This window comes from Nitrincola lacisaponensis (assembly GCF_000691225.1).
Taxonomy (GTDB): Bacteria; Pseudomonadota; Gammaproteobacteria; order Pseudomonadales; family Balneatricaceae; genus Nitrincola; species Nitrincola lacisaponensis.
On record NZ_JMSZ01000021.1, the window covers coordinates 114,785 to 230,127 of the forward strand.

The following is a 115,343-nucleotide window of genomic DNA, read 5'->3' on the forward strand; positions in this document are numbered from 1 at the left end:
GAAAACTCCGGTCTGGTCTGGGATGTTGGTGATGTGGATTGCCGTGCCTATCCACTGCCGTGCAGTCTGGTCCCCTTGCCCTGGCGTACGATACCGACGGCTGCGCTGCAGGTCAGTATGCATCCACAGAGTGGCTTGCCAGCTGCGGTGGCTGATCCGAGACACTTGCTGATTCAGTGTATCGAACGTCTGAGAGCGCTCGGGTATGATCCTGTCATGGCCTGTGAACTGGAATTCTATTTGCTGGACCCTCAAACCGAAACGGCGGCGGGTCCTCTTCTGGCGGCGGAGCCGGGTGGACGTCGTCCTGAGGATACACAGGTGTATGGTTTGCGCGAGCTGGAACAGTTGGAGCCCTTTCTGGCTGATCTCTATGCGGCCTGCAAACTTCAGGGGATTCCTGCCAGAACCGCCATTTCGGAATATGCGCCGGGGCAGGTTGAAATCACGTTGCAGCATGGTGATGCATTAACGGCCATGGATCAGGCGGTCAGATACAAGCGTCTGGTCAAGGGTGTGGCGCATCGTCACGGCATGCAGGCCTGTTTCATGGCCAAACCCTTCTCACACCTTTCCGGTTCAGGTATGCACATGCATATCAGTCTGAATGACTCCAGGGGCGATAACCTCTATGCCAGTGATGACCCCGCAGGTACGGAGTTGTTGCGTTGGTCTATTGGCGGTCTTCTGGCCTCGCTGACAGACTCCTTGCTGTTTTTCTGTCCCAATGCCAACTCCTACCGGCGCTTTCAGTCGGAAAGCTACGCACCTTTGGCCCCGACCTGGGGGGTTGATAATCGCACGGTCTCCATGCGGATTCCGGGTGGCCCTCCGTCCAGTCGACATATTGAGCATCGTATCTGTGGCGCAGATGCCAATCCTTATCTCGCAGCTGCGGCGATACTGGCAGGTGTTTTGCGAGGTGTGGCCGGACAGATGGATCCGGGTGTTCCGGTAACCGGTAATGGTTATGCCCAGGTGACAGAAACGCTGCCTGGTGACTGGTTGACAACACTGGATGCGGCAGCGCAATCAGATTGGCTGGCTGAACAGATGGGCGAGGCGTTTATGAAGGTATATCTTGCCGTCAAGCGTGCCGAGTATCAGCAGTTTATGTCTCAGGTGAGTGAGCAGGATTGGCGCTGGTATCGTTACACTACCTGATGATGCTCAGATGAACTCATAAGGATTTAACCATGCAAGCAAGTCAATTGGCAGGCCCACCACGTCAGGAACGTCTGCCTTCCTATTATCACAGTAGCCTGAATGACACGACGACTTACCCGAGGCTGGAGGGAGACAGCGAGGCAGACGTCGTCATTATCGGTGCGGGCTTTACCGGAATTGCCTCTGCCGTGGAGTTGTCCGAGCGCGGTTATCGCGTAGCTGTTGTGGAGGCCAACCGGGTAGGTTGGGGGGCATCCGGTCGTAACGGTGGCCAGGTGACTGGCAGCCTGTCCGGTGATACGGCCATGCGCAAACAGATGCGAGCCAGCCTGGGTGATGAGGTGGATGACTTTATCTGGTTTTTACGCTGGCGCGGTCACGATATTATTCGTCAACGCATAGAGAAGTATGGAATTGATTGTGATCTTCGTTTCGGGCACCTGCACACGGCTATGAAGCCTGTCCACTTGCAGGAACTGGAAGAGAGCTATGCCGAAGCGCAGCAGCGGGGAATGGCCGATGAGGTCAGTTTACTGGATGCTCAGGGGGTCCGGGAAATTCTGGCAACAGATCTTTACTGCGGAGCAATTCGGAATAATCGCAACATGCATCTGCATCCTCTGAATCTGTGTATGGGTGAGGCGCGTGCGGCGGCGTCCCTGGGCGCGCAAATTTACGAGCATACCCGGGTTGAGGATATTCTGCCTGGAGATCAGCCGATCGTGGTGACTGATGCCGGGCGTATTCGCGCCAGGCACGTGCTGTTGGCAGGCGATGTGTATCATCGCCTGGCGCGTCGACAGCTGTCCGGGATGATTTTTCCGGCCATGGGCGGGATCGTCACCACTGAACCGCTGGGTGATCTGGCCAGGACGCTTAACCCTGAATGCCTGGCCGTGTATGACTGTCGTTTTGTGCTGGATTATTATCGTATGACAGCAGATGGCCGTCTGTTGTTTGGCGGAGGATGCAATTACTCAGGTCGTGACTCCCGTGATATTGCGGCGGAGCTGAGGCCTGCCATTGAAACAACGTTTCCGCAGCTAAAAGGGGTGGCGATTGAGCATCAGTGGAGTTGTGCCATGGGTATCGTAGTCAACCGTATTCCGCAATTGGGGCAAGTTTCGCCGAATGTCTGGTATTGTCAGGGCTATTCCGGACATGGTGTGGCCAGTAGCCACATTATGGGTGAAATCATGGCAGATGCCATCAGCGGCCAACTGGAAAAATTTGATGTGTTTTCCCGCTGCTCGCATGTACGTGTTCCGATGGGCGATTGGCTGGGTAATCCTATGCTGGCTGCCGGGATGTGGTACTACCGGTTAAAAGAAGCGTTGCGCTGAATTCAACTGAAACAGGGGGCAATAAATGTCAAAAGTGTGTTTGCGTGTTGTTGTTTCTGGTCGGGTTCAGGGAGTATGGTTCCGTCGTTTTACCCAGCAAAAAGCTGAGGCACACGGTGTGCTGGGCTGGGTGCGTAACCTGGCCGATGGGCGTGTTGAAGCACTGCTCTGTGGAGATGAAATCAATGTGCGTCATGTTGAAGCCTGGATGAGCCAGGGACCTGAGTTGGCGAATGTGGCTGAGCTGTTGAGTGAAGAGCAACCCTGGCAGGCAGACTATGCCGATTTTCAGGTGCTGGAGGATGCTGAGGCATAAAGTCTCGGGAACCTCTGGTGTTGGTAAATGACATAACTACTGAATGAGGAGAATTTCACAGGAGGTCGTTAATGTCAGAATCCCTTGAGCAGAGTCATTTCAAGCCACAAAACAGGTCGGACTGGATCGCTTATCGCATGACACGTTTTTTACGTTTTTTTGCCGATAAACTGTTTGCCAATCGTTATGGTCATCGAGCCGTGGTGCTGGAAACTGTGGCAGCCGTACCGGGTATGGTGGGTGGAATGCTGCAGCATTTAAAAGCTCTGCGGCGTATTCGGGATGATGAAGGCTGGATCCGCACCTTGCTGGATGAGGCCGAAAATGAACGCATGCATCTGATGACCTTTGTGCATATAGCTCAGCCCAACCGCTTTGAACGTCTGCTGATACTTTTGGTTCAGGGTATATTCTACAACAGCTTTTTTCTGCTTTATCTGTGTTCACCCCGTACCGCCCATCGTTTTGTCGGTTACCTGGAAGAGGAAGCGGTATACAGCTATACCGAGTACCTTGCCGGGATTGATGAGGGGCTGTATGAAAATGTACCGGCGCCACAGATTGCGATCGACTACTGGCAGTTGCCCGACGATGCACGTTTGCGTGACGTGGTATTGGCGGTGCGTGCCGATGAAGCCGGGCACCGTGATGTGAACCATCAGTTTGCCGATGCGTTGAATGACTGAGCTGGGGCCTCAGAAGAGAGGCACCGGCAGTTGGCAGTGTTCGATGAACGCATCTATCGGCATGGGACGTGCATAGAAATAGCCCTGGAAGCACTGGCAACCCAGCATTCTCAATGACTTGAGCTGTTGTTCATTTTCCACGCCTTCAGCGATAACGTTCAGGCTCAGGCTGCGACCCAGATCGATGATGGTTCTGGCAACGGCCAGATCACGTGGATCACGGTGCATGTCGCGCACGAAGGCCTGATCCACTTTGAGGGTGTCCAGTGGCAGGCTGATAAGCATATTCAAGGAAGAGAAACCGGTACCAAAGTCATCCAGTGAAAAGCGTATGCCATGCTGTTTCAGCTGCAACATCTTATCAATGGTGTGTTCTATATTGTCGATTAACAGACTTTCTGTCAGTTCCAGTTCCAGACGGTGTGCCGGTGCGCCAGTCTCGCTGAGAATACTCAGGACATCATCAACAAACTGATGGTGATGCATCTGTACGGCACTGATGTTAACAGCGAGGGTGAGATGTGCTGTTTCCGGATCATCTGCCCAGCGTACCAGCTGCTTGCAGGCCGTACGCAGTATCCAGTGACCCATGGGTACGATGAGCCCGGTTGTTTCCGCGACCGGGATAAAGTCAGCCGGTGACACCAGCGGTTGGTCGGGTGGTTGCCAGCGAATCAAGACTTCAGCTCCCAGTAGCTGCTGATTGCTATGATATTGTGGCTGATAATAGAGAATAAACTCGTTTTCTTTAAGTGCACGACGTAACCCGAATTCAAGCTCAGCACGGTGCTCTGCCTGCTGCTGCATGCGGGTATCAAAGAAGCGTACCTGATTGCGTCCGACCTTTTTGGCGTCGTAAATGGCCAGCTCGGCCTGTTTGATCAGTTCTTCTGCGCTGTGTTGACTGTCTGAGAAGAGCGCTACACCAAAGCTGGCCGTGGTAACATAGTCCTGGTTTTGCAGGATGAAGGGCTGTTCGAAGGCTGCAATCAATTTGTCGAGCACCTGCTCAACCTGATTGAGTAAAACAGATGTGTCAGCTGACAGATCTTCCAGTAGCAGCATAAACTCGTCACCGCCAAAGCGTGCAAGAGTATCACTGACCCGGATTTGATGGCTCAGACGCCGTGCAATAGCGGTCAGCAGCTGATCGCCGGTTTGATGTCCGAGAGTATCATTCAGCGTACGGAAATTATCCAGATCAATCATGATCACGGCTCCGTTGCCTATTTCCTGATGACGGTTGACCAGGCTGTGTTGCAGTCGATCCAGCAGTAAACGCCGGTTGGGAAGGCCCGTCAGTACATCGTAAAAAATCAGCTGATGCACTTCTTTTTTATGGCGTTGTTGCTCGGTAATATCGGTCGCCAGTCCGCAAAGTGCATAAATTTTGCCCTGATCATCGCGCATCGGCACTTTAACCGATAGGAAGGTTCTGGGCTCCTCTTCACCGGGAAGTTTGTTGACTTCCTCTCTGACCAGAGTTTCACCACTGAGCAGGGTCTGATCATCCAGACGGAAAATCTCAGCGGCCGAATCCGGATCAAAAAAAGCCTCGTCTGTCTGCCCCAGAATGTCAGATTCAGAGCAGTTAAACAGCTCACAAACCTTGGGGCTGGCATAGAGGTAATGGTGTTGCAGATCCTTGATATACACGTAGGCCTGCAGGTTGCTGAGAATCGTGGACAGCTTCTCGTCACTGCGCTTCAGTTCACGTCGGGTAAAGCGTATTTCCCGACGCTGGTATTTCATCAGTATCAGTGCCAGCAGCAATAAAACAATCAGGATACCGGCAAAAATCCACAGGCTTTTGGGCACTGTGTTCAGGGGTTTCTCTGTTTGCCAACCCTGCAGGATACGCTGATAGGGGGAGTCCGGTTGGTCGCTCCAGCGTGTTAGCCAATGATCAATGCGCTGCAGATAATCATGATGACTGTTTAAGGGCGCAGCAAAAAACAGTCGGGCGGGCTGAAACAGGATGGATGTGGACTCCAGTTGATAGCGATCTGCATGGTGGCTGCCAAACAGGTTGTTGGTTGCCAGGCCATCGGCCTGCCCGTCACGCACCTGTTCCAGTGCAGCCTGCAAGCTGCTCACGGGAAGCCACTCAACTTGCAGGGAAAACTCCTGGGCCACTTGTTGCAGATAGGCTTGCTGAACTGAACCGGCGAGCAGCGCAATCCGTTTACCTTCAAGGTCCAGTACAGAATCGATGCTGACATCCTGATGACGGAATACCTGTGACCAGCTGTGGAGTGCCGGGCGTTGATGAAATGTCATCTCACGTTCACGTGCTTCGGTTCGGGCAACGTCGGGCAGCAGATCCAGTTCGCCGGATCTGAGCGCAGACAAGCAGGCATCCCACTGGCAGCTGACAGCCTGGAGTTGCCAGTTTTCACGCAACGCTATTTCCCGGATCAGCTCACCGAAAATCCCGGAAGGCAAGCCATCCGGTCCCATCAGAATTTTGGGTGGATTCTCATAGACACCCACGCGTACGATGGTGTGGTCTGCGAGCGTGATTGAACTGGCCAGTAAACTCAGCAATCCGGCAGCGGCAATCTTCCATTTCATCAAAGCCATCCATTTCATCAAAGCGTTTATTCCTTAAAGGGATCATAGGCCCAGTATAGATCTGAAAAATCAAAACTGCGTAGCCTGGCGCTGCTGTTAACTCCACTAAACTTAGCATAGGATACACGGATGTTTAGACAAGGTTTTTAGAAGGAGCAGCCGCTTGAATGCGACAACGGACTGGCCGACCGGACTCATGGTCATCCAGGGGAACCATCTGGAAGAGTTACGTCATCTGATGGTGCGCTGGACGCAGCGCTATCCACTCAGGCCGCTCGAAAATGAAGTCATGCTGGTGCAGAGTAATGGCATTGCTCAATGGCTCAAACTGGCACTGGCCGCCAAGGCGGGAGATGAGCTGGAATCCGGTTTGGGGATCGCAGCGGGCCTGCAGGTGATGCTACCAGGACGGTTTATCTGGCAGGCCTATCGTGCGGTGTTCCCCAGGTTGCCCAGCGCCTCTCCTTTTGATAAAGGTCCGCTGACCTGGCGCTTGTTGCGCCTGCTCAATGATCTGCCCGCGCTTGCTGCACGGGCCGGGAATGCCCAGGTATTACAGCCACTGGAGTATTTTCTGCAGCAGGATCCCTCGGTGTCCCGAACCTGGCGTCTGGCTTCGCGGCTGGCGGATCTTTACGATCAGTATCAGGTATACCGTGCGGACTGGCTGGATGCCTGGTTGGCTGGCGAGACGGTGATAATCACTGCTCAGGGAGAGCGTCTGCCGCTGAGTGCAGAACAGCTCTGGCAGCCCTTGCTCTGGCAGTGGTTGCATGAAGATATTGCGGCTGAACATGCCGAGATCGATTTTTTGCACTACGCCAGTCGTTCCAGTGTGCACCGACTGTTTTGTCAGCAGCTCAGTCAGGTATCTGCAGGGCAGGGCGCGGCTGGTTTACCCCGTCGAATCATTGTGTTTGGTATTTCTTCGTTACCTCAGCAGACACTGGAAGTGCTCGAAGTGTTGGCACAGTTTTCTCAGGTCATGCTGTTTGTCTGTAATCCCAGTCAGCATTACTGGGGCGACCTGATTGAAGGCCGTGAACTGTTCAAAAAAGCCTATCGTCGCAATTCAGGGCGTCCAGTTCCTGACAGCCTGACTGATGAACAGTTGCATTTGCACGGCCATCCATTGCTTGCCGCCTGGGGGCGTCAGGGGCGGGATTATCTCCGACTGCTGGATGAGCGTGATCAGCCATCAACCTACCAGCAGCACTTTGAGCGTATCGACCTGTTTATTTCACCGGGTGATAAGACGCTGTTACAGCAGCTTCAGGACGATATTCTGGCATTACGCAGCCTGGCAGAACGCCAGGCGATGTATACACAGGTACAGGCGCAGGATCGCAGCCTGTGTTTCATGGTCGCACACAGTCCTCAGCGTGAAGTGGAGATACTACAGGACCAGTTGCTGGCGGAGTTTGAGGCCGCACAGCAGGCCGGTAATCCGCTGAACCCGCGTGATATTCTGGTTATGGTGCCGGATATTCAACAGTATGCCGCACATATCGATGCGGTGTTTGGCAAGCTGGATCGTCATGATCCGCGCTATTTGCCGTTTCACATTGCTGATCAGGGGCAGCGCCATAAAGCGCCCCTGTTGATTGCCCTGGAGAGCCTGCTGCACCTGCCTGAATCACGTTTCAGTGTAACGGAGTTGCTGGATCTGCTGGATGTCCCGGCGCTGCGTGCCCGTTTTGAACTGGATGAAGTAGATCTGATCAGCCTGAAACGCTGGATTCAGGGAGCCAATATCCGTTGGGGACTGGATGCTACGCAGCGTGCGGCGCTGGATCTGCCAGATGGTCTGGAAAGCAATACCTGGCGTTTTGGTCTGAAGCGTATGCTATTGGGGTACGCCAGTGGCGATACGGCCGGATGGCAGGGGACTGTGCCCTATGCGGAAGTGGCAGGACTGGAAGCGGCCAAGCTGGGGCCGCTGGTGTTGTTGCTGGATCAGCTGGAGAGCCTCTGGCATCTGCTGCCCCAACCGGCCAATGCATCTGGCTGGATTGCCCGTTTGCAGCAGCTGTTGCAGGACTTTTTCCTGCCTCAGAACGATCAGGATCAGGCACTGTTACTCAGGTTTGAACAGCAGGCAACGCAGTGGCTCGATGCCATTGCCCTGGGTGATGCCTCTGACTTGCCCTTGACGCTGGATGTGGTGCGTGAGGAACTTCTGTCCGGTCTTGACCAGCCGGGCCTGAGTCAGACCTTCCTTGCCGGTTCAGTGAACTTTGCCACCTTGATGCCGATGCGTGCAATTCCGTTTCGGCAGGTCTGGCTATTGGGGATGAACGATGGTGATTATCCACGCTCGGTCAGTGCAGTCGACTTTGATTTGATGGCACAGGATTATCGTCCCGGCGATCGCTCACGTCGGGAAGATGACCGCTACCTGTTTCTGGAGGCGTTACTGGCGGCTCGCGAGAAGCTGGTGATCAGCTGGGTGGGGCGTAATGTGCGTGACAACTCGGTTCGACCGGCCTCGGTGCTGGTTGGACAGCTGCGCGATCATCTGCAGTCCGGTTGGCAGGGGCAAACACCGGATTTGTTGTCCGAACTGACCACTGAGCATCCGTTGCAACCTTTCAGCCACCAGTATTTTGCCGTTGAGTCTGCCTCGGAATCCGGACGCAGTTACGCAGCTGAATGGCTGGCCGTCCATCAGCCAGAACCAGAGCCGCCAGACATACCCGCACTCGATACCTGGCAGCCCGATAGCCCCTTGTCGTTGACACAGCTGGTGCAGTTGCTGAAACAGCCGGTGGACAGCTTTTACAGCTTGCGCCTGCAAGTACCACGTACCGAGTCGATTCAGGTATTGCGTGATACGGAGAGTTTCGCACTGGACGGTCTGGAAGTCTGGCAATTGCGTGATCGGCTGTTGCACACGGCAGTGATGCCCGCCGTCGATGAGGAGGATTTTCTGCAGCGCAGTGCTGCAGAGGTTCAGCGTATGCAGCAAGAGGGTATTCTGGTTGAGGGTAGCCTGGGGCAACTGCAAGCGCAGACGCTGAAGCAAGGACTGGATGCTCTACAGGAAGTCTGGCAGGTTGAACGCCAGACCTACAGCGAGGCACTGGAAAGTCAGCCAGTGCAGTGTGCGGTACAGACCTCATGGGGTGTTCTGGCGGTTGAAACCCTGCTTGAACCCCTCTATCGAAATCCTGAAAACGGTGATCTGGCACTGCTGTTATTGCAAAGCAGCGGCCTGATCCGCCAGGGGCGCAACCGCAAATGGCATAATCATCTGCGAGGCTGGTTGATGCATCTGTTGGCTCATCAGCAGGGACTCAGACTGACTACCCGGATCCTGACACCGGAAGGGCAGATTGGCTTTGCCCCTCTGGACTCAGCGGCTGAGGCAACCGAATGCCTGGAGCGCCTGTTGCAGGCTGCTCATGAAACACTGCAAGCTCCCACGCTGATCAACCTGGAGACAGGTATTACCTGGCTGGAAAACAGTAGTGATCTGGACCCGTCAGGCACTCCTGAAGGTCGGCTGGTGACAAGGCTGCAGGACGCCTTGGATAATACCTTTCAGCAGAGCCGGTTTTTCCAGCAGCACTGTGCTGACCTGCAACAACTCCTGAGTGATGGAGCCTTTGCCCGTCGAGCCCAGGCACTCTATGGCGACTTTCATCATGCGGTGAAAACCCATAAGGACGGTGCGGCATGACTGATCAGATTAACCGTCTGGACCCGCTGACGTTTCCACTGCAAGGACAGGCACTGATTGAAGCCAGTGCCGGTACAGGCAAGACATTTACCCTGGCTTTGCTGTATTTGCGCCTGGTGATACAACATGGTGGTGAACAGGCTTTCACGCGCCCGTTACTGCCACCGGAAATACTGGTGGTGACCTTCACCAATGCGGCGACAGCTGAACTGCGCGATCGTATCCGTGCCCGCCTGGTGGAGGCGGCTCAGGTGTTTGAGGGAGCTGAGTCAGAGGATGCATTACTGCAGGCATTGAAGCAGCAATTGCCACCCGAGCAGCATCCACGTGCAGCCCGTCAACTCACACTGGCCGCTCAATGGATGGATGAATCTGCGATTTCTACCATTCATGCCTGGTGTTATCGCATGTTACGCGAGCATGCTTTTGATAGTGGCAGTGCGTTTGACCCGCAACTGGAAACACATGAGCAAACCTGGCAGCAGCAGGCCGCGGAAGACTATTGGCGTTCTGAGTACAGCCAGTTGCCACTGGATGAGCTGTCACGGGTTGTCAGTTGCTGGGCCTCACCTGATGCTTTGCTGAAAAAGGTCAAGCCCTGTCTGGACAAGCTTGTATACCTGCCTCAGCCCGGCGGGTCTGCATTGCAGCTGATTCATCAATATCTGCATCAGCGTGCACAGCAATTGGCCGACCTTAAGGCAAGATGGCAGCGGGAAGATTATATCGGGCAGTTACAGCAGCTGTTTGATCAGGCGGCCCGGCAAAAAGCCTTTCAGGCGAAAAAACTGAACAGCAATCATCGAGCGGGTGTGCTGAATAAACTGTCTGACTGGCTGGCGCAGGTATCACAGGAAGATCCGGGTATTTTTTCCGGAAAAAGCTGGCGGGTGATGTCCTCAGAAGGGGTGCAGGAGATTTGGCTGGAGGCGGATCAGGCACCGGTTGATCATCCTGCCTGTCGTGCGCTGGCGCAGCTGCAAGCGGATCTGGCCGCCTTGCCTGATCTTGAGCCTGATCTGCTATGTCATGCGGCACACTGGATTGCTGCCCGGATTGAAAAGGTCAAACTGCAATCCAATAGTCTCAGTCAGAACGACCTGCTGCTGCGGCTGGACCAGGCTCTGGCTTCAGCTCAGGGGGATGCATTGGCGAGGGCGATTCGCAAGCAGTTTCCGGTAGCGCTGGTGGATGAATTTCAGGATACAGACCCGGTGCAGTACCGTATTTTTCGCCGTATTTATCATCAGCAGGGCGATAGTGAAGCCGTTGGCTTTTTTATGATCGGAGATCCGAAACAGGCCATCTACGCCTTTCGGGGAGCAGATATTTACACCTATCTGCAAGCACGTCGGGACAGTGAAGGGCGGCATTATACCCTGGATACCAATTACCGCTCGACAGCGGCGCTGATCACATCGGTGAATGAGGTATTCAGCCTGGCTGAACAGCGTTCCCGGGGCGCATTTCTGTTCAAGTCAGATCAGCAGAACCCGGTGCCGTTTGTACCGGTCAGGGCAGGGCGTGCCGAACTGCCGGGCTTGCTGCTGAATGGACAGGCGGCTCCGGCACTACAAGCCTGGTGGGTTGAACCGGTAGACGGCAAACTGAATAAGGGCGATGCTCGTGCCCGTCTGGCTCAGGCGACGGCAGCCCGTATTACTGAATTACTGACTCAGGGGCAGCAGGGCAAGGCGTTGCTGCCCTTGGGCGACGCGGGCAGTTGGCGTGGCGTCCAGCCTGCGGACTGTGCTGTTTTGGTGAGCAATCTCACTGAGGCCAATTTGATCCGGCAGTCCTTGCAGCAGCTAGGGGTGGCCAGTGTCTATCTGTCGGATCGCTCCAGTGTATTTCAGACCCGTGTAGCCAGCGAGCTGTTACAGCTGCTGAGGGCTGTGGCGTCACCCTTGAATGAAAAACTGATCCGCGCAGCTCTGGCCAGCCCATTGTTACGCCTTGATGTGCGTTTACTGGAGCGCTTGAATCGGGATGAGCTCTACTGGGAAAGCCAGTCTGGACAGTTTGTCACTTACCACCAGCTGTGGCAGCGTCAGGGGATACTGCCGTTAATTTATCGGCTGATACAGGATTTCAAACTGGCTGCAGGTGCCACGCAGCGTGCACAGGGCGAGCGTGAGCTGACCGATCTGCTGCATCTGGGAGAGTTGTTGCATCAGGCCGCCGACATGCTTGATGGTGAACAGGCTCTGATTCGTTTTCTGGAAGAGTCGATACTGGAGCCGGATGAGCAGAGTGAAGCGCAACAACTGCGTCTGGAAACCGATGATCAGCTGGTTCGGGTAGTGACGATTCACAAGTCGAAAGGACTGGAGTATCCATTAGTTTTCCTGCCTTTTATTGGTGATAGCCGTCCGGCTACCGCGCGCGATACGCTGTTGATCACGCATACATCGGACCAGCAGGTGGAAGTGCATCTACGCAGTAATGCGGAGAATCTGGCCCAGGCGGATGACGAGCGTCTGGCAGAAGATCTGCGCAAGCTTTATGTTGGTTTGACCCGTGCCCGCTTTGTTAACTGGATAGGTGTGGCCGAGACAGACGGGTTTGCGTCATCGGCACTGGCTTATGTTTTGAATGCGCCCGCTGAGTGCCCTGTTGAGGCCCTGCAAGCGCTGCAGACACTCAGTCGCCAAGCCTTGCCCGAGCAGTTGCCAGAGCCCTGGCAGCCAGAGCAGACCGCAGTGCAGTTTGCGGTACGCCAGGCGCCCCGCTTGACACATGAACACTGGTGGATCGCCAGCTATTCTGCCCTGAAGCAGGGGCGAACACAGGTCAGTGAAACCGCCTGGCAGGAAACCCTTCTGGACTCTCAGGAGAGCGACGATCTGCAGACGGCCATGCTGCCATCCAGAGATCTGCACGGCCTGCCTAAAGGCAGTCATATCGGTACCTTCCTGCACAGTCTGCTGGAATGGGCGGCTGCATTGAGCTGGGTTGATGATCAGGGCGTTCGCCAACAGGGATTTGCCGGTGTACTGCAACCTGAACTTCAGGACAGCTGTCGCGAGTATCTGTTGCAACGCTGTCAGCAGCATCAACTGGAGGACTGGTTTGAGCCCTTGTTGCACTGGTTGCAGCAGTTTGTGCAGCAGGTCTGGCAGTTCCCGAGGCAATTGAATGATGATGCGGAGCCGGTGAGTCTGGCTGCTCTGTCATCACAGCAGTACAGCGTTGAACTGGAGTTCTGGTTCGCCAGTCATCAACTCGATACCCTGAAACTGGATGCCTGGGTTCAGTCGCGTACACTGGGTGGTCAGGCACGTCCGCCACTGGCAGCCAATCGAGTTAACGGCATGCTGAAAGGGTTTATCGATCTGGTGGTTGAACACCAGGGTAGATATTATGTTTTAGATTGGAAATCCAATTGGTTAGGTGTAAATGATCAAGCCTATTCTGAAGATATAATGCGTCAGACTCTGCTGGATAAACGCTATGATCTGCAATACCTGCTGTATCTGCTGGCGCTGCACCGGCAGTTGAGTGTGCGCTTGCCTGGCTATGATTATGACCAGCATATGGGCGGGGCGGCCTATGTTTTCCTGCGCGGCAGTCAGTCAGAAACCCAGGGGGTGTTTTTTGACAAACCGGCGCGCCAGGTGATTGAGGGACTGGATAAACTGTTTGCTGGAGACGTGATCGAATGAACAGGGAACAGGGTATGGCATTCGACTGGCTGGACCGGCTGTATGAACAGGGAAAACTGCGTGCCCTGGATTTGGCGCTATGCCGTTATATTGCTGACACCGCACCTGAATCTGATCCTTATGTACTTTTGGCGATCGGGCTGACCAGTGAGCGCAATGGTCATGGTGATGTCTGTCTGGATTTGATGGCGGCGCTGGAGTCACTGAAGCTCATTGCGAGTCCTGACGCACTGGGCCTGTCGCAGCTGTTACAGGCAACAACTCAGTTGAGCCCGGCTGAGTGGTGGGCGAAGCTGCGTGGGTCTGTGGCGATTCAGCCTGAAGAGGGACCGGATGCATCTCATTCTGAGCAGGCGAGTACACCACTGGTGTTGGCGGGCACTGCAGAATCGCCACTACTCTATCTGCGCCGTTACTGGAATTATGAGCAGCAGGTGTGTCAGGCACTGCAGCAGCGCATTGAACAGCGGTATGATTTCCCGGATGCGGCCATGGCGCCCTTACTGGACAGACTGTTTCCATCTGTTACGCCGCGCGAGCAACCGGACTGGCAGAAAATTGCCTGTGCACTATCTGCACGCAGTGGCTTTGCGGTGATCACTGGCGGGCCGGGTACAGGTAAAACGACGACTGTGGTGCGTTTGCTGGCGTTGCTGCAAGCCTTGGCCATGCAACAGCAGCAGCCGGCTTTGCGCATTGCTCTGGCAGCTCCCACAGGCAAGGCCGCTGCACGGCTGAATGCCTCTATTGCTGCACAGGTTGCAAGTTTGCCTCTGGCGGATCTCAGTGATCAGCCGGAACACCTGGCTGCGGCCATACCGACAGAGGTCACCACTCTGCATCGGTTATTGGGACCGCAGCCGGACAGTCGTCGTTTTCGACATCACCGGGGACAGCCGTTGCCGGTTGATCTGGTGGTGGTCGATGAAGCATCCATGGTTGATCTGGAAATGCTGGCTGCCCTGGTGGATGCACTCAGACCCCAGGCCCGGCTGATTTTGCTGGGAGACAAGGATCAGTTAGCTTCGGTTGAGGCCGGTGCCGTATTGGGAGATTTGTGCCAGCGGGCGTCACAGGGCTGTTATCAACCGGAAACAGTTGAATGGCTGCAGCGGGTAACCGGCTATGCTTTAGCGGTTGGTTATCAGAGTGAAACCGGACGACCGCTGGATCAGGTGATCACCATGCTGCGTCATAGTCACCGTTTCAGTGATCAGGGGGGGATCGGCGCGTTAGCGCGTCTGGTGAATGAAGGCTGTTTGTATGATCAGCCTGTCCCGGATCGGATGCAGGCTTTGCAGCAGCTGTTTAACGAGCAACAGGGGCCGATTCAGCGTTTGCTTGTCAGTCATGCGGCAGATGCTGCGTTGGCGCAACTGGTGGTGCAGGGATACCGTCACTATCTGGAGCTGATGCAAACCCGACGGCCTGCTGAAACAGCAGACAATGCAGCCTATGATGACTGGGCGGCACAGATATTACAGGCGCATACCGGTTTTCAGTTGCTCTGCGCCGTGCGTGAAGGTCCCTGGGGCGTTGAACAGCTCAATCCCTGGATTGCCCGAGCGCTGACCCGGGCAGGTTGGCTACAGGACAGTGACTCTCTCTGGTATGAGGGGCGGCCGGTATTGATGACCCGGAATGACTACAGTCTCAGGTTGATGAATGGTGATATCGGTATTGCCTTGATGCGGCCAGTGGAGCAGCCAGATGGTTCCAGATGTTTAGCCCTGAGAGTGGTTTTCCCGGGGGCGGATGGCGGCGTGCGCTGGATTATGCCCAGTCGTCTGCAGGCGCTGGAAAGTGTCTTTGCCATGACCGTGCATAAATCTCAGGGCTCAGAGTTCACGCATACAGCACTGGTATTGCCGGATCAGCCCAACCCGGTGTTGACTCAGGAGCTGATATATACCGGCATTACCCGTTCTCGAGAGCGTTTTACCCTGATCTACAGTCGTGAGAGCGCGCTGCGTCACGCGTTGGAAAAACGTGTGACGCGCCGCAGCGGCCTGCACCTTTGAGTGTCAGGCTAGTTTCGCAGGCCGTTCAGTAACGCCTCAACCTGCTGGAAGCGTTCTTCTGCATTGGGCATGGCGCGAGTAAAGCGCAAACCTGTGGGCCCATCCAGCTTGAAGATCTGCGGTTGGCGCTGAATCAACTGGATAAGGCGCATGGGTTCAATCTTGGGTTCACTGTCGAACTCAATCTTGCCGCCTTTGTCGTTGGCATCAAGTTTAAGAATGCCCAGTGTTTCGGCCAGCAGCTTCAGTTCAGTCAGACGCAGCAGATGTTTGGTCTGTTCGGGCAGCAGACCAAAACGATCGATCATTTCGACCTGGATTTCCTGTAGCTGCTCGGCGTCGCGTGCGTTGGCGATACGCTTGTAGAGCATCAGGCGGTTATGCACATCGGGCAGGTAGTCTTCCGGAATCAGTGCTGACAGATGCAGGTTGATTTCGCAGCCATGTTGCAAGGGTTTGTCCAGATCCGGGGTTTTACCTTCACGGATAGCATCCACTGCCTGCTCCAGCATTTCCATATACAGGCCAAAACCGATGGTCTGCATCTGGCCGCTCTGGTCTTCGCCCAGTAATTCGCCTGCACCACGAATCTCCAGGTCATGCGTGGCCAGCGTGAAACCTGCGCCCAGCGTTGAGGCTTCTGAGATGGCTTCCAGGCGTCGTTGGGCGTCTTCGGTCATGTTGCGTGCATCGGGTGTTAACAGATAGGCATAGGCCTGGTGATGAGAACGGCCGACACGCCCGCGTAGCTGGTGTAACTGGGCCAGGCCGAACTTGTCCGCGCGTTCTATGATAATGGTGTTGGCATTGGGGATGTCGATACCGGTTTCGATGATGGTGGTGCACACCAGTACATTGAAGCGCTTGTGATAAAAATCACTCATCACCTGTTCCAGTTCACGCTCCCGCATCTGACCATGGCCAATAGCAACCCTGGCTTCAGGTACCAGCGCATCGACGTCTGCAGCCACTTTATCAATGGTCTTGACCTCGTTGTGCAGGTAGTAGACCTGGCCACCACGCAGCAGCTCACGCAAAATGGCTTCTTTCAGCAGTGCCGGTTCGGATTGGCGCACAAAGGTTTTGACTGACAGACGTCGGGCGGGTGGTGTTGCAATAATCGACAGGTCGCGCATGCCGGACATCGCCATGTTCAAGGTACGCGGGATGGGTGTTGCAGTCATGGTCAGAATGTCGATTTCAGCCCGCAGTGCTTTGATTTTCTCTTTTTGCTGCACCCCAAAGCGATGTTCTTCATCAATAATCAGCAATCCAAGATTCTTAAAGGTCAGACTACCCTGTAACAGCTTGTGGGTGCCGATCAGGATATCGACCTGTCCTTCACTGAGCTGCTGAGCAATAGTCTGTTGTTGCTTGGCGCTGCGAAAACGGGAAATCAGCTCTACATTGACAGGCCAGTCAGCAAAACGATCGCGGAAGTTTTCATAGTGCTGCTGAGCCAGTAGCGTGGTTGGAACCAGTACGGCAACCTGTTTGCCTGCCTGGGCGGCAATGAAGGCCGCGCGCATGGCGACTTCGGTCTTGCCGAAGCCAACATCGCCGCACACCAGCCGGTCCATGGGTTTGGCTGCTCGCATATCACGTATAACGGCATCAATGGCGCTGGCCTGATCCGGGGTTTCTTCAAAAGGAAAGGCCGCAGCAAAGCGGGTGTAGTCATCTTCCGGGAAATCGAAAGAGAAGCCCTGTCGCGCGTTACGCCGGGCATAGATGTCCAGCAGTTCAGCGGCCGTATCACGGACTTTTTCAGCCGCCTTGCGGCGTGCCTTGCTCCATTGTTCCGTACCCAGGCGGTGCAGTGGAGCCAGATCATCCGTAGCACCGGTATAACGGCTGATCAGGTGCAAGGAAGACACCGGCACATACAGCTTGGCGTCGTTGGCGTATTCCAGTGTCAGAAACTCATTGGTCTGTCCATCCACCTGGATGCTTTGCAGTCCACGATAGCGCCCCACACCATGGTCAAGATGTACCACAGGTGCATCCTGAGTGAGTTCGGACAGGTGGCGGATTACCTGATCAGATTGCTCCTTGTCACGCTGACGACGGCGGCGTTGAAAAATCTGGCGACCAAACAGTTGGGTTTCGGTAATCAGATGGAAACGATGCTCGATGGAGATTCCCTGGTCGAGAGGGAAGTCGGTAATCGCCAGAGGCAAGGGATTGCTGTGATAGGCCTGCCAGTTTTCCACCCAGGTTGCTTTCAGTCCGGTTTTCTTCAGCAGTTCCAGCAGCGCCTCGCGACGTCCGGCCGATTCGGCACAGAGCAGCAGGCTGGCATCCGGTTGTGCCTGAATGAGCTGTTTGAGGCGAGCGAGAGGCTGATCACTGCCAGGCTCGGCGGTCAGATCAGGTGGCGGAGTGCAGGGCAGGTTGTCGCGTCCTGGACGCAGTGTTTCGGCATCACTGCTGAGCCGCAGTCTGCCATAGTGTTTCAGCTGACTCAGCAGTGTTTCCGGCGGCAGGTATAGTGCTTCCGGTGACAGCAGTGGTCGCTGGGTATCAAAATTGCGTTCATTGAAGCGATTGCGTACTTCTGTATCAAAATGGCGTGCAGCCAGATCAATGCCGGCTTGTTCAACGATAAGTGTCTGTTTAGGCAGATAGTCGAACAGGGTTGAGAGGGCATCAAAAAACAGTGGCAGATAATACTCAATCCCTGAAGGTACCAGCCCGTCAGAAACATCCCGATACACCGGGCAGCGGTTGAAGTCCACTTCAAAACGTTCACGCCAGTGTTGCTTGAACAGACGGATAGATGGCTCGTTGAACGGAAACTCGCGGGCTGGCAGCAAGCGGATCTGTTTCAGGGTATCAATCGAACGCTGGCTTTCCGGATCGAAGGTGCGCAGGGTTTCAATTTCATCATCAAACAGGTCTATACGGAAAGGCAGAGAACTGCCCATTGGAAAAATATCAATAATGGAACCACGTACAGCAAACTCACCGTGTTCATAAACAGTGTTCACAGCCTGATAACCGGCATGGACCAGTTGCTGGCGTAATTGATCCGGATTAAAGGCCTGGCCCGCATCCAGACTCAGGCTGTGCCCGGTAATAAAGGTTTTGGGTGCGATGCGTTGCATCAGCGTGGAGACAGATACTATCAGTATGCCGCGCTTCATCGACGGTAGTCGATAGAGCGTCTCGATACGTTGCGAGATAATATCCTGGTGCGGGGAGAAGCTGTCATACGGCAGCGTCTCCCAGTCCGGGAACAACAGTATTTCTTCCGGGTCCTGGCAGAAGAAGCGGGTTTCCTCGCGAATACGCAGTGCCGTTTCATTGTCCTTGCAGACCATCAGTACCAGGCCTTGATGCTGCTGCTCCAGCAGCTGTTGCAGTAACAGACCGGTACTGCAGCCAGTCACCTGACCAAGGCGTTTGATATCCCCAGCTGAGTGGGGAAGGGCATAGGAAAAAGCAGTCAGCACGTTTCGCTCCAGGATTGAACACCAGACAAGATAGGGCGTTAGTGTAACCAATGCTGTAAAAAAACACAGTCCTTGTCATGGGCAAGATGAAAAAATGAACCCGAGCTGAATGATCGGACCAAAGTCTAGCGAATGGGGTTTGATCCCTGCTGCCTAAACAGGGATAATGCGCCAACGCAAATGGAGCCTTTATATTTTCGGAGCAAGCTGTGAGCCAAGAACTGATTTTAGCGGACTGGAATGCGCGTGAGTCGATTGCTGAAGCAATGATTCCGTTGATCGGTAGACTTTACCGTGAGCGTAATGTCGAGATCTCTGTGTATGGACGCGTGATCGTCAAGCGATCTGTGATCGATATTATCAAAGCACATCGCTTTGTCAGACAGGTAGAAGATGAAGAGTTGTCTGTCGTTGATACCTTCCCTGTACTGGAAGTTGTAACCGGTCTGGATCTGCATAACGCGCATGTGGATATTGCCAAACTGGCGATTAAATTCCGCACGGCTGCTGAAGGCCGTTCTCTGGAGCAGTTTGTAGCCGATGAGCTGGCAGATGCTATCGGTCCAATTGATGACCGCAAACCGGTAGATGTTGTGCTCTATGGCTTTGGTCGTATCGGTCGTATTCTTGCGCGTCAACTGGTTGATCGTGCCGGTATCGGTCACAGCATGCGTTTGCGTGCTATTGTCGTGCGTAAAGGCAAGGCTGAGAATGATCTGGAAAAGCGCGCCAGCCTGCTGCGCCGCGACTCGGTTCACGGCTCGTTCAAAGGCACCATCCAGGTTGATGAAGAGAATCAGTGCATCGTGGCCAATGGTGTATCGATTCAGGTGATTTTTGCCAATCAGCCTGAAGATGTGGATTACACTCAGTACGGCATTCAGGATGCGCTGGTGATCGATAACACGGGTATGTTCCGTGATGCTGAAGCCATGTCTCGCCATCTTCAGGCCAAGGGTGCTGCCAAGGTACTGCTGACGGCGCCGGGCAAAAACATGAAGAATATCGTGATGGGCGTTAACCATCTGGATATTGCGCCGGAAGATAATATTCTGTCGGCTGCTTCCTGTACTACAAATGCCATTGTGCCAGTACTGAAAGCCCTGCAGGACAAGTACGGTATTGAAAATGGTCATGTCGAAACTGTCCATTCCTACACCAATGACCAGAATCTGATCGATAACTATCACAAGGGTAGTCGTCGTGGCCGTGCGGCTGCACTGAACATGGTTATTACTGAAACCGGTGCGGCCAAAGCGGTATCCAAGGCACTGCCGGAGCTGGAAGGTAAACTGACCGGTAATGCGATTCGTGTTCCGACACCGAACGTGTCTATGGCGATTCTGAACCTGAACCTGAAATCGGCAGCTGAGCGTGAAGAGCTGAACGAATACCTGCGCTACATTGCGCTGCACTCTGATTTGCAGAAGCAGGTAGATTACAGTAATTCACCTGAGGCTGTTTCTTCAGACTTTGTTGGTTCGCGTGCAGCAGGTGTGGTAGATGCGCTGGCCACTATCGCTGACGGTAATCGTTGCGTACTTTATGTATGGTACGATAACGAGTACGGCTATAGCTGTCAGGTGATTCGTATGGCGCAGCATATCTGCAACACAACCCTGAAGCCGTATCCTCTGTCAGGCATCTGATTCAGGCTCTGATTCAGGCAAAGAGTCGCTGTTCAAAAAAGGCGTCGTGGAAACACGGCGCCTTTTTGCGTATATGCAACTTTAGAATTAGCGCTTGCAGACAGTCTCCGGTAGAAAAATTACAAGAATATCAGGTATAATGAGAGAGTTTTTTGGTGGAATTTTGGTTTGTCTGATAACAAAAATCAGTCTCATATCAGTGGTGCTGAATATGGCTGGTTTTATCGGGCATGAAAACAAGATTTCGGAGTTTTTAGTTAGATTGGGTGAGGCGAATGATCAGGATCAAGAAAGGTCTGGATCTACCGATAACGGGCGAACCGGCGCAGATAATAGAAGATGCCGCTAAAGTAAGCTCGGTCGCACTGGTTGGCTATGACTATGTTGGCATGAAGCCAACCATGGCAGTCAAAGAGGGTGACCGGGTGAAGCTCGGGCAGGTGATCTTTACCGATAAAAAAACCGAAGGCGTTCAGTATACAGCTCCTGGTGCAGGTGTGATCAAATCGATCAACCGGGGCGAGCGTCGCGTACTGCAATCCGTCGTCATTGAGCTGGATGCAGAGGAAGAGGCGATTGAATTCAGTCGCTATGAGGCCGGTCAGCTGGCCTCGCTGACACGGGAGCAAGTGCAGGAAAACCTGCTACAGTCCGGTCTCTGGACTGCCTTGCGTACCCGTCCATTCAGTAAAGTACCCGCTGCCGGTACCGTACCTCACTCCATTTTCGTGACTGCCATGGATAGCAATCCGCTGGCTGCTGATCCGCAGGTAATCATTGCTGAACAGGCTGAGGCCTTCCAGCAAGGGCTCTCCTTGTTGACCAAGCTGACCGATGGCAAAGTCTTTCTGTGCAAAGCGCCTGGTGCAAACATTCCAACTGCTGAAGGTGTGACGACTGAAGAGTTTGGTGGTGTGCATCCTGCGGGTAACCCGGGAACACATATTCACTTCCTTGATCCTGTTTCACAGACCAAAACGGTGTGGTACATCGGTTATCAGGATGTCATTGCGTTCGCAAAACTGTTTACGACCGGCCGTTTGCAGCTGGATCGAGTGGTTTCGATTGCGGGCCCTCAGGTCGAAAAGCCTGTGCTGGTACGCACCCGTGTCGGTGCCTGCCTGACTGAGCTGACTGAAGGTCGTTTGCGTACAGGTAAAAACAGAATTATCAGTGGCTCTGTCTGGAATGGTCTGACCGCATCTGGCCCACTGGCGTATCTGACGCGTTACGCGACTCAGGTTTCAGTCCTGCTGGAAGGTGACAAGCGTGAATTTATGGGCTGGGTTGCACCGGGTACAAACAAATATTCCGTATTGAATATGTTTGCTTCCATGTTCTCTCCAGGTAAGCGTTTTGATTTCACCACTACAACCAATGGCTCAGAACGTGCCATGGTTCCGGTTGGTCAGTTCGAAGAACTGATGCCTCTGGATATTCTGCCGACTCAGCTGATGCGCGCACTGGTCACAGGTGACATCGTGCTGGCGATGCAGCTGGGTTGTCTTGAGCTGGATGAAGAGGATGTTGCACTCTGTAGCTTTGCCTGCGTAGGCAAATATGAGTACGGCCCGATTCTCCGAGACAATCTGACGCGCATTGAGAAAGAGGCGTAGGAGACAGGCATGAGTATTAGAGCTGTTTTAGACAAAATGGAGCCGCATTTTCATAAAGGCGGCAAATATGAAAACTGGTATGCACTGTATGAAGCAGTTGATACCATTTTTTACACACCGGGCAAGGTGACTCGTGCCGGTGCGCACGTACGTGATGGTGTAGACCTGAAACGTATGATGATCCTGGTCTGGATGTGTACTTTCCCCGCTGTGTTCTTCGGGTTGTACAGTGTGGGTCTGCAGGCGAATACCGCCATGGCAGATCTGGGTATCACCGAAGCTTCCGGCTGGCGTGGTTCCATCCTGACAGCGTTGACCAGCTATAACGCTAACAGCGTCTGGGATAACATCATTCATGGTGCTGTTTACTGGTTACCGATTTACGCAGTGACCTTTATTGTAGGTGGTTTCTGGGAAGTTCTGTTCGCCATGAAGCGCGGACATGAAGTCAACGAAGGTTTCTTTGTGACTTCTATTCTCTTCTCTCTGATTCTGCCAGCAACTATCCCGCTGTGGCAGGTTGCGCTGGGTATCACCTTTGGTGTGGTGATCGGTAAAGAGGTGTTTGGTGGAACGGGTAAAAACTTCCTTAACCCTGCTTTGACCGGCCGTGCATTCCTGTACTTTGCCTATCCGGCCCAGATTTCGGGTGACTCTATCTGGACGGCTGTGGATGGCTTCTCAGGGGCAACACCGCTGGCTTTGGCTGCTGAAGGTGGCGTAGAAGCCATTCTGGCGGCTGATGTCAGCTGGTTCAGTGCCTTTGTCGGTACTGTTCAGGGATCTGTGGGCGAGGTCTCGACTCTGGCCATTATGATCGGTGGCGCCATTATTATGTTTGCCAAGATCGCGGCCTGGCGAATCGTGGCAGGTGTGGCGCTGGGTGTCATTGGTACTACCTTGCTGTTTAATGTCATCGGTTCAGATACCAACCCGATGTTTGGCGTTCCATTCTGGTGGCACTTTGTCATCGGTGGTCTGGCGTTTGGTATGTTCTTTATGGCAACTGATCCAGTTTCAGCATCCATGACCAATACCGGCAAGTGGATTTTCGGTGCGTTGATTGGTGTGATGACCATTCTGATCCGTGTCGTCAACCCGGCTTTCCCGGAAGGTATCATGCTGGCTATTCTGTTCGCCAACCTGTTTGCACCGTTGATCGACAACTTTGTCGTGCAGGCGAATATCAAACGGAGGATGTTGCGTAATGTCGTCTAACAAAGATTCAATCGGAAGAACGATCATTGTAGCCCTGGTGCTCTGTGTGGTCTGTTCTGTGGTTGTATCGGCTGCGGCTGTCATGCTGAAACCGATGCAGCAATACAATATGGATCAGGACCGTAAGTCCAACATCCTGCGTGCAGCGGGTATTGTCGATCCATCCAAGAGTGTTGATGAGCTGTTTGAACAGATCACCACACGTACTGTTAACCTGCAGGCAGGGCAGTTTACCGAAGAGTTTATGGCAGAGGTTGAAGACTTCCGTCGTGCTGCCGGTGACCCGTCACTGTCCCGTTCGCTGAGTCGTAGTGAAGATGTGGCCTCTATCAAGCGTCAGCCGCTGAAGATGCCTGTCTACATTGTTGAAGCGGAAGATGGCTCGATTGAAAAACTGATCCTGCCGATTCATGGTTATGGCCTGTGGTCAACCATGTATGGTTTTCTGGCACTTGAGGGTGACCTGAATACTGTCGCAGGACTGGGTTTCTATGAGCATGCAGAAACTCCCGGTCTGGGTGGTGAGATCGATAATCCATCCTGGAGAGCTTCCTGGATTGGGAAGCAGATCTACTCAGGTGAATCGACTGATGAGCCAGCGTTACGGGTTATCAAAGGTGCCGTTGATCCATCTCAGTCTGGTTCTGAATACCGTATCGATGGTCTCGCGGGCGCGACGCTGACAGCTAACGGTGTGACGAACATGATCCGTTTCTGGATGGGTGAGTCAGGCTTTGGTCCGTTTATCGCAAATCTGCGTGCAGCCAGCGAGGCTGGTTCTGCTGAACTGGTAGAACCAGAAGCTGATGCAGATGCCGACGTACTTGAAGTGGATGAGGTGTAATTATGTCGAGCACTAAAGAAATCGTCATCACGCCGCTGTTCAAGAACAACCCGATTGCACTGCAAGTACTGGGTGTTTGTTCGGCGCTGGCGGTCACGACAAACATGAACAATGCGGTCGTTATGACCTTGGCGGTAATCGCCGTAGCGTCATTGTCCAACATGTTCATTTCTATCATACGAAATCAGATTCCGAGCAATATTCGTATCATCGTGCAGATGACCATTATTGCCTCTCTGGTTATAGTGGTAGACCAGGTACTGAAAGCAGTTGTGTACGATGTTTCCAAGCAGCTTTCGGTATTCGTTGGGTTGATCATTACCAACTGCATCATTCTGGGTCGTGCAGAAGCCTTTGCGATGAAGAACCCGCCAATCCCCAGCTTTATTGATGGTGTTGGTAACGGTCTTGGCTATGGCGTTGTACTGCTGTTTGTTGCGTTCTTCCGTGAGCTGTTTGGTGCGGGTACGCTGTTTGGCTATGAAATTCTGCCGCTGGTTACCAACGGTGGATGGTACTACAGCAACGGTATGCTGTTGCTGCCGCCAAGTGCGTTCTTCCTGATCGGTATCATGATCTGGTTGATTCGTACCAAGTATCCGGAGCAGGTTGAAAAGCCTGAATTCGTCATCGCCCCGAACACCCGTAAGGAGGCTGTGTAAGTCATGGAACAGTATATCAGTCTTGCTGTCCGTGCCATTTTCGTTGAGAACATGGCGCTGGCATTCTTCCTGGGGATGTGTACATTTTTGGCTATCTCCAAGAAGATTCAGACCTCTTTCGGTCTGGGTGTAGCCGTTGTTGTGGTGTTGTTGATCACTACGCCGGTCAATAACCTGATCTATAACTACCTGCTGCGTGAAGGTGCGCTGAGCTGGGCCGGTTATCCGGATGTGGATCTGAGCTTCCTCGGGTTTATCTCCTATATCGGCATCATCGCAGCGATGGTACAGATCCTGGAAATGTTTCTGGATAAGTACGTACCGGTGCTGTACAACGCGCTGGGGGTGTTCCTGCCGCTGATTACGGTGAACTGCGCCATCCTGGGTGCTGCACTGTTCATGGTAGAGCGTGATTACACCTTCGGAGAGAGTGTCGTCTATGGAGCTGGCGCCGGTATCGGCTGGGCACTGGCGATTACCGCGTTGGCCGGTATCCGTGAAAAGCTGAAGTACAGCGATGTACCGGAAGGACTGCGTGGCCTGGGTATCACCTTCATTATTGTTGGTCTGATGTCCCTTGGCTTTATGTCGTTCTCCGGCGTATCGCTTTAATCCACTGAAATAACTGTATAAGGGTGGAATAAGCTGATGAATGCAGAAATTACTCTGGGCGTGGTGATGTTTACGGCTCTGGTATTGGCAATGGTTGCCATTATCCTGGTCGCACGCTCAAAACTGGTCAGCTCCGGTGATGTCACGATTGAGATCAATGGTGACCCGGAGAAAACAATAACCGTACCGGCCGGTGGCAAGCTGCTGGGTGCTCTGGCAGACAAGGGCGTGTTCCTGGCATCTGCTTGCGGCGGTGGTGGTACCTGTGCACAGTGTAAATGTGAAGTACATGAAGGTGGTGGTTCCATGCTACCAACTGAAGAATCTCACTTTACCCTGCGTGAAGCCAAAGAAGGATGGCGCCTATCTTGTCAGGTACCGGTGAAACAGAACATGAAAATTCAGGTTGAAGACGATGTCTTTGGCGTGAAGAAGTGGACCTGTACCGTGGAGTCCAACCCTAACGTGGCCACTTTCATCAAAGAGCTGACCTTGCGTCTGCCTGAAGGTGAAAATGTGGATTTCCGTGCCGGTGGTTACGTACAGCTGGAGTGCCCGCCACACGTGGTGAATTACAAGGATTTTGATATTCAGGAAGAATACCGCGGTGACTGGGACAAGTTCGATATGTGGCGCTATGTCTCCAAGGTGACTGAGCCGACGATTCGTGCTTACTCTATGGCGAACTACCCGGAAGAGAAGGGTGTGGTGAAGTTCAATATCCGTATCGCTTCTCCGCCTCCTGGCACAGATCTGCCACCGGGTATCATGTCTTCTTATGTGTTTGCACTGAAGCCGGGTGACAAGATCGACGTCTACGGTCCATTTGGTGAGTTCTTTGCCAAAGATACAGACAACGAAATGGTGTTTGTCGGTGGTGGTGCCGGTATGGCGCCGATGCGCTCGCACATCTTTGATCAGTTGCTGCGTCTGAAGAGCAAGCGCAAGATCACCTTCTGGTATGGTGCGCGCTCATTGCGTGAAGCCTTCTATGTCGAAGAGTTTGATAAGCTGGCGGCAGAGAATCCTAACTTTACCTGGCATCTGGCGCTGTCTGATCCGCTTCCGGAAGATAACTGGACCGGGCCGACAGGCTTCATCCACAATGTGTTGTATGAAAACTATCTGAAGGATCACGAAGCCCCTGAAGACTGTGAGTACTACATGTGTGGGCCGCCAATGATGAACTCCGCTGTCATCAAGCTGCTTGAGGATATGGGGGTAGAGCCTGATAACATTCTGCTGGATGATTTCGGCGGCTGATCATAGCCAATAGCCCTGTAAATTCGATAAAATGGCCGGTAACTGAAATACCGGCCATTTTTTTATATATGCAGGATATACGGTATTGACCAAGGTTTTTTGGAGGTTTTATGGAAATATTTGTGATTACTCTGGTGATTCTGCTGTTGCTGACGCTGGGGATGTCCGTGGGTGTGATCATGGGACGCAAGCCGATTGCCGGTTCCTGTGGTGGCATGAGTGCACTGGGTATGGTGAAAGAGTGCGATATCTGCGGCGGCGATAAAGAAATTTGCGAGGATGAAGAAGAAAAACAGCGTATTATCAGTGCGCGCAAGCAAAAAACTGCACTGAATGCCGATCTCGCATACGAGGTTAAATCTAAAGGTTAATTGGCTTTCCACGGCAGGCTGTCTAGGCTAGAGGCTTGATCGTCTGCTGCAGGAATGGCCTGATCGACCGTGTATCAATAATCATAAAGGGGATAGCGAATGGCTGAGTATAACTACGATGTCGTAGTGATAGGGTCTGGACCGGCGGGCGAAGGTGCTGCCATGAACGCGTCAAAAAAAGGGCTGCGTGTGGCGGTGGTGGAAGAGCAGGATACTGTAGGCGGTAACTGTACCCACAAAGGCACCATCCCGTCCAAGGCTCTGCGTCATTCGGTTAAGCAGATTATTGAATTTAATACCAACCCCATGTTCCGCGATATCGGTGAGCCACGCTGGTTCTCTTTTCCTAAAGTATTGCGTCGCGCCGAGAAGGTCATCTCCAATCAGGTAATGCTGCGTACGAACTTCTATGCGCGTAACCGTATTGATGTGTTTTTCGGGTTTGCTTCATTTATTGATAAAGGCAAGCTGAAAGTCAAAAGCCCAGGTCAGGATGAAGAGATTCTGATAGCCAGGAATTTCATTATTGCCACGGGTTCCAGCCCCTGGTGTCCGGCGGATGTTGATTTTGATCATCCGCGTATCTATAACTCTGACTCCATCCTTAAACTGAATCATACGCCGCGTACCATGGTGATCTATGGTGCTGGTGTGATCGGTTGTGAGTATGCTTCCATTTTCAGTGGATTGGGTGTCAAGGTTGACCTGATTGATAACCGTGATCGCCTGTTGTCTTTCCTGGACGCAGAGATTTCTGACTCCTTGAGTTATCACCTGCGCAATAACGCGGTGAAGATTCGTCACAATGAAGAGTACCAGAGCATACAGGGCGATGACCGTGGCGTAACGGTTGAGTTTAAATCTGGCAAGCGTCTGCGTGCTGATGCGTTCCTCTGGTGTGCAGGGCGTTCAGGCAATACAAAGGGTTTGGGGCTGGAAAATATCGGTCTGACGGCTAACAGCCGTGGTCAGATTGAAGTGGATCAGCACTACAAAACTTCCTGTGAAGGTGTCTATGCTGTCGGTGATGTGATTGGTTGGCCAAGTCTTGCCTCTGCGGCTCTGGATCAGGGGCGCTCTGCAGCATCGGATCTGTTGCAGGCGGATGATTTCCGTTACATCAATGATGTACCTACGGGTATCTATACCATTCCTGAAATCAGCTCAGTGGGTAAAACCGAGGAAGAGCTGACGCAGGAGCGTGTACCCTATGAAGTGGGGCAGGCCTTCTTCAAAGACACGGCCCGCGCACAGATCTCCGGTGAGCCGGTTGGCATGTTGAAGATCCTGTTCCATCGTGAGACTTTCCAGATCCTCGGTATTCATTGCTTCGGTGATCAGGCATCCGAGATCATTCACATAGGTCAGGCGATCATGCGTCAGGATGGCGAAGCCAATACCTTGAAATACTTCGTGAATACGACGTTTAACTACCCAACTATGGCGGAAGCCTATCGTGTGGCGGCAATCGCCGGCATCAATCGGGTTGCCAATCTCTGATAGCAATCTGCTTTAGCCCCTCTTTACGTGATGCTGAATCCTGTGAAGAGGGCGTTTAGCAGGCGCATTATTTCTCAGTCCTTTGAGGGTGGCTTTTCGTATACATCATCCTCATAATAACGCCCGGTAATTTTCAGTCGACGCTCCAGTAAACGATTCAGATATTTCCAGATCAGAAAGGCAGGCGTCATCATCACCATAATGGCGACCATCAGCACGGCGCCGGCATGACTCTGGGGAGATTTGGCCACAGCCCAATCCAGAAAGCCGCTTTGACGCCCAAGATAAAACCAGCCGACCAGAAAAAGAAAGCCCGCAGCAATACCCAGGTGATGGAGCAGGCGTTGACGCTGTTCAGTCATCTTGCGGATCATCGTGCTGGGTATGATGCTGATCGAGTTGAGAGCGTAAAATCAGGCGTACCAGTTCAGTCCGGCAGACTTCCGGCATGCGCTGAAATTCCAGGCCTAACTCATAGTGCTCCTGTTTCTGTTCGCAGCGCTTCACTTCAGCCAAGAGGCGGATGCCGGTCTCAGATTCAGGCATAATCAGGCGGACAATCGCCATCCTTCCCAGCTCAATCGAGTCGGGAGTGTTGAAAGACAGTCCGCCTTCACTCAGATTGACACGATCGGTACGGATGTTGAACCCAAGTTCATCTGAAGCCGTCAGTGAGCGGGCGATGATATCCATTTTCTGGTTCATCAGCTGTAGTAATTTGGCTACCGGAACGGCTGTTTCGAGAGGTTGGTCCAGCTGTTGGTTGATAGCCGCGTTTAGCTGCTGCAACTCTGCATGCAACATAAAGTGCGGTGATACCTTAAAGGTTCCCGGCGCAGGGAGCTGGCTTGGATGCATCTCGGGGTCGATCAGATGAAACTCCAGTGCAACCCATTTGTCTATGCGATAGAATTGTCGGCGATCCTGTTCCAAGGCGATTCTCCGTCAGGTCAGTAGCGGTATTGCGCTTGAGTATACCCAATTATCCGATCAATCTGTTATAGGCAGCGTCAGCTGATTACGGGTTTAACTGAATTATGTTCCGACCCTTTTCCTGTTTTGTAGGATTGCGTTACACCGCTGCCAAGCGGGGCAATCATTTTATTTCTTTTATCTCAATGGTCTCCATGCTGGGCCTCACGCTTGGCGTTGCTGCATTGATTGTGGTGCTGTCCGTGATGAATGGCTTTGACCGCGAATTGCGTCAGCGCATTCTCGGCATGGTGCCACATGCAACGCTCAGTGATTATCAGCAGCCGATGAGTGACTGGCAGACTGTGCGTACGCGCCTGTCTGGTAATCCTCAGGTGGTTGCGAGTGCGCCCTTTGTACAGGCGCAGGGCATGTTGACACATGCAGGTCAGGTGCAGGGCGTCTTGGTGAGTGGTATCGATCCCGTGCTCGAACCTTCGGTATCCATTATAGAAGACCACTTTGTATCGGGTTCACTGGATACGCTGGAAAGTGGTGAATACAACATTATTCTCGGTGAGTTATTGGCGCGTCATCTGGGTGCGCGACCGGGTGATCGTGTAACGCTGGTGTTGCCGGAGGCTTCGGTCAGTATTGCCGGGATTGTGCCACAGATGAAGCGCTTTACCGTCACCGGGATCTTCTCTGTGGGGGCAGAACTGGATGCCAATCTGGCCTATATTCACCTGGCAGATGCGGCGCGTATCAAGCGCATGCCGGCAGGCAGTGTGGATGGATTACGCCTCAGCTTTGAAGACCTGTTTCAGGCACCCATGCAGGTACGGCAGCTGGCGACCCAGTTGGCGCGTCCTATGCAAGTGTCTGACTGGACCCGTACCCACGGCAATCTGTTTCAGGCGATTCAGATGGAAAAACGCATGATTGGCTTGCTGTTATTCCTGATTGTTTTTGTGGCGGCGTTCAATATTGTTTCGACACTGGTGATGGTGGTTACCGACAAGCGTGCGGATATTGCCATTTTACGCACCATGGGCGCGACACCGGCAATGATTATGCGGATATTCATGGTTCAGGGTGCGGTGATCGGTATGATTGGTACAACGCTGGGATTGATTTTGGGCGTTATTTTGGCCCTGACCGTTAGCGATCTGGTAGCGGGTTTTGAGCGACTGATGGGTATCGAGTTTTTATCAGCTGATGTGTATTTCATCAATTATTTGCCATCACAGATCGAGGTCAGCGATTTGGTCACTATTGTCACCACAGCCTTGCTGATCAGTTTTTTTGCCACGCTGTACCCGGCCTGGAAAGCATCACGTACACAACCGGCGGAGGCGCTGCGCTATGAGTAACATGGCTGTATTGCAAGCAACAGGCGTCAGTCGTGAATATGTTGAGGCAGGCCAGACGCTGACGATTCTGAAAGCACTGGATTTCTCGGTGTTGCCTGGACAGCGTTTGGCTATAGTCGGCAGCTCCGGTAGTGGTAAGAGTACCTTGCTGAATATTCTGGGAGGGCTGGATCGTCCTGATACCGGTGAGGTGCATCTGCTGGGTGACGCTCTGTACAGTGTATCGGAGTCACGTCGTTGCCGTATTCGTAATGAGAAACTGGGGTTTGTCTATCAATTTCATCATTTGCTGCATGAGTTCAGCGCGCTGGAAAATGTTGCCATGCCGTTGTTGATTCGTGGTACTGCCGTAGCGCAGGCGCGCGAGGCTGCCGCCGAGTTGCTCGAGCAGGTTGGTTTGTCACACCGAACGCGTCACAAGCCAGGGCAGTTGAGCGGAGGTGAACGTCAGCGTGTTGCCATTGCACGGGCACTGGTTACGCGTCCTGCTTGTGTGTTGATGGATGAGCCGACCGGGAATCTGGATCGTCATACAGCTGAAGAGGTGCAAAGCTATCTGAATCACCTGAATCAGACTCTGGGGATCGCTTTTGTGGTGGTGACCCATGACCTGCAACTGGCGTCACGTATGGATCAGGCCTTTCTGCTGGAAGAGGGGCGCCTGGTACCGCGGAGCGTTGTTTAGTCTTTACCGGACTGCTCAGCCTTCGCTTGTTGCCGTTTCAGGCGTTCCCGGCCGCGCATGATCCAGGTGCGGCGGACATGGATTGTCCAGATAATCCGAATCGTGATAAAACCGATCAGGCCAGCTATCAGTCCGCAAATGACTGAGCCAAGGATTAATGGACGCCAGATCTGGCGAAAATTATCGTACAGGGTGTCCAGATGCCATGTCATGGCATCTGCGTCGCTGCCGACGCCGAGAATGAGCTGACCGATACGGTAAGAAAAATAGAGCATCGGTGGCATGGTGATTGGGTTGGAAATCCAGACCAGTGCTACGGAAACCGGCAGATTGGAACCTACCAGCACAGCGAGTACTGCGGCAACTACCATCTGGAAGGGCATGGGTAAAAATGCACAAAAAATACCGACCAGAAACGCCAGTGAAACTGAGCGATGTGACAAGTGCCAGAGACCAGGGTTTCTGAGATGTTCACCAAGCCAGGTTAAGTGGGGGTGATTGCGGACCCAGTGTGGATCTGGCATGTATTTTTTTAGAATTTTACGCGGCATGATCGGCTAATCAGGGAGTGGTTATGCGGTTATTATGCCGGTTTATGCAGTTCAAACCAATAGTGAGGATCAGGGATGATCACCTATATTGCCGGTCTGTTGACGGTCGCATTTTTACCCGGTCTTGGTTATGTACTCGGTGCAGTGTTGTTGCTGCCACTGACATACTATTCCCGGCTACGTTTCTGGACTCTGACCTATCTGCTGGGCGTGCTGGTTGCTGTGGTTTACGGCAGTTGGCAGCTGCAGCACCGTTTACCGCTGTCTCTGGATCGCACGGATGTGGTACTGAGCGGGGTAGTGGTCAGCTTGCCGGAAGTCACTGAGCGACGTACCCGCTTTATTTTGCAAGTCGATACTGTGCAGAGTGACCAGCCGGCGTTGCAGCGCCTGCGTCGAATTCGTGTCAGTGATTACCGTTCATTCACCGGCGTTGCCGCCGCGCCGGTGCATGCTGGCGATTATGTGCAGGTCACCGTGCGATTACGCAGTCCGCATTTTCTTCAAAACCCCTATGCATTCGATCTGGAAAGGCATTTTTTAAGTTCAGGCTGGGATGCGTCGGCGACCCTCAGGGCTGTACATCAGCATACGGAAGGTGTGTGGATATATCGTCTGCGTGATGATCTCAGGTCTCACATACAGGCGCGCTTTCATGAACAACAGGTGGCCAGCTGGTTGCTGCCAGCCGTGACTCTGGGGGACAGGACGTCAATGACGGATGCGCATTGGCGTGTGCTTCAGCGCACCGGAACCGCGCATTTGCTGGTCGTCAGCGGCCTGCATATCGCTGTGATAAGTGGTGCCGGAATCTTGCTGGGACGTTTATTTAATGCAGCTTTGTTGTGTCTGAGAATCGAAACCACCCGTCTAAGATTCTTCCCGCTACTGCTGGCGTTTTTGCTGGCAACAGCGTACGCCTGGCTGGCGGGATTCAATCTTCCGGTGCAACGTGCCTGGATTATGGTCAGTATTTTTTTGCTGGGTGAGTGGCAGCTATTGAGATGGAGTGGCTGGACGCGCTGGCGTTTTGCCTTGTGCCTGGTGGTCACCTTGCAGCCATTGGCTGTTTTACAGCCCGGTGCCTGGATGTCATTTGCTGCTGTTGCGACACTGTTGCTGATGACTGATGTTTATCGTGGAGTCCGTCACACAGCATGGCTCGGGCTGGTGCGCGCACAGTGGATGATCTTTGTCGGTCTGTTGCCAGTCATGGCCTGGGTGTTTCAGCAGCTGAGTCTTTCCGCCCCCTTCATTAATCTGTTGGCCATTCCGGTTTTTTCAGTGTTTGTGATGGCGTTGCCGATCCTGCTACCTTTGGTATTGCTGGATCTGTTCTGGATGACTCAGCTGGTAGAAAAATTCCTTGAATTTTTCTGGCTTGGGCTGGTGTATGGCTCTGAATGGCAGTGGGGGTATCGGCCACTGGCAAAGCCAAATATCTGGATTGTTCTGTTTACACTCCCCCTGGTTCTGACGCTGTTGCTGCCTTTGCCGTTGCGCTGGAAGCTGCTGGGTATTCTCTGTTTTCTGCCATTGCTGTCTCCAAGGCAGCAGACCCTGCCGGAAGGTAACTTTCGTGCTTTGATATTCGATGCCGGGCAGGGGCTGGCTGTTTGGGTGGAAACCCGTGATGTGTCATTGATGTACGATACCGGGCCTGGATACCCCGGCGGGGGCAGTGCCTGGAAATATGCTATGGCACCCTGGTTTACGGCTCAGAATCGGCGGTCATTAACACATCTGGTGGTGAGTCATCGGGATCTGGATCATGCTGGCGGTATGGATGATCTGTTTGATCAGTTACGCGTGAGTCAGCTTTTCTCTGGCAGTGAGGATCTGCAGCAGCAAGGATTTGATAGCTGTCATGAGTCGCAGAGCTGGGTCTATAATCAGGTAAGCTTTCGTTTTTTGACACAGCCGCCAGCGGCAGATGCCAGTGAAAATGAACGTTCCTGTGTTTTGGAGGTACGTGGCAGTCAGTGTTCGCTGTTGTTGCCGGGTGATGCAGGGCATCCGACAGAATATGATCTGGTGCGCAGCGGCAGGTTACAGCCCATAACCTGGTTAGTAGCGGGGCATCATGGCAGTGCCAGCTCTTCCAGTGATGTGTTTGTTGAGCAATTGCAGCCCCAGGCGGTGATCTATACGGCTGGTTTCGGTAATCGTTATGGTCATCCGGCTGATGTAGTGTCAGAACGTTTTCGCCAACGTCAGATAGATGAGTACAATACCGCTACATCAGGTGCGGTGTGGCTGGAATCAACTGGTAAGGGTTGTCATCTGTCAACTCAGCGCCAACGAAAAAGACGTTACTGGACAAGTGGTTGAATTGCAGTTTTATGGTACAGTTAGGCCTGTAATTAGGAGGCTTGCAGCGTGTTTGAACTGATTAAAGCGGGTGGTTGGCTGATGCTGCCCATTATTGCCTGTTCTATCGCCGCGATGGCGATCTGCTTTGAACGGCTATGGTTTTTAAAAACAAACCGGGTGATTCCTGAAGGATTGCTGGCGGAGGTCTGGGAGTTGATTCGCAGTGGCGAAATGACGCCTGAACGACTGCGAGAGATCGCCGAGGGCAGTCCATTAGGTACTGTCATCGTTGCCGGGGTGCGCAATGCCCGATATGGTCGGGATGTCATGAAAGACAGTATTGAGGAAACCGCAAGCCACGTCATTCATGAAATGGAGCGTTATCTGAACTCGCTGGGAACGATTGCGGCCATTACCCCCTTGTTGGGACTGTTGGGCACCGTGATCGGCATGATCAAGGTTTTCACCGAGATCATGATTCAGGGAACCGGTAACGCCAATGTGCTGGCGGGCGGTATCTCCGAGGCGCTGATTACCACTGCAGCGGGTCTGTCGATCGCGATTCCGGCCCTGGTCATGCACCGTTACTTTCAGCGCCGGGTGCACACGCTGGTGTTGACCATGGAGCAAGAGGCGGTCAAATTGGTTGAAGTACTTCACGGTGAGCGTGATGATTCACTCTGAACCCCGAGGTGCATGGTGAAATTTGCGCATCAACAGCAAGAGCCGCTGAGCATTAATCTGACACCACTGATCGATGTGGTGTTCTTGCTCCTGATCTTTTTCATGATTACGACGACCTTTACGCGTGAAACCCAGCTGGAAGTCAGCTTGCCTGAAGCCAGCTCGGCGCAAGCCGCTTCTCAGGAGCAGCAGCGTATTGATATCCTGATCAGTGCCGATGGACTCTATTCAGTGAATGGTCAGGCGCTGGTCAATGCTCAGCCTTTGACCCTGCGTCGTGCCATTATCGAACTGGCCGAAGATGAACGGCAGATGCCCTTTGTTATTACGGCAGATGCCCAGACTCCACATCAGGCAGTGGTGACGGCGATGGATGTTGCCGGGCAGCTCGGGTTTTCTCAATTACGCATTACCACTCAGGATCTGGCTGGTGCGGCTGACGTCGATGATCCGTCCAGTCCATGAGTAGTCGGTTGGAGAGGGCCTGGTATCGCCAGGCACCTTGGCTGAAGCTTTTCCGTCCGGTATCAGTATTGTTTACCTGTCTGGTTAAACGTCGTCGTCAGCGCTGGTTGCAGAGCAAGGCAGTCTGGCACGCTCCGGTACCTGTGATCGTTGTCGGCAATATTAGTGTAGGCGGTACTGGTAAAACACCGGTAGTGCTGGCATTAATTGAGTGGTTAGGTTCTGAAGGTTATCAGCCAGGTGTGGTAAGCCGTGGATACGGTGCCAAACCACCTTCGTATCCCTGGCTGGTAAAGCCTGAACAGGACGCCTCCCTGACCGGTGATGAGCCCCTGTTAATTGCGCAGCGTGCACAGGTGAAGGTGGTGATCGATCCGGATCGTCCAGCAGCCGCTCGGGCGCTACTTGCTGATGGGCAGTGCAATGTGATTATCAGTGATGATGGCTTGCAGCATTACCCCTTAGGTCGTGATATCGAAATTGCCGTGATTGATGGCCAGAGAGGGCTAGGCAATCACCGCTGTTTGCCGGAAGGCCCCTTGCGTGAACCACCGGAGCGTCTGAACAGGGTTGATCTGGTGTTGCAAAATGGTGGTGATATGCTGCATCACCCGGCAGCGAATATTTTTCAGCTGCAGGCAACCCGCATCACCCGGCTGGATGGCAGTGATCCCCAGTCTTTGGCTCAATGGCTGGCCCAACTGAAAACACCGCGTGTGCATGCAGTCTGTGGTATTGGTCATCCTGAGCGTTTTTTCAGCACGCTGGCTGCCGTCGGACTGGATTGCGTACCCCATGCGTTTGCAGATCATCATGCTTTCAGTGAAGCAGAACTCCTGGCGTTAGATGGTTTGCCGCTGGTGATGACCGAGAAAGATGCGGTCAAATGCAAAGATTTTCAATTGCCTGATGGTTGGGTCCTGCAGGTTACCGCCGAGCTGCCTGACAGGTTCAAAGATATTTTATTGCAGCAATTGGCTGCGTGTCAGTTTAAAGAGGGTAAAGGAAATGGATAAGAAACTGTTGGATATACTGGTGTGCCCGGTGTCCAAGGCTCCGCTTGAGTACAATGCAGATGCGAATGAACTGATTTGCCGTGCCAGTGGCCTGGCGTATCCGATTCGTGATGATATTCCGGTATTGCTGGAATCAGAGGCACGTACCTTAACTGCCGACGAACGCCTGAAAGAGAAATAATGCCATGGGTTTTTCAGTGGTAATACCCGCTCGCTTCGCATCCAGTCGCTTTCCCGGAAAACCCCTGGCGGATCTGTGTGGCAAGCCGATGTTACAGCATGTCTATGAGCGTGCATGTGAAAGTGAAGCACTACGCGTGATTGTGGCAACAGATGATGCGCGCATCGCCGAGGTGGCTGAGGGGTTTGGTGCAGAGGTGTGCCTGACGCGTGCGGAACACCCCTCTGGTACGGACCGGTTGCAGGAAGTAGTGCAGCGGCTGGGCTTTTATGCCGATGATATAGTGGTCAATGTTCAGGGTGATGAGCCTTTGATTCCGCCACGTATTATTAACCAGGTTGCGCATAACCTGATGGCCATGCCTGAAGCGGGTATTGCAACTCTGTCTGAACCGATTGAAACCCTTGAGGCGTTGACCAACCCCAATGTGGTCAAGGTTGTCAGTGATCGCATGGGCATGGCGTTATATTTTAGCCGGGCAACCGTGCCCTGGCCTCGTGATGCCTTTCAGCAAACAGTCGACCGATTGCCTGCAGATTTTAGTTGGCAGAGACATATCGGCCTGTATGCTTATCGTGTTCGCATGCTTAATGATTTTGTCACCTGGCCACCCGCAGCGCTGGAGGAAACAGAGTGTCTTGAGCAGCTACGTGCCCTGTGGAACGGGGTGCGTATTCATGTCGCGCTGGCTGATGAGGCACCACCTGCTGGTGTTGATACACCGGAAGATCTGGAGCGGGTACGTGCCTTGCTGGTCGCAGGAACACTGGATTAATGCTGACATTTCAGACTGACTTCTCGCTGCAGCGCTATAACAGCTTTGGTTTTTCAGCTGTTGCTGAGCGTTTTGTTGCGGTTGAGGATATTGCAACGCTGATTCCGCTGGTGAACCACTGTCAGCAGCAACGTTTACCACTGCTGCTGCTGGGTGGTGGCAGTAATCTGGTGTTATCGGATTGGATTCCGGGTGTTGTGGCCCATATGGCGCTCAAGGGTGTCGAGGTTAGGCGTCGGGAGGGTACTCGTGCATGGCTGCGTATTGCGGCTGGAGAGCCCTGGCATGAAACGCTGGAATATTTACTGCAGCAAGGCTTTTATGGGCTGGAAAACCTGGCGCTGATTCCCGGTACAGTCGGCGCAGCGCCGGTACAAAATATTGGCGCATACGGGCTGGAGTTAAAAGACCGGCTGACCGGCGTTGAAGTATACGATACCCAAGAGCAGCGCATGCGGATGCTCAGTCCGGAGTTCTGTCAGTTTGGTTATCGTGAGAGTCTGTTCAAATCTGAGGCACCAGGGCGCTATATCATCACGGCAGTCGAGGTGTGCCTGTCTACCGAACCAGACGTGATGAAGCTTGAGTATCAGGCTCTGCGTGAGACATGTGAAGCACTTGCTCAGGGTGACATTATTACGCCACAACATCTGTTTACGGCTGTGTGCCAGTTGCGCCAGAGTAAACTTCCAGATCCCCGGTTGATCGGGAATGCGGGCAGTTTTTTCAAGAACCCGTATGTGTCTTCAACTGAGTACCAGCATTTAAAGGCGCAATATCCGTCATTGATAGGTTATCCTGAAGGTGATCTGGTTAAGCTGGCTGCTGGCTGGCTGATAGAGGCTTGTGGCTGGAAAGGGAAGTCTGTGCGAAATGTTGGTGTGTACGAGAAGCAGGCGCTGGTGCTGGTAAATCATGGTGGTGGTAATCGCGCACAGATTGAAGAGCTTGCAGCTGCAATAGGTCAAACAGTTGAACAGCGCTTTGGTGTCAAGCTGGAGGCTGAGCCGCGCTTCTATCCTTAAGGATATTCTGGATAAAATAAAAGGGCGGGTATTAACCCGCCCTTTTATGTATCTGAAAGACTCAGTCTGATTAGCTGTTGCTCTCAGTTTTTTCTGCTGATTCAGCCAATGCTTGCTGACGCTTCAGTCGTGGATCATTTGGCGCACGACGACTTCTGCGTTTCGGTTGCTCAGACTGCTCAGCTTGTTGAGGTGCTGGTTCAGTTGATTGGGCAACTGGCTCTGCAGCTGTCGGCTCAGTGACATCCTCTTGCGTCAGTTCGGCCGGCTCAGCTTTCGTCTCCTTTTCAGCGACGGGCGTTTCAACTTCAGGCGTTTCAACGGCTGATGTTTCAACTACAGGTGTTTCCGTGCCTTTGGCGTCATCCGTTGCCACGTCTGCTGTTACGTCAGTGATTGCCGCTACCTCTTCCTGCACAGGCATGGATTCAAAGATATCGGTTTGCTGAGCCTGAGGCTGGGTAGTTTTCGGCTCTGTTTCAGCTTCGACCTGAGTCTCTGAACGGGCCTCAACAGGAGCCTCAGTGGGTGTTTCAGCCTGAGTTTTGATTTCAGTTTCAGCATTCGTCTCAACCGGAGTTTCGAGCTCTGCTTCAACTTTGCTTTCAACGTCTGTTTCGGTCATTGCAGCGGACTCCACATCAGTCTCTGCTTTAACCTCGACGACAGCTTCTGTCGATGTGATTTCGGTGTCTGCTGCAGGTTGAGCCAGCTGGGCAGATGTCTCGGATACTGCAGATTCTGATTCAGCATCGTTCGATGTCTCTGCAGACGTATCATCAACAGTCAGCGTCCGTTTAGCGCTGCGTTCACCGTTGCGACGACGGCGACCGCGCTGACGACTACGTCCACTGTCCTGCTCAGGCGTGGATTCTTCGCCGGCAGTGTTGTTATCTGCGAGCTCCAGATCCTGTTCCACTACAGCTTGTTCAGTGGTGTCTGGCTTGTCCTGGCGACGCTTGTCGTTGTTGCGACGACGACGGCGAGGGCGAGTACTGCCATCTTCCTGAGGTTGCTGCTTGTCACCAATGGGTGGCAGGTTCTGCTCAGGTTCGATAGTGATGATTTCGTCCTGGCGGTCATCACGGCTACGCTCCTTGCCACGACGGTCATTATCGCGTGAACGACGACGGCGCTTGTCACCTGAAGCGGCCTGGCGTTGGCGGCGATTGTCGCCGTCAGCTGTTGCCTTGCTGTCATCCTGGCGTTGCTCGCTGGGTGTAGCGGCCTTCTTGGCAGCAGTAGCCGTGGGCGGTGCTACAAACAGCGTTTTCAGGGTCGAGATAACGCGGCTGGCGAATGAGCTGCCACTGCGCATGGCGGGTTGCGGTGCTGTTTCTGCTTGTACAGGTGCCGCAACAGCGGCTGCCTTGGGTGCTTCAGCCGCAACGGGTGTTTTGCGCTCAGGTGGTGCAATCGTTTTGACTGCCGCCTCTTCGCGCTTGACTGGCTTGCGGTTGCTGTTGTCGCTGGGCGCTGCCTGAGCTTCAGGTTTAATGGTGTAGCTGAGATTGTCCGTGGTGCTGACCGTATGGTCATCACGCAGGCGTACCACTTCGTAATGCGGCGTTTCCATGTTCGGATTAGGAACAATGACTACCTGCACATCGTGGCGCAGCTCAATAGCATGGACTTCGGCACGCTTTTCATTCAGCAGGAAAGTCGCAACACTGACAGGCAGGATCGCACGGATCTGTGCAGTGCGTTCTTTGGCTGATTCTTCCTCGATCAGTCGCATGATCGACAGGGCCAGTGAGCCAGTATCTCGAATCACGCCAGTGCCATTACAGCGAGGACACACGGTACCACGTGTTTCGCTGAGTGAAGGACGCAGACGCTGACGTGACATTTCCAGCAGGCCAAAACGTGAAATACGGCCCATCTGGACACGTGCACGGTCTACTTTCAATGCATCACGCAAGCGGTTTTCTACTTCGCGCTGGTTTTTGATCGGCGTCATGTCGATGAAGTCGATCACGATCAGGCCGCCAATATCGCGCAAGCGCAACTGACGGGCGATTTCATCGGCCGCCTCAAGGTTGGTGTTCAGTGCGGTTTCTTCGATATCACCACCGCGTGTTGCGCGTGCGGAGTTAATATCAATGGAGACCAGTGCTTCGGTTGGATCGATAACGATTGATCCGCCCGAAGGCAGGTGTACTTCGCGCTCAAAGGCCGTTTCAATCTGGCTTTCGATCTGGAAGCGGTTAAACAGCGGTGTCGCTTCTTTATAAAGCTTGACGCGGTTTTCGAAGGTCGGGATTACCTGACGAACAAACTGCAGTGCCTGTTCATACACTTCCGGGCTGTCAATCAGTACTTCACCAATGTCGGCACGCAGGTAGTCTCGAATGGCTCGAATCACGACACCGCTTTCCTGATATACCAGGAAGGGAGCAGGGCGCTTGTTGACTTCCAGAATGGCGTCCCACAGCGTGGTCAGATAGTCCAGGTCCCACTGCAGTTCTTCGCTGCTGCGGCCGATACCGGCGGTGCGGATGATGACGCCCATGTTGTCAGGTACGTTAACGCCGGACAGGGCTTCTTTTAACTGTGCGCGGTCATCGCCTTCGATGCGTCGTGAGATACCGCCTGCACGTGGATTGTTTGGCATCAGAACCAGGTAGCGTCCAGCCAGACTGATAAAGGTTGTCAGTGCGGCACCTTTGTTGCCACGCTCTTCCTTATCAACCTGAACAAAGACTTCGGTGCCTTCTTTGATGACTTCACGGATGCTGGGACGTTGGCCGCGCTCAGGCGACTTGTGAAAGTATTCGCGGGAAATCTCTTTGAGTGGCAGAAAGCCATGTCTTTCTGCGCCGTAATCTACAAATGCGGCTTCAAGACTGGGTTCAACCCGAGTGATGCGGCCTTTATAAATATTGGCTTTTTTCTGTTCCCGGCTGTCGGATTCCATATCCAGGTCATACAGCCGTTGTCCATCGACAAGCGCAACACGCACCTCTTCAGACTGAGTTGCGTTAATCAGCATTCTTTTCATGTTGTTATGCGTTCTCAAAAGCGTAACGCATTGCACCCCGAGCCTAAGCGTATCGGGTGAACCTGAAGTCCAGTCTTTGTGATCGGCTGTCGCTATCGGCGAATTCAGCACAGGGCAGAATATATCTGCCAAACATATCGGCGGTGAAGGAAACGTTAACCAATGTGGTTATTCTGTATGCCTTGTGTCTGCGTATACGCAGTTTCCGGGTTAACGTGCGTCTTCACCTCCAACCGGACCCTCGCTTCTGCAAAGGTGGTGAAAGCGTTACTTAAAATTCGGTTTAAAATTTCAAGTGAAATCTGTTTATGCTGCCGACTTCTGAGGCAAGGGCGGACTGTAAAGTTCAAACGGAAACATCACCGGTTGCCTTGAATCGAAAATAGCTAAAGCCAACGGCTTGCAGCATCGGTAGAATATAACAGTAAAGCTACATAGCATCAATCAATCGGATTCAATCAGGATTATGTCAGAGACACAACAGGACCCAAATAACCGCCCAAGCGTCAGATATGTCGTTGTGACAGCTGATCGAGAAGGTCAGCGTATCGATAATTTTTTGCGCACTGAGCTGAAAGGGGTACCGAAAACCCTGCTGTATCGCATTTTGCGCAAGGGCGAAATTCGGGTAAATCGTAAACGTATCAAGCCGGACTACAAACTGGTTGCAGGGGATGAGGTGCGTATTCCGCCAGTGCGGGTCCCTGAGCAGGATGCCCCGGCGCCCGTCGGCAAAAGCCTTGCCGGGCATCTTGAGAGTGCAGTGCTGTATGAGTCGGATGGGTTGGTGATACTGAATAAGCCATCGGGCTTAGCGGTACATGGCGGTAGTGGCATTCAGAACGGTTTAATCGAAGCTTTGCGCCAGATCCGCCCGGATGCGCGTTTTCTGGAGCTGGTGCATCGCCTGGATCGGGATACCTCAGGCTGTATTATGGTTGCCAAGAAGCGCAGCATGCTGCGCTATCTGCATGAAGCTTTACGGGAAAAGCGTATACGTAAAGTTTATCACGCGCTGGTAGTGGGGCGTTGGCCTAATCGTCGTCAGCGTGTCAATGCACCGTTGCTGCGTGATGAGCTGAGATCAGGCGAACGTATTGTACGTGTACAAGCGGAAGGCAAGGACTCTATTACTGACTTTCAGGTGCTGCGCCGCTTTGGTGATATGGCGACGCTGGTCGAAGCTTGTCCTTTAACCGGCCGTACGCATCAGATTCGTGTGCATGCTCAGTTTACCGGCTATCCTATTGTAGGGGATACGAAGTACGGAACCGATACAGACAATACGCAGATGCGTGAATGGGGTCTGAAGCGGCTGATGCTGCACGCCGCTGAGTTGCAGCTGACCTTGCCGGATGGTCAGCCGTTACAGGTCAGGGCAGAGTATGATGCCGAAATGGCGCGAGGGATTGATCTGTTGCTGGCAAAGCAATCCGCTACTGGCGTCGAGTAGGTTGATCAGGGTCTTGCGGAGGGGCGGGGTGGTGTTGAGCATACGAACCCAGATGCTGGGCCTTGTTGGCGCGCTTTTGGCCCTGATTCTGGGGATGCAGGGTGTGTATCTGAATCTCAGCAAGGCGGATCTGTTGAGTGAGCAGATCGGTATGCGCGCGCTCAATGTAGCCAAAACGGTCGCAGTTATCCCTGAACTGGTGGATGCATTTGATAGCCCGGACCCCGCAGCGATTATCCAGCCGATTGCTGAGCGAATTCGGGCTGAAACCGGAGCTGCCTATGTTGTGGTCGGTAATCGTGACGAAATCCGTTACTCGCATCCGGTTCCGGAGCGTATTGGTGGGCGCATGGTTGGAGACGACAATGCCCCGGCCTTGATCGAAGGACGCTCCTATGTGTCTCTTGCGACAGGGACGCTGGGTGAAGCGATGCGTGGCAAGACCCCGGTGAGACGGGCTTCCGGTGAGATTATCGGAGTGGTCTCGGTCGGTTTTCTGCAGGAGAAAGTCAGTCAGGATGTGGGTCGCTCATTGTATCTGGGCTGGTTGATGATTGCCGCTTCCGTATTGTTGGGGTTGACCGGTGCCTTGTGGATCTCAATGCATTTGAAGCGCTTGATTCTGGGGCTTGAGCCGCATGAAATAGCCAGGTTAGTCAATGAGAAAGAGGCAATTCTTCAATCAATACATGAAGGTGTTGTCGCGGTTAATCGAGAGGGGCGTATTACGCTGTTGAATCAGTCGGCCAAGCGTACGCTGGGTATTCAGGATGGCCGGGATTTTCTCGGTGTACCCGTAGATCAGCTGGTACCGAATTCACGTTTGCAGGAAGTTCTGACCAGTGGTGAGCGTCAGTTTGACCGTGAGCTTTGGGTAGGGGATGTCCCTGTGATCGTGAATCGGGTGCCGATCTTTAATCCTCAGGGGGATGTCGATGGTGCCGTGTCCACATTTCGCAGTCAGCAAGAGATTCGTGAGCTTTATTCGGCATTGAAAAAAGTCAGTGCTGATGCTGATGTGTTGCGCGAGCAGGCACATGAGTTTTCCAATCGCCTTTACACTATTTCAGGTTTGTTGCAGTTGAATCAGATAGATGAGGCTCTGGCGTTAATTCATCAGGAAGGGCGTATAGAGCAGGAAGAGGTGCGCTTTGTTTTGCAACATCTGAAAAATCCGGTTCTGGGGGCGATGCTGCTGGCCAAGATGAACACTGCGCGGCAGAAACACATCCAGTTTGAACTGGACAGCAACAGTTCCCTGGAAGTGATGTTGACCCAGTCAGGGCAGGATGTGTTGCTGAAAATTATCAGCAATCTGATTAATAATGCCTTTGATGCGGTGCGTGAACGCCCCGATGTCGTGCCGCGGGTGCGATTGTTTTTTACTGATCTGGGAGATCAGGTACTGATTGAAGTAGAGGACAGTGGTCCAGGTGTTGATCCGGAAGCTCTGGCGTTGATTACCCAGCAGGGCTACTCCACCAAGCCAGGTGAACATCGTGGCATTGGTCTGGCGCTGGTTCAGCGTATTGCCACGCTGTATGCCGGTGATGTGTATCTGGAAGAGGGTGAGTTGGGCGGTGCGTGCTTCGTGGTAACTCTGGACAAGATGCAAATCAGCCATGCTGATGTAATGGAAGAATAATAATGACGTATCAGGTATTGATTATCGAAGATGATTTCCGTGTTGCGGATATTAATCGGCAATTTATTGAGCAGGCCGAAGGGTTTGCTGTGGCGGCTATCTGTCATACGGCTGCTGATGCCTTGAAGTTTCTTGAACGTCAGTCGCAATTGCCGGATCTGGTGCTCTTGGATGCGTATATACCCGATGTGAACGGGCTTGAGTTGTTGTGGGAGTTAAGACGGCGTTTTCGTGCCATGGATATTGTGATGGTAACTGCAGCCCGTGAAGTTGAAACCATTCAGGAAGCGTTACGTGGGGGTGTGTTTGATTATCTGATCAAGCCTATTGAAAGTGCGCGCATGACACAGATGCTCAGGCGTTTTCGGGAAGAGCGCAGCCTGCTGTCCCAGCATGTTGAGCTGGAGCAGGCCTTGCTAGACAGAACGCTGATACGCGGTGAATCAGCAACAGCGGAAGGTGTGCGCCTGCCAAAAGGGATAGATCCTTTAACGCTGGAACGTATTCGCAAGGGGCTGGAACTGCTGGGGCCGTCACAAACGGCATCTTCCCTGGCACAGCAGACCGGCGTCAGTCGTTCGACTGCACGACGTTATCTGGAGTTTATGGTGGCTCAGGATGCAGTCCTGGCAGAACTGGACTATGGTGATGTAGGGCGTCCTGAGCGTCGGTACAGTCTGGTTGCTGCAGGCTCGTGAACAAAATGAACAAAATGCCATTTATGGTGTTTTTTTCAAAAATGAACAGAAACTTGTCGCTGTGGAGGTGGATGACTAGATTCAACGCTCATCAATAAAATGATAAGAAACAATGGAGCACACTATGAATGTAATGCTGAAAAAACCCCTCAAAACCCTGGCGCTGATGGGCGCAGCATTGACACTGGCCGGTGGCGTCGCGTCGCAGGCTGTCGCCAGTGACTGGACACCTTCCCGTGCAGTTGAGTTTATAGCGCCTGCAAACCCTGGCGGTGGCTGGGATACGCTGGTACGAACCACCTCGAATGTTATTCGAACCGAAAATCTTGCAGATCAGAACTTTGCGGCGATTAACGTACCTGGGGGTGGTGGTGCTGTGGCCTGGGCACAAATTGCCCGTGACAATCGTAATGATCACAAACTCTTTGCCACCAGTCCGCCTATTATTCTGGTTCCTTTGGCAGGCACTTCTCGTTTTAACCATACTCACTTCACGCCTGTGGCGCGTTTGATCACAGATTATTCTATTGTACTGGTACCGCAGAACTCTCCCTATCAGTCGATCAACGACCTGTTTGCGGCTATTGGTGAGAATCCACGCATTAGTGTTGGTGGTGGTTCAGCAGCAGGCTCCATGGATCATATTTCTATTGCGGGCGCAGCGGCTGCAGCTGGTTTGAATGCAGCTTCGGTCAACTATATTGCCTTCTCCGGTGGTGGTGAGGCGATGACCAATCTGCTGGGTGGTCATGTCGATGCTGTTATCACTGGAGCGGGTGAGGCCATGGCTCAGCTGCAGGGTGGTGAGTTGCGTGCATTGGGTGTTTCTGCACCTGAACGCATCCCTGGTCTGGATGTGCCAACCTATAAAGAACAGGGCCTTGATTACACCTTTGATATCTGGCGTGGTGTGATGGCGCCCAAGGATATTTCTGAAGATGCACTGCGCTACTACGAAGATCTGTTTGCTCGGATGATGGAAACAGATGACTGGAAAGCGGCGACAGAGCGTCTGGGCTGGCTGGATGCTTACCAGAACAGCGAAGAGTTCGGTGCTTTCCTTGATCTGCAGCTGGAACAGTTCCGTTCTGTTCTGGGTGAGCTGGGCCTGTTGAGAAACTGATTCCTGGCAGGTGATCCCTGAGCGCTGGCAGTGTAATGCTGTCAGCGTTCTGTCAATTCATGTTCTGGGTGAGCACATGGCACGTTTAAATATTAATCAGCTTCTGGCGCTGATTCTGCTGGCATTTTCCTTGGGTTATTTATGGATGGCCTATCAGATTCCGGTTTTCCCGATTCCTCGTCCGGTCGACTCCGACGCATTTCCTAAACTGTTGGGGTTCAGCTTGTTGCTGTTATCCGTTTTTCTGTTTTTTGAAAAAACGGCTCCGGCGGCGAGTGCAGAAAAGACAGAAGATGAGCTTCAGCCTTCGGGTTGGCATCGTCAGCCCAAAGTGCAGGTGTTCGGTACTGCTGTGGGTGTTTTGGCTTATGCCTTTTTGATTGAGCCCCTGGGTTTCCTGTTGGCATCAATTCTGCTGGGGGTCGGGCTGGCTTACTGGTTTGGCTATCGTCAGCACTGGATCAATCTGGCGACAGTGGGTGGCATCGTGTTGGCATTGTACCTGTTGATGAACAAGGTGATGGGCATCTACTTGCCACAAGGTCTGTTGCCTCTTTAATCCACGATTTACTGCATAATAAGAAGGTCTCCGATGGAATCCTTAAGTAACCTGATCTATGGCTTCAGCATCGCGCTGGATCCGGTCAATTTGATGTATGTCTTCATTGGTGTGTTTGCGGGCACACTGATCGGAATGCTGCCAGGGCTGGGGCCTATCAGCGCCTTGGCGTTGATGATTCCGATCACATTCAATCTGAACCCGGCAACGGGTCTGATACTGATGGCAGGTGTCTACTACGGCGCGATTTTTGGTGGTTCTACCTCTTCTATCCTGCTGAATGCACCCGGGGTGGCGGGGACTGTGGCGACATCTTTTGATGGTTACCCCATGGCGCAAAAGGGTATGGCGGGTAAGGCGCTGGCAATCGCGGCCTATGCCTCGTTTGTGGGTGGAACCGTTTCGATTATCGGTCTGATGCTGATTGCACCGCTGTTATCCAAGGTCGCGGTCAGCTTTGGCCCCGCAGAATATTTTTCCCTGATGGTACTGGGTTTGACAGCGGTTGTGAGCCTGTCAGACAAGTCCCTGACCAAAGGCTTGATTGCTGCGATTGTCGGGATGATGATTTCGATCATCGGGATTGACCTGCAAACAGGTACCGAGCGTTATACCTTTGGCAGTATTGAGCTGATAGAAGGTATCGATTTCCTGGTGGTGGCTTTGGGCGTGTTTGCGCTGGCTGAAGTCTTTTTTATGTTGCTGCGTAACAGCAATAAGCCACAAAAACGCAACGAGATAGGTTCCTTGAAGCTCACCGGAGCTGAAGTTAAAGAGATTGCGGCTCCGATAGGGCGCAGCTCTATCCTGGGCTTTTTTACCGGTGTGTTACCTGGTGCGGGCGCAACCATAGGCTCATTTCTGGGTTACAGTATGGAAAAGCGACTGGCCAAAGATGGAGATACCTTCGGTAAGGGTAATATTAAAGGTGTGGCGGCGCCCGAATCAGCCAATAATGCAGCCTGTGGTGGCTCCTTTGTGCCGCTGTTGACGCTGGGTGTACCGGGTTCAGGTACTACAGCTGTCCTGCTAGGTGCGTTACTGGTCATGGGTGTTACGCCAGGGCCGATGATGCTGGAGCAGCGTCCGGATGTGTTCTGGGGAGTTATTGCCAGTATGTATATCGGTAATATTTTCCTGCTGGTGCTGAACTTGCCATTAATTCCGTACATTGCCCGGATTCTGGATGCGCCGCGTCCTCTGCTGCTGTCACTTATTCTGATCTTCTGTATGGTTGGTGTGTACGGGCTGAGCTTCAGTAGTTTTGACCTGGTACTGCTGTTGGTGTTTGGTCTGATTGGCTTGGTGATGCGACTTTACGGTTTTCCGGCAGCTCCGCTGATTTTGGGCTTGATTCTGGGTGCCTTAATGGAAGAGTCCATGCGTCGAGCATTACAGATTTCAGGTGGCGACTGGAGTACCTTCCTGGATAAACCCATCTCGCTGACACTGCTGGTGATTGCGCTACTGTCCCTGACCTTGCCACTGATCAAAAAAGGCTGGCAGAAAGCACGTCGTTGAGATTGTCTTCAGGCATCAACAGATGCGATGGCATGGACTTTCCCGGAAGGCTATAATACCCGCCTTTCGGGAAAGGCTTTAACAGGATAACCATGACCGCGCTTGATGAAATTCACCAGTTCCTTCCATGTCCCACCCCGGATGCCTGGATTGCCGAGGCAGCCAAGGCTGAAAATCTCAGTTTGCTGTTAACCGATCATGCGCATTGCGAAAAGAAAGCAGCCTCTACGGCGATGACGCTGATGTTTCGTTATGTAGATCGCCCAGACCTGTTAAATAAAATGTCCCGTCTGGCCCGTGAGGAGTTGATCCATTTCGAGCAGGTGCTGGCTATCATGCAGGCGCGTGGTATGACCTATGGTCACATGAGCCCTTCGCGTTATGCTGCCGGGTTGCGTACCCATGTCCGCACTTCTGAACCGGGTCGATTGATTGATGTGTTGATTATCGGTGCATTGATTGAAGCGCGTTCCTGTGAGCGTTTTGCACGCCTGGCGCCTTATCTGGATGATGAATTGGCCAAGTTCTACCGCTCTTTGCTGAAGTCGGAGGCGCGTCACTACCAGGATTATCTGTTCCTGGCGCAGGAGTATGCCGGTGAACCGATTGATGCGCGAGTTGCCTTTTTCTGTGAGGTAGAGCGTGGCTTGATCGAAATGCCGGATACGGAGTTTCGCTTTCATAGCGGTCTGCCGGACTTTTCATAGCCGTCTGATGGACTGAATCCTCAGAGCGGAAAGTTAATCAGGCGTGTGCCCTGGCTGTCGGCAAGGATGTACCAGCCCTGTTGATCCCAGTCGCCCAGTACCAGTCGCTCAGCGGGTTCGCTGCTGAGTGTCAGGCAGTGTTGTGCCGGACGATGGGTGTGTCCGTGAATCAGTCGGCTGACAGCGGCTCTTTCCATGACCTGGTGTAAAGTATCAGTATTTACATCCATGATTTCCTGGCTTTTTTCTGCACCACGCATCTGGCTTTCGGTCCGCAGCTGCTCAGCAATTGCGATACGCTCAGTCACAGGTTTACTTAAAAAAGCCTGTTGCCAGGCAGGATCGCGCACCAACTGACGAAATGACTGGTATTCCAGATCATCCGTGCAGAGCTGATCGCCATGCATGAGCAGGGTGAGTGTGCCATCCGGAAAACGTATCTTGTAGGCTTCCGGCAGGTACTGGGCACCCGCTTTGTCCAGCCAGCTTTTGCCAACCAGAAAGTCCCGGTTGCCCGCCTGAAAGAAAATCTGCATGCCCTGTTGCTGAAGCTGCTTGAGCCGCTCGGCCAGTTGTTCAGAGCCGGGCAGGGGAGCATCATCACCAATCCAGTACTCGAACAGGTCGCCGAGAATGTACAGTTGCTGACAGTCAGCAGGAAGGTTGTTCAGCAGCTTGAACAGCCCTGACAGAATGTCAGGGCGTGTCGGTTGCAGATGCAGATCGGATATCAGAACAAATGACATGTGTTGTCTTATTCAGCTGACTCGACAACTTCGGCAGACTCAATGATTACGTCTTCAACCGGAACATCCTGATGGCCTGCACGGGACGTTGTTTTCACCTGCTTGATCTTGTTGACGACATCCATACCCTCAACCACTTTACCGAATACGGCATAGCCCCAGCCCTGACTGGTTTTGGCAGTGTGGTTGAGGAAGCTGTTATCAGATACATTGATAAAGAACTGTGCAGACGCTGAGTGCGGATCCATGGTACGGGCCATGGCGATTGTGCCTGCATCGTTTTTCAGGCCGTTATCGGCTTCGTTCTCAATGCTCTCGCGGGTATCTTTCTGCAGCATACCTGGCTCAAAACCGCCGCCCTGGATCATGAAGCCGTCAATGACACGGTGAAAAATCACACCGTTGTAAAATCCTTCTTTGACATACGCTTCAAAGTTGGCAGCAGTTTTAGGAGCCTTTTCATGATTCAGTTCGAGGGTAATGTCACCATGGTTAGTGTGCAGAATAATCATTGTTTTGTTCCTGTTGGTCTTGGTAGAGGGGGTATTATACTCAAGTCTTGGCTGGCTGCATCCGTGTTTTTCAGAATCGCCTCAGCGATGTGTACGCCCATGGACAGGCAGGCTGTCAGCAGATAGCCACCGGTTGGCGCATCCCAGTCCAGCATTTCACCAGCACAATAGACACCAGGAAGCCGCTTGAGCATCAACTCTGGTGTCAGCTCATCAAAACATACGCCACCGGCTGTGCTGATAGCCTCATCGATCGGCCGCATGCCGGTCAGTCGCAGGGGGCAGTGTTTCAATGCGTGTGCCAGTTGTGCCATATCTTGAAAAGAGCATTCTGGTTGCAGATCGCGAACTAGGGCTGCTTTGATTGCAGCTACGCCTGCCCGACGTAAATGATTGCTGAGTGAGCGTCGGCCGCGCGGTGCTTCGAGTCTTGCCTGGAGCTGCTCCAGGCTCAGATCAGGATGCAGATCCAGCCATATATCTGCATGGCTGTGTTGCTGCAAGGTTTCGCGTAATGCTGCAGAAAATGCATAGATCAGGCCGCCCTCCAGGCCATAGCGAGTGATTACCAGATCGCCTTTTTGCTGGAGTTCGTTGTTCAGGTGCAGGCGTATGCCTTTCAGTGGTGACCCTGCATGGTGTTGACGCAGATGATCGCTCCATTGACAGACAAATCCGCAGTTCGAAGCCTGTAATGGTACTGTGGTGATTCCCTGTTGAGCCAGCAGAGGCATCCACTGACCATCTGAGCCAAGTTTACGCCAGCTGCCACCACCGGTTGCCAGAATGACTTGGTTAGCGGTCAGTTGCTGAAGGCCTTTGGCGTTCTCAATCAACAGGCACTGGTGTTCGTCCCAACCTCGCCAGCGGTGGCGGGTCAGAAGTTCAACACCTTGGTAGTTGAGTCGCTGTAGCCAGGCACGTAACAGTGGTGCAGCTTTCATGGCTGTTGGAAAGACGCGTCCGGAGCTGCCAATAAAACTGGGCTGGTTCAGCTTGTCCATCCACTCAATCACCTGTTGTGGGCCGAAGCGTTTGAGCAGGGGTTCCAGTTGCTGAGAACGGGCGCCATAGCGCTGAACAAACAGGTCGAAGGCTTCCGAATGGGTAATGTTAAGGCCACCGCGGCCGGCCATTAAAAACTTGCGTCCAGGTGTTGGCATGGCTTCATAGATGCGTACGGGATGACCGGCACGGGATAAAATATCAGCCGCCATAAGTCCGCTGGGACCTGCACCCAGAATGACTGTGCCTGAAAAATGTTGCATAGACATGTGCGCTCAATGCCAGAAAAGTGAAAGCGCCAAAGCATAGCACAGGCGATGCTTTGGCTGAAAACTGCGAAACAGCGTGTGCGGGCCGTGCGTTCAGTGAATGAGTCAGTTTATAATAGCCGGTTATTACACGGGATGGCTTGAAGGCCATCGGTTTATCAGCCAGATTAAGTTGACTCTATGACCAAGCATGACAACGTAAAGCCCAGCAACTTTATTCATCAGATTATCGAGCAGGACCTGGAAAAAGGGGTGAATGGTGGCCAGGTAATCACACGATTTCCACCAGAGCCAAACGGTTATCTGCATATCGGTCACGCCAAATCTATCTGCCTGAACTTTGGTACGGCGTTGAAGTTTGGCGGCGAGTGCAATCTGCGCTTCGATGACACCAATCCTGAAAAAGAGAGCCAGGAATATATCGACTCGATTATTCGTGATGTCAGCTGGTTAGGTTTTCAGTGGGCTGGCGAGGTGCGTTATACCTCTGACTATTTTCAACAGCTGCACGACTGGGCTGTTCACCTGATCAAAGCCGGTAAGGCGTATGTCGATGATCTGAGCCCGGAGCAGATGCGAGAGTACCGCGGTACCCTGACCGAGCCGGGACGCAACAGTCCTTACCGTGAGCGCAGTGTAGACGAAAACCTGGCGCTGTTTGAGCAGATGAAAGATGGCACGCTACCGGAAGGTAGCTGCGTACTGCGTGCCAAAATAGACATGGCCGCCCCCAATATTAATCTGCGTGACCCGGTGATCTACCGTATTCGTCATGCGCATCATCACCAAACCGGTGATCAGTGGAAAATCTATCCATCTTATGATTTCGCGCATGGCCAGTCCGATGCGATAGAGGGTATTAGTCACTCCATCTGTACGCTGGAGTTTGAGGATCACCGTCCACTGTATGACTGGCTGCTTGCCAATCTTCCGGTGCCGGTAGTGCCGCGCCAGTATGAGTTTGCCCGGCTAAACCTGAATTACACCATTACCAGTAAACGCAAACTCAAACAGCTGGTCGATGAACAGCATGTTTCGGGCTGGAATGATCCGCGTATGCCAACCATTTCAGGTTTGCGTCGCCGTGGTTATACCCCTGCAGCGATCCGGAATTTCTGTGACATGATTGGTGTTACACGCTCCAACGGAGTGGTGGATATGGCGATGCTGGAAGCCGCAATTCGTGAAGATCTGGATAGTAATGCACCGCGCGCGATGTGTGTGACACGCCCTCTGAAGGTCACGATTACCAATTTTGCGGAAGGTGAAGAGGAGTGGTTTGAGCTGCCTGCACATCCGAAAGATGATTCTTTGGGTAGTCGTCGTGTCAGCTTTGGTCGCAACCTGTTGATTGAACAGGAAGATTTTGAAGAAATAGCGCCACGTAAATGGAAGCGACTGGCGGCGGGTGAAGCAGTGCGTCTGCGAGGTGCCTATGTGATTCGCTGTGACGAGGTCATCAAGAACGAGGCGGGCGATATTCTGGAGCTCAAGTGCAGCTATGATCCTGCAACCAAAGGCGCCAACCCTGAAGGCTATAAGGCCAATGGTGTGATTCACTGGGTGAATGCGGATCGTTCCGTACCCTGCGAAGTGCGTCTGTATGATCGTCTGTTTACCGAAGCGAACCCTGAAGCCGATAAAGCACGTTCCTTCCTGGATTTTATTAATCCTGAGTCTCTGGTGGTGTTGACCGATTGTCGTGCTGAGCCCGGGCTGGCAAACACCGAACCTGAAACCCACTTCCAGTTTGAGCGCTTAGGCTATTTCACTGTAGATCAGGACTCCAGCGCCGAGCGACTGGTGTTCAACAGAACGGTGACCCTGCGCGATTCCTGGGCCAAAATCCAGCAAAGCTGATTAGCGTAACAGATGCAGTATATCCCACTACTGGCGACCTGTGTGCTACTGATGTCTGGGTGTGCAGAGAGCCCACTGAAGGATGTAGTGGGCCGGGTTGAAGCGGAGCCTTTGCCTCAGGTGTTCTCCGAAGATGCAGAGGATGCGTTTGTCGAGATTGAGAGGCAGCTCTATCCCGAGTTGCCCGATCGTCTGGTTGTTGAGACTTTGGCACAGTTGCCGGATGCGGTGAACGAGACGTCGGGTTTGGCCTATCGCAACGGGCGGCTCTGGACGCACAATGATCGCGGGCATGATGCTTCACTCTTTGAACTGACCGAATCCGGTGACGCTGTTCGTCGCCGGGTGCACCCGCTGGGCTCGGAAAATGAAGATTGGGAAGCGTTGGCGCAGGATGACGACTACCTCTATATCGCTGATTGCGGCAACAATCATGGTGACCGTATCTGGATGCAGATATACAAGGTTGCCTGGGAAGAGCTGGATCAGGTCCGGCATCAGGGTGTAGTGGCTTCAGAGCGTCTTAACATCCGCCTGGCAGATACCCGGCCTCAACGTAACAGTCATGCGCATGACAATGACTGTGAGGCGCTGGCCGTGGTGGATGACCAGTTGTGGCTGTTTACTAAAAATTGGCAGGATCACAATACCCGTTTATACCGCCTGGACAAACAGGCCAGTGTGCAACAGGTTGTCAGTAGTGGAGAGTATCCGGCGCGCGGGTTAATTACCGGTGCGGACTATGATCCGCAGACACAGCGGTTAGCCTTGATTGGCTATCGAATTGGCTTTCTGAATCTGGCGGCATTTATCTGGCTGGTTCCGGTGGTTGACGGCAGTCCGGACTGGGACCAGGCCAGCTATCACCGCTTGAGTCCGCTAGGACAGTGGGAAGCCATCCTCTGGCATGAGGGTGATTTGCTGGTGACACGCGAAAGCAGCGTCCTGGGTCGAGCCCTGCTTGGACGCATTCGTTTACCCTGACCGGTCTAACACCCGTGTTGACTTATCCGCTATAATCGCATGTTTGCCGGTTTACCGGTATGACCTTTTCAGACCGACCAAGAGCCTAACGTATGTTGCAGATTTACAATACCCTGACTCGCTCCAAACAGCCATTCAAGCCCCTGCACGCCGGTAAAATCGGCATGTATGTCTGTGGTGTCACGGTATACGATTACTGTCATATCGGGCATGCACGGGTCATGGTGTCATTTGATGTGATGACCCGTTACCTGCGTTGGCGGGGTTGGGACGTCAACTACGTCCGAAATATCACGGATGTGGATGACAAAATCATCCGTAGGGCAGCTGAAAATGGTGAGTCTGTCGAGCAATTGACCGACCGCATGGTTGCTGCCATGCATGAAGATGAGACGGCATTATTTGTGCTGCGCCCTGACCATGAGCCACGAGTGACCGGGCATATGGACAATATCATCCGTTTTATTACTGATCTGATCGATAAAGAATATGCCTATCTCGCCAGTAATGGTGACATCTATTATCGTGTCGAAAAGTTTTCCGGTTACGGCAAACTCAGTGGTCAGCAGGTTGATGAACTGCGTTCCGGTGCGCGTGTGGAAGTGGACGAGTTGAAAGAGAGTCCGCTGGACTTTGTGCTCTGGAAAGCAGCCAAGCCAGGCGAGGTCAGTTGGCCATCTCCCTGGGGAGCTGGGCGCCCTGGATGGCATATTGAGTGTTCTGCCATGTCTCGCTGCTGCATCGGCAAGACGCTGGATATTCATGGTGGTGGCCCGGATTTGCCGTTTCCGCACCATGAAAACGAAATTGCGCAGTCAGAAGCAGCGAATAGCTGCACCTACGCCAATTACTGGATGCATGCCGGACCTGTGCGGGTTAATCAGGAAAAGATGTCGAAATCCCTGAATAACTTCTTCACCATCCGTGATGTGCTCAAAGTGCATGATCCAGAAGTGGTTCGGTATTTCTTAACCAGCGCCCACTATCGCAGTTATATTGATTATTCTGAATCCAGTTTGACTGAGGCACGTTCAGCTCTGGAGCGTTTCTATCAGGCGCTTCAAGGGGTGACACCTGCGGCGACAGCAGACGGCGTATCTGACAGGTATGAGACACGTTTTTGTGAAGCAATGGATGATGATTTCAATACACCTAAAGCCCTGGCCGTGCTGTTCGAACTGGTCAACGAGTTGAATATCGCCAAACGACAAGCGTCACCTGATTTGCCTGTGCTGGCGGCAGAGTTGAAGCGTCTTGCGGGAGTTATGGGCTTGTTGCAGCAGGACCCGGATCAGTTTCTGAAGGGGCCTGATCGGGAAGGGGAGTTGTCTGGCGAGGCTGTGGATGTCTGGATTGCCAAGCGAGCTCAGGCCAAAGCGGATAAGGATTACGCAGAAGCGGATCGTATACGTCAATGGCTGCTTGATCAGGGAGTTGTCCTGAAAGACAGTCGTGAGGGAACGACCTGGTATCGTCAATAAACTACCGATCCAGGATCTGGCTGCTGCGCTGTCAAAATTAGCGTAACAGCCAGATGATTGAGCCTAGTACTAGCAGCGAAGTGGATATAACTGCCCATACCAAAGTATTGAGGGCTCGCTCTTGTAGCAGATTTTGAAAGCGCCAGGATTTGCCTGGTATCTCATCCGATGCAAACCCATAAGACTGCTTTGACTTATGCATGAGTCTCTCCTCTGATATCTCTGATTGGCAGCTGACTCAGGTCATGACGCACTGATAGTGGCGTACCTCCGCGAACACGTGCCTGGCGTCTGCGGTACTGGCCAAGACGGTTGGCCATTGACAGTAACTGAGCCATCGGATTACCACCTGAGACCTGAACCGGGGAGTTCCATAGATAAAACAGTAAATCCTGAGTGATCTCCTGTGCAAATCCTCTTGAACCAAACAGTCCTGACAGGTAAGCGTTCAGCTCTTCATGGTGCTGTGACAGATAATCTGACAGATCGGTTGCATATTCATCCTGCATCACACTATCCCCTTATAAATCTCTGTGTATTCACTTACCTTAATCCTAATGATAACGATTATCAATCGTCTTGATAGATTTTTTTGAAAAATTAAATGCCATCAACAGGGCAGTGGATGTTTTACTAAAAAAACAGTTGAAATATTCATGATAAGCGTTATCATTTGTATTAGTTAGATCTTGGAGGAGCAGTAATGTACGTCTGTATCTGCAACGGTGTTACCGAACGTGATATTCATCTGGCAATCGATGAGGGTGCCGGAAGTCTGCGCGACCTGAATCGCTCGCTGCAAGTGGGTGGATGTTGCGGTAAATGTGTGGGTGTTGCGCGGGATGTGCTGCGTACCCGGCAGCAGGAGTCGCTACTGAACAGTTGCGTGGATGCCGCTGCCTGAACATAAATACCAAGCTGCTTCATAAAGAAACCCGCATTGTGCGGGTTTTTTTGTTTTTCAGGACAGGGTGGTGTGAATGGAAACAATACTCGGGACAAAAAAAACCGTAACACAGAAGTCTGTGTTACGGCTCAACGTGCTGAGAGCACATGAACTTGAGTGCCCTAGGGCACGAGTTCAACCTGTCAATGAATCTTCATGTTAATGCAAAGCATTATCGTTTGCAAATGGTTCATTGCAAAAAGTTGAACTTTTTTCAAAAAAATTTACATTTGCGACTGAAGGTAGTTCGGCAGACCGATTTTGTCGATCAGTCCGAGTTGCTGCTCCAGCCAGTGCGCATGATCTTCCTCGGTATCCTTGAGCAGAACCTGCAAAATATCACGACTCTGGTAATCCTGGGTGGACTCGCAGAGAGCGATTGCTTTTTTCAGGGCATCCGTCACTTCATACTCCAGATTCAGGTCAAACTGCAGCATTTCAGGGACGGTGGTGCCGATATGCACAGGGCCGCGTGTAGAGAGGTCAGGGGCGCCACCCAGTAGCAGGATGCGGTCAATCAGCAGACTGGCATGACCTTTCTCGTCATCAAACTCATGTGCAATGCGCTCATAGAGTTTGCTGAGGCCCCAGTCTTCATACATTTTTGAATGAACAAAATACTGATCCATGGCCGCCAGTTCGGCGCCGAGCAATTGATTCAGTGTGGCGATAACATCAGGATTGCCTTTCATGTGCGTTCTCCGTTAGGTCATGGATTGCAGATAGTTTTCAGTGCCAATGCTGTCAATCAGCTGTAGCTGGGTTTCCAGCCAGTCGAGATGGTTCTCTTCGTACTCAAGCAGCTCTTCGAGCAGTTCGCGACTGACATAATCCTGAAGGCGCTCACACTCGCTGATGGCCTGTTTCAGAAGTGGCAGCTGGTCCGCAACAAAACCTTTGTCTGCTGTCAGCATCTCAACAGGGGTTTCGCCAATGCGCAGCCGGTCCAGTTGTTGAAGGTTGGGAAGACCTTCCAGAAACAGGATGCGTTCAATCAGCTTATCGGCTTGTTTCATATCCTTGATGGACTTTTTGTAAGCTTTTTCGTTGAGCTCTTCAAAGCCCCAGTTGCCAAACATGCGTGCATGAAGAAAGAACTGATTGATTGATGTCAGTTCGTAGGTCAGAACCTTGTTCAGCTGTTGGATGACCGTTTTATCACCTTTCATCTTAGCACCCAGTAAATTTGATTGAGATTGATTCTGCTTTTTAATATCAATTTATTTATAAAACAATGGGTTATGATATTGGTTATATGATAGCTACAACTTTTGGTTAAGTAAAATCATATCGATACAAATAAAAATGTCTAAACGCTGATTCGCTATTGACAATTAATATAACGCTAACGATAATAGTTCTCGTTAGTGTTAAGGAGCTTGTATGAACAATCAATCATCAGCAAACGGAAATGTTGAACAGCAGCAGACTGCTCCACTCATTGGCAGTCAGGATGGTTCTTCACGAGTCAGCAGTGAGTCATTGCTGGCAGGCAATGGACGCCTGGAGATAGTGCATGAAAATGAAATCTATCGCCTGTCAAGGACGAAGAACGGGAAGTTGATACTGACCAAATAAGTTTCTTGGCACTGACCTTAAACCCAATCAAAATCAAAACGCGTTAAGCCAGCCACCTAATGCCCCCAGGCAGCCAGCTCGCGCGGATGACATCGGCAGATGCTGTCCACGGAGTGATTCATGAACAATTACTGGTTTGAGTTCGTCTGCATTGGCGTTACCGCCTTGTGTGCGTCCATGTTCCTGTTGCCGTCACAGCTTCCTGTCTGATTTCCCATGTATTTTTCTCAGGCGGGCAGTTAGATGAAAAGCAATACCCATTATCCTCGTCGTATTCTGGTTCTGGCTGTTGGTATGGCCGTCTCCGGTGTCGCATGGGCTGATGTGACCGCGCCAGTGTCTTCGCGCACATCACTTAAAGAATTGACAGTGACTGCTTCACATTCAGAGCAGGATGTTTTGAATGTTGCCAATACGGTGTCAGTGATCACTGAAGAGGATATTCAGAAGCAGCAGGCGGCTGATATTCAGGATTTGATGCGCTATGAAACCGGTGTGTCTGTGCGTGCGCAGCCGATGCGTGCGGGAGCTGCTATGGGTACTACCGGGCGTGGAGGTAACGAAGGTATCAATATCCGTGGACTCGAAGGCAATCAGGTTACGCTTCAGACCGATGGTGTGAGGCTTCCTGCGCGCTTTGAGTTCGGTCCGACTGTATCGGGCCGCGGTGATTACCTGGAGCCGGAAGGCTATCGTCGCGTGGAGGTTCTGCGTGGTCCGAGTTCGACGCTCTATGGTAGTGAAGGTCTGGCGGGTGCCGTGAGTTTTGTCACCAAAGATCCTGAGGATCTGCTGACTCTTGGGCAGGATACCCAGGTGAATTTGCGCGCAGGTTACGCCTCTGAAGATAAAAGCTGGTTTTCGGCGCCTTCGTTTGCGGCGCGGAATGACAATCTTGCAGGTATGTTGCTGTATACAGCGCGTGATGGCCAGCAAACACGAAATCAGGGGGCGAATGCCGGTTCCGGCACAGCTCGTACGCTCCCCAATCCGCAAGATATTGACAGCGAATACTGGCTAGCCAAACTGGTTTGGGATGTCTCTGAAGAGCATCGTCTGAAATTTACCGCTGAAAAACTGAACCGCTTTACTGGAGCGGACGTGCTGACTGGAGTTACGTCGTCTGTTTCTTCTTTGCGAGCAGATGATCGGGTTCGGCGAGATCTGCAAAAGCTGGATTATATCTATCAATCCGATACCAATCCCTGGTTGCAAATGGCGCGCGTCGGCATTTATCAGCAGGATAGTCAGAATCGTCAATTCAGTGACGAGCGTCGCCCTGTTTTGGGCGACCGAACGCGCGATAATGAATACAGTGAGCGTATTCGAGGTGTCAATGCTGTTCTCGAAAGTCAGTTTGGTACAGAGGATGTGCGCCACACCTTGCATTACGGGGTTGATTTCTCGACCACAGATGTACAGGCGATGCGCCTGGGTACGCCGGCAGGTACCAGCTTTCCGGATAAGCCTTTCCCGGACACGGATTACCGTTTGTTAGGTGTGTTTGTTCAGGATGAGATTGCCATAGGGCGGTTAAGGATTATTCCTGGTCTTCGTTACGACAGCTATAAGCTTGATCCGCTGGCGAATGATCCGCTCTATCGAGGGCTGGAGGTTGCGGCACTGTCGGATAGCGCTGTATCCGCCAAGCTGGGTGCCGTCTGGCAGCAAGCGCCGTTACTGAACTGGTTTGCCCAGTACTCTGAAGGCTTTCGTGCGCCTACACCCTTTGATGTGAATAGTGGGTTCACTAATCTGAGCAGTCCTTTCTTTGCTTATCAGACAATCGCCAATCCGGATCTTCAGCCGGAAACCAGCAAAATGTATGAAATAGGTTTGCGTGGGCGCGATGAGCAGTTGCGCTATAGCGTCAGCGTATTCCGTGCAGACTATAAAAACTTTATTGAAAACGTTGTGGTCAGTGGAAGTGGGTCGCCTGCAGATCCTTTGACCTATCAAAGTATTAACCGCAGCAAGGTCATCGTAACCGGTGTTGAGGGAAGTTTGCGCTGGAAGCTGGATCCGGTCTGGGCGGTATCAACAGGGGTGTCCTGGCATCGAGGCGACAGTCGTGAAGATGGAGAAAAGTCTCCGCTTAGAACCATCGATCCAGCTAAATGGATCGCAGGTCTGCACTATGACCAGGGTGGCTATTATGCTGATTTAATGCTGACGCATGTTGAAGCGAAGAAGCGTAACCCTGATCCGGATGGCTATACGCCTGGCAGCTTTACGACGCTTGACTTGATGGGTGGCTGGCAGATTAACCGTAATGCCAGTATTCAGGCAGGGGTGTTTAACGTCACAGATGAAAGCTATACCTACTGGGCTGATGTGCGCGATCTTGGAGCAACCTCTTCAGTGGTAGATGCCTATACACAGCCAGGGCGTAATTTCAAAGTGAGCTTTAATTATCAGTTCTGATCACCTGATCGGACAGGGGCAATCTTGTCCGCTCCGGCCAGGGGTAATTGTAATGAATATGATGAGGCATGATCTGGAAGCTATGATGCAAGAGCAAATGATTGAGCAAGTGGCACAACTCTTAAAGGAGAAGCCCCAGTTACGTCCAGTTGAGATGGCGGCTGTGTTGCAAACCAGTGAGTGGATGGTTGTTGCATCCTTGCCATCAAATCTGGTGGCTACTTTGCCGGGTAAGTTTGCCGAGGAAATTCTACAGACGCTTGCACACTGGGGACATGTGACCACTATCGTAGAGCGTGCTGGTTCTGTATTCGAGTTCAAGGGAAGTCTGCCAGAAGGCAAACCTGGATTTGGTTACTATAACCTGATGGGAGAGGCCGGTCAGTTGCATGGGCATCTGAAATTGGATGCGGTTGCGAATATCGCGCTGTTAAGCAAGCCTTTGCGTGGCAAGGAGGCGCATGCGGTAGTGTTTTATGATCATGCAGGCGATTGCATTTTCAAGGTCTATCTGGGGCGTGATCCGCAAGGCGTCATTTATGCGCATCAGCTTCAGGGTTTTGAGCGTCTTAAAGGTCTGGCCTATGCGGGTTAACACTGTGCGGATGTGGGGCGGCGCCCTTGCCTCCTTGTTGCTGATATGCTCAATGCAGGGGTGGGCTGCTGATGCGCCCGCTGAGAGGGTGATTTCAGTAGATGGTTCCATCACGGAAATTGTCTATGCGCTGCAACAGCAGCATCGCCTGGTGGGGCGTGATACGACCAGTACCTGGCCGGAAGTCGCGCAAGATTTGCCTGATGTTGGTTACATGCGGCAACTTTCGGCCGAAGGGATTTTGTCGTTACGTCCAGATCTTATTCTGGTGACCGCTGATGCTCAGCCACAGTCTGTACTGGATCAGTTGCAACAGGCTCGGGTCGATATCCGGGTGATTCCCAATGCTTATACGCTGGCCGGTGTTGAAGATAAAATCATTCAGGTGGCTGATGCGCTGGGTGTTCGTGAGGCGGGTGTTTTACTGGCAAGTGAGGTGGTTGAGCGGACAACTGATTTGCTTGCTGAGTTGCAGGCTCAAAGTGACTCGCCGGTTAAGGCGATTTTCGTCATGAATGCCCATAATAGTAGCATGATGGTTGCCGGAAAGGGCAGTCGTGCAGATGCGTTTATGTCTCTGGCGGGAGTGATTAACCCTTTTTCGGATGTGATCAATAATTTCCAGAACGTATCGGGTGAGGCGCTGATGCAGGCCAATCCGGACATTATTATTACACTGGATGAAGTCGCTATACCTGGATCAGGTATCGAGCGTTTGTTAAGTGATCCTGCTGTGCGGCGAACCGAAGCTGGTCGCTCTGGGAAAGTTGTTGCAATCGAGGCACGATGGCTTAATTTTGGCCCTGACTTGCCAAACAGCCTTGACTCGTTGGTCTCTCGTGTCAAAGCGATGAGGTCCAGGGGCGAATCCCAGGGGGATAGTTGATGCAGCGATTAATGTCATCCCCTCAGCTCGCCACTGGGCTCTTGTTGCTGGCACTAGTGCTGGCTTTTAGTGCGTCTCTGACACAGGGAGCTGTATCTCTGAGTGTTTGGCAGGTTTACGGCACCTTGAGCGGTTTGCTGGACGATGCCTATGCTCAGCTGGTGATCATTGATATTCGCTTGCCACGGGTTGTGCTGGGGGCAATTGTCGGTGCCGGGCTGGCAATTGCCGGGGCGGCCATGCAAGGGCTGTTTCGCAATCCGCTGGCTGACCCTGGTCTGGTCGGTGTTTCCAGTGGCGCCGCGCTGGCTGCAGTAATGGTCATTGTTCTGGGAGGTTCCTGGCTGAAGCAATGGACCGCCTTTTGGGGCTATTTTGCACTGCCTGTGGCGGCATTTGCGGGTGGCTTGTTGGTGACAGCTGTTATCTATAAAGTCTCTACGCGTAATGGTCGCACTGATGTAGCGCTTATGCTTCTCGCAGGGATCGCCATCAATGCGATCACAGGGGCAGCCACCGGTATCATGACCTACTTTGCAACCGATGAAGAGTTAAGAACCCTGACTTTCTGGTCAATGGGCTCTTTGGCCAGTGCCAGTTGGGTTGATGTTGCCATTGCCGGCTTTCCCATACTCTGTGCCTGTGGCTTGTTACCCTTGTTTGCGCGACCGCTGAATGCCTTTTTGATGGGGGAGAGTGTTACCCGGCATAGCGGATTTGATGTTCGACGGATGAAGCGCCTGGTGATTTCGTTGACGGCGCTGGCTGTCGGGGCGGCAGTAGCGGTGAGTGGTGTGATAGGTTTTGTCGGACTGGTCGCACCACATTTGGTCCGCTTACTGGTAGGTCCGGATCACCGCTGGGTGCTGCCGTTGAGTGCCATGATGGGCGCTTTTCTGGTGGTCGTCTCTGATATTTTTGCGCGCTTGTTGATCAGTCCGGCTGAGTTGCCTATCGGCCTGGTCATGGCTGCTATAGGTGGACCTTTCTTCTTATGGTTGTTATTGCAGCAGCGTGCTCGGGTGGGGTTTTGAAATGCTTAGTGCTCATGACATTACGCTGAAACTGTCGGGTCGGGATGTTCTGTCGCAGGTGAGTATCGCTGCTCCACCAGGACAGATGCTTGCCATTATGGGACCTAACGGGGCAGGCAAGTCTACCTTGCTGAAAGTGCTCAGTGGCGATTTTGCATCAGTAAATGATCAGGTGGCCTTGAATGGCCAGCGATTAAGTCACTGGCGTGATGGCGCTTTGGCGCAATTCAGAGCCGTGATGCCCCAGTCTGTGCAGTTGAATTTTGCATTTACTGTCGAAGAGGTGATCGAAGCCGGTATTCGCCATCCGATGTCATTGCAGGCGCGTCAGGTGCATATCGGCCGGATGCTGGAGATGTTCGATGTGGGACATTTGCGGCAACGAAACTATTTAACGCTCTCTGGTGGTGAGCAACAGCGTGTGCAGCTGGCCAGGGTGTTGGCGCAACTGGAGGCCATGCCTGCGTCTGCGCCACGTTACTTGCTTTTGGATGAATGTACGTCGAGTCTTGATTTGAGTCATCAGCATCAGGTTTTCAGTGTGCTGAAAGCCTGGGTGAGCACAGATCAGTCCGGTGTCATTGTGGTACTGCATGACTTGAACCTGGCGGCTCAGTATGCGGATTCATTACTGTTAATGGATCAGGGTCAAGTTGTTAAGCAGGGAAGTGTACATGATGTGTTGCAGGCTCAGGTGTTGAGTGATGTGTATCGTTATCCGGTACAGGTGATTGAACACCCGGCAGGTTGGCCCTTGGTGATTGCTGGTGTGTCAGCATCATCTGTCTGTCCCTAAATAGTGAATGGAGAAATTTTATGAACGATGATACTCAAGCATTGCAACAACGTCTGTTACCGGAAATCAGAGCTTTTCGGGATGCATGCCAAACGTTGATGATGGCAACGCTGGATCAGGTCGCTAACCCGAATGTCAGCTATGCACCCTTTGCTTTGCAAGAGGATGGTTACTATGTGCTGATCAGTGAAATTGCCCGCCATGGTCAGAACCTCCAGCAGTGCAATCGAGTTTCGATCATGCTGATTGAAGATGAAGGTCAGTCTCGGCAGGTCTATGCGCGTAAGCGTCTCACGTTCGATGCTATGGCGGATGAAGTGCCAAGAGACTCTGCTGACTGGGTGCGTGGTGTTGCCGCGTTACAGCAGCGTCAGGGAGAGATTGTCAATAATTTGTCTCAGCTGGGTGACTTCCATCTGTTCAGGCTGGTTCCTGAAAAGGGTTTATATGTCAAAGGGTTCGGGCAGGCTTTTACAGTTTCAGGTGATGAGCTGGTCGACTTTGTTCATTTGAAAGAAGGGCACCGCAAGTTGAAAGCCTCTTAAGAAAACGATTCACTTTTATTTAATAGATAGCCAGCCCAGGTTACGTCTCCAGCCAGCCATTTTCTTGCCTCGTTAGCCGGCTTTATGCCGGCTTTGTTCGGATTAAATGATGAAAATGGTGCGTTCATACTGGCAGGTTCAGCGAATCCTGCTACCCGCCAGTTGCGTTTTATTGGCTTCGGTTACGGTGATGGCTGATACGGAACAGGATGATGATTCAGCTGCTTCTGCACAGGCTCAACATCAGCTTCCTGTAATACAGGTTCAGGCAGGTGGTTATGCAGGACTGGACCAGGGTCAGCAGGTTTACGAACGCGACTTGCTGCAGGTGCTGCCAGCAGGCAGTGGCGATATTTCTAATGTACTGAAATTGCATCCGAATGTTCAGTTTGATGACACTCAGTCGAGTGGTCGTACACCCGGTGAGATAGACCCGGCCAACATCAGTATTAATGGCGCTGTGTACTGGCAAAATCTGTTTCTGCTGGATGGAATGTCATTTACCAATGATCTGGATCCGGTTCAGGGCAACCCGCTCAGCATGACTGATCTGCCAGGACGCAGTCAGGGACTGGCGCTCGATCTTGAGCTGGTTGATCAAATAGAGGTGCTGGACAGTAATATTAGCGCCCAGTATGGCGGGTTTAATGGTGGTGTTATCAATGTTACGTCGAGGAAGCCTGCAGACCGTTTAGCGGGTCGGATATCTGTGCAGCACAGCGGTTCAGACTGGACGCGTTACCATATTGCCGAGGCTGATCAGTTGGCAATGGAGAATTCAACTTCTGCTGTTCGGCAACCCGAATACAGTAAATGGATTACGCGAGCAACCCTTGAGGGACCTGTAACGGATGATCTTGGATTGTTGTTCAGCTTTTCCCGTAAAGAGTCAACGATACCGTTGAACCTTTACAACAAGGGTAGCTACGAGTCGCCTGAGGGTGGTTTTGAACGAGATCAGCAGCGTCGCATTGATAATTTCTTTTTAAAAGCGCACTGGCAGGCGACGGATGATTTAATCCTGGATGCATCCCTGACGCATGCTCCACAGCGTAATCGTTACTTTATTGCAAATGGTAAAGATTCTGGAACTGATATTTTATCAGGTGGTTACACCGGTAATTTAAAGTTTGACTGGAATTTAAGTGCAGGTCGATTGGTTCAAACCCTGGGTTTCAGTGATCTGGAGAATTCCCGAGAGACGGAAACCAGTTATTTTCGTGGCTGGCGCTGGTCGCCAGAAAAAAACTGGAGCAGCCCTGGTGCGGTGGCAGCAACCCACCTGAGTTCAGAAGGTGGTTGGGGTAATCTCGACAGTGAGCAGCGTCGGTTTAACTACCAGGCAGATATGCTCTGGAACCGTTGGATGACTGGTGTGGTTGAACATCAGTTGAGAACAGGTGTTGAGTTGGGGTGGCAGCGGGCATTTTACGGCGTCCAGAGGAGTTGCGTCATGGTCTGCAGCTGGCTGCGACCAGTAGCTGTATTGAGACGGAATGGTGTTCTTTAAGTCCTACACCGCAGTTTGGTGGGGCGGGTCAGGCATTCAGGCGCTTGTCTGTACATGAAGCAGGTGAGATCAGTTATGAAACCACTCAGTGGTCGGCCTATCTGGAAGATACGCTGAGCTGGGGGCGGTTACAGTTGCGCCCAGGTATGCGTTACGATGCCGACAGTTTTATGGAGCAGAATACCTGGTCCCCGCGCCTCGCGGCTGAGCTGGATGTATGGGGGGATCGCCGAACCCGCATCAGTGCAGGCGCGAATCGCTACTATGGACGAAATATGCATGCCTATCGTCTTAATGAAGGGCGTAACGCGATGCAGTACACGCTTAATCGAGCCAACGGAGGCCAGCAATGGAGTGCTCCTGTTCGAACACTGAGCAATACGCGCTTGCATGAACTGAAACTGCCCTATGATGATGAGTTGATGCTGGCAATTGATCAGCAGTTGGCTGGTTGGCAGTGGAGCCTGAAGTATGTGCAGCGAGATGGTAAAGATCAGATTGTGAAGGCACGGAATACGCACCTGGGATTGGATCCGGGTACGGGCGACCTGATGGCCAACTATTTCACTTACAGTAATGATGGTAGTAGTCATAGTGAAACGCTGACCCTGACAGTCTCACCCCTTGAAGCGATTCGATGGGGAAACACAGTGCACCATGTGCAACTGGCAATGGACTGGAGTGAAGTGACACGGTCACATCGGGATTACAGTAACACGCAAAGCCTGACAGAGTTGAATGATCCGATGATCCGCTACAATGGCCAGTTTATGCGTTACTCAGAGCGGCCTGCCGATAATTTTAATCGTCCCTGGACCGCGCGGTTGACTGCTGTTTCAAGCCACCCGGCGACAGGTTTGAGCATGACCAATTTTCTGCGGTATCGGGCCGGCTATCGCAACATAGGAGCAACAGGTGATGTTGCCGAATATGAAGGTAGCCCGGTTGCTGTGTGGGAAGGGCGGCAATATAAGTCAGCGATCAACTGGGATATGCGTTTAGGGTGGGAAAAAGCACTGCGTGGCAATAGTGCTGTTTTTGCGAATCTGGATATCTACAATGTACTGGATAAAGTCAACCTGGTTGACATCGCCACAGGTGATATTCCGGTTTATGAGACTGGACGCGAGTTCTGGCTGGAGTTGGGATACCGCTTCTGATGTTCTGGGGAACCCCTTGGGCGCTGGTGCCTTTGGTCCTGGTTATTCTGGTCTTGAAAGATTGCCAGACGACCTCGTCTGAGTCAGTTACCTTAAGCCTTCGTGAGCAATATGCGTTGTCCCCTGAGTTTTGGCCCAAACCCTGGATAGAAGAGGGTGTGCTCTGGCAGGAGCTGGGGCCCATTCCGCTGCTGGAACCTCAGCGTCCTGAAATTGTGGCGTTGGGGGAAAAGCTGTTCTTTGATCCGCTCTTGTCGGCTTCTGGTCAGATTGCCTGCGCTTCCTGTCATGAGCCAGACTTGGCCTTTGCTGATGGTCGAAGAGTGTCTTTTGGCCATAATCGGGCGGCAGGGATGCGCAACTCACCTTCAATTTTGCTGAGTGGACACTTTGATTCTCAGTTTTGGGATGGGCGAGCAGCTACTCTGGAGCAGCAGGTGCTCATGCCGATAGAAGATCCGTTAGAGATGGCTTTTTCACTATCGGGTTTGCGTGACAGGCTTTCGGATACGCCAGATTATAGCGAAGGTTTCTTTGCTGTATGGCAGGACAAAGTGATAACAACGGAGCGCGTGTCCGAGGCTTTGGCTGCTTATATTCGCAGCTTGCCCTGGCGCAGCACGCCCTTTGACCGTTTTCTGGCGGGCAATACGGGGAGTATGTCGGAGCAGGCCATCGAAGGGTTGCATCTGTTCAGAACCAAAGGGCGTTGTATGAATTGTCATTCCGGACCGCTGATGTCGGATCAGCAATTTCACAATCTGGGACTGACATACTATGGGCGACGCTTTGAAGATTTGGGGCGCTATGGGGTGACAGGCAGGCCGGAAGATGTGGGTGCCTTTCGTACACCGACATTGAGAGGTGTCAGTCGAACAGGCCCCTGGATGCATAATGGCTTATTTCCAAATCTGGACGGTGTGTTGCGGCTTTATAATGCAGGCATGCCTCGCCCCGTACCTGATTCGCAAACGGGTGATGATCCGTTGTTCCCGGTGACCTCGCCTTTGCTTCAGCCTTTAAATCTGTTAGCAACAGAGTTGCAATCACTTAAGGCCTTTCTGGAATCACTTTAGTTTGCATTGTCACGGGAACTTTACATCTTGTAACGAAACTTTATCTGAGTGATAATGATTCGTATTGAACTTATTGATACGTGAAGTGTCGCGCATAGCCAGCCAGCCCTCCAGGTCAGCCAGCCAAAGTGCCAGACGTTTGTCAGTCGTTTTAAATTGACAGACCATGCCAGCCTTTTTCCGGCTAACAATCAATCATTTGGAGTGGTGAATGAGACATCTCAGGTTAAAACTTTTGGCGGTTTCCATTGCATCGGTTACTGCAGCAGTTAGCGCCAACGATGCACAAGTACGTCTTGATAACCTGGTTATTAGTGCATCCGGTTTTGAGCAGAAAATCACGGATGCGCCTGCCAGTATCTCTGTTGTGACACGTGAAGAGCTGGAACAGAAAAACTTTTCCAACCTTGCTGAAGCCTTGCGTGATGTGGAAGGGGTCGATGTGCTGGGTAATACCGGTAAAACCGGAGGCCTGAACATTAGTATTCGCGGTATGCCTTCTGATTACACGCTGATTCTGATTGATGGTCGACGTCAAGGAGCAGCAGGCAATATTACGCCGAATGGCTTTGGTGAGATGTCTACCAGCTTTATTCCACCGGTGAATGCGATAGAGCGTATCGAAGTCATTCGAGGCCCTATGTCGACGCTCTATGGTTCTGATGCTATTGGTGGTGTTGTCAATATTATTACCCGTAAGGTGGGTAATGAATGGACCGGCTCCTTGACTCAGGAGTTCACCTTCCAGGAAGAAAACGAGTTTGGTGATAATCGTAAAACCAGCTTTTATACCAGTGGGCCTTTGATAGAAGACCGGCTTGGATTGACGCTGCGAGGCAGCTATTTTGAGCGTGATGAGTATAACCTCACGGCACAGGGTGTCGGTGGGCAGGAGATCCTGCTTAACTCTCGTGGTCAGAGTAAGGTTGAAGCGGAAATTTACACCTTTGGCGGTCGCCTGGATCTGATAGCACATGAAAATCATGACCTGTGGTTTGATTTCGATATTTCCCGGCAGACTTATGACAACGGGACACCGGATAACCGCAAGTTGAGTGCCAATGATACGCCGACTAACTGGCGTGGTTATGCTGATGAGTTAAGACATGATCGTGATCAGTTCAGCATTGGACATACTAGTCGAGTCGGAGCGGGAACCTGGGAGTCCAGTCTGATGCATAATCAGACCGAGACTATTGGCCGGACCATTCCGGGTAACCCGAACAATCCGACCAACACAGGTATTCCGGGTAAAAATGTGGCAGATCCGCGTGAGCTGGAATCTACTAACCTGATCTTTGATACCAAGTATATGCAGGCTATCGGTGATCGCCACTTCTTCACGGTGGGTGGTCAGTACTGGAAAGCCGAAATGATTGATGGTGTTGCTCTCAATAAGTTTAAACAGGATGACTGGTCACTGTTTGCCGAGAATGAATGGGCGGTCACCGATGATCTGATGCTGACGCTCGGTGCGCGTTACAACCATAATGAATTCTTTGGTGGTCATATTACTCCGCGAGCCTATGCGGTTTATAGTCTGGATCAGAACTGGACTGTGAAAGGGGGCGTGAGTACCGGCTATAAAACACCAAACATTGATGCCTTGTATGATGGTGTTAACGGTATTACCGCACAGGGTGCAACTGCAACAGTTGGTAACCCGGGCCTTGATCCGGAAAAAAGCATCAATGGTGAGCTGGGTGTTTACTTTCAGCAGGATAATGGCTTCAGTGCCAATGCAACCCTGTTTCAGAGTCGTATAAAGGATCGTTTTAGCAGTACAACCCGCTACAACTGTAATTACACTGGCGCTACCAACCCAATCAACCCACCGCCAGCGGACTGCTATAACCTGGTTGGGTTTGATAATCAGCGCAACGTGGGCTGGACTGAAAACCTCAATAAGGCACGTTCTGAAGGCCTTGAGCTGGCCGCTCGAATTCCGTTAGCACCTGCGTGGAATCTGTCGGTTAACTACACCTATACTGAAACCGAGATTGAAGATGAAACTGGTCAGGTAGTCGGTGAGTTGAGTGATACGCCGCGTCATCTTGCGAATGCCCGCTTGAGCTGGCAGGCAACGCCGCAGGCGAATCTCTGGCTGAGCGCCAGCTATCGTGGAGAAAGTCGCCGTTTTAATACCTTGCCAGCAGAGGGAACTGATAACCGTGCGCTCTATGATGCACTGGGTGATATCAAAGCCTATGCTTTGCTGGATCTGGGAGGCAGTTATCAGTTGACACGTAACCTGCGTCTGAGTGGCACGGTCGAAAATTTGCTGAATAAAGACTTCCGGGCATACAAGGCCTATGAGTGTTCAACAGGTACTTGTTACGGTAGCGAATACAGCCATCAAACACAGTCAACCAAAGGGGCAGTTCTGGATGGACGCCGCTTGTGGTTGTCAGCCAACCTGAGCTTCTAAGCTCACGCAACACCCTCTTCATCAACATTTCACCGCCGAGCTAACCCTCGGCGGTTTTTTGTATATGGATGTACTTATACCCTGAAGTGCATGGATGCATAGTAGCAACTGTAAATTATTGTAAAAACGCTGCTTGTTGATTGCTGAGCCGGTAGGATTTTCTGGATAATGATCCTGATGGCTTAAGGAATTGAATGATGGCGCATGCAAAACCAAAACGATATCTGTGGCGTGGATTGTTACTGTTGACTGCCAGTGCGGTTGCACTGGTGTCCTATTACCACTATTACCATCGTGAGGTGGATGCTTCTGTGGCCTATGCGACAGTGTCGCAAGGTACGATTGAAAATCTGGTCACTGCTACAGGTCGACTACAGCCGCGCGATTATGTGGATGTGGGGGCTCAGGTATCAGGGCAGTTGATGGAAATTTATGTCGAAGTGGGCGATCAAGTCGAAGCAGGTCAGCTACTCGCTGAGATTGACTCAACAGTGTACCTGGCCAATGTCGAGGCGTCGCGTGCTCAGCTGCGCAATCTTGAAGCGCAAATGATTGATCGCCGTGCACAACTGGAATTGGCGGATATTCAACTGCGCCGTCAACGCCAGCTGGTTGAAACGCGTATGGCTTCACAGGAGTCGCTGCAAATTGCGGAAGCTACACAGCGCTCTGCTGCAGCCCAGGTTCAAGCGCTGGCCGCTCAGATAGAGCAGACGGCATCGTCCTTGCGTGCTGAAGAAGCGCGACTCAACTACTCACAAATCTATGCACCCATGTCCGGTACAGTGGTCGAAGTTGTTGCCCGGAAAGGGCAGACTCTGAATGCTACCCAGCAGGCCCCCACCATTCTTCAGATAGCAGATCTTTCCGTGATGACTGTGCAGGCGCAGGTGTCCGAAGCGGATGTGAATCGCTTGCGTCAGGGCATGACAGCCTATTTTACGACTCTGGGTGACCAGAGCCGTCGTTGGACCGGGGTCTTGCGCCGTATTGAACCGACACCTCAGGTGGAAAATAATGTTGTCTTGTATAACGCATTGTTTGATGTGGAAAATATTCAGGGTGCATTGTTCCCGCAAATGACCGCTCAGGTGTTCTTTGTTCTTGAGCGTGCCGAAAATGTTGCGGTAGTACCGGTTAGTGCAGTCATGCGTGTCGAGCAAAGTCGCACTGCTGAAGCTCCCGGAACGGGTAATCGTACAGCTGTGTCAGGCCGCCCAGGCACTGTCAAGGTGTTGACCTCGGAAGGCCAGTCCGAGATGCGTGAAGTGCTGACAGGTATTTCCAATCGAGTGCAGATTGAAATCAAGCAGGGTCTGGAGCCGGGAGAGCGCGTTTTGCTTCCTGCCGGTACCACTGCTGTTATGTCGACTTCCGCACGCAGTCAGGCGAGCGGCATGGGTCCGATGAGGATGCCCTGATGGCTGATAACACGCCCTTGATCGAATTGCGTGATCTCTACCGGACGTTTCGTAACGGTGATACTGATATTGATGTGCTGAAAGGCATTAATCTGCGCATTATGCCCGGTGAGTTTGTTGCCATTGTCGGTGCCTCCGGTTCCGGGAAGTCCACTTTGATGAACCTGCTGGGTTGTCTGGATAAACCATCAAAAGGACAGTATCTGTTTAATGGGCAGGATGTGGCCTCTTTTGATGCTGATGCCCTGGCTGCTTTGCGCAGGGAGGCCTTTGGTTTTGTGTTTCAGAGCTATAATCTGCTGCCTGGTGGTACCGCGCGTGATAATGTTGAGGTCCCGGCTGTTTATGCAGGTACGCCACGATCTGAGCGTCATCAGCGTGCTGAAGCCCTGTTGAACCGACTGGGTCTGGCAGACCGGATGGATCATCAGCCGGGGCAGTTGTCGGGTGGTCAGCAGCAGCGTGTGTCCATTGCACGGGCGTTGATGAATGGTGGACAGGTCATCCTTGCTGATGAGCCTACAGGTGCACTGGATAGCCAGACAGGCGAAGAGGTGATGGCCCTGTTTGCCGAGTTGGCCGCGCAGGGACATACGCTGATATTGATTACTCATGACGCCAAGGTGGCGGCGCATGCTGACCGTGTCATAGAAATCAGTGACGGTGTCATTCTCAGTGATCCTGGCCCTGTAGAGCCTGTGGCCGCTGAATCAGGTGCAATAGCACCAACTGATCTGAATATCCGCCCTGGCAATATGCTCAGTAATCTGGCTGAAGCCTTGCGCATGTCGCTGAGTGCTCTGACCAGCAATCTGTTTCGCACCGTCTTGACCCTCCTGGGAATTGTCATAGGGGTTGCCTCAGTGATTACCATGCTGGCCATAGGAGACGGTGCCCGGCAATCGATTGTGGATCGTATCAGCTCCATGGGTAGTAACCTGCTATTGGTTCGACCTGGAGCACCTAATCAACGTGGCTGGGGCACGACCACCCTGATTCCTGAAGATGCTTATGCTGTACAGGCGCTTGACGGTGTTGTTGCCGCTATTCCCGAGCAGGGTGGTACTGTCACCCTGAGAGCGGGTGGTCGTGATCACCGTACTGAAGTGATGGCGACCTCCGCGGCCTATTCGGATGTACGTAACTGGCCCGTCAGTCAGGGCAGCTTTTTCTCTGCTGAAGATGAACAAAACTTTGCCAGTGTTGCGGTGTTAGGTCAGACAGCTGCTCAGGCAATTTTTCCGGGGCAAAGTCCGCTGGGAGAGTATGTCATGGTGGATAACGTACTGTTTCTGGTGGTGGGGGTGATGAGTCCGCGGGGGGCTTCACCCATGGGGCGTGATGAAGATGATGTCATCATTGTGCCCTTTGAAAGCGGTGGTGTGCGTCTGCTGGGACGCCGTTATCTGCGAACCATGACAGTCGCGGTTGCCAGTGATGCCGATATCTATGCGACTCAGCAGGCGGTGCATGATCTGTTGTTGATGCGCCATGGTGTTGAGGACTTTCAGATACGCAATATGGAATCGATTATTGAATCGGTTACTGCAACACAAAACACCATGACGCTATTGCTCGGGTCGATAGCGGCTATCTCCTTGCTGGTCGGTGGTATCGGTGTCATGAATATTATGCTGGTATCGGTAACAGAGCGTACACGTGAAATCGGTGTGCGCATGGCAACCGGTGCACGTACCGGCAATATTATGCAGCAGTTTCTGACCGAAGCTGTACTGGTCTCGGCGCTTGGTGGTGTGCTGGGGGTGCTGATAGGGCTTGGAGTGACGGCATTGCTGGCGCGTCTGGGAACCGATGTGGTATTCAGTGCCATGCCGGTGATTCTGGCCTTTGGCTGCGCCTTCATGACGGGTCTGGTGTTTGGTTATTTGCCGGCTCGTAAAGCGGCTCATCTTGATCCGGTGGTTGCGCTGGCGTCGGAGTAATTTCAGAGGTTTACACTTCTTTACATTTACCTGCCGCTAATGCTGTTTACAATAATTATCATTAACATTAAAGTGTTGATTATTAATCATTTGAATTTACTCTACTGATTGTTTCGGAGCTGAGTCCCTCATGAATAAAGGATGGGTGTTGGGTATTGGGTTGGTGATGGGTTTGCATCACTCTGCCTGGGCGCAGGAGGCGGTCACCATTGAAGTGACGCTTCCAGCAATTGAGGGGCCTATGTATTACCGCCCTTACGTAGCAGTATGGGTTGAGAATGATCAGGGTGAAGTGGTGAAAAATATTGCTCTGTGGAGCAAAGAACCCGATTGGTTGAAAGATATGCGGCGCTGGTGGCGTAAAACTGGCCGCTACGGTGGAGCCGATATTGATGCAGTTTCGGGTGCGACACGCCGGCCCGGGAGTTACTCGTTGAGTTGGGATGGTATGGATGCTCAGGGACAGCCATTGTCTCCAGGTCGTTACAGTGTTCATGTTGAGGCAGCACGTGAACATGGAAGCCGCAGTTGGGTTCAGGCTGATATTGAGCTCGGCAGTGGCCCGAAAAAGTACACCATTGAGCCAAGTGAAGAGCTTGGTGAAATTCACATTATGACAGGAGTGACACCATGAAAGCGGTAAAAAAACTGGTCTCGGCGACGGCAATCTCTCTGGTGCTGGTCGGTACCGGTGCCCAGGCGCATCCCATGTGGATGTTGCCCAGTGAGTTTAATCTTTCCACAGATGAAGGGCACTGGATTACAGTCGATGCAACCGCTTCTCATGGTGTTTTCAGTTTTGACAAGCCAATCAGTCTTGCCAATGTGACGATTTATCGTCCAGCAGGTGAGCGTCAGCGGATGGGAAGTTACTTTAAAGGTGAACGTCGCAGTGTGTTTGATTTGCAGCTGAATGATCAGGGTACCTATAAGGTTGAGTTGAAAACACCTGAGCGTTACATGACCCGGTTTGTAGTCGGTGGTCGTGACACCCAGCGCCGTATTATGGCGAACAAGCTGGAGGCTGCCTCACAGCTGCCGGATGAGGCTCGTGAGGTGGTGACGATGGCGATGCAGAATATCAGCGTGTTCTATGTCTCTCAAAAGGCTCCCACTCGTACAGTTCTTGAGGTGACCGGTGAGGGCTTTGAAATGGATGCCATTACGCATCCCAGTGACATCGTGGTAGGCGAACCAGCCAGTTTCCGGTTCACCTACAACGGTGAGCCGCTTGTTGATACGGCTATAGAGGTTGTTCCGCATGGTACGGCCTACCGTTCTTCCCGTCAGCAGGTTGATCTGCAGACTGATTCAGATGGTCGTGTCAGTTTTGTGCCGGAAATGGCAGGTCCGCATCTATTAAGCGCTAATGCCCGTTTTATGGGAGATGGGGTTCTTGCGGATGAAGTGGGCGTGAATTTCCTGTTCAGTTTTGAGGCGATCCCGCAATGATTGCTGCGGTTAATACAAGGTTCTCTGCAGCAGCGCTGGGGTGTTTGCTTGCAGTTTGCACGTCATCGGTCTGGGCACATTATCCCTATATGGACTGTGCACGTGAGGGAGATGGTATTCGTTGCGAGATAGGCTTCAGTGACGGAACATTTGCGGTGGGTAGCGACGTGGTGGTGTATGACTACGATGAACGTGAACTGGCCCGCGCCACAGCAGATGAGCATTCACAGGTCTATTTCGATTGGCCTGATGGCGAGTTTTTTATTCAGTTCGATGCCGGACATGAAGACCCGGCTGAGTATGACTATGTGGAACTGAAATAATGCCGCTGAATGGCCATAATTCTCCGGTTGGCGCAACCCACTATAAGGATGCGCCGCATACTCAAGTCGTAGTGGCAGATGATGGCAGGCGTGAAAGTCTGTGGGTCTGGTCACTGATCCTGCTCGTGCTGGCGCTGGGTGCTACAGGTATCTACCTGCGTCAGGTGCCCCAGGTCACCTCACAGGACGAGATCTTGATGACCCCCTCACAGTCACAGCAGTTGGTGTCCCTCTCGATAGCCCTGGAAGAAATCCGCTTTGTTGCTTCGCCGCCTTGGCCTTCACTTGACGAGCTGGTCAGCCTGGGTGTGGATCTGTTCGTGCCGACCGCGGAATATCTCTGGCATCAGCCTGGAGCAGGGTGTTATCAGTGGGTCTCGTTGCACCAACAGGGGGACTTTTTGCTTCGTCTTCAGGATGGAGCAATTTATTGGCATGCCGGTGCTGTAGAGCCTTTGAATCATTGTCAGCCAGATAACCACTGGATTTTATTGGAAAACTAAGATGAAAAGAGTACTTCTGGGAGCTTTGTCGCTGTTTTTGTGCATGACAGCCCAGGCAGACAAGTTGGTGGTCGGTATCACACTTCACCCTTATTACAGTTATGTCAGTCAGGTTGCTGGTGAGCGTGCGGAGGTGTTGCCAGTTATAGAAAGTGGGTTCAATCCCCACAGTTATGAAATGCAACCATCTGACCTGCGGCGTTTATCGCGTATGGATGCGCTGGTTGTGAACGGGATCGGTCATGACGAATTTGTCATGCATGCATTGGAAAATCTAGAACTGCCTAATCTGACCGTGATTTATGCAAATCAGGATCTGCCACTGCTGTCGTCCGGGCGAGGCAGTAATAGTTATAACCCACATACATTTGTGTCAATCGATGCTGCCATTCGTCAGGTCTATACCATTGCACGTGAGCTGGGGCAGCTGGATCCGGATAACGCGTCTTATTACCAGGCGAATGCATTACGCTATGCCCGTGAGTTGCGCGCGATGAAAAACCGCTATCTTGGCAGAATTCTGGAGCTGGATTTGTCTGGTGTGCGTATTGCCAGTACCCATAATGCCTATGGTTATCTGTTGCAGGAGTTTGGCATAGGTATTGATACGGTGATCGAGCCAGCCCACGGTGTGGAACCCAATGCGACACAACTTCAGGATACGATAGAGCGCATTCGTGCTGCAAATATCCGTGTCCTGTTTACCGAGCTGGACATGGAAAATCGCTATGTCAGTGTGATTGAGGATGCGACAGGTATAGGTATTTACCACTTTTCCCATATGACCCATGGTGAGTACGATGCGGATCTGGTCATGCGGGAAATGGAGCACAATCTTGCAACACTGGTCAAAGCGCTGACTACGGCAGTGTCTCCATGATGGGGCCGGCTATTGAGGTACAGTCTCTGTCATTGCAGTTGAATCGAGTCGTACTGCTGGAGCCGATTTCGGCCATGTTCAAGCCTGGACGATTGCATGCCATCAGTGGTCCGAACGGTGCGGGCAAGTCATCATTTATTAAATGTCTGTTAGGACTGATGCCCCATACAGGGCAGGTGTTACGGCACTGGTCCGGGCGCCCTGGACAGATTGCCTATGTGCCTCAGCAGAGTGCCTTCGAGGCATCACTACCGGTGACCATTGAAGAGTTTATGCTGACATCCATCACCCGCTGGCCGCTGTTTTTCAAACGTCGTGATGCCCACCTGCAGAGGATTGATGAGTTGTTGCAACGTGTTGGCCTGGCGTCTAAACGCCATTTACGGCTGGGACAATTGTCTGGTGGAGAGCGGCAGCGGTTGCTGTTTGCTCAGGCTCTGGAACGACAGAGTCTGCTTTGGTGTATTGATGAACCGATGACCGGCCTGGATCAGGCTGGCCAGCTCAGCATGACAGCTGAAATTGCACAGTTGCGCGACCAGGGTGCCACGGTGTTCGTTGTTCACCACGATATGGAATGGATCCAGCAATATGCGGATGAACTCTGGATCATTGAAGGAGGGCTTGCGCAGCATCGTATGGTGTCTCGCAAGCAGAGCTCGCTGATAGCAGAGGCCTGTGCCTGATGGAAATGTTACGTCAGCTGACTTATCAGCTTTATGCATCAGGCTATTTGCCAGAAATGTTTCAGTACGGTTTTCTCACCAACGCTCTGGTTGCGGCCTGCATTATGGGGCCGATTCTCGGGGCTTTGGGGCCCTTGGTCGTGGTTAAACGCCTGGCTTTCTTTTCTGAAGCTGTTGGTCATGGTGCCTTAACGGGTGTGGCGATCGGAATTCTTCTGGGTGAGCCAGTGACACAGCCTCTGGTTGCTTTATTTTGCTTTTGTACGCTGTTTGCTCTGCTGTTGCATTGGATTAAAAGCCGTACCCAAGTGCCCTATGATGCCTTGGTGGGGGTCTTTTTGTCTTTTGCGATTGCACTGGGCGCTGCATTGCTGCTCTATGTGGCTAAACGTGTGAATGTCCATATTCTCGAAAATGTTCTGTTTGGTTCAATCCTGACTGTAAGAGATATGGATATTCTGGTGCTGCTGCTGATTGCACTTATTTCAGTCTCCTTGTTGCTGTATTCCGGTAACCGGGCTCTCCTCGCAAGTCTGTCACCTGAGCTGGCACGAACCCGGGGAATTTCGGTCAGGCTTTATGATTACGTATTCGTATTGCTGATCGCACTGGTGACTGTAGCGTCAGTTAAAGTTGTTGGTGCCATCCTGGTCGGTGCGTTGCTCCTGATTCCGGCGACAGCGGCACGGATGATCAGCCGTAATGGACGAGAGTTTTTCTGGTTTTCGGTCATTTTTTCAACTCTCAGTTGTTTGCTCGGTATCTTATTACCGATGGCTGGTGCGATGCCGATACCCTCGGGGGCCGCTATCGTGATGATCGCGTCTGCATTCTTTATTTTGGCTTTAGGTGTTCGTCGTTGGAGAAAGGTGCAATGAAATATTTGCGTAAGCTTGCCCTGACAGTTTGCTGTCTGTTCAGTCTGTCACTGCATGCTGAGACTGCGGGTCGGGTCGTCAGCGTGATGCCAGTAGTGCATTTGATTGCTCAGGAGCTATTGCAGGATACCGGTATTGATGTCGTATTCCTGGCTCCAGAGCGTTTGCCGATCAATCGTATTTCCGGTTGGCTGCGACGGGTTGACAGTCAGTCTTTGACAGAAGCTGATGTCGTGATCACGGTTGAATCTGTCTGGCCATCGCTGGAACTCTACCCACTCATGCGTACTCTGTCGATCAGGACCATACCCATTGATCTGGCGACTGAACTGTCACCTGGTGGTGCCCGTGTGCTCATGCGTCCGGATGCAGCGCTGGAAAGTGAGTTTTTCTGGCTGGATCTGAATAATCTGACACAGATGATTAATGTCGCTGCACGAGATCTGGGGCGGGTGTGGCCTGAGCACGCTACGACCATAGATCAAAACCGTTTTGCACTGCAACGAGCCATCCAGCAGACACAAATTCGTATAGATAATCAATTGGCTGAATCAGGTGTAACCACCCTGAGTCTGGCAGATGAACGTCTGATGCCTTTGGCCTATACACTGGGTATTCCGCTGGTTGCGGACGCTGGTGATCTGTTGATGACCTCGACACCAGAGCCCGATACGGAAAGTATCTGGGTGATTGAAACGTTGCAACGCCTGAGCGTTGGCTCTTTGCCTGAGTGGCTTGTCAGTCTTGAAGCAGCAATTCAGGTTAACCGTCCGTGAGTTTGATGCTACAACTCAATCGTTGGGTGCGCTGGTTGCATGTTTACAGTGCAGTTCCGGTGTTACTGTCGATGGTGTTTTTTGCTGTCACAGGTTTTTTTCTCAATCATCCGGAAATGTCGCTGGGTGACACGCGTAGTCAGCAACTGGAGGTTCAACTCCCGGATGAGATTATCGAGCTGGACTGGCAGGAAAACCCGACACTTTACAGTCTTCGTGTACTGACATGGCTGGATGAGGTGCATGCCGTTCGTGGTGTCAGGATCGAGCTGGAGTGGGAGGAAGACGAACCGCTGTTGATGCTGGTGCTGGAAGGGCCTAATGCCAGTCGTTCTGTAGAAGTATACCCGGATGAAGGTCGGGCAGAGGTGTTTTCGTTGACGCTGCCGTTAATGCAGATGCTGAATAATGTGCATCGGGTTAAAAGTGTCAGTGAAGCCTGGCGTTGGTTTTCAGACCTTTCAGCGGTGCTGATGCTGATATTTTGTCTGACCGGGTTTTGGTTGTTGTTTATGAACCGGCTTCAGCGCGTTTCAACAATCAGTTGGGTGTCTGTCGGCAGTGCTGTATTTGTGCTGATTATCTACCTGATGCACTGAGAACTGAACGGTGACTGGATTGATACAAACACTTGTAAAACGGTCTGTGCTCATAACACCCTTGCTGGTCTGTTGGACTATGGGGTTGCTGGCGATGACCGGGTTGCTGTTGCTGTCAATGCAGCTGGATGACCGGTTTTTTCCAGATGCGCAAGTCTATTATATAACATCGACAGAGCAGGGCGTGCTCAAGCTGCTACAGCAGCTTTTTTGGCTATCAATGGCCAGCTTGTGTGGGGCACTGGGTTTGCTTTTGACTACGGGTCTGAAGCAGCACTGGCGTTATATCCTGCTGTTGATGCTGGCCTTGTTGTCGTTACTGCATCTGAATGCATCCCTGTCGTTATCTTTCGTCCACTCCGTTTCATTCAGGGATATTGCGCCACTGATCCTGTTGCTAGGGTGTTTGATCTGGTTAGTCCGGTCATCCGGAAAATCGCAATTTGAGCCGAAACGCTGGTTGATTGCCTATGCCAGTCAGACAGGAAGCGCTATGCAGCTTGCCAACACTCTGCATCAACGTATTCTGCCGCACAGTCAGCTCTGTTGCTGTTCTCAGTTGGATGTTGAGCGCTTGTCAGATTACGAGCATGTGTTATTTGTTGTCAGTACTTGTGGTCAGGGTGATGCGCCGGATACAGCTAAAGCGTTTATGCAGCAGCTGCAGCAGGCCGTATTACCGAGTAAACCTGCAGATTTTAGCGTATTGGCATTGGGTGACAGCCATTACCCGAGTTTCTGCGCTTTTGGTCATCGACTGCAACAGCTGATGCTGGCGAAGGGGTTTCAACAGCTTTTGCCACTGGCAGAAGTGGATCAAATGGATATGCAGTCTGTGAATGACTGGTGGTTACAGCTTCCGCTTCAGCATCAAGAAAGTGCTTCTGATCCAGTACACTTGGCATATAGTACTGCCACGCTGGTGCAAAACCAGTGTCTGAATCCTGAGCAGATATCGCGACATGTGCATCATTTGCGCTTGCGGCATGCAGATTTGAGCTATCAGCCGGGGGATCTTTTAGCCATTTTACCCAGGATTCATCCTGAGGTGATTGAGCAACGGTTATCCTTGCTGGGATGGTCCGGAGATGCTGAAGTCTTTTATCACGGTCAAGCTGAACGGCTGGGCACCCTGTTATTAAAGCTGGACTGGACCGACCAGCAAGCGGCTACCCCTCAGGCATTGATTGATCAACTAAAACCACTGCATGAGCGCCTTTACTCCATTGCCTCTTGTACTGAGGGAGAGGTCGATCTGTTGGTGAGAAAATACCGGCGAGCCGATGGCAGTACCGGAAATGCGTCAGGTTATCTCTGCAGCCTGGTACCTGGTGATCCTGTACTGGCCAGTGTGCGTGTGCATTCTGGATTCCATCTGTCACATGATTTTCCATTAATTATGATCGCAGCCGGTACCGGTATCGCACCATTTATAGGTTTTCTGGCCCAGTGCCAGCAGAGAGGCTCAACGGCGGGTCATTGGTTGTTTTTCGGTGAACAGTTCCCTGAACATGATGCTTACTTTGCCGATGCACTGTCGGACTTTCAGCGACAGGGCGTTTTGTCGCAGCTTGACTGTGTCTGGTCTCGCCAGTCTGGAGAGTATGTGCAAGACCGCCTGCTGCAAAAACAGGTAGAGTTACGCGAGTGGATATTACAGCGCAACGCGCACATCTATATCTGTGGCAGTTTGTCTGGTTTTGGCGAGTCCGTCATCCAGACGCTGCAGCAGTTATTTGACAGTGAACTTATGAAGGAAAGGTTGCATACAGACTTGTATTGATTCTGCCAGAGCATAAACCACGACACGACTAACGTCCCTATATTGCGATATTTGATCGTATTGATAAAAATTATCAATTAGATTACGATCAGGTTTCAATTTATTTACAGGACGGGAGTACTTATGTCTGAAACCTTCAATCAATCAACTAATCGGATAGGCCTGCAGCCTAATCGTCTGTTTCAATGCTGTGCTATGGCGACGATTGCCTGGCTTGGTACTTCGCAAGTCTATGCCAATGATACGCAGCCTCAACGACTTGATTCAGTTGTAGTCAGTGCGTCGGGTTTTGAGCAAGATGCATCTCAGGCACCAGCAAGTGTGACTGTGATTACACGTGATACGCTTGAGCGTGAAAATATCACCAGTATTGCAGATGCCTTGGCGCGCATTGAGGGTGTGAATACACGTTCACTGGATGCGCGTGATGGTAAAACAGGCAATCAGACGATCAGCCTGCGAGGCTTGCCGAGCCGTTATACGCTGGTGTTGATAGATGGCGTCAAGCAGAATTTATCAGCAACAGTGGCACCCAATTCATTTGGCGATTCTCAATCTGTTTTCTTTCCACCGGTGCAGGCGATTGAGCGCATTGAAGTGATTCGTGGCCCTATGTCAACGCTTTATGGATCTGATGCGATTGGAGGTGTTGTAAACATCATTACCCGTAATCCAGGTGTTGATTGGGAACGGTCTGTCACCGTATCAACACAACAGTACCAGTCATCTAAATTTGGTTCAGTGCAGACTGTTGAAGGCTATGCCGCAGGTGCGTTGAATGACATGGTGGGATTGCAGTTTTACGGTCGAGTTCTGGATCGTTCAGCATCGAATGTTCGAATCCCCGGTACAACTCCCAGCCTGACAGATAACCGGACAATGGGACAAAACCCTACGCAGTCGGATGTCTATACCTTTGGCGGCAGGGCGGTGATTACGCCTGATGCTCAGAATGAAATTACCCTGCGCTTTGATACAACGCGTCAGTCTTTGGATAACAGTATCGGACAGGTTGGCCGTTTGAATGGTGTCACGGATACCCCTGCCTCTTATACACGTGGCTACAGTCGTGAGCTGGAATTTGAGCGTGATCAGTTCCGTATCGGTCATATGGGGGAGTATGGTATCGGCTTGCTTGAAACCAGTCTGACACACGATAAAGTTGTAACCAAAGGGCGTACCATCAACTCTGGAGCTGTTCCTGATGCCTCCCGAAATGGTACACACCGGACGCTGGAGCTGAAGACACTGGTATTGGATACACGCCTGATTAACGAGTTTGATGATCACCTTGTGACGGTGGGTGGACAGTACGCACGCCCTAAATTTGAAGACGGTATTCTGCCTGAGACACTTAAGCGGGAGCAGTACAGTGTCTTTGTTGAGGATGCATGGTCAGCTACGGATGATTTGACGATTACGGGCGGTTTGCGTTACGACAAATATGAAGACATCAGTGGTGAGTTTACTCCTCGGATCTACGCCGTGTATACCGCAACTGACGAGTGGACTGTTAAAGGGGGCATTGGACGAGGTTTCCGCGCACCTCTGATGGAGCAATCGACCAGCGGTGTGAATGGTTTTGGGGATGGTGGGAGTACGCCTTTGTTTGGTAACCCTAACTTGAACCCTGAGCGCAGTACCAACGTTGAATTCTCAGTGCAGTATGACAATCAAGATAACTTCGCCGCTCAGGCCACTGTGTTTCGAAATGAAATCAAGGACTTGATTGAAGGTGGAACGGGTGCAAACAGCGGTCAGGATATTAATGTTGGCCGAGCTGTTATACAGGGGCTTGAGTTGAGTGCCGCGTATCGTTTCTTGCCAGAGTGGACCTTAAAGGCTAACTACACTTACACAGACAGCGAGCTTAAGAGCACTCAGCCGCGGGCAAACTTGGCTCAGGCTGTATCCTCATTAGCGGGTGATCCTTTTGTGAGTGTGCCAGATCACATGCTGAATGCAGGTGTTTATTGGCAAACAACACCTCAGCTTGAAACCTTTATGACGGCAGAATATCGCTCCAGTGCCTTCCGTCCACGTAATTTCCACGAGCCTATGAACGGCGGAAATTCACAAGGGCTTGCCGGACCAGGGCATCGTGACAGCAATATCGTATTGGGTGATTTCAAAGGGTATACATTGCTGAATCTTGGTGCACGTTATGCCGTGAATCAAAATGTCACCCTGAATGGTACCCTGACGAACCTGTTGAATAAGGATTTTATTGACTACAGCACTTATGACCGTTTTGATGGAGGCACAGCGCAAAGCAATGCTTACAATAACATCCTGCCGGGACGTGGCTTGTTCGTATCAATGAATGTCAACTTTTAATCTGGACGATTAAGAGGTTCAGAGCCGCTGTCTTTCCCCTTCGGCAGCGGCTTTTTGAATGACATCTGTTATCTGACTTTCATTTTTTATAGCGCCTGATAGATAGTAAATGTTATATTGTAACAAGTGCTATCTATCAGGTGTCTCTATATGACAGCTTTTACTCATCAACAATACGCTTCATCCTATGTGGTGATGGGTGATCAGGCTTCCGTACTATCAGAAATTTTTCATTCTGAAACACAGATTGTCATCTGGCACCAGCAGATGAGTGATTTAGCCATTCGATATGCAGAATCTTTTCAACAACTTCACCGCCATTTTTCGATTCGTGAGATTCTGGCTCCTGAAGCGCTGGGCGATTACCTCAAGTTGCAGCTCAGGGACGGTGAGGGGAAGGAAGATCTGGTTGAGGCCATAGAAACATTAGCTGAGATGTTCTGTTATCTGTTTGAGTTGAGAGCCTTGGGTTTTAGAATGCAGCTTTTAGATCGAGCTATGTGTCCCAGGTTTCATCGAGATCAGGTACCTTGTCGGCTGGTAATGACACTTCGCGGCCCGGCAACGCACTGGCTATCACCTGAGCAGATAAGTGATAAGGATCCGGTCGACGCTTTTAACCAGCTCGATACGGGCGATATCGCACTGTTAAAGGGGGCAGGCTGGTATGGCAATCAGGACAAAGGTGTTATGCATCGGTCACCTGCAGTACCACTAAACGATTGGCGCCTGTTTCTTTCCATGGATTTCGCAAACTAAGGCTGTGCTTTCACAGCTTAATATCAAGGTAAATACATGAGTGATTCACCCGAGAAGGCAGGTTTAATCCCTGTCACGTTGTTAACAGGTTTTTTGGGTAGTGGTAAAACCAGTTTACTGAATCAACTGGTCAAGCAGCCAGAATTTGCGGACGCCCTGATCATTATCAATGAGTTCGGCGAGATGGCGCTTGATCACATGTTGGTGGCACATTCTACCGAGAATGTGATTATGGAGATGGGCAACGGTTGTCTGTGTTGTACGATTCGTGGCGACCTGGTGAAAACACTGCAGGATATTACCTGGCGTTTTGCGCGTGGGGGTGAGCGTCATTTTAGTCGTGTATTGATCGAAACTACCGGGCTGGCAGATCCAGCGCCAATATTACATACCCTGATGACCCATCCACAGCTGGCGTCACGTTATCGGCTCGATGGTGTGATCACGCTGGTTGATGCCTGTGCAGGGGATCAGACACTGGATCAGCATATGGAAGCAGTGAAGCAGGCCGCGGTTGCGGATGTTCTGTTGTTGTCAAAGCAGGATCTGGTTTCTACTGAAAACTTTGCGTTATTGAAGAAACGTTTACGCAAGATAAATCCGGCTGCCCCTCAGTGGTCTGTCAGCGAGGGTGAAGCTACAGCTGGCAGGTTATTGAATCTGGGCTTGTTCTCATCACGAGACAAGGCGCCAGACGTACAGCGCTGGTTGCGTGAAGAAGCCTTTGCAGAGGATAAGCCGAATGAGGAGGCGTCCTCTCATTGTCATCACGGACATCATCACGACCACCACCATCATCATCACGACCACCACCATGATCACCATGATGTGAATCGTCATGATGATCGTATTCGTGCGTTCTGTTTCGCAATTGAAACCCCGCTCACAGAGGAGCAGTTGACCACCTGGCTGGAAGTGCTGATGAGCTTTATGGGTGAAAATATTTTGCGCGTGAAAGGTATTTTGAATATTCAGGGCCAATCCAAACCCTTGGTGATTCATGGTGTACAGCACATCTTTCATCCGCCGGTTTCACTGCCCGACTGGCCAACAGAGGATCAGCGCTCCCGGCTGGTCTTTATTACAAGAGACATAGGTCGAGAGGTTGTCGAGTCTGCACTGCAGGCGCTGACGGGCATTACGCCCGTACGCTGAGCCGTTATCGATCGCTGAGGCTAAAGCTGACGGGGAGGGTAATAACCAGCTGCTCAGCGGTAATTGAAGAAGGAAATGCTGGCATGGGCGCGGCCCGTTCCAGCATCTCCATCACTTCCCGATCCAGCAGGTTATGGCCGCTGCTGCGCAACAGGCGGGCATTCAGAACACGACCTGTCCTGCTGAGCGTGAACTCTACTTCCGCAACACCTTCCCGACGCTGGCGACGTGCGGCCATGGGGTAGCGCTTGTGCTGACCCAGGTAGTGGCTGAGTTGAGCAAAGTAGTTGGCTTCTGCTGCCGGGTCTCCGCCGGTATCAATCACTTCATCCTGGCCTTGAGTGTGCGCTCCGGCAGTGCTGGCTTCGCTGGCACTGGTATCCAGAGTATCGCTGCTTTCTGAGCCTTCAGATGCTACGTCTGCAACACGTTCGGTCGGTGTTGGAGCGGGTTGGGGTACGGGTGCTGGCTGTGGACGCGGAGGTGGCGGCACAGGCTTGGGCTCCGGTACTGGCTCGGGTTCCGGTTCAGGGATGGGTTCAGGCTCAGGCTCAGGTTCAGGTTCAGGAATGGGTTCAGGCTCAGGTACAGGTTCCGGTTCCGGTTCCGGAATAGGTTCTGGTTCTGGCTCAGGTTCTACAGGCGTTTCCGGCTGAGGCTCTGATGGTTCGGTTGGTTCTTCTTCAACAGGAGGCTGCTCTTCCGTGGATGTTGCAGCCGCAGCAGCTTCACTGGCATCCACCAGATCACCCGCACTGGCAAGGCTGACAGTGACACCTGCCAGTCCGGGTTGGATGGCGGTTTCTTCAGTCGTTTTTCGGTTAAGAATCCAGGCGAGAGCCAGACTCAAATGCAGAAGTAGCGCAATGATAAACGCGATCATTACGTGGCGTTTGGTTAAAATCATGAGGCTGTGCTTGTCTGACGAGTATAAAGGGTAACCTGTTTCATGCCGGTTTCGGTCAATAGCTGGAGTAATGGTTTGAGGCGTGCAGCGGTTGCCTCGCCATCAATTTTCAGCGCCAGCTGTATCTCGTTGTGAGACTCATGAAGCTGACTGAGTGTATCTCTCAGTTCTTCAGAGGTGATGCGTTGGTTGTTAAACGCCAACGTACCTTCGGCATCCATCAAGAGTTCAAGCTCAAGAGGCACAGTAGGGGCTTGCGTTTCAGAGCTGGGGGGCATCACCTGAAGCGCATCAGTGGATGTAATCTGTCCGGCCAGCATAAAAAAGATCAGCATTAAAAATACAATGTTGATCAATGGAATAACATTGTCATCATTGTTATTGCGTGTTGGCTTTGCAGGAAACAGCTTCATGATGACTAACGATCCGTATTCAGGGAGACACCGTCTGCGCCAAGGCGCTTGAGCCTGTCGATGGTTGAAACAATCTGCTGTACATCCACCTCATCGGCAGTTTGCAGAATAATACTGGCATCTGCATGGTCATTCAGTAATAGCTGAAGATCTGCATCCTGGGATGGCGTATAGGCCTGGCCAGCCACTCTCAACTCACCCTCAGCGTTCAGTCTGAACACAAGTGGTGGCGTGTCATTGCTCCGGCTGCTGGATTGAGAAGGTGCAGACACCGCCAGCTCCATGTTATGCCATTTGATGAAGCTGGAGGTGAGCATAAAGAACAGCAACAGAATAAAGACCACATCAATCAAGGGTGTCAGGCTCAGGGGCTTGCGTCGTTTTCCTGATTGAAGGTTAAGCTGCATTGACGGCTCCATCCGCGGTGCTCCAGTCGCTTTCGTCAGCTTGCTTCTGGGTTGCAGTCTTCAAATTGGCAGCGTCAAGGCAGTTGCGTGTAAAGACGCTGGTTGTCAGTATTTCCATATCATGTGCGATGCGCTCTGTTTTGCGTTCCAGTGTGCTGTGGGCCAGAAACACCGGAATGGCAACGATCAGACCTGCAGCCGTTGTCAGCAGGGCTTGCCAGATACCGCCAGAGAGCACGCTTGGATCGACCTGGTTTCCAGCCAGTTCCATCTGTTGGAATGCGACAATCATGCCCAGCACCGTACCAAGAAGACCCAGCAGAGGGCTCAGGTTCGCAATGACTTCCAGTGGACGCAGGAATGAGCGCAGGTTTTCCATTTCAACAGATGCAAGACGACTGAGTTCTTCACGCAACTGTGGGGTGTCGCCCTGCTGGTGTACACCGCGCATGGCAGTGCCTATCAGACGGGGCAGGGCCTGACGGCTGCCTTCCAGATCAGCGATAGCTTGTGCGTGACGACCCTGATTCCAGTGCTGAATCGCCTGGCGCGTTTTTCGTTTACCACCCGCGCCTACAACAGAAAGCTGCCAGAATTTCAACAGGATCAGCGTCAGAGCGAATACTGAAAACACACACAGAATCCATACAACAGGACCGCCAATATCCAGAAGGTTCAGAAGTGTATCCAGCTGACTGGTGGCTATCGGCTCCAGGTTGTCCGGAAGGGCTGAGGTGTCCAGCAATGAGGTGTCCAGTGTTGAAGCAGCGTCCACCATTTCAGAGTTTGCAGTATCTGGCAACTCAGTTGACAGCTCAGTCAACTCTGGGGTGGTCTCATTGTTAATGAGTTCTGATGTATCCAGTGACTGTTCGACGTTTTCCATAATAACCCATATGATAGTGCTTAGTAGTCGTTATAAGAATGATAAACGTTACCATTTGAGTTTTCAAACCCTGTATGGATATATTTGAGATAAATGTACATTGTCGTGATTTTTGGCGTACAACGTGAGACTTGTTGATTCTGCCATAAGCGTTGCTCTTGGAATGTAATGTCTAGTGCGCATGTTCAGTACCATCCATCAATACCAAGGCGAGCACTTTGATAGCAAAAATAATCATGTAGGTAATCGCCGGAAGTGACCCGTAGAAAAATATTTTGAAGCGAGTAGATGGGTGGCTGGTCAGCAGTGCGCTTCTTTGCCAGAGTAGCCAGAGTGTCCATAGCATGGCTAAGTAAGGCAGCCAGTTTAAGTAAGTAAACCAGGCATCTCCCCGAGCGGCCAGGGGTGCTATTTGCCAGTTAGCTCCCAGAAGTGTGCTGACTTCATTGCTAAGTGTGTGAGCGGTTCGGGTTGTAAAGCCTGTAACAGCATGAGGTATCAAGCCTATAATTGCTAATGGAGCAAGTGCAACAGCCAAAGTGTTGGCTGTGTGTGACCAGTGGATGCCTAAAATATGTGAAGCCTTCCAGTAACCCCATGTCGAGACTGTCAGCGTGATTCCCAGGCCCATTACCAGGGCCAGCAATCTGCCTATATTAAATGACTCTGGATTGACAGGTAGGTATCCATGCATCATATCGCCCAGAAGAGTCCAGGGAAGGTAGGGCTTCAGAGGGGTGTGTTGTAAACCGTGCAGAAATTGTATGCCAACTCCGGCAACACCAAGGATGATTACAAATACCCACATTTCGTATTTATTCTGATTGGCGATCGGTGCCTTCAGTGCGGAGCCTGGCGTTTTGGCAACCAGTTTTACGCTATTACACGCAGTGATACAGTCCATACATAGGGTGCAAGAGCCCATATTGTTGCGTTTTTCAAAGTTAAACGGTGACAGGTGATAACTACAGGCTTTAACACAGTCGAAGCTTTTACACTGGTTGCAATCGTTTTGATCTGTTTGAATTTGTAAAATGCCTATTTTCCCATGCGTAGAAAGCACTCGACCGAGTGGGCAGATGTGTTTGCACCATGCCATATCTTTGTAGATGAAAAAAATGGTGAATGCGGCCAGTGTAAACAGGGTGAAATAGATAGCTGTATTGCGAGTAGAAGATGATAAGAACCCTGGCATTGCATATGCGATGACCCAGTATCCGAGCACTATGGCAAATACGCCTCCCCAAATGCCTTTCAGCTTCTTTGGAAAAGAGCGTTGCAGGCCGAGCTTGTTGAGTTTCTTGCCTATAAAGCCATGCGGGCAGATACCGCAAAACAGGTTTCCTAATGAAGGGGTTACGATAGCCGTGAGCAAAGGCCAAAATATACCCCAGAATACCAGTGTTGCCAGGCCGACTCGTGCATCATTGAAAAGCAATCCGGTGATGATTGCTACGACGAAAGTCGAGCATGCAAACAACCGCAATCCTGTCATTAAAAAGCCTTTTTTTAACAGCCAGCCTAACAGGGGCCAGGCGGTTAATTCATTTTTAGCCGTATTGGACAGAGCCGGATCATGGGTATGTGATGTTGCAATGATTTTGTTCATGCTGTTGATCTCGCCTTGATCCATCAAAAGTCAATTCGTGCTGCCAGATGAAAATACCGAGCATCCGGGCTGTTGCGCTGGCTTCCTGCGCTGGTTATGGTGAAATTTTCAGGGTCTCGGTTATCAAACAGGTTATCGATACCGACCGTTAGCCCTATGTTGTTGTTTAGCTGAAAATTTGCGCTGATGTCGGTTAGGGTGAGGTTGGTGTTGCGGGGCGCTGCACCTCGTGGTGCGGATGCATCCACAGATAAATAGTCGTTCATATGACGTAATCTGAGGTTGTAAGAGCTGAAGCGACTTGGGGTGTAGTTAATTTCGCTTTTGGCGGAAAACTTTGCTCTTCCTGTTAATCGCTCATTGGTTTCAGTATCTTTTGCATCCAGCCATTCCAGGCTTGCATGCAGATCAAACTGACTGGTCAGAGGCCAGTAGGCTACAAGCTCAGCGCCTCGTATTGTAGCCTGCCCTATATTCCTGTATTCAACGACTGTTAGCGAGCCTTGCTGCTGTTCTGTGGTAAGGGATTGAATCAGGTTTTCAATTTTATTGTGGTGGATATTGGCTTCAATATAACCCTGACCTAAATTGCGCCTGATCATGGCCTCCCAGGTTTCGGACTCTTCCGGCTGTAGATCGGTATTGCCTTTTATAATCAATCGACCTCGTACAAATTCAGAATACTGCTCAAGTAAGCTGGGTGATCGAAAAGCAGTGCCATAACCTACACGCGCACTCCAGCGACTATCTGACCAGCCGAGTGATAAGCGCGGGTTTAAGGTGTTGCCAAAATCATTATATTGGTCATACCTTGCGCCATAGACGAGTTGCCAATTGTCGGTAAGGGTCCATTGGTCCTGTAAGAGAAAGAAGGTGTTTCGTTGTGTGGCTTTCTGGCTGTTGATGCTGACATCCAGGTGGTCATGCAGGCTGCCTAGCCCGATACTGAATATATGAGAGTTGTAAAAACGATGGTAAAGAGCATCGCCCTGATACTGCCTGAAATCTGTTGTTTCAATCGTTGGATAGCTTCTGTTAGTGGAGCCTTGGCTATCACCGGCGCTGGCGCGGAGGATCAGTTCATTGTCGTCTGTTGAGTGGGTGTAGTGAATACCAGTGAAATAACGTTTCTCTCGTTCAAAGCGGTTGATGGGGTTGTCGATGCTGATAGTGGCATCTGCATCGGATTTTCGGTCGTAGGTTTCCAGGGTCCAGTTCAGGCGATTTTGATTATCAAAGGAATACTGGCCTCTATAGTTAATTGACCAGTTGTTCAACTCTGCAAAGTCATCCAGGGTAGAGTCACGATGTTTAAAGCTATTTCGGTAATCTTGTTCAAGAGTCAGGCTGTGACCAGCGTTCTCGCTGCCTTGCCGGAAATTGATACCGGTTTGCAGGGACTCCCGCCCGCGGTTTTGATCGCTGGTTCCTGTCTTTACCAGAATGCTGGTTCCGGGGTTTTCTCCAGGCTGACGGGTAATAACATTAACGACTCCTCCAAGTGCGTCAGATCCATACAGGGAAGACAGCGGGCCTCGAATGATCTCGATGCGATCAATATCAAAAAAACTGATTTGATTGAGGTTGCTGCTTCCGTAGTTGTTTGTTCTTCGTTGGCCGTTAATAAGCACCAGCGTGTGGTTGCGATTAAAGCCTCTGATGGATATGTCAGCTGTTGTTCCGCTATCTGAAGTTGATACACCAACAGCGTGCTTGAGTGCTTGTGAAACACTGGAATCATTGAAGCGGTCCAATTCTTTCCGGGTGATGACTTGAACGCTGGCTTGAACGTCTTGTACCGGAGAAGCGCTATCGGTTGCCGATACGAATAATGTGTCAATTCTTATGCTGTCTGATGCATGTGAAAGCAGCGGAGCGGTGATGGCTAAAAAAGCGGTTCGTTTTAGCAGAGTGCAGATGTTGTTCATTTGAAGCATTTCTCGTAGTTGGAAATGCTTCAATTTTAAAGAAAAAGGAATGTCTTGAAGTGAGACACAATGTCGCGGTTGGTTGACTATCAGGGTGATAGTTGAATGGCCGCCTCAAGTGTATTTTCCATCAGACTGGCGACGGTCATGGGGCCTACGCCACCCGGGACGGGGGTGATCCATGCAGCGCGTTCTGCTGCGGGGGTATACTCAACATCACCGACTACGCTGCCATCATCCAGTCTGTTGATGCCTACATCTATTACTATGGCGCCAGGTTTGACCCACTCGCCCTTGACGATGCCTGGCTTGCCGACGCCAACCACCAGTATATCGGCACGTTTGACGTGCGCCGCCAGGTCGCGGGTGAAGCGATGTGTTGTGGTGGTGGTGCATCCGGCCAGTAACAGTTCAAGTGTCATGGGGCGACCAACAATGTTGGAAGCGCCAACAATGACGGCTTCCTGACCGTAGAGATCGACGCCAGTAGATCGCAGCAGTGTCATAATGCCTTTGGGCGTGCAGGGGCGTAATGCCGGAATGCGTTGTGCCAGTCTTCCCAGGTTGAATGCATGGAAACCGTCAACGTCCTTATCAGGACGTATGCGCTCAAGAATCGCAGTGGTGTCCAGATGAGCGGGCAAGGGGAGCTGAACAAGGATGCCATCAACGGCTGTATCCTGATTGAGGGTGTCAATCAGCGAGATGAGCTGCTGTTGCGAGATGTCTGCAGGCAGTTCGTGAGCCGCCGACTCAATGCCGACTTCTTTGCAGGCCTGTTTTTTGTGTTTGACGTAAATGTGTGAAGCCGGATCCTGGCCAATTAGTACTACGGCGAGACAAGGAGGGCGTTTGCCTTGTTCGATACGTGTTGCTATGCCTGCCTTGACCTGATTGCGTACCTGTTGTGCAATCTGCTTACCATCAATTATGTGTGCGCTCATCGTTGGAAACTGGCCCCTGTTGCTCAATCATCTGAAAAGGCCGCTAGTTTCTCATAAAAGCCCAGTCGCATAAATACGAACTCAACATATGTATGAGCGACAGGCGATAGGGATTGTTTTTGTTGAAAATTAAAATTTGGACTTGACGGGTTCGCTTTGCTCACTTAGGATACGCACCACTTCTGAGACGGGTGTCATTTTTGAGATCCGGTTCTGAAGGGTCAGGCTTAAATGCGCTCGTAGCTCAACCGGATAGAGCAACGGCCTTCTAAGCCGTAGGTTGCAGGTTCGAGTCCTGCCGGGCGCGCCAGTAACCTGACCACGCAAGAGAGACTATATGGTGGGCGTAGCTCAGTTGGCAGAGCTCCGGATTGTGATTCCGGCGGTCGTGGGTTCAAGCCCCATCGTCCACCCCAATCTCTACTTGTAAACTGCGGACGTGGTGAAATTGGTAGACACGCCAGATTTAGGTTCTGGTGCCGCAAGGTGTGAGAGTTCGAGTCTCTCCGTCCGCACCACGTTTTGAAAGATGTTATGGTGGGCGTAGCTCAGTTGGCAGAGCTCCGGATTGTGATTCCGGCGGTCGTGGGTTCAAGCCCCATCGTCCACCCCATTCATCTTTTATCTTCTTGTTTTTATTTCCTTATTTTTATTCAATCTGATTTTTAAAATACTTTTCTTTATTTCGCTTCTGCGGGTTTAACTTGACTCTTGAGCGCAGTTGACGGAAAATTTCGCGCTTTAGAATTCGGGTTTGGCGTGCTGCCGTCCGGTCAGTAACCCGGTTTGCAGGCTGGTGTCATTATGCAGGCAGGCCATCTTTTTTTGCGGCAATGTATTTGTGAGGAATTCCATGCAAGTTTCTGTTGAAACGACTTCCGGCCTTGAGCGTCAGGTTACCATCACTGTTCCGGCTGAGCGTATTGATCAGGATGTTAACAAGCAGGTTCAGCAGCAGGCGCGCAGCCGCCGTCTGGATGGCTTCCGTCCCGGTAAGGTGCCAACTTCTGTTATCAAGCGTATGTTCGGCAAAGCGATCCGTTCCGATGTGCTGAGTCAGGTGGTACAGGAGTCCTTCTACCAGGCAGTAGACCAGGAGAAGTTGATGCCGGCGGGTATGCCGAGCATTGAATTCCGTAAGGATGTTGAAGGTGAAGACCTGGAATTTGTGGCCACTTTCGAAGTTTACCCTGAAATCGCGCTGGCAGACTTCTCTGCTGTTGAGGTTGAGAAACTGTCTGCAGAGATTACTGAGGCTGATCTGGATGAGATGATCAGCACATTGCGCAAGCAGCAGGGCGACTGGGAAACAGTTGAGCGCGCTGCAGCAGATGGCGATCGTTTGAATATTGACTTTGAAGGCTTTATTGATGGTGAAGCGTTCGAGGGTGGTCGTGCCGAAGCGATGGATCTGGTGCTGGGCTCAAACAGCATGATTCCGGGATTCGAAGCGGGTCTGGAAGGTGTCTCCGCTGGCGATGCTCTGGATCTGAATGTGACCTTCCCAGAGAACTACCATGCTGAAAACCTGAAGGGTAAGGCTGCCGTTTTCAAAGTGAAGGTAAACAGTGTTTCAGGACAGAAGCTGCCTGAGCTGGATGAAGCCTTCTTTGCTCGCTTTGGCATTGAAGAAAGCACTGTTGAAGGTTTCCGTGCTGAAGTGAAAAAGAACATGGCGCGTGAACTCAAGCATGCGCTGAAAACCAAGCTGAAGGATCAGGTGTTTGGCAAGCTGATTGAGCTGAATGCGATTGACATTCCGGCTGCGCTGATTGACCGTGAAATCGATGTGTTGCGCCGTCAGGCGGTTCAGCAGTTCGGTGGTCCTGATGCCAAGATTGATCCGAACATGTTGCCAAAAGATATGTTTGAAGCACAGGCCAAGCGTCGTGTTTCAGTCGGTCTTCTGATGCAGGAACTGATTAAAGTCAACAAGATAGAGCCATCTGATGAGAAGGTTCGTGAAACTGTTGAAGAGATGGCGGAAACCTATCAGGACCCGCAGGAAGTGATCGATTATTACTACGGTAACAATGAGATCCTGAATCAGATCAAAGGACTGGTACTGGAAGAGCAGGTTGTAGAGCATTTGCTGGCCAGCGCTAAAGTGATCGAAAAGCAGGTGAGTTACGAAGAAGCTATCAAGCCTGCTCAGCGTGGTGAGGCTGCGGAATAACACAGTTTTTACTGAATGTGTTATTGATCTGCAAGACGACAGCTGGTTGCCAGCTGTCGTTTTTTCATTTTATATAGGCTATATTTTTGCACTGGCTATCAGGAGATTTATATATGTCAGAGATTTTCACCGGACGCAGTGACATCAGGAATGCTGGCGGCTTGGTACCCATGGTCGTCGAACAGAGCTCTCGTGGCGAGCGGGCTTATGATATTTACTCTCGTCTTCTGAAAGAGCGCGTGATCTTCCTGGTCGGTCAGGTTGAAGACCATATGGCTAATCTGATTGTGGCCCAGTTGCTGTTTCTGGAGGCTGAAAATCCTGAGAAGGATATTCATCTCTATATTAACTCTCCGGGTGGTTCCGTGACCGCAGGTATGGCGATTTACGACACTATGCAGTTTATTCAGCCGAACGTAAGTACCATGTGTATCGGTCAGGCTGCGAGCATGGGTGCGTTTTTGCTGTCGGGCGGAACCAAAGGCAAGCGTTTTGCACTGCCAAACTCTCGTGTCATGATTCATCAGCCACTGGGTGGATATCAGGGTCAGGCAACAGATATCGAAATTCACACTCGTGAAATTCTGAAGATACGTGAAAAGCTGAATCGTCACCTGGCTGACCATACAGGGCAGGATCTGGAAACCATAGAGCGGGATACCGAGCGTGATAACTTTATGGATCCGGAAGCTGCGCGGGATTATGGTCTGATAGACCAGGTTCTGACTCAGCGTAGCGTTGCATCTTGAGTAAAACAGAACGCTGGTAATGCCGGCGTTGGTATTGATAAGTTTTGAGGTATCAGAATGTCAGATGAGACAAGCGGAAAAGGGGAAAACAGTAAGCTTTTCTGCTCTTTCTGCGGAAAAAGTCAGGATGAAGTGCGCAAGCTGATAGCGGGACCATCTGTCTTTATCTGTGATGAATGTGTGGATTTGTGCAACGACATTATTCGTGAAGAGATTCAGGATGTTGTTGATAGTGAAGTGTCAGACAAGCTGCCGCTTCCTGCTGAATTGAAAAAGGCTCTGGACGAGTATGTGATAGGGCAGGAGCGCGCCAAGAAGGTTCTGGCGGTAGCTGTTTATAATCACTATAAGCGCCTTAAGCTGAAAGAGAAAAAGCCGGATGTTGAGCTGAGCAAGAGTAATATTCTGCTGATCGGGCCTACCGGAAGCGGTAAAACCCTGCTGGCACAGACGCTGGCGCGTCTGCTGAATGTGCCTTTTACCATTGCGGATGCGACGACGCTGACTGAAGCGGGTTATGTGGGAGAGGATGTTGAAAATATCATCCAGAAGCTGCTGCAGAAATGCGATTATGATGTCGAGCGTGCGCAGATAGGGATCGTCTATATTGACGAGATCGATAAGATTTCGCGTAAATCTGACAATCCTTCCATTACCCGCGATGTATCCGGTGAAGGCGTACAGCAGGCATTGCTGAAGCTGATTGAGGGTACTGTTGCTTCTGTGCCGCCTCAGGGCGGGCGCAAGCATCCCCAGCAGGAGTTCCTGCAGGTTGATACCTCTAATATCCTGTTTATTGTGGGTGGCGCTTTTGCCGGTCTGGAAAAGATCATCCGTGATCGCAGTGAGCGCAGCTCCATTGGCTTCAATGCAATCGTTAAAAGCAAGGATGAGAAAAACCTGACCGAGGTGTTGCATAACGTCGAATCTGAAGATTTGGTAAAGTTTGGCCTGATTCCCGAGTTTGTTGGACGCTTGCCGATGATCGCTACTCTGTCCGAGCTGGATGAGGAAGCGCTGATTTCGATTCTGACCGAGCCGAAAAACAGTCTGACCAAGCAGTATGCAGCTCTGTTTGAGATGGAAGGTGCCGAGATTGACTTCCGTAAGGAAGCCTTGCGTGCCGTAGCGAAAAAAGCACTGGAGCGACGTACCGGGGCGCGTGGCCTGCGTTCCATTCTTGAGGCAACACTGCTGGATATTATGTATCAGCTGCCTGCAATGAAAAACGTCTCGAAGGTTGTCATTGATGAAGGGGTGATAGAGGGTACCTCAGAGCCTATTCTGATTTATGAAAATCAGGAGCATGCGAAAGCATCACCGGATTCATAATACACCTCGCTTCTTCTTAAAAAGGCCCTGATTTCAGGGCCTTTTTTTATCTGTTCGGCTGGTTTCCTGAGCTTCCCTCCGTCTTTTTAGACTGTTTGTTATAAAACTTATTTGTTAATATGAACCTATATGAGAATTATTCGTCTTAATGTGACATTCATTATCTGTGTTTAAGGAGTCAATGATGCGTCATTCAGGACCTCGGATTGTCGAGGTGCGTTCCAGGCAGCAGTTATCCTCCCAACTGATGCGTTTGGAGCTGGCAGGCGATTTACAGGACTATCCCTACCCCCAGCCTGCTGCACATATCAAGTTGATGTTACCCAAAGCAGGGCAGATCAACCCTCAATTACCTGATATCGTCGAAGGAAAGCCGCGTTGGCAGGACCCATCAAGTAAACCCTGGGTACGTACCTATACAGTTCGCCACTTTGATCCGGTGGAGCAGGTCATGACTGTAGATATGGTGTTGCATGGTCAGGGGCCGGCCTGTGACTGGGCAAGACAGGCGGTGCCTGGAAGTCGCCTGGCGGTTACCTTGCCCGGCGGGCCTGATCCCATGCTGCCAACAGCAGATCTTTACTGGCTGGCTGGTGACTTGACCGCACTGCCCGGTATTGCGGCATTGCTTGAAAACCTGCCGGAGAGCGCCAGGGGGCAGGTCTGGTTGCAGACAGCCGAAGATGTACGTCACTTGCTTGGCAAAGTACCGACCGGTATCAAGGTGCATTGGTTATCACCTGTATCGGCAGGTTTGCAGCTTTTGCCTGCCTTGCAGCAAGCAGAGCGCCCTGATGGCGCACAGCTGTCCTTCTGGCTGGCAGGTGAACATCATGAAATTGTTGCTCTGCGCAATTGGCTGCGCCAGGACCTGAAGGTTGCCAAGGAACATCTCTATGCGGTGCCTTATTGGAAGCGACAAGCCGATGAGGAAGCCTACCATCATGAAAGACATCAGGTAATGGATGAGGAGTAACACGATGCCATCGTTTAGAAAAGCCATACTGGCGATTGTGCTGTCACTGTGTCTGGTCGGGGCAGCCGTTGCAGAAATACGGGTTCAGCATAAGCAGGGTGAATTGCAGTTGCAACAGGTCCCTCAGCGGGTGGTTACCTTTGATATCGGCGTGCTGGACTCTCTGGATGCCCTGGGTATAGACGTGCTTGGCGTACCGAAGGACTTTCTTCCTCCTCATCTGGCCCATTACGCGGATGCCCGTTACCAGCAAATTGGGTCGTTGTTTGAGCCCGATTTTGAAGCTCTGGCTGCGCTGCAGCCGGACTTGATTATTATCGGCGGGCGTTCTGCACCCAGTTATCGTCAATTGAATCGCCTGGCACCGACCCTGGATCTGAGCCATGAGTTTACTGATTTTCTGCCGGACTTTTACCGCAACATGCGCATTCTGGGGCAGGTGTTTGATAAAGAAGCTGAAGTTGAAGCACGTTTGGCGCAGATTGATGCGCAACTGGAGGATACGCGCGCCTTGGCCGAGCATGTTGAGAACGGTTTGGTCATCATTACATCAGGTGGACGTGTTTCAGCCAATGGTCAGGGCTCCCGGACGGGCTGGTTACATGAGCACCTGGGAATCGTTCCGGCGGCAGACAATCTGAAGGAGGGCACGCATGGTGATCCGGTATCCTTTGAGTTTATTCTGAAAACAGACCCTGACTATCTGTTTGTGCTGGACCGGGATAGCGCGATTAATGCAGGTACCGATGCCGCCCGTGCACTGCTGGACAATGAGTTAATCCATCAGACGCGAGCCTGGCAGAACAACCGGGTGATCTATTTAAATCCGCAGATCTGGTATGTGACGGTAGCCGGATTGAATGCGACCCCCGCCATGATTGAGGAAGTTCATGACGCGCTCGACGGTGCACACTAACCCGTTTTACTCACTGCGTTGGTTGTCAGGTGTAGCACTGCTCGCACTTCTGGCGATGCTGAGCATGATGGTCGGCGTGATGGACCTGTCGCTGACCCATCTTACCGATGAAGCGACGCAGGTACTGCTGATCAGTCGTATTCCCCGAACGCTGGCGGTGATGTTGACCGGTATTTCTCTGGCTGTGGCCGGGATGGTCATGCAAATGCTGGCACGCAATCGCTTTGTTGAGCCTTCTACAACCGGGACGTTGGAGTCGGCGTTGCTGGGGATGCTGGTCATGACACTGTTTGCGCCAGGACTCGGTGTGTTGTCCAAAACACTGATTGCAACAGCCTTTGCGATGGTCGGCAGTCTGATCTTCATGCTGCTGCTGCGCTCAATCCCGTTGCGTTCGACCGTGATGGTTCCGCTGGTAGGCATTATGTTTTCCAGTGTTGTGGCGGCAGTTGCTACCTTTATTGCCTACCGCTTCAATTTGTTGCAATCACTGGCTAACTGGACCAACGGTGATTTTTCCGTGTTGCTGCGGGGACGCTATGAGCTGCTCTGGGTGACCCTGATTTGTGCAGTCCTGGCCTATCTGTATGCCGACCGTTTCACGCTGGCGGGTATGGGGCGAAGCTTTACCACCAATTTGGGTATGAACTATGCGTTGGTACTGTTTACCGGGCTGCTCTTGGTGTCGATGATCGCTGCCATCACCGTGACCACTGCTGGCGTGGTGCCTTTTCTTGGTTTGGTTGTGCCCAATGTGGTTAGTCTGATGATGGGTGACAATCTCCGGCGCAGTTTACCCTGGGTGGCATTGCTGGGAGCGGGTTTCATGTTGTTTTGCGACCTGTTGAGCCGTCTGCTCCGTTATCCCTATGAAGTGCCAGTCGGAACGGTTATGGGGGTGATCGGGAGCGTGTTTTTTATCTATCTGTTATTGAAGCGAACACAGCCAAGTCATGTTTAAGTCTTTGTCTCCAGCAACGCGCCTTGGGTTGCTGTTGGTCGGTGTATTGCTGGCCTGCCTGTTGTTCATGACCTTGAACGTGCGTGCAGGCTGGGCATTTACACTGCCATTTCGTGGTGAAAAGTTACTGGGCTTATTGCTGGTGGCCTATTGCATTGCTGTTTCAACGGTATTGTTTCAGACCATCACTCATAACCGCATTCTGAGCCCCGGTATCATGGGGTTTGATTTTCTCTATCTACTACTGCAATCGTTGATGGTTTACAGCCTGGGCAGCATTTTTTTCAGTCAAATCAATCCTTCACTGAAATGGCTGGGCGAAGTCTTCATCATGGTGGGTGCAATGTGCCTGCTGTATTACTGGCTGTTCATTCGTCAGCAACGTCATCTGCATATCCTGGTATTGGTGGGAATTATCCTGGGAACGCTGTTTCGCAGTCTGAATGCGATGATTGCCCGGCTGATGGATCCGGTGGAGTTTGATCTGTTGCAGGATGTGATGTTTGCCAGCTTCAACCAGATAGATTCGACCTTGTTGGGCGTCTCGGCATTTTTGGCGTTGCTGGTAACGCTGTTTGGCTGGCGTTACCGTCATGCACTGGATGTACTGGCGCTTGGTAATGATCAGGCAGTTAATCTGGGGTTGAACCCCCGGCGCTTGATGATGCTGATTCTGATCGCTATTGCCGTGCTGGTTTCTGTTTCCACCGCGCTGGTCGGCCCGGTAACCTTCTTTGGCTTGCTGGTTGCCAATCTGGCTTATCAGCTGGCGGGTACGCATCGGCATGTGTATGTCGTACCCATGGCAGTTGGGCTGGCGGCAATGATCCTCATTGCCGGTCAGGCTGTGCTGGAGCATGTGCTGAGTTTTGCAACAGGGTTGAGTGTCATTATCGAGTTTATCGGTGGTCTATTTTTTCTGATTCTGGTGATACGGCAGGGGAGACGATGATTGAAGTAGCAGGGCTGAATAAGGCCTATCAGACACAGAAGGTCGTTGATCAGGTCAGCTTTCAACTCAAGGGCGCCGGTGTGACGGCTATTATCGGACCCAATGGTGCAGGAAAGTCCACGCTGCTGGGTTTGATCAGTCGCTTGCAGCGTCCTGATGAAGGCTGGGTGCGTGTAGATGAGCTGGATGTCCATCATTGTGCCGGTGATCGTCTGGCGCAAACCCTGGCAATTCTGCGTCAGGAAAACCAGATCAGTACACGCTTGACGGTTGAAGATCTGGTCAGTTTCGGGCGTTACCCTTACAGCAAGGGGCGGATTAACGAACAGGATCAGTTCAAGATTGAACAGGCACTGGCGTTTCTGGATCTGCTCGGGCTACGGCATCGCTATCTGGATGAGTTGTCAGGTGGGCAGCGTCAACGTGCGTATATTGCCATGGTGCTGTGTCAGGATACGCGCTACCTGCTACTGGACGAGCCATTGAATAATCTGGATATGAAGCATGCCGTAGGCATTATGAAGCTCTTGCGGCGTGCGGCTGATGAAATGGGCAAGCAGGTTATACTGGTGCTTCACGATATCAATTTTGCAGCCAGCTACGCGGATTGTATTTTAGCGATGAAGGAAGGGCAGTTGGTGTATATGGGGAGTCCTGAGGCCGTCATTACACCTGAAATCATGCAGGATCTGTATGATCTGGACATGACGATCCAGCAGATTCAGGGCAAGCCGGTAGCCTTTTATTATCGCTAGCCTGTACCCCTGTCGAGAGGATCAGTTACACTGACCGGCAGACGAATCAGGAGGATGACGGCATGTTTCACTTAATCTCGGCGTCTGGCGTACGTCATGGGTTTCTGGTTGCGCTGCTGGCAGGGGCTGTATCTGTCTGTCAGGCCAGTGATAGCGCTGCGGTTGCACCCGAAGCGGCATCAGGTCTTGCTGCCAGTCAGTTGTTTCAGGGGCAGCACTTTGCTGTGGCAGCCGCCAATCCCCTGGCAACAGAAGCAGGCTATCGCATTTTGCGAGCCGGGGGTTCAGCTGTCGATGCTGCCATTGCCGTACAGGCTGTTTTGACGCTGGTTGAACCTCAGTCCAGCGGTATCGGTGGCGGTGCATTCTTGTTGCTGTCTTCCGAGCAGGGCGTGCAGGCCTATGATGGGCGTGAAGTTGCACCTGCGGGCGTTGATGGCAGCTTGTTTCTGGATGATCAGGGTGAGCCTCTGGCATTTCTGGACGCTGCAGCCAGTGGGCGCTCTGTTGGTGTTCCCGGCCTGTTGAGAATGCTGGAGCAGGTGCATCAGCAGCATGGAGTGCTGGCATGGGAGCAGCTATTTGCACCGGCGATTGAACTGGCTGAAACAGGTTTTGCTGTCAGTCATCGTTTGCATACCTTGCTTGATTCAGACCCGCGTTTGCGTGATGACCCTTTGGCTGCTCGCTTCTACTATGATGCAGAGGGGCATCCTCATCCGGTTGGATATCCATTGCGTAATCCGGCGTTGGCGGAAATTTTCCGACAGGTGGCAGCAGGTGGCAGTGATGCGTTTTATCAAGGCGCGATCGCAGAGGATCTGGTCTCCAGGGTTCAGCAGCATCCTCAGGGTGGCGGTGAGCTGAATCATGCAGACTTGCTGGCGTATCAACCGCTGATTCGGGAGCCCATCTGTACACCCTGGAAAAAATTCAATGTCTGTGGCTTTCCGCCGCCTTCCTCCGGACATTTGACGGTTATGCAGATTCTGGGAATGCTGGAATCCTTGCCGGTTGAGGTCACCATGGACGATGGGTTGCCCGCTGCCGACTGGTTGCATCATTACCTTGAAGTGTCGCGCCTTGCTTTTGCAGATCGGGCGCAATATATAGCCGACCCTGACTTTGTGGAAGCTCCGGGTGGTGACTGGACTTTATTGTTGCAGCCTGAGTACCTCGCTGCACGTGCCGCTCTGGTAGCACCGAACAGCATGGGCAGTGGCGGTGCTCAGGCTGGTAATCCTGCCGAAACGACCCTGTGGAGCTATGCCCCTCAGCCCAACCAGCCAGAATATGGTACCAGTCATATCAGTATCGTGGATGCACAGGGCCGGGCGCTGGCCATGACCAGTACCATTGAGGCAGCCTTTGGCGCGCGTATTCTCACCGATGGCGGTACCGGGCTTCCCGGAGGCTATCTGCTAAATAATGAGCTGACAGACTTTTCTTTCCGCCCCGCGACGGATGAGGGGCAGTTGATAGCGAACCGGGTGGAACCGGGCAAACGGCCACGCTCCAGTATGAGTCCTACACTGGTATTTGATGCCGAAAGTGGCGACTGGGTGGCCAGTCTCGGATCACCGGGTGGTGCTGCGATTATTCACTACACGGCACGGACATTAATCGCACTGCTGGATTGGCAGTTGGCCGCAGATCAGGTGTTGTCTTTGCCGCATGCGGTCACACTCGGTGGACCTGTATGGCTGGAAGCATCAGGTTTTCCGGTAACCACGCTGGAAGCGTTAAACGAGCGTGGACATGATGTCAGCGAGCGTGAACTGACCAGCGGAACCCAGGTGCTGATAAAAACACCTGAGGGGATAACAGGCGCTGCCGATCCGCGTCGTGAAGGCCGGGTGATGGGAGAGTAACCGATGGCTGACGGACGTATGGTCAACCGGATAACCCTGTGTCCCATGCAGCCGGATGATCTCCCGGGTGTGCTCGGTTTGCAGGTTGCTGAAGCGCAATTGGGCTATGTCGCGCCGATTGCGGACATTCTGGAGCAGTTTCCGGCCAGTGCTCACCGGCATTTGGTGAAACGCGATAACCGGGTGATCGGCTTTTTCATGATCGACATGGAGTACAGTCGCGTGCATCCATTTGCCCCCCGGGATGATCTGGGCTTCCGAATGTTCATGATTGACCAGTCGGTTCAGGGGCAGGGGTGTGGCAGTGCCGCGCTGAAACTGTTGCCCGCCTACCTGTTGTCCTGCTATCCGGATCGAAAACAGGTCTGGCTAACAGTCAACTGCCGTAATCTGGCAGCCTATCAATGCTATTTACGCAATGGCTTTCAGGATACCGGAGCGCAGTATCTTGATGGAGGCTTTGGTCCGCAACATATTATGGTGATGCCATTCACCTCTGGAGGTATTGATGTACGCTGAACCCCTGGTTGTATCGGTGGATTGGCTGCATAGCCATCTGGATGATCCTGATCTGATTCTGCTGGATGTCAGCATGGAGCAGGTTGTCGGGCGTATCCCCGTGCGGTATGACCAGCCCTGTTATCTGCCGGGCGCACTGAAATTTGATCTTGAGCAGGTGTTTGTTGATCCAGACAGCACCTTGCCCCATACCTTGCCATCACCGGAGCGATTTACTGAACTGGCGAGAGCGTTGGGTATTTCAGCATCCAGCCGGATCGTCGTGTATGACAATCAGGGTATCTATAGTTCACCGCGTGCCTGGTGGATGTTTCAGGTCATGGGGCATGCACAGGTGCAGGTTCTGGATGGCGGTTTGCCAGCCTGGTTAGCCAAAGGCCATGCCACTCAGACAGAGCCCTGCTTGCCCCGGAAAACCGGTGACTTTCAGGCACATCTGCAATCCCGCTGGCTGAGTGATTCCACAAGGGTATTGCAGGCACTCGACGATCCTGACGCTTGTGTGATTGATGCACGTGCAGCAGCGCGTTTTGCCGGTCGCGCAGCCGAGCCCCGCCCGGGTTTGCGTAGCGGACATATGCCAGGAGCCTTGAATTTGCCTTTCCTGCAGTTGATGGAGGGCGATGGCTATGACTCTCTGGATACACTGGCGGCCCGCTTTGCCCGACTGGGTGTAACACCGGATCAATCGCTGATCTTTAGCTGTGGTTCTGGTATCACGGCCTGTATTGTCCTGTTTGCAGCCGCGCAGCTGGGTTATCACAAGCTCTCTGTATATGACGGTTCCTGGGCGGAATGGGGTGCTGATGACAGCCTGCCTGTCGTGACCGGTGCATCGGTGCTGTTTTTGTCGCATGGAGGCGGTCCTCTGCCTTTGCTGGGTGATCCGGGACATCAGGCGATGTGTGATAACTTGCGGGGCCTGGTCGGGAAAATTCCAACCCCGGAAGCTATTCTGGTTGTCAGTGCACATTGGGAGGCCTCTCAGCCGACCGTAACGCACGCGGCGAACCCGGAAATGCTCTATGACTACTATGGTTTTCCGGAAGAGGCCTATCAGCTGCAGTACCCCGCACCGGGGTTTCCGGTATTTGCCGAAAAACTGGCCAGTACCTTGCGTTCAAGGGGGATTGAGGCGCAGCTGGATGCGACCAGAGGGTATGATCATGGTGTCTATGTCCCGTTAATGCTGCTCTATCCTGAAGCCAGTATTCCGTGTGTCCAGCTCTCTTTGATGAAGCATCTGGATGCGGAGCAGCATCTGCAGCTGGGTGAAGCCTTGGCGGACAGTCTGGATGGGCGGGTGCTGGTGGTAGGGTCCGGCTTTTCGTTTCACAACATGCGTGCCTTTTTTGCAGCTTCAACGCCTGAAACTGAGAAAATGAATCAGGATTTTGAGGACTGGTTGCAGGAAACGGTCAGTTCCGGAGCGTTAAGTGAAGCTGAGCGTCGGATGCGCTTGGTTAACTGGCAGCAGGCGCCTCATGCACGTTATTGCCATCCTCGAGAAGAACATTTGTTGCCATTACAGGTGTGCTACGGTATCGCAGGCGGGCCTTGTCGAGAGGCCTATCGTGTTGAAATTCTTGGCAAGCAGGCCAGCGTGTTTCTCTGGTAGGGTGAATGATGCTGTCATTTTTGCAGGGCTTTGCGATGGGGCTGGTAATGATGTCTGGCCCCTGGTTGCTGGCCGGTATGGTGAAACCTGAGTGGGTACTGGCGGAAGCACAGCCGCGTCGCCTGACGGTGTGGTTACGCTATGGTGTGATCTTGCCGTTTGTCTGTTTGTTGCTGGGGCTTACGTCTCTCTGGGGCGGCTTTGGTCCCAGTCTGGCGGGCTGGTTGTCAGGGCTGGGTGTGCTGTTTGCCTGGGTACCACTGGAGCGCCGCATCAGACGTTTTTTTATGCGGCGGCAGCAGCAAAAAACGACTCAGGCCGAGCAAGAGCAGCCATTGGCAGATCTGGCCAGGGATGCCGCCTCTACGGATGCGCTTCCTCTGGTGAAGCAACTGGAACACCTGCGTCAGGATTTGCTGCAGGCAGGTGCTTCACCAGCATTGCCGGAGCGGTTTTACAGTCGCTATGTTCAGCTTCAGACTGTGTTGCGGCAACGTTTTCAGCCACAGGAGCTGGCCATGCAGCGCGCTCAGACGCTGGTGGGTGAGGTCTATGCGGGTTGCTTGCGTCGTTTGCAGCGTCTTGTCGATCTGTATCAGCACCTCCAGGCGCTGGACCCTGACTATATTCAGCGTCAACTGGCATCTCCGGGCGTTCCGGCTGGCACGCGTGATGCATTATTACAACGCTGGCAGTTGGTGGAAAACCTGCAGCAGGAGATAGCGATGTTGATGGCTGACGCAGAGAAGCTGTTGACCGCATTGGACAGTACACGTCTGGCCTTGGTGCAGTTGCAGCGGGAGGCGCAGTCGGATCAGGACCTGAATCAGGTACTGGAAACGCTTGAACGTTTTAATCAACGTGTTGCACACTATGAATCTTCTGCCTCAACATGGACGCGATCATGAGCCAGCCATTACAGCTCCCATCACCCGAGCAGCTTGCTGAGAGCCTTGCGCAGGAGCAGCCTCAGCCTGATACAGATCAGGTCGCCCAGGCAGCGGCTCAATTTGTTGAGCAATTGCTGGCAGCTGAGGCCGTGACTCAGCGCCAGCAGATCGACAGGCTGGGTCTGGAGCATCAGCAGGCATCGTCCAGGCTGACTCAGCTGTTAAATACGCCACTGGCTGAGTTGTCCGGTCAGTCAGGCAATGCTCAGGATGTTACCCAGTCACTGGAAGCCCTGCGTAGCGTGCTGAAGCAGCTGAAGCCTGATGCCCGGCAGCTGGAGTCAAATCACTGGACTGCTCGTTTGGGGCAGTTGGTTGGGCAGGCGCCTGTGCAGCGTTATTTTCGTCGCTATGAAACAGCACAGGACAAGTTGAATCAGTTGATCTCAGGATTACAGGCGGGGCGTGATCGTTTGACACGCGATGCCATCACGTTGAGCCATGATCAGCAGGATATGCACCAGGCTTTAGCGGGATTGAATTTTGCGGTCTTGCTGGGGTGTAGTATAGATGATCTTCTTGTAAATAAAATTGAAAACAATGAGTTGGATTCTGAATCCAAAGTATTTGTTGAAGATGAGTTGCTGTTCCCACTGCGTCAGCGCGTGCTGGATTTGCAGCAACAGCAGGCTATTTGCCAGCAGGGTATCCTGTCTGTTGAATTGATCATTCGCAATAACCGCGAGCTGGTGCGGGGTGTTGACCGGGCGCTGAATGTCACACTCTCGGCGTTGCGGGTTGCGGTAACCGTTGCGTTAGCGCTGACTCAGCAGAAGCTGGTACTGAATCACATTGATGCCTTGAATGATACAACTGAAGAGATGATCTCGACGACAGCTGAGGCGTTGAGGCGTCAGGGTACGGCGATTCAACAGCGGGCAGCAACAGCGCAGCTGGATTTGCAAACCCTGGAGCAGGCATTTGGTGATATGCAGGCCGCACTTGAAGAGGTGAGTCTTTATCGGCGGGAGGCCTTGCCCAGGTTGCAGGCCCAGATAGAGCGCATGCGTGTGTTGACAGAACAGGGGAGCAGTAAATGAAAGTAATTGGCATGTTGGGCGGGATGAGCTGGGAGTCTACTCAAACCTACTATCGAGCGGTCAATGAGGGCGTCAAGCAGGCATTGGGCGGCTTGCATTCGGCACAGATACTACTCTATAGCGTTAATTTTGCAGAAATTGAACGCCTGCAGCATGAAGGGCGCTGGGATGAGCTGGCGGAGATGCTGAGTCAGGCTGCGCGATCTCTGGAGGCTGGTGGCGCTGATTTCCTGCTGATCTGTACCAATACCATGCACAAGCTGGCACCTCAGATTGCCGCATCCATTGGTATACCGATATTACATCTGGCGGATGCGACCGCGGTTGCTCTGCAAGAAGATGGCGTACGTTGTGTCGGGTTACTGGGTACCCGCTTTACCATGGAGCAGGATTTTTATCGGCAGCGCCTTGAAGCCGAAGGTATCCAGGTGGTTGTGCCGGATGCGGAAGACCGTGAGCGTGTACATCAGGTGATTTACACTGAGTTGTGCCGTGGGGTGATTAAATCTGTTTCACGGCAGGCCTATTTGAGTGTTATTCATCGTTTGACACTGCAGCAGGCTGAAGCGGTTATTCTGGGGTGTACCGAAATCGGTATGCTGGTACGTCAATCCGACACCCTGGTACCGCTTTACGATACGACGCTGATCCATGCACAGCAGGCTGTCAAAATGGCGCTGGAATAAGTTTTTCTTTTTTGCCGCAAACCTTGCGTGATCTGCAGGTGCGTTCCATAATCTCGCTGTTACAATCCTCGGGCCAGTGATCCGGTGTGCTTCACTGACAAATCGAGACAATCCCTCCTACGTATTTGCTGATTTAAGGATAAACAATGAGCAAACCAAGTTCTTCGTTAGTGCTGGCCAGTTTGGGCAGTGCGGCTGTTGGTCTATTGATTGGCTGGCAGCTGTCTCCCGGTACTGCTCAGGAGGTCGCTGAAGTGCCTGCTGCTGTAGCAGCTGCGGTGCAGCAGCTGCAGTTGGGTGATTCGCATCGTGGAGAGTTGACTACCCAGAGTGGAGTGAATCGTAAAGACGGTAGTCGATTTAGTGAGTTCACTGTAGAACTCAGTGATAACACACTGATTGAAATAGAGTTAAAGGGAAGTCTTCATGGCGTTGTGTCACTGTTTGACTCACGTGATGATCTGTTAAATATGGCCTCTCACCTGCGTCATCGTATTGAGCAGCCAGGGCAGTACACTCTGGTTGTCAGTGGTATGGATGCCGACAGTTATGGTCCGTTTGATATCAGCGTGCGTGAAGTCGAATTGACGGACGAGCAGCAACTGTCTGTGCCTGCCGATGTCCGCTCCTGGTTGCAGGAAGGCTTGCCGAACCACTATGTGCTGCAAATTGATGAAGCCGGATTTTACCAGATCGACATGCGTTCCGATGACGTGGATTCCTATCTGGTGCTTGAAGGACCGGGTGGCTATCGTCATGAAGATGATGATGGTGGTGAAGGCCTCAATGCGCGCATTCGTGATCTTCTGGAGCCCGGTGAGTACCAGGTCACCGCGCGTGCATACAGCTCCGGTAGTGGTTTCTTTACCCTGTCCGTTGAAAACCGTGATCATATTGAGCAACAGCGTCAGCATCAGGCGGGTGAGCTGCAGCTGAATCAGACGCAGCGTGCACGACTGGAACGAGATCGTGAAGATGTGTATCAGGTAAGTCTGTCAGAAGCAGGTTACTATCAGATTGACATGATTTCTGATGATCTGGACCCCTATCTTGAACTTCAGGGACAGGGTGTTGCCTACAGTGATGACGATGGTGGTGATGGATTGAATGCCCGCATCTATACTTACCTGGAAGCAGGTGAGTATCGTGTTATTGCGCGCGGGTTTGATGAAGATGAGCGTGGCGCTTATCAAATTACCCTGACGCAGGATCAGTAAGCAGATAAAAGGAAGCAGAACAGTTATGTTGGCGAATGAGCAGGTCATTCTGAAAGTCCGTCGCAATCCCCTGTATTTGACTCGAGGTACGGTCGACCTGGTATTGGCAGGTGTGTTTTACAGCCTGTACCGCAGTGCCATCTCAGGGGTGCCTTTCTGGGATGAGTGGCGTTTGATCGGGCTGTATCGCAACATGATGATGGAGTTCTTTGATCAGGTATATGCCATACCGGCCACCTGGACGGGTATGGCATTACTGCTGATAGGGCTCTACTTTCTGCTAAAGTGCGTGCGTCGCTATCTGCACCAGCTCAGCACCGCCTACCAGTTCACCAATGCGCGCGTCATGAAGCGCAGTGGTGTCTTGGGGGTGGCGACTCAGGAGTTACTGTTGCGCTCCATTGATGGGGTATCACGGCAGCAGTCGTTGCTTGGACGATTGCTGGGTTATGGTACTCTGAAAATAGCAGGTCGTGGCAGTGAGGTGCTTGAATGGCACTATGTCAGTGATCTGGATGCGGTCAAGGAAACGCTTGAGAAACGCCTGCTGGCGCGTTCTTCCCGAATTCCAACACTGGAAACCAGTGCGGATTCATGAAATTTTCATGTTTTTTCCTCGAACCCCTGCTGGGATTCACTTATAATCGCGCCCTTTGATTCATAAGGGCCTGGTTGGGTCCGGTTTCAGCGGGGATTGCCATTGATGCTTCAGACACCCTATTACCTGATTGATCGCAGCAAGCTTAAGCGCAACATGGAAAAAATAGCCTATGTTCGTGAGCAGTCGGGTGCCAAGGCTCTGCTGGCCTTGAAATGTTTTGCCACCTGGTCCGTATTTGACCTGATGAGTCAGTACATGGATGGCACGACATCTTCTTCCCTGAATGAGGTGAAACTCGGAAAACTGAAATTTCCGGGTGAAACCCATGCCTACAGTGTTGCTTATGCCGATCATGAAATCGATGAAGTGCTGGCGCACTCGGACAAGATTATATTCAATTCGATCAGCCAGTTAGAGCGATTTGATCAGGCTTCTTCTGATAAGGTTCGTGGCTTGCGTGTCAACCCGCGAGTCAGCAGTTCCGAGTTTATTATTGCAGACCCGGCTCGACCCTACAGTCGTTTGGGGGAGTGGGATGCTGCGCGTATCGAAGCGGTCATGGATAAAATTTCCGGCTTCATGTTTCACAATAACTGTGAAAACAGCGATTTCGATCTGTTTGATCAGATGCTCACCCGTATCGAAACCGAGTTTGGCCATCTGCTGCATCAGGTAGACTGGGTCAGTCTGGGTGGCGGTATTCACTTTACCGGTGAGGGCTATCCCATCGATGCTTTTTGTGCACGTCTGAAGCGTTTTTCTGACAGCTTCGGGGTGCAAGTCTATCTTGAGCCGGGTGAAGCGGCGATCACACAAACGGCCACTCTGGAAGTGACCGTGCTGGATACGCTGTTTAATGGCAAGCATTTGGCGGTGGTTGACAGCTCGATTGAAGCGCACATGCTGGACTTGTTGATCTATCAGCAAAGTGCACGCATGGCGCCGAATGATGGTGAGCATCGTTACATGATTTGCGGCAAGTCCTGCCTCGCAGGTGATATTTTTGGTGAATTCAATTTTGACCAGCCGCTCAAGGCAGGCGACCGTCTATCCATTGAGGATGTTGCCGGTTACACCATGGTCAAGAAAAACTGGTTTAATGGCGTGCAGATGCCCGCCATTGCAGTGCGCCATGAGGATGGCCGTGTCGAGCTGATCAGGGAGTTTACCTTCGACGACTTTGTCCATAGCCTCTCTTGAGGCGTGTGTTCGGCCCATGTGAAAAGTGGAGTTGAGGAAAAAATGAAGAAAAACGTTCTGATAATCGGTGCTGGAGGTGTGGCCCAGGTAGTGGCTCATAAATGTGCGCAACATAATGACATACTCGGAGATCTTGCAATTGCGTCCCGAAGTATTGATAAGTGCGAACAGATTATTGCCAGTGTCCAGGAAAAAAACAGCCTGAAAGTGCCGGGTAAATTAACGAGCCATGCACTTAATGCACTGGATGTGGAAGCCACCAAGGCCTTGATCAGAGAAACCGACTCTCAGATCGTTATTAATGTAGGCTCTGCGTTCATCAATATGTCTGTACTCCAGGCCTGTATCGAAACCGGTGCAGCCTATCTGGATACGGCTATTCATGAAGAGCCGAATAAAATCTGTGAAACGCCGCCCTGGTACAACAATTACGAATGGCAGCGTCGTGAGCTGTGCAAACAGCAGGGTGTGACAGCCATACTTGGCGTCGGATTTGATCCCGGTGTGGTCAATGCCTATGCTGCGCTGGCAGCCAATGAGTATTTCGACTCCATCGACTCCATTGATATCATCGATGTTAATGCGGGTAGCCATGGGCGTTATTTCGCCACCAACTTCGACCCGGAAATCAACTTCCGTGAATTTACCGGTCAGGTCTGGTCCTGGCAGAATCGCCAGTGGACCAGTAACACAATGTTCGAGGTCAAACGTACTGATGATTTGCCCGTCGTAGGTGAACAAACCACCTACATGACAGGACATGATGAAGTGCACTCACTGTCACAAAATCTGGATGTGCCTAATGTGCGCTTCTGGATGGGATTTGGTGAGCACTATATCAATGTCTTCACAGTGCTGAAAAATCTTGGCTTGCTCTCTGAACAGCCGGTAACAACTGCTGAAGGACTGGAAGTCGTGCCGCTGAAAGTTGTGAAAGCCGTATTGCCTGATCCTGCGTCCCTGGCGCCAAACTACACGGGTAAAACCTGTATTGGTGACATTGTAAAAGGACAGAAGGACGGTCAGGATAAGGAAGTGTTTATCTACAACGTTGCGGATCACAAGGATGCCTACAATGAAGTGGGTAGCCAGGGTATCTCTTATACCGCAGGTGTTCCGCCCGTTGCTGCCGCCATTCTGATTGCTCGCGGTGACTGGGATGTTGCAGAAATGGTCAATGTTGAACAGCTGCCGCCGCAGCCCTTCCTTGGCTTGCTCAATGAGATGGGACTGCCGACACGTATCCGTGACGAGCAGGGCGATCGCGCACTGAATTTCTGATTCAGTGCTGCGTTATATCCCGTTAAAATACCCGGCCTTGGCCGGGTATTTTATTTTAATATTACCGTTTCAGCAGTAACCAGGCTTCCGCATAGTCACCGATATGGCGATTGTGGCGATGATAGTCATCCCAGTCACGGTAGTAACCGCTCAGCCAGTCCAGCTGATAGAGGTTGTCGTGAAAGGCACCACCGGTATCAGCCAGCAGGGTCAGACGGAATACTGGCTCGCCGTGTTCCTGGGTTCTTAACAGAATCAGTCGCCCCAGTCCCAGCTGAAAAATATCGCCAGCTACAGTGACTTTCGGACGTATCGGAATTTTATAATCGGCATCTTTACCATAGCCCAGCACTCCCGGAACCTCTTTGAAGTACCAGTAACGCTCCTGTTCTTCAGGGCGGCGTGTACGATCATAGGCAATGCCATTATTACGGTGAACATTGAAATAGCGTCGTTGACCGCCAGGTTCATTAACCACGGCGGTACCCTGTAATAACGCGCCTTCCAGATCATCACGGCTCAGCCATATCAGAGGAGGAGCAAGGTCACTGAGCCGGGTGGGCGGCTGGGGTGAGGTTTCCATGGCGACAATGGCCTGCTTGCCATAACGATAGCGGGTGATCTGATCACGCCTGGCATCGGCCTGTTCCAGGCTGAGCTGTGCTTCATCATGAGGCAGTCCATAGAGTGCGTGAGGAGTGGCTGCCGAGGGCGCTGTCTGGCCATCGGTCAGGCGTACATAGTATTTGGTCAGCAGCAGCCGGTCTGCAGGGAGGCGCTGTAATAACGGCTTGCCTTCACTGAGTTGCTGGGCTCGCTGTTGATCCGGCGACCAGCGGATAATCTCGAAGTGCTGCTGGATAAATTCAGGATCAGTGAGTCTGGAGCTGCGCCCGGCCTGAGCATCCTGCGCTACCACTTCACAGATGAAAGTCAGTGTGTCTTTGATGCGCTCGGCGGGTGTGTTAAGCCAGGGTGTGGTGCCGCCATGAATCGTGGCGGGGTCATAGGCATGACCCTGTGACAGATAGCGATGTGTCTCTTCTGCAACATCACACAGGTCTTCACTTAAATCGACCCAGGTGCCGGCGGGCAGCTGAGTGGCGGGTGAAAACGTTGGGCTTGCCAGGCTGCCAGCGCTAAAGCTGCAGGTGCCAGCAAGCACAGAAAGTACCAGGGTTAGTTTTTTTGCTCTGTTCATCGAGTGTGGCATTCTCTGAAATGGATGGTTACGCGCAGTGTATCAGAGCCAACCTGAACGCAAAATCAATATCCAGGCAGGTCTGGAGCTTGAGCAAAAACATCCGGTCGGGTAGCTCAAGTACAGGTGAGTTACAACAAAGCTGTGCGTATATCAGCAAGTGTAACCATCAAGGTCATCGGGTCCAGAGGGGAGGGTTCAAAGCCGATATTTTTGTAAAATGCCTGGGCCTCGGCAGAAAGTGCATGTACCAACATTCCGCGAATACCAATAGTGTCTGCAGCGCTTGATACCCGTAAGCACGCATCACGCATTAAGGCGCGGCCAATCCCTTGCCCTTGAAAAGATTGATCTATAGCCAGTCGACCCAGAACGACTACTGGAATTGGATCAGGCATATTTCGTCGCAATCGGCCTGTTGCAACGACCTCGGCAACGGCACTGGATGCCAGTGCGTAGTAAGCTATAACACGTTTTTCCTCGCATACAACAAAGGTACGTGAAGCACCTGTTTGCTGGTTTTTCAATGCTTTTTTCTTAAGCCAATGATCCAGACTATCAACATCACAGATGAATGAATCTGTGTC

Annotated in this window: 101 protein-coding genes and 4 tRNA genes (2 of these 105 running past the window's edge); 84 read left to right on the forward strand and 21 right to left on the reverse strand. The window is 52.0% G+C overall.

All coding sequences use genetic code 11. The annotated features are described in order from the left end of the window. The 4 genes from ADINL_RS07715 to ADINL_RS07730 form a co-directional block, all read left to right on the forward strand. Nucleotides 1-1,164, forward strand: the 3' portion of a protein-coding gene (locus tag ADINL_RS07715; protein ID WP_036545994.1) for a glutamine synthetase family protein. Its footprint begins 201 nt before the window's first position; the window shows 1,164 of its 1,365 coding nt (coding positions 202-1,365); its start codon lies off the left edge, out of view; its stop codon occupies nucleotides 1,162-1,164. Nucleotides 1,165-1,196: 32 nt separating this feature from the next. After that, on the forward strand, nucleotides 1,197-2,510 hold the full coding sequence (locus ADINL_RS07720; protein WP_036545997.1) for an NAD(P)/FAD-dependent oxidoreductase: 1,314 nt from the start codon (nucleotides 1,197-1,199) through the stop codon (nucleotides 2,508-2,510). Nucleotides 2,511-2,535: 25 nt separating this feature from the next. Further along, nucleotides 2,536-2,826, forward strand: a complete 291-nt coding sequence (locus ADINL_RS07725; protein WP_036545999.1) for an acylphosphatase — start codon at nucleotides 2,536-2,538, stop codon at nucleotides 2,824-2,826. Between the two features lie 71 nt (nucleotides 2,827-2,897). Further along, nucleotides 2,898-3,512, forward strand: a complete 615-nt coding sequence (locus ADINL_RS07730) for an alternative oxidase (RefSeq protein ID WP_036546001.1) — start codon at nucleotides 2,898-2,900, stop codon at nucleotides 3,510-3,512. 9 nt (nucleotides 3,513-3,521) lie between these two features. On the opposite strand, the gene ADINL_RS07735 is transcribed toward ADINL_RS07730, so the two are convergent. Further along, nucleotides 3,522-6,086 (reverse strand): EAL domain-containing protein, encoded by a 2,565-nt coding sequence (locus tag ADINL_RS07735; protein ID WP_036546350.1) that lies wholly within the window; start codon nucleotides 6,084-6,086, stop codon nucleotides 3,522-3,524. Between the two features lie 163 nt (nucleotides 6,087-6,249). On the opposite strand from ADINL_RS07735, the gene recC reads away from it, so the two are divergent. The 3 genes from recC to recD are packed head-to-tail and all read left to right on the forward strand — an operon-like array spanning nucleotide 6,250 to nucleotide 15,454. After that, nucleotides 6,250-9,768 carry an exodeoxyribonuclease V subunit gamma gene (gene recC / locus ADINL_RS07740; protein WP_036546003.1) on the forward strand — a complete coding sequence of 1,173 codons (3,519 nt, stop codon included), beginning with the start codon at nucleotides 6,250-6,252 and terminating at the stop codon, nucleotides 9,766-9,768. Beyond that, nucleotides 9,765-13,433: an exodeoxyribonuclease V subunit beta gene (gene recB, locus ADINL_RS07745; protein ID WP_036546007.1), complete on the forward strand. Its 3,669-nt coding sequence runs from the start codon at nucleotides 9,765-9,767 to the stop codon at nucleotides 13,431-13,433. Before recC ends, recB begins: the two co-directional genes overlap by 4 nt. Further along, complete coding sequence (recD, locus tag ADINL_RS07750; RefSeq protein ID WP_036546011.1) at nucleotides 13,430-15,454, forward strand: exodeoxyribonuclease V subunit alpha; 2,025 nt, start codon at nucleotides 13,430-13,432, stop codon at nucleotides 15,452-15,454. The genes recB and recD overlap by 4 nt, the downstream gene beginning before the upstream one ends. A gap of 8 nt (nucleotides 15,455-15,462) precedes the next feature. Here recD and mfd read toward each other — a convergent pair whose 3' ends face one another. Further along, nucleotides 15,463-18,906: a transcription-repair coupling factor gene (gene mfd, locus ADINL_RS07755; RefSeq protein ID WP_036546361.1), complete on the reverse strand. Its 3,444-nt coding sequence runs from the start codon at nucleotides 18,904-18,906 to the stop codon at nucleotides 15,463-15,465. Nucleotides 18,907-19,118: 212 nt separating this feature from the next. Between mfd and ADINL_RS07760 the strand changes: the two genes are divergently transcribed. The 9 genes from ADINL_RS07760 (at nucleotide 19,119) to sthA (ending at nucleotide 28,644) form a co-directional block, all read left to right on the forward strand. After that, nucleotides 19,119-20,558, forward strand: coding sequence for a glyceraldehyde-3-phosphate dehydrogenase (locus tag ADINL_RS07760; RefSeq protein ID WP_036546015.1), 1,440 nt, complete (start codon nucleotides 19,119-19,121; stop codon nucleotides 20,556-20,558). 275 nt (nucleotides 20,559-20,833) lie between these two features. Then, nucleotides 20,834-22,174: a Na(+)-translocating NADH-quinone reductase subunit A gene (locus tag ADINL_RS07765; RefSeq protein WP_036546018.1), complete on the forward strand. Its 1,341-nt coding sequence runs from the start codon at nucleotides 20,834-20,836 to the stop codon at nucleotides 22,172-22,174. A gap of 9 nt (nucleotides 22,175-22,183) precedes the next feature. Further along, nucleotides 22,184-23,392 carry an NADH:ubiquinone reductase (Na(+)-transporting) subunit B gene (locus ADINL_RS07770; RefSeq protein ID WP_036546022.1) on the forward strand — a complete coding sequence of 403 codons (1,209 nt, stop codon included), beginning with the start codon at nucleotides 22,184-22,186 and terminating at the stop codon, nucleotides 23,390-23,392. Next, the gene (locus ADINL_RS07775) at nucleotides 23,382-24,236 is read left to right on the forward strand and encodes a Na(+)-translocating NADH-quinone reductase subunit C (RefSeq protein ID WP_084154432.1); all 855 of its coding nucleotides are present in this window, start codon (nucleotides 23,382-23,384) and stop codon (nucleotides 24,234-24,236) included. The genes ADINL_RS07770 and ADINL_RS07775 overlap by 11 nt, the downstream gene beginning before the upstream one ends. A 2-nt stretch (nucleotides 24,237-24,238) precedes the next feature. Beyond that, nucleotides 24,239-24,898, forward strand: coding sequence for an NADH:ubiquinone reductase (Na(+)-transporting) subunit D (locus tag ADINL_RS07780; RefSeq protein ID WP_036546025.1), 660 nt, complete (start codon nucleotides 24,239-24,241; stop codon nucleotides 24,896-24,898). A gap of 3 nt (nucleotides 24,899-24,901) precedes the next feature. After that, nucleotides 24,902-25,510, forward strand: a complete 609-nt coding sequence (gene nqrE, locus ADINL_RS07785) for an NADH:ubiquinone reductase (Na(+)-transporting) subunit E (protein WP_036546028.1) — start codon at nucleotides 24,902-24,904, stop codon at nucleotides 25,508-25,510. Nucleotides 25,511-25,546: 36 nt separating this feature from the next. Next, nucleotides 25,547-26,773: an NADH:ubiquinone reductase (Na(+)-transporting) subunit F gene (gene nqrF / locus ADINL_RS07790; protein ID WP_036546031.1), complete on the forward strand. Its 1,227-nt coding sequence runs from the start codon at nucleotides 25,547-25,549 to the stop codon at nucleotides 26,771-26,773. A gap of 110 nt (nucleotides 26,774-26,883) precedes the next feature. After that, complete coding sequence (gene nqrM / locus ADINL_RS07795; protein ID WP_036546034.1) at nucleotides 26,884-27,144, forward strand: (Na+)-NQR maturation NqrM; 261 nt, start codon at nucleotides 26,884-26,886, stop codon at nucleotides 27,142-27,144. 99 nt (nucleotides 27,145-27,243) lie between these two features. After that, a complete protein-coding gene (sthA, locus tag ADINL_RS07800; protein ID WP_036546037.1) occupies nucleotides 27,244-28,644 on the forward strand; it encodes a Si-specific NAD(P)(+) transhydrogenase in 1,401 nt (466 codons plus the stop codon). 74 nt (nucleotides 28,645-28,718) lie between these two features. Here the strand turns inward: sthA and ADINL_RS07805 are convergent, their stop codons facing one another. Beyond that, nucleotides 28,719-29,006, reverse strand: coding sequence for a hypothetical protein (locus ADINL_RS07805; protein ID WP_036546040.1), 288 nt, complete (start codon nucleotides 29,004-29,006; stop codon nucleotides 28,719-28,721). Next, the gene (locus tag ADINL_RS07810; RefSeq protein ID WP_036546042.1) at nucleotides 28,999-29,577 is read right to left on the reverse strand and encodes a PilZ domain-containing protein; all 579 of its coding nucleotides are present in this window, start codon (nucleotides 29,575-29,577) and stop codon (nucleotides 28,999-29,001) included. Before ADINL_RS07810 ends, ADINL_RS07805 begins: the two co-directional genes overlap by 8 nt. Nucleotides 29,578-29,681: 104 nt before the next feature. Here ADINL_RS07810 and ADINL_RS07815 point away from each other — a divergent pair, with 104 nt between their 5' ends. After that, nucleotides 29,682-30,929 carry a lipoprotein-releasing ABC transporter permease subunit gene (locus ADINL_RS07815; protein WP_036546044.1) on the forward strand — a complete coding sequence of 416 codons (1,248 nt, stop codon included), beginning with the start codon at nucleotides 29,682-29,684 and terminating at the stop codon, nucleotides 30,927-30,929. Beyond that, entirely contained in the window at nucleotides 30,922-31,614 is a 693-nt protein-coding gene (locus ADINL_RS07820; protein WP_036546046.1) for an ABC transporter ATP-binding protein, read from the forward strand. Before ADINL_RS07815 ends, ADINL_RS07820 begins: the two co-directional genes overlap by 8 nt. Here the strand turns inward: ADINL_RS07820 and ADINL_RS07825 are convergent. After that, entirely contained in the window at nucleotides 31,611-32,165 is a 555-nt protein-coding gene (locus ADINL_RS07825; protein ID WP_036546048.1) for a DUF2062 domain-containing protein, read from the reverse strand. The genes ADINL_RS07820 and ADINL_RS07825 overlap by 4 nt on opposite strands. A gap of 75 nt (nucleotides 32,166-32,240) precedes the next feature. Between ADINL_RS07825 and ADINL_RS07830 the strand changes: the two genes are divergently transcribed. The 7 genes from ADINL_RS07830 to murB are packed head-to-tail and all read left to right on the forward strand — an operon-like array spanning nucleotide 32,241 to nucleotide 38,624. Next, the gene (locus tag ADINL_RS07830) at nucleotides 32,241-34,496 is read left to right on the forward strand and encodes a DNA internalization-related competence protein ComEC/Rec2 (RefSeq protein WP_036546050.1); all 2,256 of its coding nucleotides are present in this window, start codon (nucleotides 32,241-32,243) and stop codon (nucleotides 34,494-34,496) included. Between the two features lie 48 nt (nucleotides 34,497-34,544). Next, nucleotides 34,545-35,162: a MotA/TolQ/ExbB proton channel family protein gene (locus tag ADINL_RS07835; RefSeq protein ID WP_036546053.1), complete on the forward strand. Its 618-nt coding sequence runs from the start codon at nucleotides 34,545-34,547 to the stop codon at nucleotides 35,160-35,162. Nucleotides 35,163-35,177: 15 nt separating this feature from the next. Continuing rightward, nucleotides 35,178-35,627 (forward strand): ExbD/TolR family protein, encoded by a 450-nt coding sequence (locus ADINL_RS07840; RefSeq protein ID WP_036546369.1) that lies wholly within the window; start codon nucleotides 35,178-35,180, stop codon nucleotides 35,625-35,627. Next, complete coding sequence (gene lpxK / locus ADINL_RS07845; RefSeq protein WP_036546055.1) at nucleotides 35,624-36,643, forward strand: tetraacyldisaccharide 4'-kinase; 1,020 nt, start codon at nucleotides 35,624-35,626, stop codon at nucleotides 36,641-36,643. Before ADINL_RS07840 ends, lpxK begins: the two co-directional genes overlap by 4 nt. Continuing rightward, entirely contained in the window at nucleotides 36,636-36,824 is a 189-nt protein-coding gene (locus ADINL_RS07850) for a Trm112 family protein (RefSeq protein WP_036546058.1), read from the forward strand. Before lpxK ends, ADINL_RS07850 begins: the two co-directional genes overlap by 8 nt. Nucleotides 36,825-36,828: 4 nt before the next feature. Next, complete coding sequence (gene kdsB / locus ADINL_RS07855; RefSeq protein ID WP_036546061.1) at nucleotides 36,829-37,599, forward strand: 3-deoxy-manno-octulosonate cytidylyltransferase; 771 nt, start codon at nucleotides 36,829-36,831, stop codon at nucleotides 37,597-37,599. Continuing rightward, complete coding sequence (murB, locus tag ADINL_RS07860) at nucleotides 37,599-38,624, forward strand: UDP-N-acetylmuramate dehydrogenase (RefSeq protein WP_036546063.1); 1,026 nt, start codon at nucleotides 37,599-37,601, stop codon at nucleotides 38,622-38,624. The genes kdsB and murB overlap by 1 nt, the downstream gene beginning before the upstream one ends. A gap of 70 nt (nucleotides 38,625-38,694) precedes the next feature. On the opposite strand, the gene rne is transcribed toward murB, so the two are convergent. Next, nucleotides 38,695-41,625, reverse strand: coding sequence for a ribonuclease E (rne, locus tag ADINL_RS07865; protein ID WP_239644352.1), 2,931 nt, complete (start codon nucleotides 41,623-41,625; stop codon nucleotides 38,695-38,697). Between the two features lie 466 nt (nucleotides 41,626-42,091). Here rne and rluC point away from each other — a divergent pair, with 466 nt between their 5' ends. The 7 genes from rluC (at nucleotide 42,092) to ADINL_RS07900 (ending at nucleotide 49,331) form a co-directional block, all read left to right on the forward strand. Further along, nucleotides 42,092-43,078: a 23S rRNA pseudouridine(955/2504/2580) synthase RluC gene (rluC, locus tag ADINL_RS07870; protein ID WP_036546070.1), complete on the forward strand. Its 987-nt coding sequence runs from the start codon at nucleotides 42,092-42,094 to the stop codon at nucleotides 43,076-43,078. A 31-nt stretch (nucleotides 43,079-43,109) separates the two neighbouring features. Next, a complete protein-coding gene (locus tag ADINL_RS07875; RefSeq protein WP_161667739.1) occupies nucleotides 43,110-44,723 on the forward strand; it encodes an ATP-binding protein in 1,614 nt (537 codons plus the stop codon). A 2-nt stretch (nucleotides 44,724-44,725) separates the two neighbouring features. Beyond that, nucleotides 44,726-45,421 (forward strand): response regulator, encoded by a 696-nt coding sequence (locus tag ADINL_RS07880; protein WP_036546073.1) that lies wholly within the window; start codon nucleotides 44,726-44,728, stop codon nucleotides 45,419-45,421. Nucleotides 45,422-45,554: 133 nt separating this feature from the next. Then, a complete protein-coding gene (locus tag ADINL_RS07885) occupies nucleotides 45,555-46,544 on the forward strand; it encodes a Bug family tripartite tricarboxylate transporter substrate binding protein (protein WP_036546371.1) in 990 nt (329 codons plus the stop codon). Between the two features lie 76 nt (nucleotides 46,545-46,620). Continuing rightward, nucleotides 46,621-47,103: a tripartite tricarboxylate transporter TctB family protein gene (locus tag ADINL_RS07890; RefSeq protein WP_036546373.1), complete on the forward strand. Its 483-nt coding sequence runs from the start codon at nucleotides 46,621-46,623 to the stop codon at nucleotides 47,101-47,103. 33 nt (nucleotides 47,104-47,136) lie between these two features. Beyond that, nucleotides 47,137-48,624 carry a tripartite tricarboxylate transporter permease gene (locus tag ADINL_RS07895; RefSeq protein ID WP_036546076.1) on the forward strand — a complete coding sequence of 496 codons (1,488 nt, stop codon included), beginning with the start codon at nucleotides 47,137-47,139 and terminating at the stop codon, nucleotides 48,622-48,624. A gap of 92 nt (nucleotides 48,625-48,716) precedes the next feature. Then, nucleotides 48,717-49,331 carry a MiaE family protein gene (locus ADINL_RS07900; protein ID WP_036546079.1) on the forward strand — a complete coding sequence of 205 codons (615 nt, stop codon included), beginning with the start codon at nucleotides 48,717-48,719 and terminating at the stop codon, nucleotides 49,329-49,331. Nucleotides 49,332-49,351: 20 nt separating this feature from the next. Here the strand turns inward: ADINL_RS07900 and ADINL_RS07905 are convergent, their stop codons facing one another. The 3 genes from ADINL_RS07905 to ADINL_RS07915 are packed head-to-tail and all read right to left on the reverse strand — an operon-like array spanning nucleotide 49,352 to nucleotide 51,863. After that, complete coding sequence (locus tag ADINL_RS07905; RefSeq protein ID WP_036546082.1) at nucleotides 49,352-50,077, reverse strand: UDP-2,3-diacylglucosamine diphosphatase; 726 nt, start codon at nucleotides 50,075-50,077, stop codon at nucleotides 49,352-49,354. 8 nt (nucleotides 50,078-50,085) lie between these two features. Further along, the gene (locus tag ADINL_RS07910; protein ID WP_036546084.1) at nucleotides 50,086-50,589 is read right to left on the reverse strand and encodes a peptidylprolyl isomerase; all 504 of its coding nucleotides are present in this window, start codon (nucleotides 50,587-50,589) and stop codon (nucleotides 50,086-50,088) included. Next, nucleotides 50,586-51,863: a BaiN/RdsA family NAD(P)/FAD-dependent oxidoreductase gene (locus ADINL_RS07915; RefSeq protein WP_084154433.1), complete on the reverse strand. Its 1,278-nt coding sequence runs from the start codon at nucleotides 51,861-51,863 to the stop codon at nucleotides 50,586-50,588. The genes ADINL_RS07910 and ADINL_RS07915 overlap by 4 nt, the downstream gene beginning before the upstream one ends. A gap of 180 nt (nucleotides 51,864-52,043) precedes the next feature. Here ADINL_RS07915 and ADINL_RS07920 point away from each other — a divergent pair, with 180 nt between their 5' ends. The 3 genes from ADINL_RS07920 to cysS all read left to right on the forward strand — a co-directional run bounded on the left by ADINL_RS07920 (nucleotide 52,044) and on the right by cysS (nucleotide 56,188). Beyond that, a complete protein-coding gene (locus ADINL_RS07920) occupies nucleotides 52,044-53,723 on the forward strand; it encodes a glutamine--tRNA ligase/YqeY domain fusion protein (protein WP_036546086.1) in 1,680 nt (559 codons plus the stop codon). A gap of 12 nt (nucleotides 53,724-53,735) precedes the next feature. Continuing rightward, nucleotides 53,736-54,707, forward strand: a complete 972-nt coding sequence (locus ADINL_RS07925; protein WP_051632648.1) for a hypothetical protein — start codon at nucleotides 53,736-53,738, stop codon at nucleotides 54,705-54,707. A 92-nt stretch (nucleotides 54,708-54,799) separates the two neighbouring features. Next, nucleotides 54,800-56,188: a cysteine--tRNA ligase gene (cysS, locus tag ADINL_RS07930; RefSeq protein WP_036546088.1), complete on the forward strand. Its 1,389-nt coding sequence runs from the start codon at nucleotides 54,800-54,802 to the stop codon at nucleotides 56,186-56,188. A 194-nt stretch (nucleotides 56,189-56,382) separates the two neighbouring features. Here the strand turns inward: cysS and ADINL_RS07935 are convergent, their stop codons facing one another. Beyond that, complete coding sequence (locus ADINL_RS07935) at nucleotides 56,383-56,697, reverse strand: RNA polymerase sigma factor (protein WP_036546090.1); 315 nt, start codon at nucleotides 56,695-56,697, stop codon at nucleotides 56,383-56,385. A gap of 194 nt (nucleotides 56,698-56,891) precedes the next feature. Between ADINL_RS07935 and ADINL_RS07940 the strand changes: the two genes are divergently transcribed. Continuing rightward, on the forward strand, nucleotides 56,892-57,092 hold the full coding sequence (locus tag ADINL_RS07940; RefSeq protein WP_036546092.1) for a (2Fe-2S)-binding protein: 201 nt from the start codon (nucleotides 56,892-56,894) through the stop codon (nucleotides 57,090-57,092). 266 nt (nucleotides 57,093-57,358) lie between these two features. Here ADINL_RS07940 and bfr (ADINL_RS07945) read toward each other — a convergent pair whose 3' ends face one another. After that, nucleotides 57,359-57,826 (reverse strand): bacterioferritin, encoded by a 468-nt coding sequence (bfr, locus tag ADINL_RS07945; RefSeq protein WP_036546095.1) that lies wholly within the window; start codon nucleotides 57,824-57,826, stop codon nucleotides 57,359-57,361. A 12-nt stretch (nucleotides 57,827-57,838) separates the two neighbouring features. Further along, nucleotides 57,839-58,303 (reverse strand): bacterioferritin, encoded by a 465-nt coding sequence (bfr, locus tag ADINL_RS07950; RefSeq protein ID WP_036546096.1) that lies wholly within the window; start codon nucleotides 58,301-58,303, stop codon nucleotides 57,839-57,841. A 214-nt stretch (nucleotides 58,304-58,517) separates the two neighbouring features. Here bfr (ADINL_RS07950) and hemP point away from each other — a divergent pair, with 214 nt between their 5' ends. From hemP to ADINL_RS08075, 26 genes are all read left to right on the forward strand, one after another. After that, nucleotides 58,518-58,712 carry a hemin uptake protein HemP gene (gene hemP, locus ADINL_RS07955; RefSeq protein ID WP_036546099.1) on the forward strand — a complete coding sequence of 65 codons (195 nt, stop codon included), beginning with the start codon at nucleotides 58,518-58,520 and terminating at the stop codon, nucleotides 58,710-58,712. Between the two features lie 243 nt (nucleotides 58,713-58,955). After that, complete coding sequence (locus ADINL_RS07960; RefSeq protein ID WP_036546102.1) at nucleotides 58,956-61,136, forward strand: TonB-dependent hemoglobin/transferrin/lactoferrin family receptor; 2,181 nt, start codon at nucleotides 58,956-58,958, stop codon at nucleotides 61,134-61,136. A 52-nt stretch (nucleotides 61,137-61,188) separates the two neighbouring features. Then, entirely contained in the window at nucleotides 61,189-61,731 is a 543-nt protein-coding gene (gene hutX, locus ADINL_RS07965) for a heme utilization cystosolic carrier protein HutX (protein ID WP_239644353.1), read from the forward strand. A 52-nt stretch (nucleotides 61,732-61,783) separates the two neighbouring features. Further along, a complete protein-coding gene (locus tag ADINL_RS07970; protein ID WP_036546105.1) occupies nucleotides 61,784-62,617 on the forward strand; it encodes a heme/hemin ABC transporter substrate-binding protein in 834 nt (277 codons plus the stop codon). Beyond that, entirely contained in the window at nucleotides 62,617-63,651 is a 1,035-nt protein-coding gene (locus ADINL_RS07975; RefSeq protein WP_036546108.1) for a FecCD family ABC transporter permease, read from the forward strand. The genes ADINL_RS07970 and ADINL_RS07975 overlap by 1 nt, the downstream gene beginning before the upstream one ends. A 1-nt stretch (nucleotide 63,652) precedes the next feature. Then, on the forward strand, nucleotides 63,653-64,447 hold the full coding sequence (locus ADINL_RS07980; RefSeq protein ID WP_036546110.1) for a heme ABC transporter ATP-binding protein: 795 nt from the start codon (nucleotides 63,653-63,655) through the stop codon (nucleotides 64,445-64,447). 20 nt (nucleotides 64,448-64,467) lie between these two features. Next, nucleotides 64,468-64,992 carry a heme utilization protein HutZ gene (gene hutZ, locus ADINL_RS07985; protein WP_036546113.1) on the forward strand — a complete coding sequence of 175 codons (525 nt, stop codon included), beginning with the start codon at nucleotides 64,468-64,470 and terminating at the stop codon, nucleotides 64,990-64,992. A 109-nt stretch (nucleotides 64,993-65,101) separates the two neighbouring features. Beyond that, nucleotides 65,102-66,502, forward strand: coding sequence for a TonB-dependent receptor plug domain-containing protein (locus ADINL_RS15945; RefSeq protein WP_161667740.1), 1,401 nt, complete (start codon nucleotides 65,102-65,104; stop codon nucleotides 66,500-66,502). Next, on the forward strand, nucleotides 66,406-67,662 hold the full coding sequence (locus tag ADINL_RS15950; RefSeq protein ID WP_152547645.1) for a porin family protein: 1,257 nt from the start codon (nucleotides 66,406-66,408) through the stop codon (nucleotides 67,660-67,662). The genes ADINL_RS15945 and ADINL_RS15950 overlap by 97 nt, the downstream gene beginning before the upstream one ends. Continuing rightward, on the forward strand, nucleotides 67,662-68,738 hold the full coding sequence (locus ADINL_RS07995; protein ID WP_036546116.1) for a cytochrome-c peroxidase: 1,077 nt from the start codon (nucleotides 67,662-67,664) through the stop codon (nucleotides 68,736-68,738). Before ADINL_RS15950 ends, ADINL_RS07995 begins: the two co-directional genes overlap by 1 nt. A gap of 211 nt (nucleotides 68,739-68,949) precedes the next feature. Then, the gene (locus ADINL_RS08000; protein ID WP_036546119.1) at nucleotides 68,950-71,166 is read left to right on the forward strand and encodes a TonB-dependent receptor domain-containing protein; all 2,217 of its coding nucleotides are present in this window, start codon (nucleotides 68,950-68,952) and stop codon (nucleotides 71,164-71,166) included. 197 nt (nucleotides 71,167-71,363) lie between these two features. Further along, entirely contained in the window at nucleotides 71,364-72,587 is a 1,224-nt protein-coding gene (locus tag ADINL_RS08005) for an efflux RND transporter periplasmic adaptor subunit (protein ID WP_204368214.1), read from the forward strand. Further along, on the forward strand, nucleotides 72,587-74,530 hold the full coding sequence (locus ADINL_RS08010) for a MacB family efflux pump subunit (protein ID WP_036546122.1): 1,944 nt from the start codon (nucleotides 72,587-72,589) through the stop codon (nucleotides 74,528-74,530). Before ADINL_RS08005 ends, ADINL_RS08010 begins: the two co-directional genes overlap by 1 nt. A gap of 130 nt (nucleotides 74,531-74,660) precedes the next feature. Then, a complete protein-coding gene (locus tag ADINL_RS08015) occupies nucleotides 74,661-75,164 on the forward strand; it encodes a DUF2271 domain-containing protein (RefSeq protein ID WP_036546125.1) in 504 nt (167 codons plus the stop codon). Then, nucleotides 75,161-75,982 carry a DUF4198 domain-containing protein gene (locus tag ADINL_RS08020; protein ID WP_036546129.1) on the forward strand — a complete coding sequence of 274 codons (822 nt, stop codon included), beginning with the start codon at nucleotides 75,161-75,163 and terminating at the stop codon, nucleotides 75,980-75,982. The genes ADINL_RS08015 and ADINL_RS08020 overlap by 4 nt, the downstream gene beginning before the upstream one ends. After that, on the forward strand, nucleotides 75,979-76,305 hold the full coding sequence (locus ADINL_RS08025; RefSeq protein ID WP_036546131.1) for a hypothetical protein: 327 nt from the start codon (nucleotides 75,979-75,981) through the stop codon (nucleotides 76,303-76,305). The genes ADINL_RS08020 and ADINL_RS08025 overlap by 4 nt, the downstream gene beginning before the upstream one ends. Then, entirely contained in the window at nucleotides 76,305-76,808 is a 504-nt protein-coding gene (locus ADINL_RS08030; protein WP_036546134.1) for a hypothetical protein, read from the forward strand. Before ADINL_RS08025 ends, ADINL_RS08030 begins: the two co-directional genes overlap by 1 nt. Before the next feature lies 1 nt (nucleotide 76,809). Next, nucleotides 76,810-77,688 carry a metal ABC transporter solute-binding protein, Zn/Mn family gene (locus ADINL_RS08035; protein WP_036546137.1) on the forward strand — a complete coding sequence of 293 codons (879 nt, stop codon included), beginning with the start codon at nucleotides 76,810-76,812 and terminating at the stop codon, nucleotides 77,686-77,688. Continuing rightward, a complete protein-coding gene (locus tag ADINL_RS08040; protein WP_036546141.1) occupies nucleotides 77,685-78,374 on the forward strand; it encodes a metal ABC transporter ATP-binding protein in 690 nt (229 codons plus the stop codon). The genes ADINL_RS08035 and ADINL_RS08040 overlap by 4 nt, the downstream gene beginning before the upstream one ends. Beyond that, nucleotides 78,374-79,252 carry a metal ABC transporter permease gene (locus ADINL_RS08045; RefSeq protein WP_036546143.1) on the forward strand — a complete coding sequence of 293 codons (879 nt, stop codon included), beginning with the start codon at nucleotides 78,374-78,376 and terminating at the stop codon, nucleotides 79,250-79,252. Before ADINL_RS08040 ends, ADINL_RS08045 begins: the two co-directional genes overlap by 1 nt. Beyond that, nucleotides 79,249-80,028 carry a metal ABC transporter substrate-binding protein gene (locus tag ADINL_RS08050; protein WP_036546146.1) on the forward strand — a complete coding sequence of 260 codons (780 nt, stop codon included), beginning with the start codon at nucleotides 79,249-79,251 and terminating at the stop codon, nucleotides 80,026-80,028. Before ADINL_RS08045 ends, ADINL_RS08050 begins: the two co-directional genes overlap by 4 nt. Nucleotides 80,029-80,033: 5 nt before the next feature. Further along, the gene (locus ADINL_RS08055) at nucleotides 80,034-80,627 is read left to right on the forward strand and encodes a PepSY-associated TM helix domain-containing protein (protein WP_239644355.1); all 594 of its coding nucleotides are present in this window, start codon (nucleotides 80,034-80,036) and stop codon (nucleotides 80,625-80,627) included. A gap of 46 nt (nucleotides 80,628-80,673) precedes the next feature. Next, nucleotides 80,674-82,410, forward strand: coding sequence for a flavodoxin domain-containing protein (locus ADINL_RS08060; protein ID WP_152547646.1), 1,737 nt, complete (start codon nucleotides 80,674-80,676; stop codon nucleotides 82,408-82,410). A gap of 123 nt (nucleotides 82,411-82,533) precedes the next feature. Continuing rightward, on the forward strand, nucleotides 82,534-84,747 hold the full coding sequence (locus ADINL_RS08065) for a TonB-dependent receptor domain-containing protein (protein WP_204368215.1): 2,214 nt from the start codon (nucleotides 82,534-82,536) through the stop codon (nucleotides 84,745-84,747). A gap of 150 nt (nucleotides 84,748-84,897) precedes the next feature. After that, nucleotides 84,898-85,506, forward strand: a complete 609-nt coding sequence (locus ADINL_RS08070) for a DUF1826 domain-containing protein (protein WP_051632653.1) — start codon at nucleotides 84,898-84,900, stop codon at nucleotides 85,504-85,506. A 36-nt stretch (nucleotides 85,507-85,542) separates the two neighbouring features. After that, nucleotides 85,543-86,661 (forward strand): CobW family GTP-binding protein, encoded by a 1,119-nt coding sequence (locus tag ADINL_RS08075; protein WP_036546154.1) that lies wholly within the window; start codon nucleotides 85,543-85,545, stop codon nucleotides 86,659-86,661. A 4-nt stretch (nucleotides 86,662-86,665) separates the two neighbouring features. On the opposite strand, the gene ADINL_RS08080 is transcribed toward ADINL_RS08075, so the two are convergent. The 7 genes from ADINL_RS08080 to folD all read right to left on the reverse strand — a co-directional run bounded on the left by ADINL_RS08080 (nucleotide 86,666) and on the right by folD (nucleotide 93,755). After that, on the reverse strand, nucleotides 86,666-87,568 hold the full coding sequence (locus ADINL_RS08080) for an energy transducer TonB (RefSeq protein ID WP_036546158.1): 903 nt from the start codon (nucleotides 87,566-87,568) through the stop codon (nucleotides 86,666-86,668). Further along, nucleotides 87,565-87,981, reverse strand: a complete 417-nt coding sequence (locus tag ADINL_RS08085) for an ExbD/TolR family protein (protein ID WP_036546161.1) — start codon at nucleotides 87,979-87,981, stop codon at nucleotides 87,565-87,567. The genes ADINL_RS08080 and ADINL_RS08085 overlap by 4 nt, the downstream gene beginning before the upstream one ends. Nucleotides 87,982-87,986: 5 nt before the next feature. Next, the gene (locus tag ADINL_RS08090; RefSeq protein WP_036546170.1) at nucleotides 87,987-88,388 is read right to left on the reverse strand and encodes an ExbD/TolR family protein; all 402 of its coding nucleotides are present in this window, start codon (nucleotides 88,386-88,388) and stop codon (nucleotides 87,987-87,989) included. Beyond that, nucleotides 88,378-89,274, reverse strand: a complete 897-nt coding sequence (locus tag ADINL_RS08095; protein WP_152547647.1) for a MotA/TolQ/ExbB proton channel family protein — start codon at nucleotides 89,272-89,274, stop codon at nucleotides 88,378-88,380. The genes ADINL_RS08090 and ADINL_RS08095 overlap by 11 nt, the downstream gene beginning before the upstream one ends. A 172-nt stretch (nucleotides 89,275-89,446) precedes the next feature. Continuing rightward, entirely contained in the window at nucleotides 89,447-90,883 is a 1,437-nt protein-coding gene (locus ADINL_RS08100; RefSeq protein ID WP_161667742.1) for a 4Fe-4S binding protein, read from the reverse strand. Between the two features lie 23 nt (nucleotides 90,884-90,906). Further along, nucleotides 90,907-92,811, reverse strand: coding sequence for a TonB-dependent receptor plug domain-containing protein (locus ADINL_RS08105; protein WP_161667743.1), 1,905 nt, complete (start codon nucleotides 92,809-92,811; stop codon nucleotides 90,907-90,909). An 89-nt stretch (nucleotides 92,812-92,900) separates the two neighbouring features. Then, nucleotides 92,901-93,755: a bifunctional methylenetetrahydrofolate dehydrogenase/methenyltetrahydrofolate cyclohydrolase FolD gene (gene folD / locus ADINL_RS08110; RefSeq protein WP_036546181.1), complete on the reverse strand. Its 855-nt coding sequence runs from the start codon at nucleotides 93,753-93,755 to the stop codon at nucleotides 92,901-92,903. Between the two features lie 233 nt (nucleotides 93,756-93,988). Here folD and ADINL_RS08115 point away from each other — a divergent pair. The 22 genes from ADINL_RS08115 to ADINL_RS08220 all read left to right on the forward strand — a co-directional run bounded on the left by ADINL_RS08115 (nucleotide 93,989) and on the right by ADINL_RS08220 (nucleotide 113,555). Further along, nucleotides 93,989-94,065: transfer RNA gene (locus ADINL_RS08115), tRNA-Arg, on the forward strand. A gap of 30 nt (nucleotides 94,066-94,095) precedes the next feature. Continuing rightward, a tRNA-His gene (locus tag ADINL_RS08120) sits at nucleotides 94,096-94,171 on the forward strand. Nucleotides 94,172-94,188: 17 nt separating this feature from the next. Continuing rightward, nucleotides 94,189-94,273: transfer RNA gene (locus tag ADINL_RS08125), tRNA-Leu, on the forward strand. 19 nt (nucleotides 94,274-94,292) lie between these two features. Further along, nucleotides 94,293-94,368, forward strand: a tRNA-His gene (locus ADINL_RS08130). A gap of 240 nt (nucleotides 94,369-94,608) precedes the next feature. Then, complete coding sequence (gene tig, locus ADINL_RS08135) at nucleotides 94,609-95,931, forward strand: trigger factor (RefSeq protein ID WP_036546183.1); 1,323 nt, start codon at nucleotides 94,609-94,611, stop codon at nucleotides 95,929-95,931. A gap of 113 nt (nucleotides 95,932-96,044) precedes the next feature. Continuing rightward, a complete protein-coding gene (gene clpP / locus ADINL_RS08140) occupies nucleotides 96,045-96,680 on the forward strand; it encodes an ATP-dependent Clp endopeptidase proteolytic subunit ClpP (RefSeq protein ID WP_036546186.1) in 636 nt (211 codons plus the stop codon). Between the two features lie 57 nt (nucleotides 96,681-96,737). Next, entirely contained in the window at nucleotides 96,738-98,012 is a 1,275-nt protein-coding gene (gene clpX / locus ADINL_RS08145; RefSeq protein ID WP_036546189.1) for an ATP-dependent Clp protease ATP-binding subunit ClpX, read from the forward strand. A 184-nt stretch (nucleotides 98,013-98,196) separates the two neighbouring features. Then, entirely contained in the window at nucleotides 98,197-98,988 is a 792-nt protein-coding gene (locus ADINL_RS08150; RefSeq protein WP_051632654.1) for a siderophore-interacting protein, read from the forward strand. Nucleotides 98,989-98,992: 4 nt separating this feature from the next. Beyond that, entirely contained in the window at nucleotides 98,993-99,904 is a 912-nt protein-coding gene (locus tag ADINL_RS08155) for a siderophore ABC transporter substrate-binding protein (protein WP_051632655.1), read from the forward strand. Continuing rightward, nucleotides 99,879-100,865, forward strand: a complete 987-nt coding sequence (locus ADINL_RS08160) for an ABC transporter permease (protein WP_204368216.1) — start codon at nucleotides 99,879-99,881, stop codon at nucleotides 100,863-100,865. Before ADINL_RS08155 ends, ADINL_RS08160 begins: the two co-directional genes overlap by 26 nt. Beyond that, complete coding sequence (locus ADINL_RS08165) at nucleotides 100,858-101,817, forward strand: iron chelate uptake ABC transporter family permease subunit (RefSeq protein WP_036546192.1); 960 nt, start codon at nucleotides 100,858-100,860, stop codon at nucleotides 101,815-101,817. The genes ADINL_RS08160 and ADINL_RS08165 overlap by 8 nt, the downstream gene beginning before the upstream one ends. Continuing rightward, nucleotides 101,814-102,572 carry an iron ABC transporter ATP-binding protein gene (locus ADINL_RS08170; protein WP_036546199.1) on the forward strand — a complete coding sequence of 253 codons (759 nt, stop codon included), beginning with the start codon at nucleotides 101,814-101,816 and terminating at the stop codon, nucleotides 102,570-102,572. The genes ADINL_RS08165 and ADINL_RS08170 overlap by 4 nt, the downstream gene beginning before the upstream one ends. Before the next feature lie 62 nt (nucleotides 102,573-102,634). After that, nucleotides 102,635-104,443 carry a gamma-glutamyltransferase family protein gene (locus tag ADINL_RS08175; protein WP_051632656.1) on the forward strand — a complete coding sequence of 603 codons (1,809 nt, stop codon included), beginning with the start codon at nucleotides 102,635-102,637 and terminating at the stop codon, nucleotides 104,441-104,443. 3 nt (nucleotides 104,444-104,446) lie between these two features. Further along, entirely contained in the window at nucleotides 104,447-104,962 is a 516-nt protein-coding gene (locus tag ADINL_RS08180) for a GNAT family N-acetyltransferase (protein ID WP_204368217.1), read from the forward strand. Continuing rightward, nucleotides 104,952-106,580: a DODA-type extradiol aromatic ring-opening family dioxygenase gene (locus tag ADINL_RS16550; RefSeq protein ID WP_084154439.1), complete on the forward strand. Its 1,629-nt coding sequence runs from the start codon at nucleotides 104,952-104,954 to the stop codon at nucleotides 106,578-106,580. Before ADINL_RS08180 ends, ADINL_RS16550 begins: the two co-directional genes overlap by 11 nt. Before the next feature lie 5 nt (nucleotides 106,581-106,585). After that, nucleotides 106,586-107,488 carry an AAA family ATPase gene (locus ADINL_RS08190; protein ID WP_051632657.1) on the forward strand — a complete coding sequence of 301 codons (903 nt, stop codon included), beginning with the start codon at nucleotides 106,586-106,588 and terminating at the stop codon, nucleotides 107,486-107,488. Beyond that, nucleotides 107,485-108,570 (forward strand): toxic anion resistance protein, encoded by a 1,086-nt coding sequence (locus ADINL_RS08195; RefSeq protein ID WP_239644354.1) that lies wholly within the window; start codon nucleotides 107,485-107,487, stop codon nucleotides 108,568-108,570. Before ADINL_RS08190 ends, ADINL_RS08195 begins: the two co-directional genes overlap by 4 nt. Next, nucleotides 108,567-109,256 (forward strand): aspartate/glutamate racemase family protein, encoded by a 690-nt coding sequence (locus ADINL_RS08200; RefSeq protein ID WP_036546204.1) that lies wholly within the window; start codon nucleotides 108,567-108,569, stop codon nucleotides 109,254-109,256. Before ADINL_RS08195 ends, ADINL_RS08200 begins: the two co-directional genes overlap by 4 nt. Nucleotides 109,257-109,402: 146 nt before the next feature. Next, nucleotides 109,403-110,473 (forward strand): hypothetical protein, encoded by a 1,071-nt coding sequence (locus tag ADINL_RS08205; RefSeq protein ID WP_036546207.1) that lies wholly within the window; start codon nucleotides 109,403-109,405, stop codon nucleotides 110,471-110,473. A 25-nt stretch (nucleotides 110,474-110,498) separates the two neighbouring features. Next, on the forward strand, nucleotides 110,499-111,071 hold the full coding sequence (locus ADINL_RS08210; protein ID WP_036546209.1) for a PH domain-containing protein: 573 nt from the start codon (nucleotides 110,499-110,501) through the stop codon (nucleotides 111,069-111,071). Nucleotides 111,072-111,176: 105 nt separating this feature from the next. Next, nucleotides 111,177-112,274 carry a carboxynorspermidine decarboxylase gene (gene nspC / locus ADINL_RS08215; RefSeq protein ID WP_036546210.1) on the forward strand — a complete coding sequence of 366 codons (1,098 nt, stop codon included), beginning with the start codon at nucleotides 111,177-111,179 and terminating at the stop codon, nucleotides 112,272-112,274. Between the two features lie 42 nt (nucleotides 112,275-112,316). Continuing rightward, on the forward strand, nucleotides 112,317-113,555 hold the full coding sequence (locus ADINL_RS08220) for a saccharopine dehydrogenase family protein (RefSeq protein WP_036546211.1): 1,239 nt from the start codon (nucleotides 112,317-112,319) through the stop codon (nucleotides 113,553-113,555). A gap of 61 nt (nucleotides 113,556-113,616) precedes the next feature. Here ADINL_RS08220 and ADINL_RS08225 read toward each other — a convergent pair whose 3' ends face one another. Together ADINL_RS08225 and ADINL_RS08230 are read right to left on the reverse strand one after the other, a co-directional pair. Then, entirely contained in the window at nucleotides 113,617-114,756 is a 1,140-nt protein-coding gene (locus ADINL_RS08225) for an MltA domain-containing protein (RefSeq protein WP_036546222.1), read from the reverse strand. Between the two features lie 131 nt (nucleotides 114,757-114,887). Then, nucleotides 114,888-115,343, reverse strand: partial view of a GNAT family N-acetyltransferase gene (locus tag ADINL_RS08230; RefSeq protein ID WP_036546225.1) — the 3' portion only. Its footprint extends 39 nt past the window's final position; the window shows 456 of its 495 coding nt (coding positions 40-495); its start codon lies off the right edge, out of view; the stop codon is at nucleotides 114,888-114,890.

What these genes read in the sequence shown, in the direction of transcription:
- ADINL_RS07720 (WP_036545997.1), top strand. Translation starts at nt 1,197, where the DNA reads ATGCAAGCAAGTCAATTGGCAGGCCCACCACGTCAGGAACGTCTGCCT.
- ADINL_RS07725 (WP_036545999.1), top strand. Translation starts at nt 2,536, where the DNA reads ATGTCAAAAGTGTGTTTGCGTGTTGTTGTTTCTGGTCGGGTTCAGGGA.
- ADINL_RS07730 (WP_036546001.1), top strand. Translation starts at nt 2,898, where the DNA reads ATGTCAGAATCCCTTGAGCAGAGTCATTTCAAGCCACAAAACAGGTCG.
- ADINL_RS07735 (WP_036546350.1), bottom strand. Translation starts at nt 6,086, where the DNA reads ATGAAATGGAAGATTGCCGCTGCCGGATTGCTGAGTTTACTGGCCAGT.
- recB (WP_036546007.1), top strand. Translation starts at nt 9,765, where the DNA reads ATGACTGATCAGATTAACCGTCTGGACCCGCTGACGTTTCCACTGCAA.
- recD (WP_036546011.1), top strand. Translation starts at nt 13,430, where the DNA reads ATGAACAGGGAACAGGGTATGGCATTCGACTGGCTGGACCGGCTGTAT.
- ADINL_RS07765 (WP_036546018.1), top strand. Translation starts at nt 20,834, where the DNA reads ATGATCAGGATCAAGAAAGGTCTGGATCTACCGATAACGGGCGAACCG.
- ADINL_RS07770 (WP_036546022.1), top strand. Translation starts at nt 22,184, where the DNA reads ATGAGTATTAGAGCTGTTTTAGACAAAATGGAGCCGCATTTTCATAAA.
- ADINL_RS07775 (WP_084154432.1), top strand. Translation starts at nt 23,382, where the DNA reads ATGTCGTCTAACAAAGATTCAATCGGAAGAACGATCATTGTAGCCCTG.
- ADINL_RS07780 (WP_036546025.1), top strand. Translation starts at nt 24,239, where the DNA reads ATGTCGAGCACTAAAGAAATCGTCATCACGCCGCTGTTCAAGAACAAC.
- nqrE (WP_036546028.1), top strand. Translation starts at nt 24,902, where the DNA reads ATGGAACAGTATATCAGTCTTGCTGTCCGTGCCATTTTCGTTGAGAAC.
- nqrF (WP_036546031.1), top strand. Translation starts at nt 25,547, where the DNA reads ATGAATGCAGAAATTACTCTGGGCGTGGTGATGTTTACGGCTCTGGTA.
- nqrM (WP_036546034.1), top strand. Translation starts at nt 26,884, where the DNA reads ATGGAAATATTTGTGATTACTCTGGTGATTCTGCTGTTGCTGACGCTG.
- sthA (WP_036546037.1), top strand. Translation starts at nt 27,244, where the DNA reads ATGGCTGAGTATAACTACGATGTCGTAGTGATAGGGTCTGGACCGGCG.
- ADINL_RS07805 (WP_036546040.1), bottom strand. Translation starts at nt 29,006, where the DNA reads ATGACTGAACAGCGTCAACGCCTGCTCCATCACCTGGGTATTGCTGCG.
- ADINL_RS07815 (WP_036546044.1), top strand. Translation starts at nt 29,682, where the DNA reads ATGTTCCGACCCTTTTCCTGTTTTGTAGGATTGCGTTACACCGCTGCC.
- ADINL_RS07820 (WP_036546046.1), top strand. Translation starts at nt 30,922, where the DNA reads ATGAGTAACATGGCTGTATTGCAAGCAACAGGCGTCAGTCGTGAATAT.
- ADINL_RS07825 (WP_036546048.1), bottom strand. Translation starts at nt 32,165, where the DNA reads ATGCCGCGTAAAATTCTAAAAAAATACATGCCAGATCCACACTGGGTC.
- ADINL_RS07830 (WP_036546050.1), top strand. Translation starts at nt 32,241, where the DNA reads ATGATCACCTATATTGCCGGTCTGTTGACGGTCGCATTTTTACCCGGT.
- lpxK (WP_036546055.1), top strand. Translation starts at nt 35,624, where the DNA reads ATGAGTAGTCGGTTGGAGAGGGCCTGGTATCGCCAGGCACCTTGGCTG.
- ADINL_RS07850 (WP_036546058.1), top strand. Translation starts at nt 36,636, where the DNA reads ATGGATAAGAAACTGTTGGATATACTGGTGTGCCCGGTGTCCAAGGCT.
- kdsB (WP_036546061.1), top strand. Translation starts at nt 36,829, where the DNA reads ATGGGTTTTTCAGTGGTAATACCCGCTCGCTTCGCATCCAGTCGCTTT.
- murB (WP_036546063.1), top strand. Translation starts at nt 37,599, where the DNA reads ATGCTGACATTTCAGACTGACTTCTCGCTGCAGCGCTATAACAGCTTT.
- rne (WP_239644352.1), bottom strand. Translation starts at nt 41,625, where the DNA reads ATGAAAAGAATGCTGATTAACGCAACTCAGTCTGAAGAGGTGCGTGTT.
- rluC (WP_036546070.1), top strand. Translation starts at nt 42,092, where the DNA reads ATGTCAGAGACACAACAGGACCCAAATAACCGCCCAAGCGTCAGATAT.
- ADINL_RS07880 (WP_036546073.1), top strand. Translation starts at nt 44,726, where the DNA reads ATGACGTATCAGGTATTGATTATCGAAGATGATTTCCGTGTTGCGGAT.
- ADINL_RS07885 (WP_036546371.1), top strand. Translation starts at nt 45,555, where the DNA reads ATGCTGAAAAAACCCCTCAAAACCCTGGCGCTGATGGGCGCAGCATTG.
- ADINL_RS07890 (WP_036546373.1), top strand. Translation starts at nt 46,621, where the DNA reads ATGGCACGTTTAAATATTAATCAGCTTCTGGCGCTGATTCTGCTGGCA.
- ADINL_RS07895 (WP_036546076.1), top strand. Translation starts at nt 47,137, where the DNA reads ATGGAATCCTTAAGTAACCTGATCTATGGCTTCAGCATCGCGCTGGAT.
- ADINL_RS07900 (WP_036546079.1), top strand. Translation starts at nt 48,717, where the DNA reads ATGACCGCGCTTGATGAAATTCACCAGTTCCTTCCATGTCCCACCCCG.
- ADINL_RS07905 (WP_036546082.1), bottom strand. Translation starts at nt 50,077, where the DNA reads ATGTCATTTGTTCTGATATCCGATCTGCATCTGCAACCGACACGCCCT.
- ADINL_RS07910 (WP_036546084.1), bottom strand. Translation starts at nt 50,589, where the DNA reads ATGATTATTCTGCACACTAACCATGGTGACATTACCCTCGAACTGAAT.
- ADINL_RS07915 (WP_084154433.1), bottom strand. Translation starts at nt 51,863, where the DNA reads ATGTCTATGCAACATTTTTCAGGCACAGTCATTCTGGGTGCAGGTCCC.
- ADINL_RS07920 (WP_036546086.1), top strand. Translation starts at nt 52,044, where the DNA reads ATGACCAAGCATGACAACGTAAAGCCCAGCAACTTTATTCATCAGATT.
- ADINL_RS07925 (WP_051632648.1), top strand. Translation starts at nt 53,736, where the DNA reads ATGCAGTATATCCCACTACTGGCGACCTGTGTGCTACTGATGTCTGGG.
- cysS (WP_036546088.1), top strand. Translation starts at nt 54,800, where the DNA reads ATGTTGCAGATTTACAATACCCTGACTCGCTCCAAACAGCCATTCAAG.
- ADINL_RS07935 (WP_036546090.1), bottom strand. Translation starts at nt 56,697, where the DNA reads ATGCAGGATGAATATGCAACCGATCTGTCAGATTATCTGTCACAGCAC.
- ADINL_RS07940 (WP_036546092.1), top strand. Translation starts at nt 56,892, where the DNA reads ATGTACGTCTGTATCTGCAACGGTGTTACCGAACGTGATATTCATCTG.
- bfr (WP_036546095.1), bottom strand. Translation starts at nt 57,826, where the DNA reads ATGAAAGGCAATCCTGATGTTATCGCCACACTGAATCAATTGCTCGGC.
- bfr (WP_036546096.1), bottom strand. Translation starts at nt 58,303, where the DNA reads ATGAAAGGTGATAAAACGGTCATCCAACAGCTGAACAAGGTTCTGACC.
- hemP (WP_036546099.1), top strand. Translation starts at nt 58,518, where the DNA reads ATGAACAATCAATCATCAGCAAACGGAAATGTTGAACAGCAGCAGACT.
- ADINL_RS07960 (WP_036546102.1), top strand. Translation starts at nt 58,956, where the DNA reads ATGAAAAGCAATACCCATTATCCTCGTCGTATTCTGGTTCTGGCTGTT.
- hutX (WP_239644353.1), top strand. Translation starts at nt 61,189, where the DNA reads ATGAATATGATGAGGCATGATCTGGAAGCTATGATGCAAGAGCAAATG.
- ADINL_RS07970 (WP_036546105.1), top strand. Translation starts at nt 61,784, where the DNA reads ATGCAGGGGTGGGCTGCTGATGCGCCCGCTGAGAGGGTGATTTCAGTA.
- ADINL_RS07975 (WP_036546108.1), top strand. Translation starts at nt 62,617, where the DNA reads ATGCAGCGATTAATGTCATCCCCTCAGCTCGCCACTGGGCTCTTGTTG.
- ADINL_RS07980 (WP_036546110.1), top strand. Translation starts at nt 63,653, where the DNA reads ATGCTTAGTGCTCATGACATTACGCTGAAACTGTCGGGTCGGGATGTT.
- hutZ (WP_036546113.1), top strand. Translation starts at nt 64,468, where the DNA reads ATGAACGATGATACTCAAGCATTGCAACAACGTCTGTTACCGGAAATC.
- ADINL_RS15945 (WP_161667740.1), top strand. Translation starts at nt 65,102, where the DNA reads ATGAAAATGGTGCGTTCATACTGGCAGGTTCAGCGAATCCTGCTACCC.
- ADINL_RS07995 (WP_036546116.1), top strand. Translation starts at nt 67,662, where the DNA reads ATGTTCTGGGGAACCCCTTGGGCGCTGGTGCCTTTGGTCCTGGTTATT.
- ADINL_RS08000 (WP_036546119.1), top strand. Translation starts at nt 68,950, where the DNA reads ATGAGACATCTCAGGTTAAAACTTTTGGCGGTTTCCATTGCATCGGTT.
- ADINL_RS08005 (WP_204368214.1), top strand. Translation starts at nt 71,364, where the DNA reads ATGGCGCATGCAAAACCAAAACGATATCTGTGGCGTGGATTGTTACTG.
- ADINL_RS08010 (WP_036546122.1), top strand. Translation starts at nt 72,587, where the DNA reads ATGGCTGATAACACGCCCTTGATCGAATTGCGTGATCTCTACCGGACG.
- ADINL_RS08015 (WP_036546125.1), top strand. Translation starts at nt 74,661, where the DNA reads ATGAATAAAGGATGGGTGTTGGGTATTGGGTTGGTGATGGGTTTGCAT.
- ADINL_RS08020 (WP_036546129.1), top strand. Translation starts at nt 75,161, where the DNA reads ATGAAAGCGGTAAAAAAACTGGTCTCGGCGACGGCAATCTCTCTGGTG.
- ADINL_RS08025 (WP_036546131.1), top strand. Translation starts at nt 75,979, where the DNA reads ATGATTGCTGCGGTTAATACAAGGTTCTCTGCAGCAGCGCTGGGGTGT.
- ADINL_RS08030 (WP_036546134.1), top strand. Translation starts at nt 76,305, where the DNA reads ATGCCGCTGAATGGCCATAATTCTCCGGTTGGCGCAACCCACTATAAG.
- ADINL_RS08035 (WP_036546137.1), top strand. Translation starts at nt 76,810, where the DNA reads ATGAAAAGAGTACTTCTGGGAGCTTTGTCGCTGTTTTTGTGCATGACA.
- ADINL_RS08040 (WP_036546141.1), top strand. Translation starts at nt 77,685, where the DNA reads ATGATGGGGCCGGCTATTGAGGTACAGTCTCTGTCATTGCAGTTGAAT.
- ADINL_RS08045 (WP_036546143.1), top strand. Translation starts at nt 78,374, where the DNA reads ATGGAAATGTTACGTCAGCTGACTTATCAGCTTTATGCATCAGGCTAT.
- ADINL_RS08050 (WP_036546146.1), top strand. Translation starts at nt 79,249, where the DNA reads ATGAAATATTTGCGTAAGCTTGCCCTGACAGTTTGCTGTCTGTTCAGT.
- ADINL_RS08055 (WP_239644355.1), top strand. Translation starts at nt 80,034, where the DNA reads ATGCTACAACTCAATCGTTGGGTGCGCTGGTTGCATGTTTACAGTGCA.
- ADINL_RS08065 (WP_204368215.1), top strand. Translation starts at nt 82,534, where the DNA reads ATGTCTGAAACCTTCAATCAATCAACTAATCGGATAGGCCTGCAGCCT.
- ADINL_RS08070 (WP_051632653.1), top strand. Translation starts at nt 84,898, where the DNA reads ATGACAGCTTTTACTCATCAACAATACGCTTCATCCTATGTGGTGATG.
- ADINL_RS08075 (WP_036546154.1), top strand. Translation starts at nt 85,543, where the DNA reads ATGAGTGATTCACCCGAGAAGGCAGGTTTAATCCCTGTCACGTTGTTA.
- ADINL_RS08080 (WP_036546158.1), bottom strand. Translation starts at nt 87,568, where the DNA reads ATGATTTTAACCAAACGCCACGTAATGATCGCGTTTATCATTGCGCTA.
- ADINL_RS08085 (WP_036546161.1), bottom strand. Translation starts at nt 87,981, where the DNA reads ATGAAGCTGTTTCCTGCAAAGCCAACACGCAATAACAATGATGACAAT.
- ADINL_RS08090 (WP_036546170.1), bottom strand. Translation starts at nt 88,388, where the DNA reads ATGCAGCTTAACCTTCAATCAGGAAAACGACGCAAGCCCCTGAGCCTG.
- ADINL_RS08095 (WP_152547647.1), bottom strand. Translation starts at nt 89,274, where the DNA reads ATGGAAAACGTCGAACAGTCACTGGATACATCAGAACTCATTAACAAT.
- ADINL_RS08100 (WP_161667742.1), bottom strand. Translation starts at nt 90,883, where the DNA reads ATGAACAAAATCATTGCAACATCACATACCCATGATCCGGCTCTGTCC.
- ADINL_RS08105 (WP_161667743.1), bottom strand. Translation starts at nt 92,811, where the DNA reads ATGAACAACATCTGCACTCTGCTAAAACGAACCGCTTTTTTAGCCATC.
- folD (WP_036546181.1), bottom strand. Translation starts at nt 93,755, where the DNA reads ATGAGCGCACACATAATTGATGGTAAGCAGATTGCACAACAGGTACGC.
- tig (WP_036546183.1), top strand. Translation starts at nt 94,609, where the DNA reads ATGCAAGTTTCTGTTGAAACGACTTCCGGCCTTGAGCGTCAGGTTACC.
- clpP (WP_036546186.1), top strand. Translation starts at nt 96,045, where the DNA reads ATGTCAGAGATTTTCACCGGACGCAGTGACATCAGGAATGCTGGCGGC.
- clpX (WP_036546189.1), top strand. Translation starts at nt 96,738, where the DNA reads ATGTCAGATGAGACAAGCGGAAAAGGGGAAAACAGTAAGCTTTTCTGC.
- ADINL_RS08150 (WP_051632654.1), top strand. Translation starts at nt 98,197, where the DNA reads ATGCGTCATTCAGGACCTCGGATTGTCGAGGTGCGTTCCAGGCAGCAG.
- ADINL_RS08155 (WP_051632655.1), top strand. Translation starts at nt 98,993, where the DNA reads ATGCCATCGTTTAGAAAAGCCATACTGGCGATTGTGCTGTCACTGTGT.
- ADINL_RS08160 (WP_204368216.1), top strand. Translation starts at nt 99,879, where the DNA reads ATGACGCGCTCGACGGTGCACACTAACCCGTTTTACTCACTGCGTTGG.
- ADINL_RS08165 (WP_036546192.1), top strand. Translation starts at nt 100,858, where the DNA reads ATGTTTAAGTCTTTGTCTCCAGCAACGCGCCTTGGGTTGCTGTTGGTC.
- ADINL_RS08170 (WP_036546199.1), top strand. Translation starts at nt 101,814, where the DNA reads ATGATTGAAGTAGCAGGGCTGAATAAGGCCTATCAGACACAGAAGGTC.
- ADINL_RS08175 (WP_051632656.1), top strand. Translation starts at nt 102,635, where the DNA reads ATGTTTCACTTAATCTCGGCGTCTGGCGTACGTCATGGGTTTCTGGTT.
- ADINL_RS08180 (WP_204368217.1), top strand. Translation starts at nt 104,447, where the DNA reads ATGGCTGACGGACGTATGGTCAACCGGATAACCCTGTGTCCCATGCAG.
- ADINL_RS16550 (WP_084154439.1), top strand. Translation starts at nt 104,952, where the DNA reads ATGTACGCTGAACCCCTGGTTGTATCGGTGGATTGGCTGCATAGCCAT.
- ADINL_RS08190 (WP_051632657.1), top strand. Translation starts at nt 106,586, where the DNA reads ATGATGCTGTCATTTTTGCAGGGCTTTGCGATGGGGCTGGTAATGATG.
- ADINL_RS08195 (WP_239644354.1), top strand. Translation starts at nt 107,485, where the DNA reads ATGAGCCAGCCATTACAGCTCCCATCACCCGAGCAGCTTGCTGAGAGC.
- ADINL_RS08200 (WP_036546204.1), top strand. Translation starts at nt 108,567, where the DNA reads ATGAAAGTAATTGGCATGTTGGGCGGGATGAGCTGGGAGTCTACTCAA.
- ADINL_RS08205 (WP_036546207.1), top strand. Translation starts at nt 109,403, where the DNA reads ATGAGCAAACCAAGTTCTTCGTTAGTGCTGGCCAGTTTGGGCAGTGCG.
- ADINL_RS08210 (WP_036546209.1), top strand. Translation starts at nt 110,499, where the DNA reads ATGTTGGCGAATGAGCAGGTCATTCTGAAAGTCCGTCGCAATCCCCTG.
- nspC (WP_036546210.1), top strand. Translation starts at nt 111,177, where the DNA reads ATGCTTCAGACACCCTATTACCTGATTGATCGCAGCAAGCTTAAGCGC.
- ADINL_RS08220 (WP_036546211.1), top strand. Translation starts at nt 112,317, where the DNA reads ATGAAGAAAAACGTTCTGATAATCGGTGCTGGAGGTGTGGCCCAGGTA.
- ADINL_RS08225 (WP_036546222.1), bottom strand. Translation starts at nt 114,756, where the DNA reads ATGAACAGAGCAAAAAAACTAACCCTGGTACTTTCTGTGCTTGCTGGC.